This is a genomic window from Polynucleobacter tropicus, from assembly GCF_013307225.1.
Lineage (GTDB): Bacteria > Pseudomonadota > Gammaproteobacteria > Burkholderiales > Burkholderiaceae > Polynucleobacter > Polynucleobacter tropicus.
This window is the reverse complement of the sequence record NZ_CP028942.1, coordinates 1,756,307-1,871,649: the sequence shown is the minus strand read 5'-3', so window position 1 is coordinate 1,871,649 and position 115,343 is coordinate 1,756,307. Positions and strand designations below refer to the sequence as shown.

At 45.3% G+C, this 115,343-nt stretch carries 111 protein-coding genes, 1 tRNA gene, 1 other RNA gene and 1 pseudogene (2 of these 114 running past the window's edge); 58 read left to right on the top strand and 56 right to left on the bottom strand.

The features are described from left to right. A protein-coding gene (gene uvrA / locus DCO17_RS09530; protein WP_173956483.1) for an excinuclease ABC subunit UvrA crosses the window boundary here: on the bottom strand, positions 1–162 show its start. It extends 2,739 nt beyond the left edge of the window; the window shows 162 of its 2,901 coding nt (coding positions 1–162); its start codon is at positions 160–162; the stop codon falls past the left edge of the window. Positions 163–199: 37 nt separating this feature from the next. Here uvrA and DCO17_RS09525 point away from each other — a divergent pair, with 37 nt between their 5' ends. Next, the gene (locus DCO17_RS09525) at positions 200–1,366 is read left to right on the top strand and encodes an MFS transporter (RefSeq protein WP_173956482.1); all 1,167 of its coding nucleotides are present in this window, start codon (positions 200–202) and stop codon (positions 1,364–1,366) included. A gap of 92 nt (positions 1,367–1,458) precedes the next feature. Next, complete coding sequence (gene ssb / locus DCO17_RS09520; RefSeq protein ID WP_173956481.1) at positions 1,459–1,911, top strand: single-stranded DNA-binding protein; 453 nt, start codon at positions 1,459–1,461, stop codon at positions 1,909–1,911. An 87-nt stretch (positions 1,912–1,998) separates the two neighbouring features. On the opposite strand, the gene queF is transcribed toward ssb, so the two are convergent. Genes queF through ilvA form a run of 3 tightly spaced genes read right to left on the bottom strand, consistent with a single transcriptional unit; the run spans position 1,999 to position 5,266 of the window. After that, positions 1,999–2,826, bottom strand: a complete 828-nt coding sequence (gene queF / locus DCO17_RS09515) for an NADPH-dependent 7-cyano-7-deazaguanine reductase QueF (protein ID WP_173956480.1) — start codon at positions 2,824–2,826, stop codon at positions 1,999–2,001. Between the two features lie 2 nt (positions 2,827–2,828). Next, entirely contained in the window at positions 2,829–3,743 is a 915-nt protein-coding gene (locus DCO17_RS09510; protein ID WP_173956479.1) for a 5'-nucleotidase, read from the bottom strand. A gap of 2 nt (positions 3,744–3,745) precedes the next feature. Next, the gene (ilvA, locus tag DCO17_RS09505) at positions 3,746–5,266 is read right to left on the bottom strand and encodes a threonine ammonia-lyase, biosynthetic (RefSeq protein ID WP_173956478.1); all 1,521 of its coding nucleotides are present in this window, start codon (positions 5,264–5,266) and stop codon (positions 3,746–3,748) included. Positions 5,267–5,399: 133 nt separating this feature from the next. Between ilvA and DCO17_RS09500 the strand changes: the two genes are divergently transcribed. From DCO17_RS09500 to rnpB, 13 genes are all read left to right on the top strand, one after another. Further along, positions 5,400–9,239: a DUF3683 domain-containing protein gene (locus DCO17_RS09500; RefSeq protein ID WP_173956477.1), complete on the top strand. Its 3,840-nt coding sequence runs from the start codon at positions 5,400–5,402 to the stop codon at positions 9,237–9,239. Further along, the gene (locus DCO17_RS09495; protein WP_173956476.1) at positions 9,239–9,637 is read left to right on the top strand and encodes a gamma-butyrobetaine hydroxylase family protein; all 399 of its coding nucleotides are present in this window, start codon (positions 9,239–9,241) and stop codon (positions 9,635–9,637) included. The genes DCO17_RS09500 and DCO17_RS09495 overlap by 1 nt, the downstream gene beginning before the upstream one ends. After that, positions 9,637–10,380 carry a bifunctional demethylmenaquinone methyltransferase/2-methoxy-6-polyprenyl-1,4-benzoquinol methylase UbiE gene (gene ubiE / locus DCO17_RS09490; protein WP_173956475.1) on the top strand — a complete coding sequence of 248 codons (744 nt, stop codon included), beginning with the start codon at positions 9,637–9,639 and terminating at the stop codon, positions 10,378–10,380. The genes DCO17_RS09495 and ubiE overlap by 1 nt, the downstream gene beginning before the upstream one ends. 57 nt (positions 10,381–10,437) lie before the next feature. Further along, positions 10,438–11,322: a Tim44 domain-containing protein gene (locus DCO17_RS09485; RefSeq protein ID WP_173956474.1), complete on the top strand. Its 885-nt coding sequence runs from the start codon at positions 10,438–10,440 to the stop codon at positions 11,320–11,322. A gap of 53 nt (positions 11,323–11,375) precedes the next feature. Then, positions 11,376–11,993, top strand: coding sequence for a ubiquinone biosynthesis accessory factor UbiJ (locus tag DCO17_RS09480; RefSeq protein ID WP_173956473.1), 618 nt, complete (start codon positions 11,376–11,378; stop codon positions 11,991–11,993). A 6-nt stretch (positions 11,994–11,999) separates the two neighbouring features. After that, complete coding sequence (gene ubiB / locus DCO17_RS09475; RefSeq protein ID WP_173956472.1) at positions 12,000–13,586, top strand: ubiquinone biosynthesis regulatory protein kinase UbiB; 1,587 nt, start codon at positions 12,000–12,002, stop codon at positions 13,584–13,586. A 53-nt stretch (positions 13,587–13,639) separates the two neighbouring features. Next, positions 13,640–14,293 carry a DUF502 domain-containing protein gene (locus tag DCO17_RS09470; RefSeq protein WP_173956471.1) on the top strand — a complete coding sequence of 218 codons (654 nt, stop codon included), beginning with the start codon at positions 13,640–13,642 and terminating at the stop codon, positions 14,291–14,293. A 16-nt stretch (positions 14,294–14,309) separates the two neighbouring features. After that, the gene (aspS, locus tag DCO17_RS09465) at positions 14,310–16,109 is read left to right on the top strand and encodes an aspartate--tRNA ligase (protein ID WP_173956470.1); all 1,800 of its coding nucleotides are present in this window, start codon (positions 14,310–14,312) and stop codon (positions 16,107–16,109) included. 20 nt (positions 16,110–16,129) lie between these two features. Beyond that, on the top strand, positions 16,130–16,573 hold the full coding sequence (gene nudB, locus DCO17_RS09460; protein ID WP_173956469.1) for a dihydroneopterin triphosphate diphosphatase: 444 nt from the start codon (positions 16,130–16,132) through the stop codon (positions 16,571–16,573). A 24-nt stretch (positions 16,574–16,597) separates the two neighbouring features. Further along, the gene (locus DCO17_RS09455; protein WP_173956468.1) at positions 16,598–18,421 is read left to right on the top strand and encodes an ABCB family ABC transporter ATP-binding protein/permease; all 1,824 of its coding nucleotides are present in this window, start codon (positions 16,598–16,600) and stop codon (positions 18,419–18,421) included. Positions 18,422–18,430: 9 nt separating this feature from the next. Beyond that, a complete protein-coding gene (locus tag DCO17_RS09450) occupies positions 18,431–19,777 on the top strand; it encodes a glycerate kinase type-2 family protein (protein WP_173956467.1) in 1,347 nt (448 codons plus the stop codon). Beyond that, complete coding sequence (gene pyrC, locus DCO17_RS09445) at positions 19,774–20,844, top strand: dihydroorotase (protein ID WP_254598847.1); 1,071 nt, start codon at positions 19,774–19,776, stop codon at positions 20,842–20,844. The genes DCO17_RS09450 and pyrC overlap by 4 nt, the downstream gene beginning before the upstream one ends. Before the next feature lie 57 nt (positions 20,845–20,901). After that, positions 20,902–21,208: RNase P RNA component class A (gene rnpB, locus DCO17_RS09440), an RNA gene on the top strand. Here the strand turns inward: rnpB and DCO17_RS09435 are convergent. Beyond that, complete coding sequence (locus DCO17_RS09435; protein WP_173956465.1) at positions 21,209–21,631, bottom strand: OsmC family protein; 423 nt, start codon at positions 21,629–21,631, stop codon at positions 21,209–21,211. It abuts the RNA gene before it with no gap. Positions 21,632–22,036: 405 nt separating this feature from the next. On the opposite strand from DCO17_RS09435, the gene rplM reads away from it, so the two are divergent. The 4 genes from rplM (at position 22,037) to erpA (ending at position 24,506) form a co-directional block, all read left to right on the top strand. After that, a complete protein-coding gene (gene rplM / locus DCO17_RS09430) occupies positions 22,037–22,465 on the top strand; it encodes a 50S ribosomal protein L13 (RefSeq protein WP_173956464.1) in 429 nt (142 codons plus the stop codon). 9 nt (positions 22,466–22,474) lie between these two features. Then, complete coding sequence (gene rpsI, locus DCO17_RS09425) at positions 22,475–22,876, top strand: 30S ribosomal protein S9 (RefSeq protein ID WP_173956463.1); 402 nt, start codon at positions 22,475–22,477, stop codon at positions 22,874–22,876. A gap of 117 nt (positions 22,877–22,993) precedes the next feature. Beyond that, positions 22,994–24,052 (top strand): N-acetyl-gamma-glutamyl-phosphate reductase, encoded by a 1,059-nt coding sequence (gene argC, locus DCO17_RS09420; RefSeq protein WP_173956462.1) that lies wholly within the window; start codon positions 22,994–22,996, stop codon positions 24,050–24,052. A gap of 79 nt (positions 24,053–24,131) precedes the next feature. After that, entirely contained in the window at positions 24,132–24,506 is a 375-nt protein-coding gene (erpA, locus tag DCO17_RS09415; RefSeq protein WP_173956461.1) for an iron-sulfur cluster insertion protein ErpA, read from the top strand. Between the two features lie 15 nt (positions 24,507–24,521). On the opposite strand, the gene DCO17_RS09410 is transcribed toward erpA, so the two are convergent. Further along, complete coding sequence (locus tag DCO17_RS09410; RefSeq protein ID WP_173956460.1) at positions 24,522–25,649, bottom strand: anhydro-N-acetylmuramic acid kinase; 1,128 nt, start codon at positions 25,647–25,649, stop codon at positions 24,522–24,524. A gap of 88 nt (positions 25,650–25,737) precedes the next feature. Here DCO17_RS09410 and tyrS point away from each other — a divergent pair, with 88 nt between their 5' ends. Next, positions 25,738–26,970, top strand: coding sequence for a tyrosine--tRNA ligase (gene tyrS, locus DCO17_RS09405; RefSeq protein WP_173956459.1), 1,233 nt, complete (start codon positions 25,738–25,740; stop codon positions 26,968–26,970). A gap of 9 nt (positions 26,971–26,979) precedes the next feature. Here the strand turns inward: tyrS and ruvB are convergent, their stop codons facing one another. From ruvB to DCO17_RS09355, 10 genes are all read right to left on the bottom strand, one after another. Then, complete coding sequence (ruvB, locus tag DCO17_RS09400) at positions 26,980–28,050, bottom strand: Holliday junction branch migration DNA helicase RuvB (RefSeq protein WP_173956458.1); 1,071 nt, start codon at positions 28,048–28,050, stop codon at positions 26,980–26,982. 25 nt (positions 28,051–28,075) lie between these two features. Beyond that, complete coding sequence (ruvA, locus tag DCO17_RS09395) at positions 28,076–28,657, bottom strand: Holliday junction branch migration protein RuvA (RefSeq protein WP_173956457.1); 582 nt, start codon at positions 28,655–28,657, stop codon at positions 28,076–28,078. Positions 28,658–28,693: 36 nt separating this feature from the next. Then, positions 28,694–29,212 (bottom strand): crossover junction endodeoxyribonuclease RuvC, encoded by a 519-nt coding sequence (ruvC, locus tag DCO17_RS09390; protein WP_173956456.1) that lies wholly within the window; start codon positions 29,210–29,212, stop codon positions 28,694–28,696. A gap of 31 nt (positions 29,213–29,243) precedes the next feature. After that, the gene (purH, locus tag DCO17_RS09385; RefSeq protein ID WP_173956455.1) at positions 29,244–30,824 is read right to left on the bottom strand and encodes a bifunctional phosphoribosylaminoimidazolecarboxamide formyltransferase/IMP cyclohydrolase; all 1,581 of its coding nucleotides are present in this window, start codon (positions 30,822–30,824) and stop codon (positions 29,244–29,246) included. Positions 30,825–30,879: 55 nt separating this feature from the next. Further along, the gene (locus DCO17_RS09380) at positions 30,880–31,119 is read right to left on the bottom strand and encodes a helix-turn-helix domain-containing protein (protein ID WP_173956454.1); all 240 of its coding nucleotides are present in this window, start codon (positions 31,117–31,119) and stop codon (positions 30,880–30,882) included. A gap of 40 nt (positions 31,120–31,159) precedes the next feature. Beyond that, positions 31,160–32,176 (bottom strand): tRNA dihydrouridine synthase DusB, encoded by a 1,017-nt coding sequence (dusB, locus tag DCO17_RS09375; protein WP_173956453.1) that lies wholly within the window; start codon positions 32,174–32,176, stop codon positions 31,160–31,162. A gap of 153 nt (positions 32,177–32,329) precedes the next feature. Next, positions 32,330–33,487, bottom strand: coding sequence for an FAD-dependent monooxygenase (locus tag DCO17_RS09370; protein ID WP_173956452.1), 1,158 nt, complete (start codon positions 33,485–33,487; stop codon positions 32,330–32,332). Positions 33,488–33,499: 12 nt separating this feature from the next. Further along, positions 33,500–34,861, bottom strand: a complete 1,362-nt coding sequence (locus DCO17_RS09365) for an aminopeptidase P N-terminal domain-containing protein (RefSeq protein ID WP_173956451.1) — start codon at positions 34,859–34,861, stop codon at positions 33,500–33,502. Beyond that, complete coding sequence (murU, locus tag DCO17_RS09360) at positions 34,854–35,570, bottom strand: N-acetylmuramate alpha-1-phosphate uridylyltransferase MurU (protein WP_173956450.1); 717 nt, start codon at positions 35,568–35,570, stop codon at positions 34,854–34,856. The genes DCO17_RS09365 and murU overlap by 8 nt, the downstream gene beginning before the upstream one ends. Positions 35,571–35,581: 11 nt before the next feature. Further along, a complete protein-coding gene (locus tag DCO17_RS09355; RefSeq protein ID WP_173956449.1) occupies positions 35,582–36,583 on the bottom strand; it encodes an aminoglycoside phosphotransferase family protein in 1,002 nt (333 codons plus the stop codon). Between the two features lie 32 nt (positions 36,584–36,615). Between DCO17_RS09355 and DCO17_RS09350 the strand changes: the two genes are divergently transcribed. The 4 genes from DCO17_RS09350 to rsmA are packed head-to-tail and all read left to right on the top strand — an operon-like array spanning position 36,616 to position 42,365. Beyond that, positions 36,616–39,150 (top strand): LPS-assembly protein LptD, encoded by a 2,535-nt coding sequence (locus DCO17_RS09350; protein ID WP_173956448.1) that lies wholly within the window; start codon positions 36,616–36,618, stop codon positions 39,148–39,150. Further along, positions 39,147–40,610 (top strand): peptidylprolyl isomerase, encoded by a 1,464-nt coding sequence (locus tag DCO17_RS09345; RefSeq protein WP_437342804.1) that lies wholly within the window; start codon positions 39,147–39,149, stop codon positions 40,608–40,610. The genes DCO17_RS09350 and DCO17_RS09345 overlap by 4 nt, the downstream gene beginning before the upstream one ends. Then, positions 40,582–41,589: a 4-hydroxythreonine-4-phosphate dehydrogenase PdxA gene (gene pdxA / locus DCO17_RS09340; protein ID WP_254598758.1), complete on the top strand. Its 1,008-nt coding sequence runs from the start codon at positions 40,582–40,584 to the stop codon at positions 41,587–41,589. The genes DCO17_RS09345 and pdxA overlap by 29 nt, the downstream gene beginning before the upstream one ends. Next, positions 41,589–42,365: a 16S rRNA (adenine(1518)-N(6)/adenine(1519)-N(6))-dimethyltransferase RsmA gene (gene rsmA, locus DCO17_RS09335; protein WP_173956447.1), complete on the top strand. Its 777-nt coding sequence runs from the start codon at positions 41,589–41,591 to the stop codon at positions 42,363–42,365. The genes pdxA and rsmA overlap by 1 nt, the downstream gene beginning before the upstream one ends. 7 nt (positions 42,366–42,372) lie before the next feature. Here rsmA and DCO17_RS09330 read toward each other — a convergent pair whose 3' ends face one another. The 9 genes from DCO17_RS09330 to DCO17_RS09290 all read right to left on the bottom strand — a co-directional run bounded on the left by DCO17_RS09330 (position 42,373) and on the right by DCO17_RS09290 (position 52,323). Then, a complete protein-coding gene (locus DCO17_RS09330) occupies positions 42,373–43,107 on the bottom strand; it encodes a lysophospholipid acyltransferase family protein (RefSeq protein WP_173956446.1) in 735 nt (244 codons plus the stop codon). Positions 43,108–43,114: 7 nt separating this feature from the next. Then, positions 43,115–43,687 (bottom strand): D-glycero-beta-D-manno-heptose 1,7-bisphosphate 7-phosphatase, encoded by a 573-nt coding sequence (gene gmhB / locus DCO17_RS09325; protein ID WP_173956445.1) that lies wholly within the window; start codon positions 43,685–43,687, stop codon positions 43,115–43,117. Next, positions 43,684–45,822, bottom strand: a complete 2,139-nt coding sequence (glyS, locus tag DCO17_RS09320; RefSeq protein WP_173956444.1) for a glycine--tRNA ligase subunit beta — start codon at positions 45,820–45,822, stop codon at positions 43,684–43,686. The genes gmhB and glyS overlap by 4 nt, the downstream gene beginning before the upstream one ends. A 31-nt stretch (positions 45,823–45,853) precedes the next feature. Further along, a complete protein-coding gene (gene glyQ, locus DCO17_RS09315) occupies positions 45,854–46,738 on the bottom strand; it encodes a glycine--tRNA ligase subunit alpha (RefSeq protein WP_173956443.1) in 885 nt (294 codons plus the stop codon). Positions 46,739–46,797: 59 nt separating this feature from the next. Beyond that, positions 46,798–48,318, bottom strand: coding sequence for an apolipoprotein N-acyltransferase (gene lnt, locus DCO17_RS09310; protein WP_254598757.1), 1,521 nt, complete (start codon positions 48,316–48,318; stop codon positions 46,798–46,800). Positions 48,319–48,335: 17 nt separating this feature from the next. After that, positions 48,336–49,163, bottom strand: coding sequence for a CorC family transporter (locus DCO17_RS09305; protein ID WP_173956442.1), 828 nt, complete (start codon positions 49,161–49,163; stop codon positions 48,336–48,338). A gap of 36 nt (positions 49,164–49,199) precedes the next feature. Beyond that, positions 49,200–49,658, bottom strand: coding sequence for an rRNA maturation RNase YbeY (gene ybeY, locus DCO17_RS09300; protein WP_173956441.1), 459 nt, complete (start codon positions 49,656–49,658; stop codon positions 49,200–49,202). After that, complete coding sequence (gene miaB / locus DCO17_RS09295) at positions 49,648–50,994, bottom strand: tRNA (N6-isopentenyl adenosine(37)-C2)-methylthiotransferase MiaB (RefSeq protein ID WP_173956440.1); 1,347 nt, start codon at positions 50,992–50,994, stop codon at positions 49,648–49,650. The genes ybeY and miaB overlap by 11 nt, the downstream gene beginning before the upstream one ends. Before the next feature lie 66 nt (positions 50,995–51,060). Next, complete coding sequence (locus DCO17_RS09290; protein ID WP_173956439.1) at positions 51,061–52,323, bottom strand: putative Na+/H+ antiporter; 1,263 nt, start codon at positions 52,321–52,323, stop codon at positions 51,061–51,063. 57 nt (positions 52,324–52,380) lie between these two features. Here DCO17_RS09290 and DCO17_RS09285 point away from each other — a divergent pair, with 57 nt between their 5' ends. Then, positions 52,381–52,791, top strand: a complete 411-nt coding sequence (locus tag DCO17_RS09285; RefSeq protein ID WP_173956438.1) for a rhodanese-like domain-containing protein — start codon at positions 52,381–52,383, stop codon at positions 52,789–52,791. A 38-nt stretch (positions 52,792–52,829) separates the two neighbouring features. After that, positions 52,830–53,219 carry an OsmC family protein gene (locus DCO17_RS09280; RefSeq protein ID WP_173956437.1) on the top strand — a complete coding sequence of 130 codons (390 nt, stop codon included), beginning with the start codon at positions 52,830–52,832 and terminating at the stop codon, positions 53,217–53,219. A gap of 57 nt (positions 53,220–53,276) precedes the next feature. Here DCO17_RS09280 and DCO17_RS09275 read toward each other — a convergent pair whose 3' ends face one another. Both DCO17_RS09275 and DCO17_RS09270 read right to left on the bottom strand, forming a co-directional pair. Then, the gene (locus DCO17_RS09275) at positions 53,277–53,564 is read right to left on the bottom strand and encodes a YMGG-like glycine zipper-containing protein (protein ID WP_173956436.1); all 288 of its coding nucleotides are present in this window, start codon (positions 53,562–53,564) and stop codon (positions 53,277–53,279) included. 46 nt (positions 53,565–53,610) lie between these two features. Then, a complete protein-coding gene (locus tag DCO17_RS09270; protein WP_173956435.1) occupies positions 53,611–53,979 on the bottom strand; it encodes a Rap1a/Tai family immunity protein in 369 nt (122 codons plus the stop codon). A gap of 136 nt (positions 53,980–54,115) precedes the next feature. On the opposite strand from DCO17_RS09270, the gene DCO17_RS09265 reads away from it, so the two are divergent. The 3 genes from DCO17_RS09265 to DCO17_RS09255 are packed head-to-tail and all read left to right on the top strand — an operon-like array spanning position 54,116 to position 56,842. After that, positions 54,116–55,318, top strand: a complete 1,203-nt coding sequence (locus tag DCO17_RS09265; RefSeq protein ID WP_173956434.1) for an ammonium transporter — start codon at positions 54,116–54,118, stop codon at positions 55,316–55,318. A 51-nt stretch (positions 55,319–55,369) separates the two neighbouring features. Further along, a complete protein-coding gene (locus DCO17_RS09260) occupies positions 55,370–55,894 on the top strand; it encodes a gamma carbonic anhydrase family protein (protein WP_173956433.1) in 525 nt (174 codons plus the stop codon). 18 nt (positions 55,895–55,912) lie between these two features. Next, positions 55,913–56,842, top strand: a complete 930-nt coding sequence (locus tag DCO17_RS09255) for an AEC family transporter (protein WP_173956432.1) — start codon at positions 55,913–55,915, stop codon at positions 56,840–56,842. On the opposite strand, the gene maiA is transcribed toward DCO17_RS09255, so the two are convergent. After that, a complete protein-coding gene (gene maiA, locus DCO17_RS09250) occupies positions 56,813–57,511 on the bottom strand; it encodes a maleylacetoacetate isomerase (protein WP_173956431.1) in 699 nt (232 codons plus the stop codon). The genes DCO17_RS09255 and maiA overlap by 30 nt on opposite strands. Positions 57,512–57,599: 88 nt before the next feature. Between maiA and DCO17_RS09245 the strand changes: the two genes are divergently transcribed. Next, on the top strand, positions 57,600–58,229 hold the full coding sequence (locus DCO17_RS09245; protein WP_173956430.1) for a trimeric intracellular cation channel family protein: 630 nt from the start codon (positions 57,600–57,602) through the stop codon (positions 58,227–58,229). Here the strand turns inward: DCO17_RS09245 and ggt are convergent. After that, a complete protein-coding gene (ggt, locus tag DCO17_RS09240; RefSeq protein WP_173956429.1) occupies positions 58,216–59,814 on the bottom strand; it encodes a gamma-glutamyltransferase in 1,599 nt (532 codons plus the stop codon). The genes DCO17_RS09245 and ggt overlap by 14 nt on opposite strands. A 209-nt stretch (positions 59,815–60,023) precedes the next feature. On the opposite strand from ggt, the gene DCO17_RS09235 reads away from it, so the two are divergent. Continuing rightward, positions 60,024–61,694 carry an MFS transporter gene (locus DCO17_RS09235; protein ID WP_173956428.1) on the top strand — a complete coding sequence of 557 codons (1,671 nt, stop codon included), beginning with the start codon at positions 60,024–60,026 and terminating at the stop codon, positions 61,692–61,694. A 70-nt stretch (positions 61,695–61,764) separates the two neighbouring features. Here DCO17_RS09235 and DCO17_RS09230 read toward each other — a convergent pair whose 3' ends face one another. Together DCO17_RS09230 and DCO17_RS09225 are read right to left on the bottom strand one after the other, a co-directional pair. Beyond that, on the bottom strand, positions 61,765–62,376 hold the full coding sequence (locus DCO17_RS09230; protein WP_173956427.1) for an MOSC domain-containing protein: 612 nt from the start codon (positions 62,374–62,376) through the stop codon (positions 61,765–61,767). 24 nt (positions 62,377–62,400) lie between these two features. Beyond that, complete coding sequence (locus tag DCO17_RS09225; protein ID WP_173956426.1) at positions 62,401–62,682, bottom strand: 7(1) septoil knot domain-containing protein; 282 nt, start codon at positions 62,680–62,682, stop codon at positions 62,401–62,403. 68 nt (positions 62,683–62,750) lie between these two features. Between DCO17_RS09225 and DCO17_RS09220 the strand changes: the two genes are divergently transcribed. From DCO17_RS09220 to DCO17_RS09185, 8 genes are all read left to right on the top strand, one after another. After that, positions 62,751–62,827: transfer RNA gene (locus DCO17_RS09220), tRNA-Met, on the top strand. A gap of 61 nt (positions 62,828–62,888) precedes the next feature. After that, complete coding sequence (locus tag DCO17_RS09215) at positions 62,889–63,422, top strand: DUF2878 domain-containing protein (protein WP_173956425.1); 534 nt, start codon at positions 62,889–62,891, stop codon at positions 63,420–63,422. Positions 63,423–63,541: 119 nt separating this feature from the next. Next, complete coding sequence (gene recA / locus DCO17_RS09210) at positions 63,542–64,633, top strand: recombinase RecA (RefSeq protein WP_173956424.1); 1,092 nt, start codon at positions 63,542–63,544, stop codon at positions 64,631–64,633. Between the two features lie 4 nt (positions 64,634–64,637). After that, positions 64,638–65,150, top strand: coding sequence for a recombination regulator RecX (gene recX, locus DCO17_RS09205; RefSeq protein WP_173956423.1), 513 nt, complete (start codon positions 64,638–64,640; stop codon positions 65,148–65,150). 187 nt (positions 65,151–65,337) lie between these two features. Beyond that, on the top strand, positions 65,338–66,507 hold the full coding sequence (gene sucC / locus DCO17_RS09200) for an ADP-forming succinate--CoA ligase subunit beta (protein ID WP_173956422.1): 1,170 nt from the start codon (positions 65,338–65,340) through the stop codon (positions 66,505–66,507). Positions 66,508–66,522: 15 nt separating this feature from the next. After that, positions 66,523–67,416 carry a succinate--CoA ligase subunit alpha gene (gene sucD, locus DCO17_RS09195; protein ID WP_173956421.1) on the top strand — a complete coding sequence of 298 codons (894 nt, stop codon included), beginning with the start codon at positions 66,523–66,525 and terminating at the stop codon, positions 67,414–67,416. A gap of 85 nt (positions 67,417–67,501) precedes the next feature. Next, on the top strand, positions 67,502–68,209 hold the full coding sequence (locus DCO17_RS09190; protein WP_173956420.1) for a TerC family protein: 708 nt from the start codon (positions 67,502–67,504) through the stop codon (positions 68,207–68,209). Between the two features lie 143 nt (positions 68,210–68,352). Continuing rightward, positions 68,353–68,871, top strand: a complete 519-nt coding sequence (locus tag DCO17_RS09185; protein ID WP_173956419.1) for a pilin — start codon at positions 68,353–68,355, stop codon at positions 68,869–68,871. Between the two features lie 54 nt (positions 68,872–68,925). Here the strand turns inward: DCO17_RS09185 and DCO17_RS09180 are convergent. After that, a pseudogene (locus DCO17_RS09180) lies at positions 68,926–69,054 on the bottom strand (cyclic pyranopterin monophosphate synthase MoaC); the annotation flags it as partial. Between the two features lie 204 nt (positions 69,055–69,258). On the opposite strand from DCO17_RS09180, the gene DCO17_RS09175 reads away from it, so the two are divergent. The 3 genes from DCO17_RS09175 (at position 69,259) to DCO17_RS09165 (ending at position 71,928) form a co-directional block, all read left to right on the top strand. Further along, positions 69,259–69,816, top strand: a complete 558-nt coding sequence (locus tag DCO17_RS09175; RefSeq protein WP_173956418.1) for a class I SAM-dependent methyltransferase — start codon at positions 69,259–69,261, stop codon at positions 69,814–69,816. 389 nt (positions 69,817–70,205) lie between these two features. Further along, positions 70,206–70,919, top strand: a complete 714-nt coding sequence (locus DCO17_RS09170) for a hypothetical protein (RefSeq protein ID WP_173956417.1) — start codon at positions 70,206–70,208, stop codon at positions 70,917–70,919. A 118-nt stretch (positions 70,920–71,037) separates the two neighbouring features. Then, positions 71,038–71,928, top strand: coding sequence for a hypothetical protein (locus tag DCO17_RS09165; RefSeq protein WP_173956416.1), 891 nt, complete (start codon positions 71,038–71,040; stop codon positions 71,926–71,928). A 275-nt stretch (positions 71,929–72,203) separates the two neighbouring features. Here the strand turns inward: DCO17_RS09165 and moaC are convergent, their stop codons facing one another. Further along, positions 72,204–72,683, bottom strand: coding sequence for a cyclic pyranopterin monophosphate synthase MoaC (gene moaC, locus DCO17_RS09160; protein ID WP_173956415.1), 480 nt, complete (start codon positions 72,681–72,683; stop codon positions 72,204–72,206). A gap of 23 nt (positions 72,684–72,706) precedes the next feature. On the opposite strand from moaC, the gene DCO17_RS09155 reads away from it, so the two are divergent. After that, the gene (locus tag DCO17_RS09155; protein WP_173956414.1) at positions 72,707–74,416 is read left to right on the top strand and encodes a M48 family metalloprotease; all 1,710 of its coding nucleotides are present in this window, start codon (positions 72,707–72,709) and stop codon (positions 74,414–74,416) included. Positions 74,417–74,426: 10 nt separating this feature from the next. Here DCO17_RS09155 and DCO17_RS09150 read toward each other — a convergent pair whose 3' ends face one another. From DCO17_RS09150 to DCO17_RS09130, 5 genes are read right to left on the bottom strand one after another with little or no spacing between them, the layout of a single operon-like run. Then, complete coding sequence (locus DCO17_RS09150; protein ID WP_173956413.1) at positions 74,427–75,044, bottom strand: DUF2946 family protein; 618 nt, start codon at positions 75,042–75,044, stop codon at positions 74,427–74,429. Between the two features lie 4 nt (positions 75,045–75,048). Further along, a complete protein-coding gene (locus DCO17_RS09145) occupies positions 75,049–75,483 on the bottom strand; it encodes a nuclear transport factor 2 family protein (RefSeq protein WP_173956412.1) in 435 nt (144 codons plus the stop codon). A gap of 18 nt (positions 75,484–75,501) precedes the next feature. Further along, entirely contained in the window at positions 75,502–76,536 is a 1,035-nt protein-coding gene (waaF, locus tag DCO17_RS09140; RefSeq protein WP_173956411.1) for a lipopolysaccharide heptosyltransferase II, read from the bottom strand. A gap of 50 nt (positions 76,537–76,586) precedes the next feature. Continuing rightward, positions 76,587–76,775: a zinc-finger domain-containing protein gene (locus DCO17_RS09135; RefSeq protein ID WP_173956410.1), complete on the bottom strand. Its 189-nt coding sequence runs from the start codon at positions 76,773–76,775 to the stop codon at positions 76,587–76,589. A 32-nt stretch (positions 76,776–76,807) separates the two neighbouring features. Next, positions 76,808–77,731: a branched-chain amino acid transaminase gene (locus DCO17_RS09130; RefSeq protein WP_173956409.1), complete on the bottom strand. Its 924-nt coding sequence runs from the start codon at positions 77,729–77,731 to the stop codon at positions 76,808–76,810. Positions 77,732–77,943: 212 nt separating this feature from the next. Here DCO17_RS09130 and DCO17_RS09125 point away from each other — a divergent pair, with 212 nt between their 5' ends. The 7 genes from DCO17_RS09125 (at position 77,944) to DCO17_RS09095 (ending at position 85,472) form a co-directional block, all read left to right on the top strand. Beyond that, positions 77,944–79,155, top strand: coding sequence for a phosphoglycerate kinase (locus tag DCO17_RS09125; protein ID WP_173956408.1), 1,212 nt, complete (start codon positions 77,944–77,946; stop codon positions 79,153–79,155). A 2-nt stretch (positions 79,156–79,157) separates the two neighbouring features. Beyond that, entirely contained in the window at positions 79,158–80,594 is a 1,437-nt protein-coding gene (gene pyk / locus DCO17_RS09120) for a pyruvate kinase (protein WP_173956407.1), read from the top strand. A 56-nt stretch (positions 80,595–80,650) separates the two neighbouring features. Next, positions 80,651–81,715, top strand: coding sequence for a class II fructose-bisphosphate aldolase (fba, locus tag DCO17_RS09115; protein WP_173956406.1), 1,065 nt, complete (start codon positions 80,651–80,653; stop codon positions 81,713–81,715). Between the two features lie 5 nt (positions 81,716–81,720). Further along, positions 81,721–82,620 (top strand): phosphoribosylaminoimidazolesuccinocarboxamide synthase, encoded by a 900-nt coding sequence (locus tag DCO17_RS09110; protein WP_173956405.1) that lies wholly within the window; start codon positions 81,721–81,723, stop codon positions 82,618–82,620. Positions 82,621–82,683: 63 nt separating this feature from the next. Further along, positions 82,684–83,181 (top strand): 5-(carboxyamino)imidazole ribonucleotide mutase, encoded by a 498-nt coding sequence (purE, locus tag DCO17_RS09105; RefSeq protein WP_173956404.1) that lies wholly within the window; start codon positions 82,684–82,686, stop codon positions 83,179–83,181. Next, positions 83,182–84,366 carry a 5-(carboxyamino)imidazole ribonucleotide synthase gene (locus tag DCO17_RS09100; protein ID WP_173956403.1) on the top strand — a complete coding sequence of 395 codons (1,185 nt, stop codon included), beginning with the start codon at positions 83,182–83,184 and terminating at the stop codon, positions 84,364–84,366. A gap of 2 nt (positions 84,367–84,368) precedes the next feature. Then, positions 84,369–85,472: an L-threonylcarbamoyladenylate synthase gene (locus DCO17_RS09095; RefSeq protein WP_173956402.1), complete on the top strand. Its 1,104-nt coding sequence runs from the start codon at positions 84,369–84,371 to the stop codon at positions 85,470–85,472. On the opposite strand, the gene dacB is transcribed toward DCO17_RS09095, so the two are convergent. The 4 genes from dacB to DCO17_RS09075 are packed head-to-tail and all read right to left on the bottom strand — an operon-like array spanning position 85,418 to position 90,913. Continuing rightward, entirely contained in the window at positions 85,418–86,959 is a 1,542-nt protein-coding gene (gene dacB, locus DCO17_RS09090) for a D-alanyl-D-alanine carboxypeptidase/D-alanyl-D-alanine endopeptidase (RefSeq protein ID WP_173956401.1), read from the bottom strand. The two genes, DCO17_RS09095 and dacB, sit on opposite strands and share 55 nt — an antisense overlap. Before the next feature lie 60 nt (positions 86,960–87,019). Further along, positions 87,020–89,440: an ATP-binding protein gene (locus DCO17_RS09085; RefSeq protein WP_173956400.1), complete on the bottom strand. Its 2,421-nt coding sequence runs from the start codon at positions 89,438–89,440 to the stop codon at positions 87,020–87,022. 7 nt (positions 89,441–89,447) lie between these two features. Next, positions 89,448–90,071: a response regulator transcription factor gene (locus DCO17_RS09080; protein WP_173956399.1), complete on the bottom strand. Its 624-nt coding sequence runs from the start codon at positions 90,069–90,071 to the stop codon at positions 89,448–89,450. Next, entirely contained in the window at positions 90,071–90,913 is an 843-nt protein-coding gene (locus DCO17_RS09075) for a diguanylate phosphodiesterase (protein WP_173956398.1), read from the bottom strand. Before DCO17_RS09075 ends, DCO17_RS09080 begins: the two co-directional genes overlap by 1 nt. A 314-nt stretch (positions 90,914–91,227) precedes the next feature. On the opposite strand from DCO17_RS09075, the gene DCO17_RS09070 reads away from it, so the two are divergent. The 3 genes from DCO17_RS09070 (at position 91,228) to oxlT (ending at position 94,664) form a co-directional block, all read left to right on the top strand. After that, positions 91,228–91,518, top strand: a complete 291-nt coding sequence (locus tag DCO17_RS09070) for a co-chaperone GroES (protein WP_173956397.1) — start codon at positions 91,228–91,230, stop codon at positions 91,516–91,518. 28 nt (positions 91,519–91,546) lie between these two features. Then, positions 91,547–93,199 (top strand): chaperonin GroEL, encoded by a 1,653-nt coding sequence (gene groL / locus DCO17_RS09065; RefSeq protein ID WP_173956396.1) that lies wholly within the window; start codon positions 91,547–91,549, stop codon positions 93,197–93,199. A 220-nt stretch (positions 93,200–93,419) separates the two neighbouring features. Further along, positions 93,420–94,664 (top strand): oxalate/formate MFS antiporter, encoded by a 1,245-nt coding sequence (gene oxlT, locus DCO17_RS09060; protein WP_173956395.1) that lies wholly within the window; start codon positions 93,420–93,422, stop codon positions 94,662–94,664. Positions 94,665–94,737: 73 nt separating this feature from the next. On the opposite strand, the gene DCO17_RS09055 is transcribed toward oxlT, so the two are convergent. From DCO17_RS09055 to DCO17_RS09040, 4 genes are all read right to left on the bottom strand, one after another. Next, entirely contained in the window at positions 94,738–95,712 is a 975-nt protein-coding gene (locus DCO17_RS09055; protein WP_173956394.1) for a Bug family tripartite tricarboxylate transporter substrate binding protein, read from the bottom strand. A 113-nt stretch (positions 95,713–95,825) separates the two neighbouring features. After that, positions 95,826–97,193, bottom strand: a complete 1,368-nt coding sequence (locus tag DCO17_RS09050; RefSeq protein ID WP_173956393.1) for an NAD(P)(+) transhydrogenase (Re/Si-specific) subunit beta — start codon at positions 97,191–97,193, stop codon at positions 95,826–95,828. Between the two features lie 29 nt (positions 97,194–97,222). Beyond that, positions 97,223–97,564 (bottom strand): proton-translocating transhydrogenase family protein, encoded by a 342-nt coding sequence (locus tag DCO17_RS09045; protein ID WP_173956392.1) that lies wholly within the window; start codon positions 97,562–97,564, stop codon positions 97,223–97,225. Between the two features lie 22 nt (positions 97,565–97,586). Then, complete coding sequence (locus DCO17_RS09040) at positions 97,587–98,720, bottom strand: Re/Si-specific NAD(P)(+) transhydrogenase subunit alpha (RefSeq protein WP_173956391.1); 1,134 nt, start codon at positions 98,718–98,720, stop codon at positions 97,587–97,589. A 176-nt stretch (positions 98,721–98,896) separates the two neighbouring features. Between DCO17_RS09040 and mnmA the strand changes: the two genes are divergently transcribed. Further along, positions 98,897–100,009 (top strand): tRNA 2-thiouridine(34) synthase MnmA, encoded by a 1,113-nt coding sequence (gene mnmA, locus DCO17_RS09035; protein WP_173956390.1) that lies wholly within the window; start codon positions 98,897–98,899, stop codon positions 100,007–100,009. Between the two features lie 21 nt (positions 100,010–100,030). Here mnmA and DCO17_RS09030 read toward each other — a convergent pair whose 3' ends face one another. After that, on the bottom strand, positions 100,031–100,645 hold the full coding sequence (locus DCO17_RS09030) for a glutathione S-transferase C-terminal domain-containing protein (protein WP_173956780.1): 615 nt from the start codon (positions 100,643–100,645) through the stop codon (positions 100,031–100,033). Positions 100,646–100,734: 89 nt separating this feature from the next. On the opposite strand from DCO17_RS09030, the gene purB reads away from it, so the two are divergent. Together purB and DCO17_RS09020 are read left to right on the top strand one after the other, a co-directional pair. After that, on the top strand, positions 100,735–102,120 hold the full coding sequence (purB, locus tag DCO17_RS09025; protein WP_173956389.1) for an adenylosuccinate lyase: 1,386 nt from the start codon (positions 100,735–100,737) through the stop codon (positions 102,118–102,120). A gap of 2 nt (positions 102,121–102,122) precedes the next feature. Next, positions 102,123–103,484 carry a 3-deoxy-D-manno-octulosonic acid transferase gene (locus tag DCO17_RS09020; protein WP_437342802.1) on the top strand — a complete coding sequence of 454 codons (1,362 nt, stop codon included), beginning with the start codon at positions 102,123–102,125 and terminating at the stop codon, positions 103,482–103,484. A gap of 26 nt (positions 103,485–103,510) precedes the next feature. Here DCO17_RS09020 and secF read toward each other — a convergent pair whose 3' ends face one another. The 5 genes from secF to queA all read right to left on the bottom strand — a co-directional run bounded on the left by secF (position 103,511) and on the right by queA (position 109,028). Continuing rightward, positions 103,511–104,485, bottom strand: a complete 975-nt coding sequence (gene secF, locus DCO17_RS09015; RefSeq protein WP_173956387.1) for a protein translocase subunit SecF — start codon at positions 104,483–104,485, stop codon at positions 103,511–103,513. Between the two features lie 3 nt (positions 104,486–104,488). After that, positions 104,489–106,348, bottom strand: coding sequence for a protein translocase subunit SecD (gene secD / locus DCO17_RS09010; protein WP_173956386.1), 1,860 nt, complete (start codon positions 106,346–106,348; stop codon positions 104,489–104,491). Positions 106,349–106,371: 23 nt separating this feature from the next. Further along, positions 106,372–106,698 (bottom strand): preprotein translocase subunit YajC, encoded by a 327-nt coding sequence (gene yajC / locus DCO17_RS09005; protein WP_173956385.1) that lies wholly within the window; start codon positions 106,696–106,698, stop codon positions 106,372–106,374. A 132-nt stretch (positions 106,699–106,830) separates the two neighbouring features. After that, complete coding sequence (gene tgt / locus DCO17_RS09000; RefSeq protein ID WP_173956384.1) at positions 106,831–107,988, bottom strand: tRNA guanosine(34) transglycosylase Tgt; 1,158 nt, start codon at positions 107,986–107,988, stop codon at positions 106,831–106,833. Continuing rightward, on the bottom strand, positions 107,985–109,028 hold the full coding sequence (queA, locus tag DCO17_RS08995; protein ID WP_173956383.1) for a tRNA preQ1(34) S-adenosylmethionine ribosyltransferase-isomerase QueA: 1,044 nt from the start codon (positions 109,026–109,028) through the stop codon (positions 107,985–107,987). Before queA ends, tgt begins: the two co-directional genes overlap by 4 nt. Positions 109,029–109,058: 30 nt before the next feature. Here queA and recG point away from each other — a divergent pair, with 30 nt between their 5' ends. Further along, positions 109,059–111,128 (top strand): ATP-dependent DNA helicase RecG, encoded by a 2,070-nt coding sequence (recG, locus tag DCO17_RS08990; RefSeq protein ID WP_173956382.1) that lies wholly within the window; start codon positions 109,059–109,061, stop codon positions 111,126–111,128. A gap of 8 nt (positions 111,129–111,136) precedes the next feature. After that, complete coding sequence (ubiA, locus tag DCO17_RS08985) at positions 111,137–112,000, top strand: 4-hydroxybenzoate octaprenyltransferase (RefSeq protein WP_173956381.1); 864 nt, start codon at positions 111,137–111,139, stop codon at positions 111,998–112,000. On the opposite strand, the gene proC is transcribed toward ubiA, so the two are convergent. The 4 genes in view from proC to glcE are tightly spaced (at most 21 nt apart) and all read right to left on the bottom strand, a layout consistent with a single transcriptional unit that may run on beyond the window. Next, the gene (gene proC, locus DCO17_RS08980; RefSeq protein ID WP_173956380.1) at positions 111,997–112,866 is read right to left on the bottom strand and encodes a pyrroline-5-carboxylate reductase; all 870 of its coding nucleotides are present in this window, start codon (positions 112,864–112,866) and stop codon (positions 111,997–111,999) included. The genes ubiA and proC overlap by 4 nt on opposite strands. Beyond that, positions 112,863–113,588, bottom strand: a complete 726-nt coding sequence (locus DCO17_RS08975) for a YggS family pyridoxal phosphate-dependent enzyme (RefSeq protein WP_173956379.1) — start codon at positions 113,586–113,588, stop codon at positions 112,863–112,865. Before DCO17_RS08975 ends, proC begins: the two co-directional genes overlap by 4 nt. Then, complete coding sequence (gene glcF, locus DCO17_RS08970) at positions 113,585–114,862, bottom strand: glycolate oxidase subunit GlcF (RefSeq protein WP_173956378.1); 1,278 nt, start codon at positions 114,860–114,862, stop codon at positions 113,585–113,587. The genes DCO17_RS08975 and glcF overlap by 4 nt, the downstream gene beginning before the upstream one ends. Positions 114,863–114,883: 21 nt before the next feature. Further along, positions 114,884–115,343, bottom strand: the 3' end of a protein-coding gene (gene glcE / locus DCO17_RS08965) for a glycolate oxidase subunit GlcE (protein ID WP_173956377.1). The gene runs 692 nt beyond the window's last position; 460 of the gene's 1,152 nt are visible here — the last part of the coding sequence; its start codon lies beyond the right edge, outside the window — the gene reads right to left on this strand; its stop codon occupies positions 114,884–114,886.

The window sequence follows — 115,343 nt, the reverse complement described above, 5'->3', positions numbered from 1 at the left end:
ATAACGTCGTTGACCCTCTGCATAGAGCGTGTCAAAAGCAAGTGAACTTTTCCCTGAGCCGGATAGGCCAGTTAAGACGACCAGTTTCTCTCTAGGAATGTCCAGATTGATATTTTTGAGGTTGTGGGTGCGGGCACCGCGGATCTTGATTTCGTTATTCATGATTTTTTAGCGTAACTTGTTAATATAGCTCTTTCCCATGAATCCTTCTGAACTTCGCTCCACTCTCGCTTTAGCAGGCATTTTTGGCCTGCGAATGCTGGGCCTTTTCTTGCTACTGCCCGTCTTTAGCATTCATGCACGGGGTTTGCCGGGCGGTGAGCATGCTCTTTGGGTTGGTTTGACCCTGGGTATTTTCAATATCGTTCAGGCCTGCTTTTATATCCCATTGGGACGTCTTTCTGACCGTATTGGGCGTAAGCCGGTGGTGCTTTGGGGTCTCTCTTTGTTCGTGGCTGGGGCACTAATTTGCGCTGCCCAAGACGATTTGCTTTGGATTGCAATTGGTCGCGGAGTTATGGGTGCAGGCGCAGTATCGGCTGCTATTTCTGCATGGGTTGCTGATCTTACGCGTGAACAGGTGCGTACTCGAGCAATGGCTTTGGTTGGAGGCAGTATCGCCCTCTCTTTTGCTCTGTCTTTGGTAATTGCAGCACCGATATATCGCCTCATTAGTCTGAGTGGAATTTTTATTGTCTTAGCAATCTTAGGTGTTGCCGCGATGCTAGTGACGCACTTTGTGTTGCCCAGTAACAAGCCTGAAGTAAATATCCAGCAAGCCTCATTAAGAGAAGTCTTTTTGCGCCCCGAATTAATGCGTCTCAATTTAGGCGTCTTCGTTCTGCATGCAACACAGGTGGCGATGTTTTTGGTTGTGCCGCGTTTGTTGGTTCAGGCCGGACTACCTCTAGCTTCGCATTGGGAAATTTATTTGCCTGTAGTGTTGTTGTCATTTTTCTTCATGGCGCCCATTTTGATTTTTGGCGAGAAGAAACAAAAATTGCGCACCATCCTTTTGCTAGCAATCGTGTTGTTATTGATTGCCGAATTTTTATTCACCAATACATCCTCAGTAATCTCAATTGCGATTGCACTCTTAATTTATTTTGTAGGCTTCAATTTATTGGAGGCCTTGCAGCCTTCCCTAGTGTCACGTTTTGCAAAAGAATCCAAAGGTACTGCACTGGGTGTTTACAACACTACCCAATCTATTGGCTTGTTTTCTGGGGCGACTGTAGGAGGCTATTTAATGGATAGCCATGGCGATTTATCGGTCTTTGTCATGGGCGCTGTACTCTTAGTATGCTGGCTTATAATTGCTTGGTCGATGGGCGAAATGCCACCGAAATCAAAAGATTCAAAGTAATTCGCAACAAAGACGCAGCCGTAGCTTTATCGATTTTTATTAAGGCAATTTTTTAAGTAGCAATAACAGTAGTATTTTCTTCGGGAGACAACATGGCTTCGGTAAATAAGGTCATCATCGTAGGTAACGTAGGGCGCGATCCAGAAACGCGTTATATGCCAAGCGGCGACGCAGTTACCAATATTTCAGTAGCAACATCAGATCGCTACAAAGATAAGCAAACAGGTGAAATGAAAGAAACCACGGAATGGCATCGCGTTGCATTCTTTGGAAAGCTTGCGGAGATCGCAGGTCAATATCTTAAAAAAGGTTCACAGGTTTACGTAGAGGGTCGTTTACGTACGCGTAAATGGACGGATGCGAGTGGTCAAGAAAAGTACTCCACAGAAATCGTTGCTGAAACTATGCAAATGCTTGGTGGCAAGCCAGTTGGCGGTGGCGATAGTGGCGAGAGCTATAGTCGTTCTAAGTCTGCTGAGCAGCCGGCTCCAGCCGCTTCTAATGCCGCCTCATTGGGTGCAATGGATGACGATATTCCGTTTTAAGTAGTAACTAATAAGCAACCAACAAGCCACTCAAGTGATTGGTGGCTGATAAGAAAAAACCCTTAGAAATTTCTGAGGGTTTTTTATTTATTGCCGAGCATGGCGAATATTATCTGGCCAAGGTGAGTTGTGATCTGTTCTGAATGGATTGATATCTAGACCGCCACGACGTGTGTAGCGTGCGTACACGGATAATTTTTCTGGCTTGCATTGCCGCTTGATATCAGTAAAGATTGTTTCAACGCAGTGCTCATGAAATTCACCCAATTGTCTAAAGCCAATCAGGTAACGCAATAAGCCTTCTTCAAGAATGGGGCGACCTTGATATCGAATTTGGACGCTAGCCCAATCCGGTTGTCCTGTAACAGGGCAGTTCGATTTCAGTAAATGAGAAACCAGGCATTGTTCGATTGGCCCAAAAGATTCATTAACGCCCAATAAGCTTGGGTCTGCTGGTGTGGATGGATCTACCTCAATATCCAGTCTGTCTAACAGAACGCCACCCATTTCTTGCATGCCTTTTTTGGCTACAGCTTCGGTTGCTTGAATGCGTGTGGTGATCTTGCTTCCCGCAATAGCTGAAAGATCTTTAATGAGTAATTCACGAAGCTCGCCTTCATCTTCAAGGCGCGCGTTGTTTAGGCTGTTGAGGTAAAGCTTGAGCGACTTAGATTCAATCATGTTGGGTGAATCAGCTGGAATCTGAAATTCAGCAAGTGCGATTTGAGGCTTCCCTTTTTTATTAAGCCAGCCGAGTTCAAAAGCATTCCAAATATCAACACCAACGAATGGCAGCGCTTGACCTTCTTTTAGACCAAGTTTGGCGCGATTTTCTGCTCTAGGAATAGGGAAAAGCAAACTTGGATCGTATTGATCTGGATATTGGGTTGTTTGCCCAAGTGAGAGTGTTGCCATAATTATTTTTGGTTTTTTGGCTGGTTGGAGACACCAGATACTACGTGCCCTGTCGGAGCAACAGATGCTGCTGATTGGCAATGACCTGTTTGATCATCAAAGAAAAAGTCCGGTTCAAACTCTCGAAGAAATTCGCTCTTGGATAAACCACCCAAAAACATCGCTTCATCCACATCAATTCCCCAGGCCATTAAGGTGCGGATAGCTCGTTCATGCGCAGGCGCTGAGCGAGCGGTTACCAAGGCGGTACGAATGCGCATGCCATTTTCACTAGTTGAACGTTGCAGTCTATGTAATGCTTCTAGCAAAGGCTTGAATGGACCGGGCGGCAAAGGGATATCTACTTTTTTGCTTTCGTGGTCGACAAAGGCTTCAAGACCTTTGTTCTGGAAAACTTGTTCCGCTTCGTCCGAAAACAGTACTGCGTCTCCGTCGAATGCAATCCGAATTTCATTAGGATGCGACTCGGCAATTTTGCTGGATTCTGGGAAAACTCTTGCTGCTGGGAACCCAGCATCGATTGTTGCTCTCACATCATCTTCATTCGCTGATAAGAAGAGGTTTGCATGTAGAGAGCGTAGGTAATGGTATGGCGGACGTCCTCTTGTAAACACGCCGCGCTCTAGATGAAGACCGTGATGTTCGGCAGATCGGAAAACTCGCAAGCCGCTGACGGGATCATTGCGAGAGAGGATGACAACCTCGACTCGTTGTTCGCCTGCTTCATTAAAAGCAAGAAGTTTTTTGACAAGCGGAAAGGCTACCCCGGTCTGCGCTGCCGTAGCCAGACGCTCTAGTTGAAGCTTCATATAGGCGCTGTCATCGGTAGATTCAAAGATGCGATTTTCTTCTTCGAAATCAAACAAGGCGCGCGATGAAATCGCGACGACAAGTTTTCCGGTGAGCGTGTACGACATGGTTATTTCAAGAATAAGCGATAAGCAGGGTTATTGCTTTCATCCCAGTGTGGATAGCCTAGAGTTGCCAAGAATTTCTGGAATTTCTTTTGCTCATTTTTTGGGACTTGAATGCCGACCAAAATGCGCCCATAGTCTGCGCCGTGATTGCGGTAGTGGAACAGGCTGATGTTCCAGTTCGGCGCCATGCTAGTCAAGAATTTCATGAGTGCGCCTGGGCGCTCAGGGAATTCAAAGCGATAAAGCAGCTCATCTTTAGCAAGTGCTGAATGACCACCCACCATATGGCGTAAATGAGATTTTGCTAATTCGTCATGAGTAAGGTCGATGGTTGCGAATTTCGCTTTGCGGAAATGCTTTGCGATTGCATCGCTATCGCCCGCTTTTTGAGTGCTAATGCCAACAAAAATGTGAGCCTCTTTTTGATCGCCAATACGATAGTTAAACTCCGTAACATTTCGCTTGCCAAGTAATTCGCAGAAGCGCTTAAATGATCCACGCTCTTCTGGAATAGTGACTGCAAATACTGCCTCACGGAATTCACCAACATCAGCGCGCTCTGCAACAAAGCGCAGACGACTAAAGTTCATATTGGCACCACAAGCTACCGCTACAAGTGTTTTCCTCTTAATCCGTTTTTTCTCGACATACTTTTTCATGCCGGCAATAGCCAAGGCGCCTGCAGGCTCAAGGATGCTGCGGGTATCGGTAAAGACATCATTAATTGCTGCGCAGATTTCGTCGGTATCAACCGTAACGATTTCATCGACTACTTTTTTGCAGATACGGAAAGTTTCTTTACCAACCAATTTGACAGCGGTGCCATCTGAAAACAATCCAACGTCTTTCATCTCAATGCGTTTATTTGCTTTGAGTGATTGATTCATGGCGTCAGAGTCGGATGCTTGAACTCCGATCACTTTTGTTTTTGGGCTAACAGCTTTAACGTATTCGCCAATGCCAGCAATTAATCCGCCACCACCGATAGCGACAAATACAGCATCAATGGGATCTGAATATTGAGCAAAAATTTCTTGAGCGATGGTGCCTTGACCGGCAATAACATCCGGATCATCAAAGGGATGAACAAAGGTAAGGCCGCGTTTTTTTGCCACCACTTCCGAATGCTTAAAGGCATCACTATAGGATTCGCCATGCAGGATGATTTCTACCCAAGATCCACCTCTGGCTTTGACGGCGTCAATTTTGACGCTTGGTGTGGTTACCGGCATCACAATGACGGCCTTGCACTTCATTTTTGACGCCGCCAAGGCGACGCCTTGAGCATGGTTGCCTGCTGAAGCAGCAATTACCCCGCGTTTTAAGGCTTCTGGCGTCAAATGCGCCATTTTGTTGTAGGCGCCCCGAAGCTTGAATGAGAAAACCGGCTGGTTATCCTCTCTTTTTAGCAAAACTTGGCTGCCCAAACGTTTGCTTAATTCTGGAGCGACCTGAAGCTCAGTTTCTCTTGCTACGTCATAGACGCGAGCCGATAAAATTTTCTTTAAATAATTTGTTGCCATGCGATGAGCGTACCACGGATGGGCTCTAAGCCCTTAGTTTTCCAAGGGTTTATAAGCTTTTGAGCAACTTTCTTGGATTCCTGACAGTATCTGGGTAGCTCAATTAAAATGCATATTTATCAAATATGTCGATATGAACGCACCATTGGCTTTGAACCAGTTGCAGGATTTTGAGGCGGGCCCCACCCGACTTCGCGAAATCCCCTACAACTACACCTCCTTTTCTGATCGTGAGATTGTGATCCGCCTATTAGGCGAGGAGTCATGGCGCGTTTTAAATGATTTGCGTGGAGTTCGTAGAACTGGCCGATCGGCTCGCATGTTGTTTGAAATTCTTGGTGATATTTGGGTGGTGCAACGCAACCCCTTTCTGCAAGATGACTTGTTGGATAGTCCTAATCGTCGCCAGCAATTAATTGACGCTTTGTGGCACCGCTTGGGTGAGGTGAAGAAGCGCAACAATGGTGACTCTGCTGAGCAAGTAGAAGTTTTATTGAATGCCGCTTATCGCGCCATTGAAAATTTTGAGAACGGCTTCAAGGAAGTTGAGCAAATCCGCAAGCGTGCTCGAAAAGAATTAGGCCGTCATACTGCTAGTGACAATATTTGTTTTGATGGCGTTTCTCGCGCCGCGCACGTAACTGATGCGACAGATTGGCGCGTTGAGTTTCCTCTGGTAGTTCTCAAGCCTGACTATGAATCTGAAATTCCTGGCTTGGTAAAAGCCTGTGTGGAGTTGGGTTTGACGATCATTCCGCGCGGAGGCGGCACTGGCTATACAGGTGGTGCAATTCCTTTGTATGCTATGTCCGCAGTGATCAATACCGAGAAGTTGCAACAAATTGATGGTGTCAAAAGTAAACGCTTACCAGGTGTTGAGCAGGAAGTTTCAACTATTTTTACAGGTGCTGGCGTTGTAACGCGTCGGGTATCCGATGCTGCCGAGCATGCGGGGCTTGTGTTTGCAGTCGACCCTACTTCAGCTGATGCAAGTTGTATTGGCGGTAACATCGCCATGAATGCAGGTGGAAAAAAAGCTGTTCTGTGGGGCACTGCTCTTGATAACTTAGCCAGCTGGCGCATGGTAGATCCACAAGGTAACTGGCTTGATGTAGAGCGTCTTGAGCATAACCTTGGCAAGATTCATGATGTTGAAAAGGTTCGCTTTCGGCTGACTTGGTCAGATGGAAATAGTGAGCCTGGCCAGCGCATTTTGAAGACAGAAATATTAGAGGTAGAAGGAAAGCGTTTCCGTAAAGAAGGTCTTGGTAAAGACGTTACCGATAAATTTTTAGCTGGTTTGCCTGGAGTGCAAAAAGAAGGTTGCGATGGTTTGATTACAAGCGCAACCTGGGTATTGCATCGCATGCCTAAATACATGCGTACTGTTTGCCTAGAGTTTTTCGGTCAAGCTCGTGAAGCGATCCCAAGCATTGTTGAGATCAAGGCCTACCTTGAGACATTAAGCAAACAAGGCGGCCCGATCTTGGCTGGTCTTGAGCATTTGGACGATCGTTATTTGCGCGCAGTTGGATATTCAACAAAGTCCAAGCGCAATAGCTTGCCAAAGATGGTCTTGATTGGTGATATCGCTGGTGATGACGAAGAGGCGGTTGCTGCTGCAACGAGTGAAGTGGTGCGCATGGCTAACTTGCGAGTTGGTGAAGGTTTTGTGGCAGTTAGCGCAGAGGCTCGCAAGAAGTTTTGGTTAGATCGCGCACGTACAGCAGCGATTGCTCGTCATACCAATGCATTCAAAATCAATGAAGACGTGGTGATTCCATTGCCACGTATGGGTGAGTACACCGATGGCATTGATCGAATCAATATTGAACTCTCCCTGAAAAACAAGCTTCAAGTTTTAGATGGTCTCGAAGCCTTCCTAAAGAAGAGTGCGCTGCCATTAGGAAAGAATGAAGAAGATTACGAGATTCCTACAGCAGAGATTTTGGGTGACCGTGTTCAACAGGCTTTGGAGTTAATTGCAAAAGTAAGGTTGCGCTGGTCTGAGTGGCTTGCGCAAATGGATACTTATTTTGTACAACTGCAAAACTACAGTCTGCGCGCTTCTTGGAAAGAAGAAGTGCGTTCAGAGTTGCGCATCATCTTTGGTGGCTTAGCATTTGAGCCGATTCTGAATGAATTAGAAGCCATTCATAAAAATATTTTGCGCAAAAGAGTATTCGTCGCTTTGCATATGCATGCCGGCGATGGCAATGTGCATACTAATATTCCGGTGAACTCAGATGACTACGAGATGTTGCAAGATGCGCATCGTGCCGTAGACCGCATTATGAAGTTAGCCCGATCTTTGGATGGTGTGATCTCTGGAGAGCATGGAATTGGTATTACCAAATTGGAGTACCTAACCGAAGCAGAGCTTAAAGATTTCCGTAGCTATAAGAATCGCGTGGATCCAGAAGGGCGCTTCAATAAAGGCAAGCTCATGCCACATGCTGACTTGAGTATGGCTTACACCCCTAGCTTCGGCTTGATGGGGCATGAGTCCATCATCATGCAGCAGAGTGATATTGGCGCAATTGCTGATAGCGTAAAAGATTGCTTGCGTTGTGGAAAGTGCAAACCAGTTTGCTCAACACATGTGCCACGCGCTAACTTGCTCTACAGCCCACGTGACAAGATTTTGGCTACCTCATTATTGATTGAAGCTTTCTTATATGAAGAGCAAACTCGTCGTGGCGTTTCGATTCGACATTGGGAAATGTTTGATGATGTTGCCGCGCACTGTACTGTGTGTCATAAGTGCTTAACTCCTTGTCCTGTCAAGATTGATTTTGGTGATGTCACCATGAATATGCGTAATTTATTGCGCAAGATGGGACAGCAACGTTTTAATCCTGGTACAGCAGCATCGATGTTCTTCTTGAATGCGACAAGCCCAGACACCATTCATCTAGCTCGCAAGACCATGATTGGCTGGGGTTACAAATTGCAGCGCTTTGGAAATGATGTGTTGCGCAAGTTCGCCAAACAGCAAACGGCACATCCACCAGCCACTGTTGGTAAGCCAAGTGTGAAAGAGCAAGTCATCTTTTTTGTAAATAAAAAGATGCCGGGTAATTTACCTAAGAAGACTGCGCGTGCTTTGTTGGATATCGAAGATGCGAACTATGTGCCTATCATTCGTGATCCGAAGATCACTTCTGCTGATAGTGAGGCTGTGTTCTATTTCCCTGGTTGCGGTTCTGAGCGTCTGTTTTCTCAGGTTGGCTTAGCTACTCAAGCAATGCTTTGGAACGTCGGTGTGCAAACCGTATTGCCTCCAGGTTATCTCTGCTGTGGTTATCCACAACGTGGCAATGGCGATTTTGATAAAGCCGAGAAGATGATTACTGACAATCGTGTGCTGTTTCATCGCGTTGCCAATACTCTGAATTATCTAGATATCAAAACAGTCGTAGTTTCTTGTGGAACTTGTTATGACCAGTTAGCTGGTTATCAGTTTGAGCAGATCTTCCCAGGCTGCCGCATTATTGATATCCATGAGTATCTGATGGAAAAGGGTGTGAAGCTGTCGGGTGTGACTGGTGTTAAGTACATGTATCACGATCCTTGTCATTCACCTATGAAGCTACAGGATCCTTTGAAGACGGTTAACGAACTGATTCAGTTAGAAGACGGTAAAGCGATTGCAAAGAACGATCGTTGCTGCGGCGAGTCTGGAACGTTGGCGGTCACTCGCCCGGATATCTCTACTCAAGTTCGTTTCCGCAAGCAAATAGAAATGGAAAAGGGTGCAAACGAATTACGCAAAGGTAATTTCGTGGGTGATGTGAAAGTATTGACCAGCTGCCCATCTTGCTTGCAAGGACTATCTCGATTTAATGCTGATAGCGATACCACTGCAGATTACATTGTGGTGGAAATGGCGCAAAAGTTACTTGGCGATAATTGGATGCAAGATTATGTTGCCAAGGCCAACCAAGGTGGTATTGAAAGGGTATTGGTTTAATGATTCCAAGCAATGTGGTGGTGCATCAACAATCCAAAGTATTGGAGCTTGCTTATGAAGACGGCCAAACCTATCGCTTGCCCTTTGAACTGTTGAGAGTAGTTTCACCATCGGCTGAAGTGCAGGGTCATGGGCCTGGCCAAGAAACTTTGCAGACAGGCAAGCGTGACGTTGTAATCTCTAGTCTTGAACCTGTTGGCCACTATGCCTTAAAGCCAACCTTTTCTGATGGACATGATTCTGGTTTGTACTCTTGGGAGTATCTGCGCTTCTTGTGCGAGAACCAAGATCAAATATGGAAAGAGTATTTAGAAAAATTGGCTGCTGCTGGGCTTGATCGCGACGCCCCAATGGCGACAACAGGTCATTCACATGGCCATTCTTGTGGAAGTCACTAATGAGTAAAACCCACTTTGGTTACCAAAGCGTTGATGAGGCAGAAAAAGCTGGCAAGGTAGCGGAGGTATTTCACTCGGTTGCCAATAAATATGATGTCATGAATGACATGATGTCGTTCGGCTTGCATCGAGTCTGGAAAAAAATTACGATTGCACGCGCCAACGTGCGCCCTGGTCAAAAGATATTAGATATCGCTGGTGGTACGGGTGACCTTGCTGCAGCATTTGCTAAAGCGACGCAATGGGGCAGCAATCCGGATGCTCAAGTTTGGTTAAGTGATATCAATGCTTCAATGCTTGGCGTTGGCCGTGATCGTTTATTGGATCGTGGTATTGCGATACCTTGTGTGCAATTTGATGCGGAGAAAATCCCTTTTCCCAATAATCACTTTGACGTGGTGACTGTGGCATTTGGTTTGCGCAATATGACCCATAAGGAAGTTGCTCTTGGTGAGATGTGCCGAGTGATTAAACCGGGTGGACGTGTTTTGGTATTGGAATTTTCTAAGCCAGATGCGTTTTTACAGCCCGTGTATGACGCTTACTCATTTAAGGTCTTGCCTTGGTTGGGCGAAAAAATTGCGCAAGACTCAGAAAGCTATCGTTATTTGGCCGAATCGATTCGCATGCATCCGGATGCGGAAACCCTTAAGCAAATGATGTTAGATGTCGGTTTTGATGAAGTAGAAACCCACAGAATGACTGGGGGTATCGTTGCCTTACATATTGGTATTAAATACTGATAGTTGTGTATTTTTAGCAAGAAAAATACCAGCGAAAGATTAAGAGGGGTAGTCAAAATGAATCAACATTTTTTTAGGGCAGCATTAGTGAGCATCGCTTTGATTGCTGCAAGCGTTGGACATGTCGAGGCTGCTCGCCTTGGTGGGGGCAAAAGTTTTGGTCGTGCCCCTAGTGCGCCGATTCAAAAACAAGCTACTCCCGCGCAGAAGCCTGTGCAGCAGGCTCAGCCGAGTGCCCCAGCTCCAGCCCCGCAAGCGCCTGCACCAAGTCGTTTTGGTGGCATGGGTGGAATTCTGGGTGGCTTAGCTGCTGGTCTTGGTATCGGCTATCTCTTGTCGCACTTTGGTTTGAGCGAGGCAGCATCTTCATTGGTCACAGGTTTATTAATTGCGATGTTGGCCGGCTTTGTAATCATGTTCTTGATTCGCAGATTGTTGCCGGTAATGTCATCACCTGGAGTGCAACGTGCCAATTTTGGGCAGTCTCCAAGACAGGAGCCTGCATTTATTCCGGCGGCTAACGCATTTGCGGATGTTGGTGCTGATCCTGAAACATTCCAATCAACTTTGCCGCCTGGTTTTGATGAGCACACTTTTTTAGAAAACTCCAAACAATTTTTTGTGTCTTTGCAAAAGGCTTGGGATCAAGGAAATTTGCAAGCTTTACAAGAATTCACAACTCCCGAGATGTTCGCAACAATTTCACAGGATCTTGCAGGGCGTGTGGACCCTACAAATCAGACTGATGTCATCACGATTAATGCGCGTTTGCTAGGGATTGAAACCAATGAGGCACATTATTTCTGTAGCGTTCAGTTCAGTGGGGTCATTAGCGAGCAGCCAGGAGCTCCAGCTAATGACTTCTCAGAAATTTGGAATTTAAGTAAGCCATTAGAGGGTCCTGGAGGCTGGGTACTAGCAGGTATCTCTCAGTTGGTTTAAGCTTTAGGTACTTTCCGACGGAAAACCCGCACTAGTGCGGGTTTTTTACACTAATGAATACACCAACTTCTTCTACACATATGATTGCCGCTACTGCAGCTTGCCGTGGCATCAATCATGTTTTAGAAAGTGAACCTTGGGCCTGTGCAGAATTATCAAAACACGCAAGCAAAACAATTCTCTTGCAATTGCCTTTTGGCCAACTTGGCTTTTGTATCGGTAATACCGGTAGGCTTGAAGCTTTGAAAGAGGTTGAGAATCCAAGCTTAGCTTTAGAAGTGTCGGCCAAAGCTTTTAGCGATTTAGTTTCTAGCTCTGGAAATTTAAAAGAGCAGGCATTCAAAGCCGTCAAAATTACTGGTGATGCAGATTTGGCTCAGTTGATTGGTCGATTGGCTGGGCAATTGCGCTGGGAGTATGAAGAGGATTTGGCTCGTGTCCTAGGTGATGCCCCTGCTCATTTTGCGGTTCAAAAGGGTAAGAAGTTCATTTCGGCTACTAAGTCAGCGGCTGGCGATTTGCTGGACAATCTAGTGGAATATGTCAGTGAAGAGAGAAAAGTGCTTTTGAATATGCGTGACTTTATGGCTCATAAATCCGAGTTAAGTGATTTACGCGAATCTGTTGATCGTTTGGAAAAACGTATTCAGAATCTCGGGCAAAAGGGTTAATAAATCGTGCGCCGAATTGCTCGCCTCTCATTCATTTTCTTTACTGCATGGCGTTATGGTTTATTGCCATTGCTGCGAGATGTTCTAAAGCCAGGTATTGGACGCGGCTGCTTGACAGTGGTTTGCTGGACCTCGCCAGGAACTAGTCTGCCAAGGGGTGAGCGTATTCGCTTAACGCTTGAAGCGCTCGGTCCAATCTTTGTTAAGTTTGGTCAGGTGCTTTCTACCCGCCGTGATTTATTGCCAGAAGATATTGCCAATGAGCTGGCAAAACTGCAAGATCAAGTGCCGCCATTTTCAAATGCAGAATCTAGGCGTTTAATAGAAGCAGCATTAGGGCAATCAATAAATGAAACATTTATTAGTTTTGATGCCAGCCCGGTAGCCAGCGCCTCTGTTGCTCAAGTTCATCTGGGTGTTTTGCGGGGAACAGAAAAGCATCCTGATTGGCACGGTCTGCCTGTTGCGGTGAAAGTGCTACGCCCTGGAATATTGCCAGTGATCGAAGGCGATCTCGCCTTGATGTATAAATTGGCGAAGATTATTGAAAAGAGCTCTGAAGATGGCCGTCGTTTAAAGCCTCGCGAGAACGTAGCTGAGTTTGATACCTATCTGCACGATGAGCTAGATCTCATGCGCGAAGCGGCCAATGCAAGTCAGCTGCGTCGATATTTTGCTGACTCTACGAAGCTGATGATTCCAGAGATGTACTGGGATTTATGTCATACCAATGTCATCGTGATGGAAAAGATGGATGGTATCTCGATTGGCCGAACTGCAGAGTTGCGTGCGGCTGGTGTCGACTTTAAGAAATTAGCGGCAGATGGCGTAGAAATCTTTTTTACACAAGTATTTGAATATGGTTTTTTCCATGCGGATATGCATCCTGGAAATATCATGATCAGTCTAGAGCCAGAAACATTCGGCCGATTTATTTCTTTGGATTTTGGAATTGTTGGCGCGCTTAGCGAGTCAGATAAAAATTACTTGGCATTGAATTTCTTGGCATTCTTTAATCGCGATTACCGTAGAGTTGCCGAGTTACATATTGAGTCAGGTTGGGTCCCCGCTAATACGCGTGCTGAAGAATTAGAGGGTGCAGTCCGTTCAGTATGTGAGCCCTACTTTGATAGACCTCTAAAACAAATTTCCTTGGGTATTGTGTTGATGCGTTTATTCCAGACTTCACGTCGATTCAAAGTAGAAATTCAGCCGCAATTAACTTTGCTACAAAAGACCTTGTTGAATGTCGAGGGCCTTGCCCGCCAATTAGATCCTGATCTAGATCTTTGGAAAACTGCCAAGCCGATCCTCGAAAAATGGGTGAGCAAGCAATTGGGTTGGCGTGGATTAATCGACGGGTTAAAAGAAGAGGCGCCTACTTGGGCCAAAATCTTGCCAACTTTACCCCGCTTAATTGCCGATAGCTTGGCTCAAAGTCGACATCCTGTAAAAGACCAAAATGCTGAATTAGAGGTTTTAAAGGCGCTTTTGCTGCAAGAAAGGCGTACACATCGCCTGCTAGCGGGGTTCTTGCTCTTTGTCGGCGGGTTCTTGGCTGGAATACTGATCATTACCCTAGGCATTTATTAGCATCTCGCTGATTAGTCTCTAACCCGCTAAAATAGCGGGTTAGGCAAAACACCATGAAAAAATACTTTATCGCTGGCATTCTTGTATGGGCTCCCATGGCGGTCACCATTTGGGTGATTACTTGGGGCTTAGGCTTGCTTGACGGCGTTTTTGGCTCTGTCATGCAGGCCATCATTGTTATCTTTCCGCATCAGTTTGCTGCAGATCTACAGCATTTCAGAGAGTTGCCTGGCGTAGGCATTCTGATTGTGGTTGCAGTAATTGTTTTGACTGGTGTTCTTGCGATTAGTTTTGCAGGGCAGTGGTGGATTAAGGTTTGGGATAAGTTTGTGAATCGCATTCCGGTTGTGCGTTCCATTTATTCCAGCGTACAGCAGGTGTCCTCAACATTATTTTCTGGTAGCGGTCAGGCCTTTAGTAAGGCTTTATTAATTCGTTACCCTCACGCTGACTCTTGGGTGATTGCGTTTCAAACCGGAACGCCTGCTAAAGAAGTTGCTAGCAAGTTGGGCGAAGGATACGTCAATGTATTTTTACCAACCACACCAAATCCAACTTCTGGTTTTTTCATGATCGTGCCACGGGCACAAACGATCGAACTGGAGATGAGCGTAGAGGAAGCGTTGAAGCATATTGTTTCAATGGGTTCCGTCCCCCCGAATAATTCCAGTGGATTAACTTCGCAAGAGTTGCCACACCATTTTTGATTTATAGGAAATTGTTATGTCAATGCGTAGCCATAATTGCGGCCAAGTAACAGATGCACTGATCGGTCAAGAGGTCACACTCTCAGGCTGGGTCAATCGTCGTCGTGACCATGGAGGCGTGATCTTTATTGACTTGCGTGACCGTGAAGGTTTTGTGCAAGTGGTTTGCGATCCAGACCGTCCAGAAATGTTTGCGCTTGCAGAGCAGGTGCGTAACGAGTACTGCATTCAAATTAAGGGTCTAGTGCGCGCGCGTCCTGCCGGCACTGAAAATAACGATCTGGCAACAGGCAAGGTTGAGGTGCTCTGCCATAGCTTGGTGATTTTGAATGCTTCGGTAACACCACCATTTCAGATTGATGACGAGAACTTATCCGAGACTACACGTTTGACACATCGCGTGCTGGACTTGCGTCGTCCACAAATGCAAAAGAATTTGCGTTTACGTTACAACGTTGCAATGGAGTGCCGTCGTTATTTAGATGATGCGGGCTTTATTGATATTGAAACTCCGATGCTTACTAAGAGCACGCCAGAAGGTGCGCGCGACTATTTAGTGCCATCACGTGTGCATGATGGTCAGTTTTTTGCATTGCCACAATCACCTCAGTTATTTAAGCAGTTGTTGATGGTGGCTGGTTTTGATCGTTACTATCAAATTACTAAGTGTTTCCGAGATGAAGATTTGCGTGCAGATCGTCAACCTGAATTTACTCAGATTGACTGTGAAACCGCCTTCTTAAGTGAATTAGAGATTCGGGATTTATTTGAAAACATGATTCGTCATATTTTCAAGAAGACCATGAATGTGGAATTGCCAAATCCATTTCCAACGATGCCGTACTCAGAAGGAATGGCGCGTTTTGGTTCCGATAAGCCTGATCTTCGCGTCAGCTTTGAGTTCACCGAGTTAACGGATTTGATGAAAGATGTTGATTTCAAGGTATTCTCCGGCGCTGCAAATCAAGCTGGTGGTCGCGTAGTTGGTTTATGCGTACCTGGCGGCGCTGAAATTAGCCGTAGTGAAATTGATGACTACACACAGTTTGTTAGCATCTATGGAGCCAAAGGTTTGGCATGGATTAAGGTGAATTCAGTTGCGGAAGGCCGCAATGGATTGCAATCACCAATCGTCAAGAATTTGCATGACGCAGCGATTGAAGGCATTTTGAAGCGCACTGGCGCAAAAGATGGCGACATTATTTTCTTTGGTGCTGATAAAGAAAAAATCGTGAACGATGCCATCGGTAATTTGCGTCTACGTATCGGTCATTCCGCTTGGGGTAAAGAGCACGGCCTCTTTACTGAAGGCTGGAAGCCATTGTGGGTTGTTGACTTCCCTATGTTTGACTATGACGAAGGCGAAGCGCGTTGGGTTGCTTGCCATCACCCTTTCACTAGCCCTAAAGATGAACACATGCAGTATCTGGAAACGGATCCTGGTAAGTGCTTGGCTAAAGCGTATGACATGGTTCTGAATGGTAGCGAGATTGGTGGCGGCTCTGTACGTATTCACCAAGAAGCAGTTCAAAGCCAAGTGTTCCGTGCGCTGAAGATTGATGCTGAAGAAGCGCAAGCAAAGTTTGGTTTCTTGTTGGACGCCTTGCAGTATGGCGCACCTCCGCATGGTGGCATCGCATTTGGTTTGGATCGTATCGTTACGATGATGACTGGTGCCGAATCAATCCGTGATGTAATCGCATTCCCTAAAACACAACGCGCACAGTGCTTATTAACTCAGGCGCCAAGCCCAGTAGATGAGCGTCAGTTGCGTGAATTACATATCCGCTTGCGTCAAGCTGCGCCTGCAGCATAAAAGTAGAAGCAGTATCGATCTTGAAAATCCCTATTTCGATTTTAGTTGTTATCTATAAATCGAATAGGGATGTTTTATTGATAGAGCGTGCTGATCGCGAGGGATTCTGGCAGTCTGTCACTGGTAGCCTAGATGCTCCAAACGAAGATTTAACCTTAGCAGCAAGTCGAGAGGTATTTGAAGAGACGGGTATCGCTGTTGATCAATTGCCAACGGGGTCTCTGCGCAATATGCATCATCATATTGAATACGAGATTTATCCTGAGTGGCGCTTTCGCTATGCCCCTGGTGTTACCCGCAATACCGAGCATTGGTTTTCACTTGAAGTGCCCGATGGAATTCAAATTCAATTGGCGCCACGAGAGCATGTTGCTTATGAATGGTTGCCGTTTGAGGAGGCTGCTAAGAAGTGTTTTTCTCGCAGCAATGGCGAGGCCATCATGAGATTGTTCTCGGCAAACTAAAGCAGAAGCGAATAAGATACAACGATGAGACATTCATCGGGTCACCATCGGTCTAGCGGCGAGTCAAATACGCCTCAACGTGGTGATTGGCGTGTTATTCGCGACCTTCTTCCTTATCTTCTGGAATATCGCTTTAGAGTCATTTTGGCTCTAAGTTGTTTAGTTGCTGCGAAGTTTGCCAATTTAGGCATACCTATTTTGATGAAAGAGTTAATCGACTCTTTGGACATCAAGGCGAGCTCCCCCCAAGCAATATTAGCTGTTCCTCTCGGCATCATTGTTGCTTATGGCTTCTTAAGAATCTCTGCCTCTTTATTTGCTGAGCTACGTGAAGCCTTATTTGCCCGCGTCACTCAAAATGCAGTGCGCAAAGTAGCGCTTCAAGTTTTTGAGCATTTACATTCACTGGCTCTCAGCTTTCATTTAGCTCGTCAGACTGGTGGCGTAAGTCGTGATATTGAGCGCGGTACCCGCGGTATTCAGTCACTTATTTCATATTCGCTCTACAGTATTTTGCCGACCTTGATTGAGTTTTGCTTAGTGCTTTGCTACTTTGCATATTCATACGACATCTGGTTTGCAGCGATTACTTTAGTGGCTTTAGTTTTATACATTGTGTTCACAATTGTGGTGACTGAGTGGCGCACACACTATCGTCGTGCTATGAATGAGATGGATTCAAAAGCCAATCAAAAGGCAATTGACTCTTTGCTGAATTTCGAGACCGTTAAATATTTTGGTAATGAAGCATTTGAGACTGCTCGATACGATTACAATCTCTTGCGCTATCAATCAGCAGCCATTAAATCTCAAAAGACTTTAGCTTTCTTGAATTTAGGCCAACAGATCATTATTGCGATTGGTTTGATGCTAATTTTGTGGCGTGCCACCCTTGGAGTCGTGGATGGAACTATGACGTTGGGTGATTTGGTGTTGGTCAACACCTTGATGATTCAGTTGTATATCCCTTTGAATTTTCTGGGGGTCATCTATCGCGAAATCAAGCAATCCCTCACGGATATGGATCGCATGTTTTCTTTGCTCAACACAGAAAAGGAAATTGCTGACTCACCAAATGCACATCCTTTGCAAATTGATAACCCTAGTCGTGGGCCCGATGTGCGTTTTGAGAATGTCTCTTTTCATTATGAGAGCAAGCGAGAAATTCTCCGCAATGTTAGCTTTAATATTCCAGCGGGTACAACTACTGCAGTTGTGGGTCAGAGCGGTGCTGGCAAGAGTACTTTGGCGAGATTGTTATTTCGCTTCTATGACGCACAGTCAGGAAAAATCATCATTGATGGTCAAAATATTCAAGATGTGACGCAGTTAAGTTTGCGTAAAGCCATTGGCATCGTTCCACAAGACACAGTCTTATTTAATGACACCATTGGTTACAACATTGCTTATGGAGACCCTTCTGCGAGCTTTGAAGAAGTTCAGGAGGCCGCAAGAGCGGCTCAAATTGATAGCTTTATTAAGCACTTGCCAGATGCTTATCAAACTCAGGTTGGCGAACGAGGCCTAAAGTTATCGGGTGGAGAAAAGCAGCGTGTTGCAATTGCAAGAACACTATTGAAAAAACCAGCAATGCTGATTTTTGATGAAGCCACGTCTGCTCTGGACTCTAAAACAGAGCGTGCATTTCAGGAAGAGCTATTCAACTTGGCAAAAAATCGAACGACGCTCATCATTGCGCATCGTCTTTCCACCATTATTCATGCGGATCAAATTTTGGTGATGGACCATGGGCAGGTCGTAGAGCGGGGAACGCATCTAGAGCTATTGGCAGCTAAAGGAAAGTATGCAGAGATGTGGCAAATGCAAGAGCGTGCTGGGCTTGATTAGAATAGACCAATGAAGCAGCAACATTCTCAGCCAATAAATACCGAGACCATTCTCAAAAATGCCTTCGCAGCAGCGGTGGCAGTCGCGGATCCACAAGTCATTGTTCCTCAACAATTGGCAAGGATATTTCCAGTGGGGCAAGAGCCCAAGGGTAAATGTCTAGTGGTGGGTGCTGGTAAAGCAAGCGCATCAATGGCGAGCGCTTTAGAAACGTACGCCAAAGTACATTGGCCTCAAGTCAAGATTGAAGGCGTTGTATTAACTCGCTATGGGCATAGCTCGCCAACCTCTAATATTAAGATTATCGAAGCAGGTCATCCTGTGCCAGACCAAGCAGGCATGGATGGCGCTAAAGCTATATTGGAGTTAACCCAAACACTTAAAGAAGATGATGTATTAATTGCTTTAGTTTCTGGTGGTGGATCCAGTTTGTTAACTCTGCCAGTTGAGGGTATCTCAATTGATGATATGCGCAAGACCACTGAAGCCTTACTTCGTAGTGGTGCCCCAATCGAGGAAATGAATGTTGTGCGCAAGCATTTATCAGCCATCTTGGGAGGTAACCTAGCGAGATGTGCGATTGCTCGTGGGGTGCGAGTAGAGGCCTTATTAATTTCAGATGTCACTGGAGATTCACCCGCTGATATTGCAAGTGGCCCTTGCGCGGCTGACTATTCAACTTATTTAGATGCACTGAATATTATTGAGTCCTATCGCTTGCAAGAACTTATTCCCGCATCAGTAATGAATCATTTGAAGCAGGGCGTGGCAGGCCAGAAACCTGAAACTCTAAAAGATGTTGATCTAGTAAGCGCAAGAGTATCAAACCATGTCATTGCAACCGCATATAAGAGTCTAGAAGCTGCCGCAAATTTTGTCAGAGCCCATGGGTATGAGCCTGTTGTGTTGGGCGATACGATTACGGGCGAGGCTCAAGAAGTTGGCGCAGCGCAGGCGCAATTGGCACGCGAGTATTTGGCAAAGACGGATAAAGCAGATAAACCACTAGCGCTAATTTCCGGTGGTGAATGTACCGTGACGATCCCTGCGGGAACTAAGGGTCGTGGTGGTCGTTGTAGCGAATATCTACTCTCACTATTTGCTGCTAGCGCGGATTTGCCAAAGATGGCTGCATTAGCAGCAGATACAGATGGCATTGATGGTAGTGAGAAGAATGCGGGCGCCTGGTTTGATGGCGGTATTCGGGGGTTAGCTAAGGCTAATGACATAGAGCCAGCTAAATACCTAAAAGCTCATGACTGCTATGGATTTTTTGCGCAATTAGATGCTTTGGTGGAAACTGGCCCTACACTTACGAATGTCAATGATTTCCGCATTATTTTGCTTGATAAATAATTATGTCGAATTTAAATACACCTTCAAGAATTGAAATGATTCAGCCAGATGACTGGCATTTACATATTCGTGATGGTGACGTGATGAAAGATGTTCTGGCTGATACCGCTCGTCAATTTGCACGCGCAATCATCATGCCGAACTTAAAGCCACCAGTGACCACTGTGGATTTAGCGAAGGCGTATCAATCCCGTATCGATGCCAACTTAAAAAAATTGGGTATCACTAGTTTTACGCCACTAATGACTTTGTATCTCACTGATAACACTACCGCAGATGAGGTTCGTAAGGCAAAGGCAGAAGGTATTGTTGCTTTTAAGTTATACCCTGCGGGCGCTACAACAAATAGCGATGCTGGTGTTAGTGATATTAAGCGTTGTTATCAAGCGCTAGAAGCCATGCAGGCTGTTGGGTTGCCGCTGTTAGTGCATGGTGAAGTAACTACTGCCGTTATTGATATCTTTGATCGCGAGGCCGTATTTATTGATTCAGTACTTGACCCATTGCGCAAAGATTTTCCAGAATTAAAAATAGTGTTTGAACACATCACTACCAAGCAGGCAGCTCACTATGTTCGTGATGCCTCTACCAATGGGAAAAATACATTAGCTGCAACCATTACACCGCAACATTTACTAATGAATCGCAATGCCATTTTTGCTGGAGGTATTCGCCCGCATAACTATTGCTTGCCGGTATTAAAGCGTGAAGAGCATCGTGTTGCTTTAGTCGAGGCTGCCACAAGTGAAAATTCGCGTTTCTTCTTAGGTACGGATAGCGCCCCTCACTCTAAGGGTGCGAAAGAGGCTGCTTGTGGTTGTGCAGGTTGCTATAGCGCTTTCAATGCATTGGGTTTGTATGCTGAAGCATTTGAGAGTGTTGGCAAATTAGACAAATTAGAAGGTTTCGCGAGTTTCTTTGGCCCTGACTTTTATGCTTTACCGCGTAACACCAAAAAAATTACTTTGTCTAAGCAAGTTCAAGCGATTCCTGCAGAATTGCCACTAGGTGATGCGACGATTGTTCCTCTGCGTGCAGGCGAAACAATTGCCTGGTCATTGGTTTAATTCAATACTTTTATTTTTATCAGCTAATTTACTCTGACTGCGTTAGACTGCAGGCGCAGAGTCAATTAGGCAATCGCCGCCTCTTTATTGAGGGGGAGGAAAGTCCGGACTCCATAGGGTAGGGTGATGGCTAACGGCCATCCACGGTGACGTGAGGAATAGGGCCACAGAGACGAGCGTATTTAGTTACGGTGAAACGCGGTAACCTCCACCTGGAGCAATCCCAAGTATGCAGACGATGAGGCGTCCCGCTGAGTCTGCGGGTAGGGAGCTTGAGCCGTCAGGTAACTGATGGCCTAGAGGAATGATTGCCCCTAAATGAAAATTTAGGCGACAGAATCCGGCTTATCGATTGACTCTGCACTTATTCCGCAATAACTTCAACGATGTAAGTCAGTTGGGCGGTTTTTGCCAGCATGGTCGTGGCAGAGCAGTACTTTTCATGCGATAGCTTGACGGCGCGGTCTACTTTTGCAGAATCCAAATCTTTACCTTTGACTTTGAAGTGCAAATTGATCTTGGTAAAAACTTTTGGGTCTTCCGTGGCTCTTTCAGCCTGTAGGATCACCTCACAGCCACTAACAGCTTGACGGGATCTCTGCAGGATCAATACGACATCAAAGGCTGAGCAGCCACCAGCGCCCGCCAAAATGAGCTCCATTGGTCTTGGGGCTAGGTTTCTGCCTCCCGCCTCAGGCGCGCCATCCATATTCACAAGGTGCCCACTGCCAGTTTCCGCAGAAAAAGCCATGCCGCCATTACCCAACCAAGATACTCGACATTCCATATTAGTGATCCCTAACTTACTAAATTAATCAATATTATCAATAGTTTATCAATTTTTAACAGGTTCATAGTTGTTGCATGGCAACATAAAATTATTGATTTTGGTCAATTTTCTTGCAATGCAGTAAATTCTTTGTGTAGAATGACCATATTGGTAGTCAGTCTTATACAAGACTGCGACTTACCTCCAAGTGTCTCCTCCACCCAAACATAGGTGGATTCCAACCCAGGACTAGCTCCTGGGTTTTTTTTGGGTTATAATTCAAGGCTTTACTGGATTGTCGACTAGTCAGCGGCAATCGTTGTACCAGTTAAATTGCTGAATCTGCGAGCTTGCAAACATAAGCAGGGCCAAAGTGGAGGTTGTTTGATTGGAGTATTTTTGACTATAACAATTTGAGAAATCATGAAAACTTTTTCCGCAAAATCCCATGAGGTAAAGCGTGAATGGTTCGTGATTGACGCAACGGACAAAGTCCTCGGTCGTGTCGCCAGTGAAGTGGCACACCGTCTACGCGGCAAGCACAAGCCTGAATTCACTCCACACGTTGACACTGGCGACTTTATCGTCGTGATCAATTCATCCAAGTTACGTGTTACAGGCACAAAAGGCTTGAACAAAATGTATTACCGTCACAGCGGATACCCAGGTGGTATTTCCGAGACTAACTTTGACAAGATGCAAGACCGTTTCCCAGGTCGCGCCTTGGAGAAGGCTGTGAAAGGTATGTTGCCAAAAGGCCCACTCGGCTATGCCATGATCAAGAAATTGAAGGTCTATGGCGATGCTAATCATCCGCACGCGGCTCAACAGCCAAAAGCGTTAGAGATTTAAGGAAACCAAATGGCTATTAATTACGGAAGTTGGAATTACGGTACAGGTCGCCGCAAGAGTTCTGTTGCGCGCGTTTTTATTAAGTCTGGCAAAGGCGAAATTACTGTTAACGGTAAGCCTATCGATGCTTATTTTGCTCGTGAAACATCGCGCATGATTGCTCGTCAGCCTTTGGCTCTCACATCTCACCTCACTACCTTTGATATCAAAGTAAACGTATCTGGTGGTGGCGAGACTGGTCAAGCTGGTGCGGTACGTCACGGCGTAACACGTGCTTTGATCGATTACGATAATGCGTTGAAGCCTACCCTGTCTAAAGCAGGTTTGGTTACTCGTGATGCTCGTGAAGTTGAGCGTAAAAAAGTTGGTCTGCATGGCGCACGTCGTCGTAAGCAGTTCAGCAAGCGCTAATTTCTTTCGGTCGCTGTTGTTTTATCGAAAGGGTCGCGCAAGCGGCCCTTTTTGTTTTTACAATGAGGTTCATAAGTTTAAATACCACTTCTCGATTTAGGCATCTTGGGGAAAGACATGATTAAAGTTGGCATCGTTGGCGGGACTGGATACACTGGAGTGGAATTGTTACGTTTATTGGCGCAACATCCAGAGGTCAAGATCGTCGCCATTACTTCTCGTACAGAAGCTGGAATGCCAGTAGCTGAGATGTTCCCATCATTGCGCGGCCGCGTTGATCTCAAATTTACTACGCCAGATGAAGCCAAACTCAATGAATGCGATGCGGTCTTCTTTGCTACACCTCACGGCGTGGCAATGGCTCAAGCAAAAGAGTTGCTAGCAAATAACGTCAAGATTTTAGATCTTGCCGCAGACTTCCGTTTAAAGGATGTAAAAGAATTTGCGAAGTGGTACGGCATGGATCATAGCTGCCCAGAAATTTTGGCTGAAGCAGTTTATGGCTTGGCAGAAATTAATCGCGAAGAAATTAAGAGCGCGCGCGTTGTTGGTTTGGCTGGGTGCTATCCAACTTCAGTGCAATTGGGGCTAGCACCGCTGCTTTCACCAAAGTCGACTGGTGGAAAGCAATTGATTGATGGCGAACATATTATTTCGGATTCGAAGTCGGGCACTTCTGGTGCTGGACGTAAAGCTGAGATTGGTACTTTGCTATCTGAAGCAAGTGATAACTTCAAAGCTTATGGAGTTAAAGGCCATCGCCATCTTCCAGAGATTGTTCAGGGTTTGAAAGCAATTGCTGGGCATGATCAAATTGGTTTGACCTTTGTGCCACACCTCACGCCAATGGTGCGGGGTATTCATTCGACCTTGTATGTACGTTTGACTGAGGCTGGTAAAGATGTGGATTATCAGAAGCTCTATGAGAACTTTTATAAGGATGAGCCCTTTGTGGATGTAATGCCTGCAGGCAGCCATCCTGAGACGCGTTCTGTGCGGGGTAGCAATGGGATTCGGATTGCAATCCATCGCCCCGGTGGCGGCGATACATTAGTCATTTTGGTTGTAGAGGACAACCTAGTAAAGGGTGCTTCTGGTCAGGGCGTGCAGTGTATGAATTTAATGTTTGGCTTGCCTGAAACCACGGGCTTGACGCAGATTGCGGTATCTCCTTGATAGGGGTGAAATACCCCTTCAGCAAGCTGGGCATTAAAAGCCTAAAATAAGACATTGCCTTTTGAATTAGGAGTAAATCATGACTGAATTGGCTACGCAAGCTACACAAGATTTAGCTGAACCACCAACCCCTTTGGTGTTTACAGATGCTGCTGCCGCTAAAGTGGCTGACTTGATTGCAGAAGAAGGCAATCCAGAGTTGAAGTTGCGTGTATTTGTTCAGGGTGGTGGTTGCTCTGGATTCCAGTATGGCTTCACATTCGATGATGCTGTAAATGAAGATGACACCCAGTTTGAAAAAAATGGCGTGACATTATTAGTGGACTCAATGAGCTTCCAATATTTAGTTGGTGCTGAGATTGATTACAAAGAAGACATCAATGGATCTCAATTTGTTATCAAGAATCCAAATGCAACAACGACTTGTGGTTGCGGCTCTTCTTTCTCTGCTTAAGAAAGCTAAATTGATTTAAGCGGGATAGCAAGCGCCTAAAATTCTAGGCCCCTTAGATCCTGTAACGGCTGGCAAATTTGCCGGCCGTTTTTGTTGGTGAGCCCAGGCAAGCCATGCAAAGGCTAAGCCCTCAACCAATTGCGGATCAATTCCTTCGTTATCGCTGGTGGTAATTTTTAAAGGATGTGTAAAGAATTCAGCGCCCTTTGATTTCAGTAAGTTCATTAATGCAGCATTACGGGCGCCGCCACCGCACACAATTAGCTTTTGGGTTTGCGGGGCATAGCGAGCGAGCGCTTCTAAAGATGAATGCGCAGTGAGGTGAAGTAAGCTCGCTTGCACATCTTCTAAAGGGTGATTTTTATTGCCGAGTTTTTCTTGTAGCCAAGCAAGATGAAAATCATCTCGACCGGTACTCTTGGGTGGCGCTTTCGAGAAAAAAGAATCTGCTAATAAATTTTCGAGCAGGGCTTCATTGAGCTTTCCTTGGCTTGCCCAGTTTCCATTTTCATCAAAGGCGTTTCCCTGATGCTCATATATCCAAGCATCCATCAATATATTTCCTGGCCCACAATCAAAGCCAGAAACTTCTCCCTTTGCTGGGAGTAGGGTCAAGTTTGCGATACCGCCAAGGTTGAGAATGGCAATATCCTCTGTGGATGAAAATTGTTGCGCATGAAATGCGGGTACTAGTGGTGCGCCATGACCGCCTGCGGCAAGATCTCTACTTCTAAAGTCGGCAATGACTGTGATCCCCGTTTTTTCTGCAAGAAGAGCGGGGTTCAGTGTTTGATGAGTGTAAGCAAGTTCGCCGAGTTGGGGTTGATGGCGGACAGTTTGTCCATGGGCTCCAATCGCCGTAATATCAGAAGCTTGTAGTTTTGATTTTGCGAGCAGCTGTTTGACCGCATCTGCATAAGCAAGGGCTAGGGCATTGCCGGCCTGCTTATCCCGATGAAGTTCGTTGGGGCCAGGACTTTGAAGCTCAAATAAGGCTTTACGCAATTCTGGCTGAAAGGGTATGCTCACCGCCTCCATGGCAACAGCCTCTCCATTTGGGCCAATTTTAGCAAGTACTGCATCAATCCCATCTAGGCTGGTGCCGGACATGATGCCGATATAGAGGGAATGGGGCTGATTCATGGGGTTCTGGGCTTTGTTCTCAGGAATGCGACAATTATGCTTTAGCAATTTAAATACTAATTTAACTGTATCAGTTATCAGAACCAGCATGACGGATAAACCAGAACAAAAATATCCTTTAACCCCTGAGGTTTTTGCTGCCCTCGAAATCACGAAGCGTGGTTGCGATGAGCTGCTGGTAGAGGCTGACTGGGTCCAAAAATTGGCTCGCAGTCAGGCTACTAAGACTCCTTTGCGTATTAAGTTAGGCTTGGATCCAACTGCGCCGGATATTCATTTGGGGCATACCGTTGTTTTAAATAAATTACGCCAATTACAAGATCTTGGTCACACAGTGATTTTCTTGATTGGTGACTTCACAAGCATGATTGGCGATCCATCGGGTCGCAATGCTACTCGCCCTCCATTAACCGCGGAAGAGATTGCTGTGAATGCGGAGACCTACTATCGCCAAGCGAGTATGGTTCTGGATCCAGCTAAAACAGAAGTGCGTTACAACAGCGAGTGGTGCGATCCTCTAGGTGCTCGGGGCATGATTCAGCTAGCCGCTAAACATACCGTCGCACGAATGTTAGAGCGTGATGACTTTACAAAGCGTTATCGCAACGGTGTACCCATTTCGATTCATGAGTTTTTGTATCCACTGATGCAAGGTTATGACTCGGTCGCACTCAAGAGTGATCTAGAGCTGGGTGGAACCGATCAAAAATTTAATTTACTCGTTGGTCGTGAGCTGCAAAGAGAGTATGGCCAGGAGCCGCAATGCATTTTGACTATGCCCTTACTGGTAGGTCTTGATGGCGTTGAGAAAATGAGTAAGTCCAAAGGGAACTACATTGGCATCAGTGAAAGCCCAGGCGATATGTTCGGCAAGTTGTTGAGCATCTCTGACGATCTCATGTGGGATTACTTCACTCTGTTGTCATTTCGACCTATGTCGGAAATTGATTTGATGAAGCAGGAAGTTTCCGCAGGACGTAATCCAAAAGATTGCAAAGTACTTCTTGCGCAAGAGATTGTTGCGCGCTTTCATTCGCAGGCCGCTGCGGAAAAGGCTTTGGAAGACTTTAATCATCGTGCTAAAGGCGGTGTTCCGGATGACATTCCGCAGGTGAGTTTATCTGGTGCGCCCATGGGTATCGCAACGCTTTTGAAGTCTGCTGGCCTGGCGCCATCGACATCCGAGGCGATGCGCAATATTGAACAGAATGGTGTGAAAGTTGACGGTACAACCGTATCTGACAAGCAGGTGAAGATTGAAGCGGGAACTTATGTTGTGCAGGTAGGCAAACGCAAGTTTGCTAAGGTCACACTCAGCTAAATCTTCGACTTAAATATCTAAGCTGCCGGTGCCACTTGGCGGAGTCAGCCCAAAGTGTTCATAGGCTTGTCGTGTAGCCACGCGACCACGCGAGGTTCTTTGTAGATAGCCTTGTTGAATGAGGTAAGGCTCGAGAACATCTTCAATGGTGTCGCGTTCTTCACCAATCGCTGCCGCTAAATTATCAATCCCCACGGGGCCGCCATCAAATTTATGCAAAATGGCTTCTAGCAATTTTCTGTCCATGACATCAAAACCGCTGGGATCAACATCTAACATTTTTAGGGCTGCATCCGCTATGGCTTTGGTGATGGTGCCGGTGCCTTTAACCTCTGCATAATCGCGTACGCGACGTAAGAGGCGGTTAGCGATACGTGGGGTACCACGGGCGCGTTTCGCGATTTCTACTGATCCATCGGGATCAATCTTTGCTTTTAATAGATTGGCGGAACGATCGATAATTTTTGTGAGCTCTTCGGTGTTGTAAAACTCTAATCTAGCAACGATGCCGAAGCGATCACGCAAGGGATTGGTCAACATGCCAGCACGGGTTGTTGCGCCAATCAAGGTAAATGGTTTGAGATCAATCTTCACGCTACGGGCCGCTGGGCCTTCGCCAATCATGATGTCTAGGCTGTAATCTTCTAGCGCTGGATACAGAATTTCTTCTACAACAGGCGAGAGTCGATGAATCTCGTCAATGAAGAGCACATCATTTGCCTCTAAATTGGTTAGCAAAGCTGCAAGATCGCCTGGCCTATCTAATACGGGTCCACTGGTTTGGCGCAAATTTACGCCAAGCTCTCTAGCAATAATGTGTGCCAAAGTGGTTTTACCAAGGCCTGGCGGGCCAAACAACAGAACGTGATCGAGGGCTTCTTGTCGTGCTCGAGTTGCGCTGATAAAGATTTCTAATTGGGCGCGCGCCTTGCTTTGACCGACGTATTCATCTAATTGCTTGGGACGCAAAGCTTTTTCAAAAATGGCTTCCGAGTTTCCTGCGGCACCACTGACAAGGCGATCTTTTTCCTCGGGTAAATCTTCAGGAATAGAGCTTAGGTCGTCAGTATGAATTGCCATGCTATGAGTTTATTCGGATTGGTGATTAGGTTTTAGATAAATACTTTAAGCCCATACGGATGCCATCGGATACCGATGTGTCTGGCGGAATTTGCTTAAGAGCCAAGAGTGCTTCTTTTTCAGAATACCCAAGAGCAAGGAGCGCTTGTAAAACTTCGCTATTGGTATCGGGAGTCAGTGCTTTCCCTGGCGTAATTCCTAAGTCAGGAGCAAGTTTGCCTTTGAGTTCTAGGCAAAGTCGTTCTGCAGTCTTTTTGCCAATGCCAGGAACTTGGGTAAGGCGGTTAGCCTCTTGTAATGCAATAGCCTGAGCAAGCTCGTTCACACTCATACCGGAAAGAACCGCTAATGCAGTTCGTGAACCAACACCACTAATCTTAATCAGTTGTCTAAATGCTTCACGCTCTGTTTCTGTGGCGAAACCAAAAAGCTGCTGCGCATCTTCGCGTACCTGAAAGTGAGTCAGCAAGGTAATTTTTTGCCCTGCTTGAGGCAATTGATATAGGGTGCTCATCGGAACATCTACCTCATACCCAATACCTTGGCAATCGACCAATAAGCGAGGGGGGTGAACTGAAACGAGGATTCCTTGAATGCGACCAATCATATGAAGATCTTAACCTGTAATGTGCTTTGACATTGCTTAGCGTTTACGTTTTCTAGATGCTAGAGCAGATGTAATTGCTTGGGGAATTTGCGCGTGGTGTGCCGCGCATATGGCGACTCCTAATGCGTCCGATGCGTCGCTACCGGGCGCGCGACTTAATCTTAATAAGCGCTTTACCATCTCTTGCACTTGGGGCTTGGCTGCTCGACCAGTGCCGACAATCGCTTGTTTGACTCTTAATGCGCTGAACTCAGATACAGGTAGGCTTGCTGAGACTAGGGCCGCAATCACCGCGCCTCTTGCCTGTCCCAGCATAAGAGTAGAGCGTGGATTGACATTGAGAAAGACTTCTTCAATTGCAGCGGACTCAGGATGGTATGTATCCAGAACCTCCTTAACGCCTTGATAAAGAGTTCCTAGTCGATCTGGCAAACCCTTGGCAGGATCTCCGCTTTCGATTGTTCCCGAGGCTACATAAGTCAGCTTTTGGCCCTCGACATCAATGACACCAAAACCAGTGGTACGTAGACCCGGGTCGATTCCAATCCAACGCATGAATATTAATCAGCCTGTTTTCTCTGAAAGCTTAGTGACGAAAATGTCGTGTGCCAGTAAAGATCATTGCAATTCCATGCTCATCAGCAGCGGCAATAATTTCTTCATCGCGCATACTGCCGCCTGGTTGAATTGCGCAGCTGGCACCACCATTCACCACAACATCTAGACCATCGCGAAACGGGAAGAAGGCATCACTAGCTACTGCTGAACCTTTTAGGCTCAAGCCGGCGTTTTCAGCCTTGATGCTAGCCATACGGGCAGAGTCTACGCGGCTCATTTGACCTGCGCCAATACCTAGAGTCATGCCATTAGCGCAATACACAATTGCATTGGACTTAACAAATTTAGCAACACGCCATGCAAACATCATGTCATTCATTTCGCTTGGGGTTGGCTGTCTTTTGCTAACCACCCGCATTTCATTTTGCAAGACATTTTTTGCGTCTGGTGATTGGACTAATAGACCGCCACCAACACGTTTGAAGTCATAAGTATTAAATGCATTGCCCAATGGAATTTCTAGAAGGCGAACATTTTGCTTGGCTGCGAAGATGGCTTTTGCCTCTTCGCTAAAGCTAGGTGCAATTAAGACCTCAACAAATTGTTTTGAGATCGCTTCAGCGGCTGCGCCATCACATGGCACATTGAAGGCAATAATTCCGCCGAAAGCAGAGCTCGGATCAGTTTTGAAGGCCTTTTGATAAGCCTCAAGCGCATTCGCTCCAACTGCAACACCGCAAGGGTTAGCGTGTTTGATGATGACGCATGCCGCAGCACCGCCGGCATTGCCGGTAAAGCTCTTTACACATTCCCATGCAGAGTCAGCATCGGCAATATTGTTATAAGACAACTCTTTGCCTTGAAGTTGCTTGTAATTGGCAAGCGCGCCAGCAACAGGGTGGATATCTTTATAAAAAGCGGCTGATTGATGTGGGTTCTCGCCATAGCGCATCTCTTGTACTTTTTCAAAAGCAAGATGCAAAGTTTCTGGATAAGCTGAGCGCGCCTTATGATCTAAATCATTACCCAAAGCAGATAAGTAGTTGGCAATCGCGCCATCGTATTGAGCAGTGTGCGCAAATACTTTTTTAGCAAGACTTAAGTTTGTTTTATATGAGACAACATTCTTGTTTGCTTTCATCTCCGCAAGAACGGGTGCGTAATCTTCAGGCGAAATCAGCACGGTAACATCTTGATGGTTCTTAGCAGCAGCGCGCAACATCGCTGGACCGCCAATATCAATGTTTTCTACCGCATCTTCAAAAGAGCAATTTTCTTTAGCAACGGTTTCATTAAAGGGGTAGAGGTTGATCACTAACATGTCGATGGTATTGATGCCGTGCTCTTTAAGTGCTGCCATATGTTCAGGAAAGTCTCTGCGTGCAAGCAAGCCACCATGCACCATTGGGTGAAGGGTCTTAACTCGTCCATCCAGCATTTCTGGAAATTTAGTCAGAGAGGAAACTTCAACCACGGGCAATTGATTTTCTGCCAATAACTTAGCTGTGCCACCAGTTGAAATGAGCTTAATACCTTGCTCATGGAGAGCTTTAGCAAAAGGCACGATGCCATTTTTATCAGAGACGGATAGGAGTGCTGTACGGATCATATCTATAGAGGTGTAAATGAATTAATGGCCAGAGAGCTTAGAAGTAATCAATAAATTATTTGAGTAGTTGATGCTCGACTAATTTTTTATGCAAGGTATTGCGGTTAATGCCTAGATACTGTGCTGCCAAAGATTGGTTTTGCTTCGCATGACGCATGACGAGTTCTAGCATGGGTTTTTCTACCACTGCTAATACCATTTGATAGACATTTGTTGGAGCGGTTCCCTTGAGGTCATTTAGGTACCCCTGAAGGTGGGTTTCAATACATTCGGTTATTGGGTTCTTGTTGCTCATAAAATCAATCAATACTAAAAAATAAATAAAAGTAAATAAATTAAGCGGCTTCCAAAAAGATAAGACGATCAGAGTGAGATTTCATCTCATCAAAATAATCGTTCACCATTTGTAACTGTGTTTTGCAGTCGTCAGCCGTATTCATCCGTTGACGAAATGCATGAGAATTTCTTAGGCCTTTACAGTACCAGCCAATATGTTTGCGAGCTGTCCGTAGGCCAATATGCTCACCATAGAATTCGTAATGGTCCAGAAGGTGGGCATTCATGATGCTTTGGATTTCATTGATTTCAGGAATAGGTAATTTTTCACCAGTATTGAGATAGTGATTAATTTCCCTGAAGATCCAAGGTCTACCTTGCGCGGCACGACCAATCATAATGGCATCGGCACCAGTAGTTTTTAAAACGTACTCAGCCTTTTCCGGGGTATCAATATCACCATTAGCAACTACTGGAATCCTGACGCTATTTTTTACTGCTTGAATAGTGGTGTACTCTGCTTCACCGTGATAAAGATCGGCACGTGTGCGACCATGAACTGTCAGCATAGAAATGCCAGATTGTTCGGCAATACGAGCTATCTCTAGCGCATTTTTATTTTCACGATCCCAGCCCGTGCGAATCTTTAAAGTCACTGGTACGGCATCTGGTCCAACGCCCACGGCGTTTACAACAGCTTCCAAAATCGTTTTGACTAATGGCTCGTCACGCAGGAGTGCAGATCCAGCAGCAACATTACAAACTTTTTTTGCTGGGCACCCCATATTGATATCAATAATCTGCGCACCATGATCTACGTTTACTTTTGCAGCTGCAGCCATCATCGCAGGATCTGCGCCAGCAATTTGAACCGCGATAGGTTTGAATTCACCTTGGTGATTTGCTCGACGTTGTGTCTTTTCGCTTTTCCAAAGCAGGGCATTAGATGCCACCATTTCTGAAACTGCGTAACCGGCCCCCATGGTTTTGCAAAGCTGTCTAAATGGACGGTCAGTAACCCCAGCCATTGGGGCGACAAAAAGTCGATTTGCGAGGGTGTGAGGACCAATCTTCATTTATTTCGAATTGGGGCTGGGGAGATATCAGTTTGTCTTGCGGAAAGCATGACACTTTAGCACATTTAGACCCCAGTTTGCCTATTTTTTAAGCAGATGATCAAGCGCTACCAAGCCAAGGAATAAAGGTTTTTAAAGGGTCTTAAGAGGCTCTTAGCGCCTACCAAACATCATTTGGCGAGCTAAGGCTGTTTTGACTGGTGGAAGCCACTGAAGTGTCGATAAAGCCAGTCCGCGCGCAAGGGCAATTGGCACTAAATTTGAAGTAAAAATCCTGGCCATAAAGTCCGTCAAACCAATAGTTGCAGTTCTGTCTGACTTTCGGCTTTGCGCATATTCTTCGAGCACTTGATGAATTTGCGTGGGGCTTTGTTCAGTAATGGGGCCTGCAAAAACACGACTTAATTTTTCCGCAAGTAAAAATGAATCTCTTAATCCAAGATTAAGTCCTTGGCCCGCGACGGGGTGAAGAGTTTGCGCAGCATTGCCAATCCAAACTTCAGTATCTTTAATAATTTCTTTGCGATAGTTCAAACCAAGTTCATATAAGCGACGATCTTGTACTTTCAAAAACTTGCCAATGCGAGAACCAAATTCATTTTGTAAGGAGGTTAGAAAATCGGCGTCACTCAGTTGTAGGCGATGTTGTGAAGATTCTGGTGAGCCGCACCATACGAGATTCAATATGTTGGGACCGTAGTGACTTGGCAGAATGGCTAGTGGACCCTCAGCGGTAAAGCGTTCCCATGCTTGGTGAGGCGCCGCCTTTTCTACTTCAATTAGACCTACAAGGGCTGATTGTCCATAGTCCCTTCCAGACTCTACCCAATCTTGCTTCTTAAACAAACCACCCTCAGCATGCACGATGCATTTGGCTTGAATGGTGGCTTGCGCAGTGTCATCATTCACATGCAGCCATTGGAATCGAGAACTTTTTTCTTGAATGACTCTTAAAGCTTGGCGTAACGCAAGGTGAATATCGTGATAGCGAACAATATGCCCGAGCGCACTTTGATTAAGCTCTTCCCGAGTCATTAATGCTCTACCAAAACGACCTGCTTGTGAGATATGCACTCGATGAATTTCAGCGTAATCTTTAGGCCAAGCGCTGATCGTATCGAGCAATAACTTGCTTCCATGAGAAAGTGCGATACCGCGACTATCACCCGCTTTTAAGTCAGCATCATTACTGGGATTTCGATCTACTAGAGTAAGTTTTGCATCAGGGAGCTTCTGCAATATCCAGGCAGCGCAAGCAAGCCCAACGGGGCCACCACCTTGAATCAGGATATCGCAAGACTGAGTATTCATTTTTGTAAAAGACTAGTGCTTCATCAGGGCTTCAATCTCATCAGCCTTGACCGGAACTCCACGAGAGATGAGTTCGCAACCCGTCTCATTAATCACTGCATCATCTTCTATGCGAATGCCAATATTCCAGAAGGCTTCATCAATGTCATCGGCAGGTCTAATGTAAAGACCTGGCTCGATGGTAATTACCATGCCGCTTTTCAGAATGCGCCAAGGTTTTTCCGTTTGGAGTTTAGAGATCTCTTCTCTATAAGAGCCGACATCATGTACATCCATGCCGAGCCAATGAGAGGTGCGGTGCATATAAAAGCGTCTGTAGGCGCCTGTTTCGATGGCATTCTCTAAAGAGCCGACATCACTTAATTTAATTAATTTTTCATCCAATAAACCTTGCGTAAGTACTTTTACAGCGGCTTCATGAGGCTGCATGAAAGTGCTGCCAGGCTTGGTCATAGAAATTGCTGCCTCTTGGGCCGTAAGAGTAATGTCATATAGAGCACGTTGCGGACCTGTAAATTTTCCGTTTACCGGAAAAGTGCGAGTGATGTCTGAAGCGTAACCATCCAATTCACATCCAGCATCTATTAAGCAAAGCTCACCACTGCGTAATTCAGTAGAGCCAGCACGATAGTGAAGGATGCAAGAGTTGGCACCCCCGGCAACAATGCTGTTGTATGCCACACTTTGTGCGCCACTATTGCGGAATTCATGAAGCAATTCAGCCTCCAGTTGATACTCGCGCATACCAGGCTTACAAATTTGCATGGCACGAATATGGGCGCGCGCAGAAATGGCGGCAGCGCAACGCATGATATCGAGCTCATGCACATCTTTAAATAAACGCATTTCATGAATGAGCACTTCAATATCATGCAACTCTGATGGCGGATTAATGCCGCTTCGCGCTTGTGCTCGAACTTGTTTCATCCAACGTCTTAGTTGCGCATCAGCTTCTTTGTTTTCGGCCAATCGAATATATATCGCAGTTTGATCCGCCAGCAACTCACCAAGCTTCTGATCAAGATCATGGTTGCTGTGAGCAAACTGTATTCCTAATGCTTGGGGCGCTGCTTCAGGCCCTAAACGAATGCCATCCCAGATTTCACGCTCAAGATCTTTGGGTCTGCAAAACAGATGCGATTCAAGCGCATACGAATTGCCATTAGCAGAAACTTTCATTACCAAAGTTGCGCCAGGCTCTTCAAAGCCAGTTAAGTAAAAAAAGTCACTGTCATGACGATAGGGAAAATCACTATCTCGGTTGCGTGCAAGCTCTGGGGCAGTTGAGATAACGGCAATGCCACCACCAGTTTTGGCAAAAATTTGTTTAGCTAAAGCGTTTCTGCGAAGTTGATAAATATCGGTTTTATTCATATGCGGCATTGAGCTCTTGTAAGCGTTGTGGCGTACCTACATCGTGCCACGAACCAAGATATTTCTCACCAGACACTTTATTTTGTTCCATTGCTGCCCGTAATAGGGGCGCCAATTTGGCTGGACTGTCTATATCCAGATTTTGGAAAAGATCTTTGTGATAGATGCCTATTCCAGAAAAGGTTAGTTTCTCCGAGTTGCTTCCTTCTTGGGTGCTAACCCGATTACCCTGAAGGTAAAAATCGCCGTTCGGATGTTGAACTGGGTTTGGCACCATCAATAGATGTGCCAATACAGGACTTGCCTGATTTCTTATTCGAGAAACTTCTTCCAAAATTTGATCTATCGGTAGATTTGGGCAAAACACATCGCCATTAATGACTAAAAAGTAATCATCTGCTTGCAGTAAAGGCAGTGCCTTTACTATTCCGCCGGCGGTTTCGAGGGCGGTTTCTTCTGGCGAGTATTGAATTTGTAGGCCAAATTGATTTCCAGCGCCAAGAGATTCCTCAATCTTGTGGCCAAGCCATGCATGATTAATCACCACCTTTTTAATCCCTGCGTTTGCTAGCGTTTCTAGGTGCCATGCAAGCAAAGATTTGTTTTGAATAGTGAGTAAAGGTTTTGGCAAATTGTCAGTAAGAGGACGCATGCGTTCTCCTCTGCCAGCAGCAAGCAAAAAGCATGGAAGAGAAGTGCGTTGTTTCATTTTGGTAAATCTTATTTCTGAGTAGTTCGAGTAAATTCCAAAATTCGCGCTAAGGGTTTTAACTCGATATAGCGGTTTGCGGTTGCAATGGCATACTCCAATACCAATGGGATATCTTTTAAATAACCATCTTTGCCATCGCGATGAAATAGTCTGGCAAAAATACCCAGTACTTTGAGATGACGTTGCAATCCCATCCATTCAAAGTCTCGGTAGAGCTGTCCAAAGTCATCTGGCATTGGTAGTCCCGCTTTACGGCCTTGCTCCCAAAACTTAATGACCCAGTCGATAACACGCTCTTCAGGCCAGGAGATATAGGCATCACGCCAAAGCGATGCAGCATCGTAAGTGATGGGTCCATACACTGCATCCTGAAAGTCGAGTACGCCCGGATTGTTTTCAGCTGTAACCATCAAGTTGCGCGAATGGTAATCGCGATGTACGTAGACCTTAGCCTGGGCCAAATTGTTTTCGATGATTAATGCGAAAGCATCTTTGAGTTGTTGCTTTTGGATATCAGTGAGTTCAATTTGTAGATGAGCTTTGAGATACCAATCGGGGAATAAATCTAATTCTCGCTGAAGTAATGCTTCATCATAATTTGGTAATATGTTTGGCTTGCTTGCAAGTTGCATTTGTATTAATGCATGCGTTGCATTTTGATAAAGTGCATTTGCAGTTTGATCATTTAGTGCTGCAAGATAAGTTTGATTGCCAAGATCATTTAGCAATAAAAATCCTTCAGATGCATTTTGTTCTAGGATTTTTGGCACATTTAATCCGGCCTCAGAAAGCAGTAAATCGACCCGAATGAATGCGTCCAGTGGTTCATGTTGGGGTGGGGCATCCATGATGATTAAGGTGCCAAATTTCGGATTTTGGGACTGAATACGGAAATAGCGTCTAAAGCTGGCGTCCGCAGAGGCAGGGGCCAAAGTGTCTAGATCTAATTGCCAGTTAGCCTGGAGGGCTTTTAGCCAGTTTTTTAGGGTGTTTAAGCGAGAGTCAGTCATGGTCGATTCGTATAATAAGGCGGTCTGGATCCATGAGTCATTATCGCCGTCGCGCCGGCTTTTGCGCCCCTCTTTTTTTAGGCTTAACCCTGCGCGTACTGATGGGGGTGGCATTGCTTCCGGTTTCACTTTTGGGGCATGCTCAAGCACCAGCGGCGCTACCCCCCGTTTCTCAAGCTACACAGAATTTCACGCTCTTGCCAGACCGTGGAAATGTCACCGTCCTCAAGTTAGATGATCAACTGCGTGTTGGAAAACCTATATCTGATGGTGAAGCTCTGACCTTTACTTCTAGTGATGCGATTGATGGAGTGGTTGAGCGAGATATGCACTTAAAAGGTCGCGCTCAAATTCGTCGTAATGGAGCCGCACTTAAGGCTGATGAGATTACTTATAACCCCGATACAGATATTGCCGACTTAATTGGTAATGCGGAACTTTCAAAAGGGAACACAACCTTCAAAGGTCCAAAGGGGCAATTTAAGGTGGATGCACGTGAAGGTTTTATGGAGTCACCCTCTTATGAGCTTAGAGATACGCGTGGAAATGGTACGGCCAATAAATTAACGATTGAAAACTCTGACATCTTTGTATTTGATCGTGCCACATACTCGACGTGTACCCCAGAAAATATGGATTGGTATTTCACGGCGAGTAGTCTTGAAATCGATAATGAGCAAAAAGAAATGATTGGCACTAATGGTGTGATGCGTTTCTTCAATGTGCCAATTGCCTATGTGCCTTACTTCACAGCCCCAACAGGAGGAGAGCGCAGAACAGGTTTGCTTGCACCAGTTGCCGGGTATAACTCCAATAATGGCATGGATATTACGGCGCCATACTATGTGAACATTGCTCCGAATCGTGACCTATTGTTATTGCCCCGTGAAATGAATCATCGCGGTTTTATGCTTGGTGCCTCTTATCGCTTTCTTGAAAGAGAGTATTCCGGTGTTGCTACTGGAGAATATTTGCCTTATGACAAGCAGACTGGCACGAATCGCTGGAAGTACGATTGGCAGCAACGTCAAATCTTCTCCGGCGGTGTTGGGCCTGGCGGCATCCCAACGCCTGGTTCTTGGAGTGGCTATGCCAATATGTCTCGTGTCTCAGATAGCTTGTATCCAACTAACTTCTCACAAAGTATTGCTGGTCAAGTAACCAGCCAATTCCGCCAGGAGCTAGGTACTTCGAAGCAGTTAACTGGTGAATTAAGTAATTGGGTGGTTGGTGCAAAGGCAGCTACATTCCAAACCTTGCAGCCTGATCCCAATAATTTAGTACAAGCACCTTACAACATACTCCCAAATATTACTGCTGCTTATAACAGCCAACTAAGTCCGGTGGTCTCAGATCCAACGGGACGATATTTGGCATTGCCATCAGGCCCGAAAACTACTTTCTCGGCTGACTACACTCGCTTTGCTTATGCATTAGGCGGTAATTTTAATGCTCCGCCACCGGGTGCATATACGCAAGCGGATCGCACTGTCGTCAAGGCAGGATTAGCACTGCCACAAATTACCCCTGGTTATTACATAACGCCAACAGTGAGCTTTCAATCGAACGCCTACAGCGCAACTGCTAACCCAGCGGCTTTTACTGGAGCGAGCCCTGTGGCAGCGCAAGGTTTCACAATCCCTACATTTAGTTTGGATTCTGGTTTGGCATTCGAAAGAGATGCCTCTGAGCTCCATGGTTTTTTTGGGCGCAATATGTTGCTCACAATGGAGCCAAGAGCGTTTTATGCGTACACACCATATCAAAGCCAAGCAAATACGCCAGTGTTTGATACTGCCGATGCTGGTTTTGGTGTATCGCAAATTTTTACGGCCAATACTTTTATTGGCAACGATCGCATTGCCGATACCAATGCTGCGACATTGGGCTTGACAAGTCGCATGATTGAATCAAGTACCGGTGCGGAGCGTGCGAATGTGACCTTGGCTCAGAAGCAACAATTTACTGCGCAAAAAGTGGGCCTCAATGGAAATATTGCTAGCCCGACAACATACTCAGATACTTTGGGTTCTGCCTCTGTTCGATTGCTTGGTAACTTTAGTGCAGACATGTTTGGGCAGTACAACACACAGTTAAATCGATTTGTGCAGACAACGGTTGGCGCGAGTTGGCGCCCTACTATCGGTAGAAGTCTGAACTTTGGCTACCGTAATGTATGGTCGCCACCGATTCAAGCCTCAGCGCAAAATAATCAAGTTGCGACACCAGCGGCAACCACAACCGACCAATACAATATTTCCGGGCAATGGCCATTAACGCGTGAAGTTTCGGTGTTAGGTCGCTGGGGCTATGATGCTTTAACAACTAAAACCTTGAACACGTTGGTGGGGTTAGAGTGGACAAGAGACTGCTGGACTTTTCGGGGCGCTTATTCCCAGGCGGTTAATACATCCCTCATTACAACTACCCAAGTCTTGTTTCAGGTCGAATTTAGGGGCTTTGCTAGCGCAGGAAGTAATCCAGTTGATATCATGAAGTTAAATGTACCTGGGTATATGCCGACTTCTAAGCCTATCCCTCCTTCCATATATGAGAATTACCAATGATGCTTTATAGGTTCAGTTTGAAAAAAATTGCTTGTCTCGCCATATTCATAGGCTCATTCGCATTAAATGGGTTAGTGAGTGCCCAAGATACAACCAAAGCACTAACCGCGAGCGATAGCAAAATCCGTAATATTGACGGAGTCGTTGCCGTGGTCAACACTGGCTACATCACGCGTAAAGATATTGATGATCGAATTACTCTGCTCAAAAAACAGGGTGTAAAGCTGCCGGAAGATGGCTCTTTACGTAAGGCAATTTTAGAGCGTTTGATTATCGAAAAAATTCAATTGCAAAATGCAGAGCAAGAGGGTATGGCTCTCATTACGAATAAAGAATTAGACAAAATTATTGCTGATATTGCAGAAAAAAATAAAATTAGCGTTGCTGAATTTAAGAATAAGATTGTTGCATCTGGCAGCACATTTGATCGATATAAACAACTTTTACGTGATGATATTGTTTTAAGTCGTTATAAAGAAAGGGCGATTGAATCAAGAATAAAAGTGTCAGATGCCGAGATTGATAATTTTATAGCCGAAAGAAATCGTGCCATAAGCTCGGGTGCTACATCTCGTTCCGTGCCGGCAGCCAAGGGTGAGCCAGAAGAAATTGATGTAGCTCAGATTTTCATATCCCTTGATCCTGCATCTAGCTCAGCGACAAAGATTGAGGCGAAAAAGAAAGCTGATCAATTGTTGCGTGAGGCAAGAGCAAATGCTGATTTTATGCAACTTGGCGCTACCGCCTCGAAAGATAATCCTAATATCAAATTGCAAGACTTAGGTTATCGCACTCCAGATAGACTTCCTCAGTTGTTTTATGAGGCCGTAAAAAATGTTGGTGGTGGTCAGGTTGTCAATGTCGTTATAAAAAGCCCAGCGGGATTTCATATTCTGAAAGTATTGGATCGTCGAGCTATAAGCGCGAATAATGCCTCCGCAAAGTCTACTGCATCTACAGAGCAGAACTTTGATGCTCCACAAAATATTATGGTTACGCAGACAATGGCGCGTCACATTTTATTGCGCAGTCGCGCTGGACTGACGGATCAGGATGCCGAGAGACGTCTAGCTGGATATCGTGATCAGGTAAAAATTAAGACTGCTGATTTTGGTGAATTAGCAAAAAAATACTCTGAGGATGGTTCGGCTCCTAATGGCGGTAATTTAGGGTGGATGGGGCCTGGAGACCTTGTTCCCGAGTTTGAGCTGGCAATGAATCGTTTGCAAATTGGTGAAGTGAGCAACCCAGTAAAGACGGAATTTGGTTGGCATTTAATTCAAGTGCTGGAGCGTCGTGAGGTGCAACTGACCCTAGAAAAGCAACGACAATTTGCCCGTGCTGCGATTCGTGAGCGAAAAATTGAGCAAGCATATCAAGATTGGATTCGTGAGCTAAGAGATACGGCGACTGTGAAAATTTTGAACGGTGATGATGGCGCATCCAACGTCTCTCGTTAGGCTTGCTATAACCACCGGCGAACCTGCCGGCATAGGTCCTGAAGTATCAATAGCTGCAGCCAAGCAATTTCTGCTTGAGCAAGCAAATGCATGCATCACCTTATTGGGAGACCAAGGTCTTTTAAGGGAGGCAGTTAAAAGCTCTAATGCTGAGCGCCTTCAAGTAGAGGCCATACCTCTCATTGCATCCTCCACTCTTGGTAAATTAAATGCTCAAAATGGTCCGTATGTGATTCAGCTCTTGGATCGGGCTATTGATGGCTGTATGGCAGGGCAGTTTGATGCGATGGTTACAGCCCCTATCCAAAAGAGCGTTATTAATGAAGCTGGACTCGCTTTTACTGGGCACACAGAATATCTCGCGCAACGTTGCGGTGTGAAACACGTGGTGATGATGTTGAGCGCAACTCTTAAAAAAGGATTTTTGGGGTTGTCCTCATCAAGAGATTTGAGGGTGGCCTTAGTTACAACCCATTTGCCATTACAAAAAGTTTCTGCATTTTTAAATCAAGATCTGATACTAGACACTATCCAAATAGTGCAGCAAGATCTTCAGGTGAAGATGGGTATTACTCATCCTGTGATTCGCATATCGGGATTAAATCCCCATGCTGGTGAGTCTGGTTATTTAGGTCGAGAAGAGATCGACATGATTTCCCCGGCAATTGAATTAGCAAAAAAAATGGGAATTGATGTATCTGGGCCATATCCTGGGGATACCATGTTCGAACCCAAGGCTTTAGAAGAGGTAGATGCTTTTATCGCCATGTATCACGATCAAGGTTTGGCGCCATTTAAGTTTGTCACCTTTGGCGGTGGCGTTAACATCACTTTAGGCTTGCCGATTATTCGAACCTCGGTGGATCACGGAACGGCCCTTGATATTGCTGGCAAAGGTATTGCTGATTCTGGATCGATGTTAGAAGCTATTCGCTCGGCATATCAAATGGCGCTTACACAAAAACAATTGGTTGGCTAATGCATCGCGCGCGTAAACGTTTCGGCCAAAATTTCTTGCAAGATCAGGGCATTATTCATGCAATTGTGCGACTGATTAACCCAAGTCCAGATATGCACGTCATTGAAATCGGACCTGGTCTTGGTGCACTAACAAGACCATTGTTAAGTAACCTTGCCCATCTTGATTTATTGGAGATTGATCGAGATTTAGTGGCTTACTGGAATCATGAAAATCTTCCAGGTTTAACGGTTATTGAAGGTGATGCTCTCAAATTTAATTTTGATGAATGGTCGCAGCAACGTAGTGAAAAAACAAGTTTATGCAAGGTAGTTGGTAATCTGCCTTATAACATTTCATCACCTTTACTCTTTCACTTGGTTTCAGCCGCTTCACACATAGACGAGCAAGTATTCATGCTGCAGGCTGAAGTAGTTGAGCGTATGGTGGCGCAAGCCGGCAGCTCTGATTTCAGTAGGCTTTCTGTGATGTTGCAGGCTCGTTACGATATGGAGCTAGTACTTGAGGTGCCTCCTGAGGCTTTCGAACCAGCGCCTAAGGTTAACTCAGCAGTAGTGCGAATGATTCCTAGAAGAGACTTCAATTTAGATGAAACTCAATGGAGCGCTTTGGAACAGGTAGTCGCAGCTGCTTTTTCACAAAGAAGAAAAATGCTCAGAACAAATCTTCAGGCATTTGTTGGGAAGCTAAAGCTCACTGAAGAGGAGCTAAAGGCCAGAGCTCAAGATATTTCAGTGGATCGTTATATTGAATGGGCTAGGGTCTTAGCCGTTTAACCTTTAATTACTTGTATGCGCTCGGATCTATTATGCGCATCTCGGCTTCAATCCAGCCCTCAACTTCATGTTGTAACTCTTCTCCCGATTTTCCTTCGGAAGTAATGGCTGGGCCAATTGAGAAAATGACAGTACCAGGGCGTTTGAGAAAGCTATTTTTTGGCCAGCAAATGCCGGCATTGTGCGCAATCGGAATGACTAAGGCTCCAGTAGCGCTTGCAAGTCTTGCGCCGCCTTTTCGGTAGGGTTTGGTAGAGCCTCTTGGAGTTCGTGTTCCTTCTGGAAATAGCATGATCCACTTGCCTTCGCTTAAGCGCTTGCGACCTTGGCTAGCGACAGATAGGGCTGCCGTTTGTTTGTTGGCTCGATTAATGTGGATCATTTTTAACAAAGCAAGCGCCCAACCAAAAAATGGAATCCAAAGTAATTCACGTTTGAAAACAAAACAGAGCTGTTTAGGCAATAAGGCTATGTAAGCAATAGTTTCATAAGCGGATTGGTGTTTGCTCAGAATGACTACAGGCTGATTTAAAACGGCGCGCATGTTTTCCATGCCCCGAATTTCATAATGAATGCCGCAAAGGTGCCACAAGAGCCAAATGACTACTTTGTTCCAAAGTCCGATGAAGTTATAACGATTTTCTGGGCTTAGGAAAGGAAAGGCAATCATGCATAGCACTGACCAAATTGGCGTGAAGACCAATAAGAAGAGAGCGAATATCGTTGAGCGGATGAGCACCATAAATATCCTAAGCTTTGTTTGCTAGTAAAGAGTTCGCGAATGCCATCAGGTCTGCATGAATTTGTGTGCCCTCGGGAAGCTCGCCCTTTGCCAAGGTTTTCTGCCCTTTTCCAGTCAGTACTAAATGTGGGGACGCTCCTAATACTACGCCTGCTTGTAGGTCTCGCAGCGAATCGCCAACAATTGGAACACCTAATAGAGGGTGTTTTGTATCTGTTCTTTTGTAGCGTAAAGCGATCTCCTTCATGAGTCCCGGAGCTGGTTTTCTGCAATCGCAAGCGTGAGCATCCGTATGGGGGCAGAAAAAGATGCTGTCAATATTGCCGCCCAGGGGCTTGAGAAGCCTCTCCATCTTGCTATGCATGGCATGCAATTCATTGATTGTGAAATACCCTCTTGCTAATCCCGATTGATTGGTGGCAATGGCAATCTGATAGCCAGCTTGATTGAGAAGTGCTATTGCTTCTAAGCTGCCTGGAAGTGGCATCCATTCATCTGCTGATTTGACATAGTCATCGCGATCTTCGTTGATCACGCCATCGCGATCCAAAATAATGAGTTTGGAAGAGCTGGTGCTCATGCTAACTTGCCGAGATCGGCAACGAGATTCATTTTTTGGTGTAGTTCTTGCAAAAGAGCTAAACGGTTATCACGCAGATCGGCATTGGGGTCCATCACCATGACATCCGCAAAGAACTGATCTATAGGCGCGCTAAGCGCAACTAATGCTTGTAAAAGTTCAACATATTGACGCTTTTCATAAGCGGCATTCAGGGTGGGAATAACGGCATTCAGGGCTTGATGTAGGGAGATTTCAGCAGGAATTTGCAAAAGTTTGCTTGAGCAACTTACTGGAATAGCCGTAGTTGTCTTCTTCAGAATATTGCTAATGCGTTTGTTTGCGGCAGCCAACTGAGCAGCCTGAGGTAACGCATTAAATTCGCGAAGAGCAGTTAGACGCTCAATCACATCATTGATTTGCTCTGGAGACTGGCTTAGAGCTGCCTCAATTTCAGCGCTGGTAAATGGTTTGCCTGCTACGGACTGGTCACGTAAATACGCGCGCAAACGATCAATAATGAATTCATAGATATCAGCTGTTTTGGCTTTATCTTGAACATCTTTCTGGGTAAATTGCGTGCGCGCCAGTTCAATTAATTCTGGCAAGCTCAATGAAAGATTTTTTTCTAAAAGCAGGCGGCAAATACCAAGCGCATGACGACGCAACGCATAAGGGTCTTTATCGCCAGTTGGCGCAAGTCCTACGCCCCAGATGCCGACTAGCGTCTCTAGTTTGTCTGCGATTGCCAATATTGTTCCGGTTTGGGTTTGAGGCAAGTTATCGCCAGCAAAGCGTGGCATATAGTGTTCGCTGCATGCTGATGCTACATCGACATTCTCACCATCATGTTTCGCATAGTAAGTGCCCATGATGCCTTGTAATTCAGGGAACTCGCCAACCATATCGGTGAGCAAGTCTGTCTTGGCAATTTCAGCGGCACGACTAGCCAATTTTTCATCTGCATTGAGTTTCTTGGCAATTCCAACAGCAATGCCTTGTACGCGTTTAGTACGATCAAGTTGGTTTCCAAGTTGATTGTGATAGACCACTTTTCCGAGGTCTGCCACACGAGAAGCTAGAGGGCGTTTTTGGTCTTGCTGGAAGAAAAAGCGTGCATCCGATAAGCGGGGACGTACAACTCGCTCGTTACCAGAAATAATGGCATCTGGCGTAATTGTTTCTATGTTTGAAACAATTAAGAATCGATTGCGTAGCTTTCCCTGTTTATCAGTTAAAGCAAAGTACTTTTGATTTGTCTGCATTGTAAGAATCAGACACTCTTGCGGTACTTCTAAAAATTCTGGATCAAAGTGACATTCATAAATAGCTGGCCATTCAACTAATGAAGTCACCTCGTCCAACAGGCTGTCAGGCATTAAGACTAGGTCATCGCCTGCCGCTTTAAGTAAAGCGGTTTTAATTTGTTCACGACGCTTAATAAAGCCAGGAATCACCTTTGCTTTACTTTGAAGTTCATTTTCGTATTGATCTGCATCGCTAATCGTAAATACGCCAGGCGCCAAGAAGCGGTGCCCCTCAGTCTGATTACCCGCATCGATGCCAAGAGCATGAATATTGATGGCTTTGTCCCCGTGCAGCGCAATAATGCGATGTGCTGGGCGAGCAAATTGAACATCACTAAGCTCGCCATTTTTCTGTTGCACTTGGTAGTGCATCATTTTGGCAATCGGTAGTTTGTTGAGTGTTTGCTCTAATGCGGTTTGCGCAGTTTTTTCAAGCGAAGCGCCTTTAGCGATCACATTGAGATAGAGCGCTTCATTTTTACCTTCGCCAGATTTTTCTAGGGTGGACAGGTCAATGTCAGAAAAACCAAGGGCAGCTAATTTTTTTAATAATGGGGCTGTTGCTTTGCCATCTGCATCATACGCAATGCTCGTTGGCAAGAGCTTTTCTCTTACTGGGTAATCTTGACCTTGACCTAATACATTGCTTACTTGAACTGCTAAGCGGCGTGGAGTTGCAAATCCCGTTGCAACAGAAGACTCGGTGGTGAGATTGGCTGCTTTGAGGGCTGCAAAAATACCTTCACTAAACGCATCGCCCAAAAGGCGTAATGACTTAGGTGGCAATTCTTCGGTAAAGACTTCAATCAACAAGCTTGCTGATGGAGTGTTTGAATTAGATGAGCTCATAAGGAAACAATAATTTCAATCAGTCAGGCTCTTAAGCCTTGGTTTGGCGTTGACACATAGGAAAGCCGAGTTTTTCTCGGGAGTCAAAGTAGGCTTGTGCAACTGCGCGCGATAGATTGCGAATACGGCCAATGTAAGCGGCACGCTCGGTCACAGAAATTGCTCCACGAGCATCCAATAAATTAAAGGTGTGCGCTGCTTTCAGAACCATTTCATAAGCGGGTAATGCCAGCGGCACTTCCATTAAGCGCTTTGCTTCACTTTCGTAGTTTCCAAAATTCGCAAATAAGAGATCTGTATTTGAGTGTTCGAAGTTGTAGCAAGATTGCTCAACTTCGTTTTGGTGATAAACATCACCATAAGAAATTCCGTCAGCCCAAACAAGATCGTAAACATTGGAGCAATTCTGGATGTACATTGCTAAGCGCTCGATACCGTAGGTGATTTCTCCTAAAACTGGTTTGCAGTCAAGGCCGCCCACTTGTTGGAAATAAGTAAACTGAGTGACTTCCATGCCGTTCAGCCATACCTCCCAGCCTAGGCCCCAAGCACCAAGGGTTGGATTTTCCCAGTCGTCTTCAACAAAACGAATGTCATTTTGTTTGAGATCTAAACCGAGCGCTGCCAAGGACCCTAAATACAACTCCAGAATATTTTCAGGGGCTGGCTTTAAAACAACCTGATACTGATAGTAGTGTTGCAAGCGATTTGGGTTTTCACCGTAGCGTCCATCTTTAGGTCGACGCGATGGTTGCACATAAGCGGCTTTCCAAGGCTCTGGTCCAATTGCCCTTAAGAAGGTTGCGGTATGGGAAGTCCCTGCGCCAACCTCTAAGTCGATGGGTTGCAATAGGGCACAACCTTGTTGGTCCCAATAATCTTGAAGTTTGAGAATGATTTGCTGAAAAGTAAGCATGATTAACCTGGCTAAGCCATTGATTTTACATGGCTAGCGCACTGTAGAGTTAAAAATGCTTAAAAACGACGACGACGAATAAAGCCCCGGATTAGCAATCCTGCGGCAAGACTTAGGATCGGTAGGTTGCCCCATCTCACGTAGGGCGTTTGACCGCTGTAAGGCTGGATTTTGGTGGTGAGTGTTGCTTGGGTAAATTCTGGAAGGGTTTGGTGCAATTTGCCATCTGGGCCCAGGGCGGCAGTGATGCCAGTATTAGTCGCTCTTAGAGCTGGCAGACCTGTTTCAAGAGATCTTAATTGTGAGAGACGTAATTGTTGAGTAGGGGCTTGTGATTGACCAAACCAGGCTAAGTTAGTCATATTAATTAACAAATGAACTGGCTCTTTATTGCGATGTATGCGTGAAGCTAGCTCATCCCCAAAGACATCTTCGTAGCAAATCGTGATTGCAGCATTAACGCTCGTTTGGTTTTTGCGTTCAATGCTAAAAGGTTTTTGATCAAAGCTACCTCGTGCAAAGTCACTTAGGGGAACATTAAATGCTTTGATGAACCAATGAAAGCCTGGAGGGATGAATTCTCCAAAGGGAACTAGGTGAACCTTATCATATTGATATGGCTGAGCATTGGGTGATAGGCCAATAGCGCGATTGGTGTATTGCATTCCCTGTTCGCTGGGTACTTCACCAACCAAGCCAAGCAAGAGATTGCTGAGGCTTGTGTTGGAATAATTCTGTAAATAATTTAGCAAGCCAGATGGAAGATTATTTTGTGGCCAAGGAAAAGCGGTCTCTGGAATGATGATGAGGTCGGCTGATTGTTTCTGAATTTCTGAAACATAAAAGTCAATCTGCTGACCAATTGCTTGCAGATTAAATTTGAGACTCTGCTCAAAATTACCCTGAATGAGACGCACGCTAATTGGCTCGCCAAAAGGTTTTGTGTAGGAAATTTTTCCTGTAAATTGAATCAATGCGATTGTTGCGAGCAATATAACAACGCGCTTTATGGGGTACGTTCTCATTTGCAGAATTTCCCACGAAGCCCATACCACTAAGAATGTGCAGGCAAGACCGCCAAAGACTGGTGCAATGGGTGAGAAAGGTCCATCGAATTGGTTTTCTGCCAACCCCATCCATGGAAAGCCAGTAAATATATAGCCTCGTAAATATTCGCTAATCACCCAGCTAGCGGCAAGTAGCAAGCCGGAGGTGTGACTTTGCTTGAAATGACGAATGGTAAAAGTGGCTGCAGAAAAATACAGCGCCATGTAGAGCGACAGTAATAAAACTGCGATAGCTGACAGCATGGGATTCATGCCCCCAACATCGTGCATGCTGATGTATAGCCACCACAATCCGATTAGAAAATAACCAAGCCCAAAAATAAGTCCGTAAGCATAGTATTGCTTTGTTGTTTGAGATGTCTCATTGCGAAGTCGCCACCAGACAATACTCAGAATTGGTATTTGAAGCCAACCACCATAGGGTAGTTCAGCGGCGAGAGCAAGCAGAGCACCAAGTCCAAAAAGCACAATTCCTGCTGAGGTGCGTTTTGTAAATATCTTGGAAATGAGCAAGTTACGCCCTGGTCGATTTATTGAGGCAATTGCCGCGCTAGCAGCACGTGTATTTGTCGTGGATCGGCTCGCTGCACTTCAAATTCAATGCCGTCAATAGTGATGCGTTCACCTACTTTTGGAACGCGCCCTAAATGCTGAATCACTAAGCCAGCAACGGTATCGATATCCTCAATCGCAAAGTGTGTGCCGATTGTTTGATTGAATTGATCAAGCTCGGTAATGCCTTTAACTCGGATATCACCATTATCAAGTGCGATGATATTGTCGGCTTCCTCATCAATATCGTGCTCGTCTTCAATATCGCCAACAATTTGTTCAAGAACATCTTCAATAGTAATGATGCCGGCTACACCACCATATTCATCGACAACGATGGCTAAGTGATTACGATTATCTTTGAAGTCGCGCAATAAGACACTAAGACGTTTTGATTCGGGGATGAATACTGCAGGACGTAACCAGTCTCTTATTTGAAAATCTTTTTCAGTTGCATGACGTAACAAGTCTTTGGCAAGCAAAATACCAATCACGTTGTCTCGCGTTCCCTCAAAGACTGGAAAGCGAGAGTGAGCGGCTTCGATTGCAATCTTCATTAACTCCGCCAAAGGAAGATTGATATCAATCCAGTCAATTTGTGCTCGCGGCACCAAAATATCTCGTGCGCAGAGTTGTCCCACCTGAAAGACGCCCTCAATCATAGAAAGTGCGTCAGCATCAATTAATCCCTCTGTTTGGGCTTCACGTAGCGTTTCAATCAGTTCTTGACGTCGCTCACTGGGGCTGATTGGCTGTGGCGATAAGAAATCGGCCAGGCGATCTAAAAGGGATTTGGGGTCAGGCATATAGCAAGAATAGCGTAGAACGATGACAAATGAAAATTATGAGTTTAGGTAGGGATTGGTAAATCCGAGTGCTTTAAGGATTTTAATTTCTAGAGCTTCCATCTTTTTCGCATCTCGATCGTTTTCATGATCGTAGCCCTGAGCATGTAGACATCCATGAATAATTAAATGCGCCAAATGGGCTTTTAATGTCTTTCCTTGATCTTTTGCTTCTTTTTGAATGATAGACAGGCAAAAAATGATGTCTGCCATGAGGCTATTTTTTGAGTGCTCGTAAGGAAAGGTAAGTACATTTGTGGCGTAATCTTTTTTACGAAAAGAGGCGTTTAGCTTTTTGCCTTCAGCGGCATTTACAAACCGAAGAGTAATTAATCCCGATGCTGCGCCCGTACTTTTGACCCATTTTTTGATGAGCGCTGCCGAGGCAGTCTTTTCAATAACGCTTTCAAGAGCTGGGCTAGCAAACTGGAGATCAATGATTAATTTAGCTGGCATGTGCTTCTACCATCTCTCCCCTGAGAGTGTAATTGAGTACTTCGGTAATTTGGATATCGACCATTTGTCCTGTGAGAGATTCGATTTGATCGCTGGGCGCAGTAAAGTGAACTACGCGATTATTCTCAGCCCTGCCTTGTAGGTTAACTCCATCCTTTGCCAAGCCTTCAACTAAAACAGTTTCAATATTGCCCAGCATTTTTTGGCTAATTTGATTGGCTTGTTCCTCAACAAGGGCAAGTAGTGTTTGTAAGCGCTTTAACTTCACTTCGTATGGCGTGGTATCAATTAGATTTGCCGCGGGTGTACCGGGACGCGGGCTAAAGATAAAGCAAAAACTGTTATCAAAATTCAGGTCACGCACCATCTTCAGAAGTTTTTCAAAGTCAGCATCTGTCTCACCAGGGAAGCCAACAATAAAGTCGCTGGATAGTGTGAGGTCAGGGCGCACTGCACGCATTTTTCGAATAATGCTTTTGAACTCAAGCGCTGTATAGCCCCGTTTCATCGCCGATAGCATGACATCTGAGCCATGTTGTACTGGCAAATGCAGATGACTTACCAATTTTGGAACCTTGGCGTATACATCAATTAAGCGTTGCGTAAATTCTTTAGGGTGACTGGTAGTAAAGCGGATGCGTTCAATCCCCGGTATCTCGGCGATATATTCAATGAGTAAAGCAAAGTCAGCAAGCTCTGCAGTGTCACCCATTTCCCCGCGATAAGCATTTACATTTTGCCCAAGTAAAACAATTTCTTTGACACCGTTGGCGGCAAGTCCAGCAACTTCAGTCAGAACATCATCAAAAGGGCGCGATACCTCTTCACCTCGTGTGTAGGGAACAACGCAATAACTGCAATATTTGGAACAACCCTCCATGATGGAGACATATGCAGAGCCACGTGTTTGACGTGATGCTGGTAGTTGATCAAATTTTTCAATCTCTGGAAAGGAGATATCAACCTGCGGAACTCCTGTTTTACGGCGTTCGGCAATAAGGTCGGTTAAACGATGGAGGGTTTGGGGTCCAAAAACAACATCGACATAGGGCGCACGACTAACAATTTGTTGACCTTCTTGACTGGCAACGCAACCACCAACTCCGATTAGTAAATTGGGCCTTGTTTTTTTTAGCTCTCTTAGTCGTCCAAGATCTGAGAAAACTTTATCCTCCGCTTTTTCTCGTATGGAGCATGTATTTAGGAGGACAACATCCGCATCTTCAGGAGAGTTAGTCATTTCCATGCCTTCATCTGCATGGAGGAGGTCGGCCATTTTGCCCGAGTCATACTCGTTCATTTGGCAACCAAAGGTTTTGATATAGAGCTTTTTCATATGCCGTTCTCAGATTTATAGCTGGGGGCGAAGCTCAGATTTTACAGCGTACACCGCTTGCTAAATCTAAAGTAGTCGATAGGCAGCGATTGCAACTAGTGTGGGTGGTATTGCAGCTAAAAGGAGATAAAGTGCAGAGACGGCGCCACCAGGAAAATAACTGCGCAATATTGCAATGCCTGCCGGGTTTGGCGCATTTGCGATTACCGTAAGGCCGCCACCCGCAACTGCACCGCCTACTAGAGCAAGCTTGAAGTCCAAAGAAGTGCCAGTTACTAAGGATCCCAAATACGTTAGGGCGGCATTATCGGTAATAGCGGTTAAAGCCAAGCTGCCATAGAACACAGCGGTTGGGTTCATCATTTCTAGAATCGGTTGTAGCCACCAACCTTGCAATCCTCCGAGTACCACTAATCCAGCCAAGAAGAAGCCAACTAACAACGCTTCTTTCAGAATGAGCGGGCTTTGATATTTTGGGTATGCAGTGGTGTAGCCAATAAAGAATAAGAGTAGCCATACAAAAATAATTGGGTCATGCGCAAATACCACCACGCCCAACAAGAAAAGCAGATGTACTGCAATTACGGTCAATGGAATTTTTTCATGCTGGCTTGATGCGGAGGGTTCAATAAGTTGGCGATGAAATAAAAGAGTTGCTACAAGAGCATTCATGAATATGGCAATGCACGACTCGATTCCAAAATGATTAAACATAAATGCTGAGCTCCACTCCCAAGTGGATGCAACCATGAGTACTGGAGGCGCGGCAAAATTTGTCAGAGTACCGCCAATAGATATGTTTACAAACAGGACGCCCAAAGTGCCAAACAGCAATGATTTAGAGCATTGATGTCGATACACTAGATCACGCAATAAAAATGCGGCCAAGGTCATTGCTGCTGGTTCGGTAATTAAGGAGCCGAGAAGCGGTGTTAAGCCGAGTGTTAGAAAGTACAGCACTGGAGCGCCTCTTATGCCCAGTAAGCGTTTCAATATGTTTGCTACAGCATGCAGTAATTGCGTTGAAAAATGCAATATGGGTTTACTGCCAGCGACGATCATGATGGCAAAAACAAATAGGGGCTCTGTAAAGTTGCGCGAGTTTAGATAAGACTTAGCCGCGTTTAAGTTGCTTGCTAGGCAGATATAGATGATGAGCGCAGCTGCCCAAAAGCCAAATACAATCTCCACTTCTCCTAGGAGATGCCAAAGGCCTGCATGTCTTGGCGAATGTTTTGATAGAGATTCAAAATAGCCAGTGCAAAAGGTGTGCAAAACGGCAATTGCAAAAATAATGCTTGCACCAAGTTCTATAGGGGTAAAGTTCATAGGAGAATGTTAGCAGGTGACCCAACAAAAAAAGAATTGTCACTTTAGGAGATTTTGGTGAAATTAAAGATTGGTTATAGGGCGTTAATTGATAGCGCCATGGAGAAAATTGAAACTGTTCCCCTGAATCAGGCGCAAGAATTGCTCCAGGATTCTAATGTAGTGTTTGTAGATATTCGTGACATTCGAGAGCTTGAGCGTGATGGGATGATTCCTGGCGCTTTGCATGCTCCGCGGGGAATGTTGGAGTTTTGGATAGACCCAGAAAGCCCATACTACAAACCCATTTTTGGTGAGGGTAAGCGTTTCATTTTGTATTGCGCTTCTGCTTGGCGATCTGCTCTTGCCACGAAAACATTGCAAGACATGGGTCTTCCTCATGTCTGTCATTTAGAGGGTGGATTTAGCGCCTGGAAACAAGCGAATTTGCTAGTCGCAGAGAAGCCATCAAAATCACCAAAGAGTTAAGCTTTGCTAATGAATAATTAATCCATTTCGGAGACAGTATGAGAAAAGTAGTTTCGCAGTTTGGGGATGGACCACTACAGCAAAAGTTGCAGACAGGTAATTTGCATTTTTTATCTGATGCTTACGCTAGCAACGGTGGACAAGATACTGGCCCTACGCCCCATGAATATTTAGGCGCGGCATTAGCGGCGTGTACGAGCATGACATTAAAAATGTATGCGGGTCGTAAGTCGATGAACTTAGAGAATGCAATTGTGACAGTGGATATTGAGCGAGCGAATGATATTGAGATGTTCACGCGCGACATTCAACTGCAAGGGAGCCTTACTGAAGAAGAGAAAAATCGTTTAATTGAAATTGCAAATAAATGCCCAATACATAAGGCATTAGCAGGGGATATCCAAATAAAAACCCAGCTTGTAAGTTAATACAAGCTGGGTAGTTTTTGCAGCAATGCTATTAGTAAGCGTTAAGTAAGTATGTAATTAGTTTGGTGCGTTCGCTGGTTTGTTATTTTTTCCAGCGTTGTAGCCAGCGTTGTATTCAGATGCCTGCTCTTTTTTGTAGGAATCATAAATGTAGCCTGATGCCGCGCCAACGGCTGCACCACCAACCGCACCCCAGATTGGGTTGCCATGGAAAATAGCGGTGCCGATCGCGCCTGCTGCAGCGCCAATACCAGCGCCAGAGAGTGTGCGTTGTTCAGTATTGCTCATGTTAGAGCATCCAGCAATTGCAAGAGTTGCCGCAGTAATTGCGATAATTTTTTTCATATCAACAGATCCTTTAAATTAAATTGAGTTCAGTAGATTGATTAGATTATTTTCTGGCGCAAGGGAACTTTGCCGCCAAGAAACCTAAGAAAACTCCGGCTGCTGGTTTGTCAGCAGTTTGTGGGTTCTCTTGTCCGAACTTCACAAAATCAGCGATGACTTCATCGCGGGATGGGGCGGGTTGTTTTACGCAAATAAATGGTTTTGCGCGCTGTGGGTGACGCGTAGCCAAATAAGTGTCATAAATTGCAGTTGAGTAGCCAATACAGAAGCTTCGGGATTCCGGGCTTGCTGGTAATTTGCAAACATTTACTAGCTCTTGTGTGCTGAGAACCTTAACACCGGCATTTGGTTGGGCTTGTACTAGGCCAGCAAATGCTGTAATTGCAGCTAGAAAAAACAGGACTTTCTTCATGGGTTCTCCCTTAAGTGAATGTAAATTGATCATAAACCATCATTTTAGAGGGTATATGCACTAAATAAGTGCATGTTGCACCTGAATTGGTTTATTTACTCCCCATAATGATGCAAAAAATAAAAGGGGAAAACAAGTGGAAATTTTGAAATCTGGCAGTGATGCTCTATTTATTTTGTTGGGTGCCATCATGGTGCTCGCTATGCATGCTGGCTTTGCATTTCTAGAGCTAGGTACTGTGCGCAAGAAAAACCAGGTGAATGCCTTGGTAAAAATCTTGGTGGATTTTGCGGTTTCAACCATTGCTTATTTCTTCATCGGTTACAGCATTGCGTATGGAGTGAATTTTTTTTCAGGCGCGGAACTGCTGGCTGAAAAAAATGGTTACGAGTTAGTGAAGTTTTTCTTTCTCCTTACTTTTGCCGCTGCAATTCCTGCAATTATTTCTGGTGGTATTGCTGAGAGAGCTAAATTCAATCCCCAACTGATCGCTACTTTTGTTTTGGTTGGTTTTGTTTATCCTTTCTTCGAAGGTATTGCATGGAATCAGCATTACGGCATTCAGGCATGGATCAAGGGTTTAACTGGCGAAGAGTTCCATGATTTTGCCGGTTCAGTTGTAGTGCATGCTGTTGGTGGTTGGATTGCGTTGCCTGCAGTTATCTTGCTTGGCGCACGTCGTGGTCGTTACACCAAAGAAGGACAAATCTCTGCGCACCCGCCATCAAGCATTCCATTCTTGGCATTAGGTGCTTGGATCTTGGCGGTAGGTTGGTTTGGTTTTAATGTGATGAGCGCACAGACAATCGACAAGATCAGTGGTCTAGTGGCATTAAATTCTTTGATGGCGATGGTTGGTGGAACACTTGCTGCATGGGTGATTGGGCGTAATGACCCAGGCTTTGCATATAACGGTCCACTTGCTGGATTGGTTGCTGTATGCGCGGGCTCTGATTTGATGCATCCAGTTGGCGCTTTATTTGTCGGCTTGGTTGCTGGCGCTTTATTTGTGTATATGTTTACCTTGGTGCAAAACCGTTGGAAGTTAGACGATGTGTTGGGTGTTTGGCCTCTTCATGGATTGTGTGGACTTTGGGGTGGCTTAGCTGCCGGTATTTTTGGCACGAAAGCGCTTGGTGGAATCGGCGGCATTACTTTCACGGGCCAGCTGATTGGTAGTTTGATGGGGGTGGGTATCGCCCTGGTTGGTGGTTTTGTTGTTTATGGCGCACTTAAGGCAATCATTGGTATTCGGATGTCACATGAAGAAGAGTTTGAAGGCGCTGACTTAAGTGTTCACCGCATTTCTTCAACTCCAGATCGCGAGCCTAACTGGTAAGCCATTTCAGGAGCCATGCTGATATAGCCTGATTCATACCTATAATGGGTCATGGCTATATTTGAACTAGATGGAAATGCACCTCAACTTTCTGAGGGTGCTTGGGTTGCCGAAAGCGCAGAAGTCATCGGCAAAGTAGAACTTCACAAAAATTCCAATGTTTGGCCCAAGGTTGTTATCCGCGGTGATAACGATTTGATTCAGATTGGTGAGGACAGTAATGTGCAGGACGCATCTGTTCTACATACCGATCCAGGATACCCGCTTACCATTGGCAAAAATGTCACTGTAGGACATCAAGTAATGTTGCATGGATGTCAAATTGGCGATGGTAGTTTGATCGGAATTGGCGCCGTGATTCTGAACGGCGCAAAAATTGGCAAGCACTGCTTAGTGGGTGCTGGCGCTCTTGTTACAGAGGGCAAAGAATTTCCTGATGGATCTATGATTATTGGGTCACCTGCAAAAGCGGTTAAAACTTTAACTCCTGAGCAAATTTCAGGAATTGGAGAGATAGCAGGACGCTATGTCAAAAACGCGCAACGCTATGCCAAGACTCTGAAAAAGATTTCTTAATTCTGCTGAAGTGCTCCTTTGATCTACGTATTTAATGTAGTCCTTCCAGTCTTTGCGCTAATACTGATTGGGTATGTTTGTGGGCGCACTGGGAAATTGGGAGAAAGCGCCTCTGTTGAGCTCAATCGTTTTGTAGTTTGGTTGGCACTTCCTGCACAGCTATTTAATTTTGCCGCCAATAGCGGTTGGCAAACTCTTTGGCAACCAGGTTTTATTGCTGCTTTTTTCTCTAGTTGTTTCGTTGTCTTTTTGCTAGTGCTTGGCATTAGTTATTTCAAGAAAAGAGATTTGGCTACAGCAAGCTTTAATGGTTTAAGTGCATCCTATTCAAATACGGGTTACATGGGTATACCACTGTGCGCTCTTGCGCTGGGTCAGGATGGAATAGCCCCAGCAATTATTTCTACTTTTATAGTGTTTGTCATGTTTGCATTAGCGACGGTGTTAATCGAGATCGATATTCTGTCGCATAAAAAACATCATGAAATTTTGTTAAGCGTATTAAAGTCGCTCTGTGCTAACCCTTTGTTAGTTACTCCAGTAGCTGGTTTGGTATGGGCATCTACTGGCCAATCTCTGTATGACCCAATCGCTCAAGTCATTACGTTCTTGGCAGCAGCAGCAACACCATGCGCTTTGGTTTCTATTGGATTGTTTCTGCTGCAAAAAAGTAAGGCTTCAGCTAGTCAAGCATGGAGCGTAAGTATCGCAAAACTGTTTATTCAGCCTCTTATCGCCTGGTTTATTGCGGGTCCCATTCTAAATTTGCCGACACTTTGGTTAAATGCCATTGTGATTTTGAGCGCGCTCCCAACAGGCACAGGACCCTTTATGTTGGCTCAATATTACAAAGCCGATGGCAGTTTGATTTCGCGGGTCGTATTGATTACTACGGTTGGCTCTTTGTTAACTCTGTCATTATTTTTGTGGTGGAATGCTGGGGTTTGAGCCTTCAGCATCTATTTGCTTCTCCCAAGAGGCATCAATAAAGGCGGGCAACTTTAGGCACTCGTGCAGAATCTTGACTAGGGTTGGATAAGGACTCAAATCCATTCCGCTATTCAGAGCATTGAATAATTGCGGCACTAAACAGATTTCTACAAGCCCTGGTTGATCTCCATAGGCAAATAGCCCCACCCGAGAATCAATGCTCAATTGTTTCTCAAGACTATTAAGGCCCAATTGAACCCAGTGCTGATACCAAATATCTTTTGACTCAATGCTGCAGCCCAAGTTTTTCAATAGATACCGTAGAACGCGGACATTATTGATGGGGTGGATATCACTAGCGATGTCCATTGCTAAGGAACGCACCCAAGCACGATCACCTGGTGATGAGGGTAAGAGGGGTGGGCTAGGATGAGTCTCTTCTAGATACTCAATGATCGCTAATGATTGATGAATATTTGCTAAATCATCTTCAAATAGGGGCACTAAGTGAGTCGGATTTTTTTCTGAGTATTCTGGATCAAATTGGGCGCCACCATTTTTTGTGAGATGCACGGGAATGATGTCGTAGGAAATGCCTTTGAGATTGAGGGCAATACGAGCACGGAAGGCGGCTGAACTGCGCCAAAAACTATAGAGCCTAGGCTTGGAATTCGATTTCGTGATCATCTTATATTTTGCTTAATAGATTACTCTCAGTATATTCAGGGCGGTGAATTTGGACGAAGTTTATTTAAAGTGATTTAGACTGATTGCCATGGAACATATTCAGTTTTGGGTTGGCGTGATCGCAACCATGGCATTTGCGGTCACTGGCGTACTGGCGATAGCGGATCGCGGGGTCGATCTTTTTGGCGTATTGGTATTGGGCTTAATTACTGCGATTGGTGGTGGAACCATTCGCGACATTATTTTGGAAGCCCCTGTTTTTTGGTCTGAGAATCAAATATATGTATGGCTTGCTTTGGGAGCAAGCGTTCTAACTTTTGTTGCTGAATCATTTTTCACGCAACCGCAGATTTATCGTTGGATGCTTTATATCGATGGTTTTGGCGCCGCGCTTTTTGCGATACAGGGTGCAGACAAAGCTTGGAGCATGAATTATGGTTTGCCAGTAGCCCCAGTGATTTTGGGCGTGATTACTGCAATCGGCGGTGGTTTAATTCGAGATGTTTTGGCTGGAAGAAAAACGCTCATCATGTCGCATGAACTCTACGCCATTCCGGTGACATTTGGATGTTGTGCTTACGTTTTAATTTTGAACTTTCTTCCTCAATATGCAATCGAGGGTTCAGTTCTTTGTATGTTGGGAATATTTGGATTACGCGCAGCCGCAATTTATTGGGATCTGCGCGTACCCAAACTATTTATTACTAAAACGCGCTAACCGCGCCATCGCTACGAGGATCCCAGCCTCCGCGTAGGGTGCCTGAAGGTTCGCGAATGATGCAGCCTGCATGACCCACTGTCTCATCGAATGCATCGAGCATTTCGATTTCGTGACCCAAAGCATGCAACTCTTTTGCAACCCATGGGCTAAAACGAGATTCTAGTTTTAGGCTGTCACTCGTCTGCCCCCAAGTGCGACCCAACAACCAGCGAGGACGACTGATGGCATCTTGTGGATCAAGTCCATAAGTAGCAGTGCGTGTGAATACCGCACATTGCGTTTGTGGTTGACCATCACCTCCCATAGTTCCGTAGACCATTGAGCGACCATCTTTAAATAAGGCCATTGCCGGATTAAGGGTATGAAATGGTTTGCGATAGGGCTCGAGGTGGTTGAGTGTTTTTGGATCCAGAGAAAAACTGCAACCGCGGTTTTGCCAATTGATGCCAGACTTAGGTAGAACGATTCCTGCGCCAAACTCGTGATAGATGCTTTGGATAAAGGAAACGCAATTACCGTCGCCATCAATCACGCCCATCCAAATCGTATCGGCAGGCCCTTTGCCTTGACCCCAAGGCAATGCTCTATTGGGATCAATATTCTTGGCGAGTTTTTTCAGAAACGCTGGGGATAAGAATGATTGCGCATTCTTGGTCATATAAGCGGGATCTGTAACAAATTGGTCTCGAATCTTGAATGCCTGCTTGGTTGCCTCAACGCAGTGATGCACATATTCAGCGCTATCAACCTTGAAACGCTTCAAATTTAATTGGTCCAAAATGCCAACAATCATGAGAGAGACTACGCCCTGTGTTGGCGGAATCATGTTGTAAACATTGCCAATGCTGTGCTTGAGCTCTAGAGGGTCAATCAGCTTTGCATGATGGCGATGAAGATCGGCTAAGCGAAGAGGGCTTCCAATATCAGTCAGTTCTTTGCCGATTAACTCTGCAAGTTCGCCGCGATAGTAATCATCCGTTCCTTTTTCGGCAATCTGTCGCAATGTCTTTGCGAGACGCGCTTGTTTAAATATGCTACCAACCGCCGGCGCTTTGCCATTTACTAAAAATGTTTTAGCAAATCCTGGAATGGATTTCAGTTCTTCACTCTTTTTAGCTGTCAGGCTAGATTGGCTGTGTGTAACAGGCACGCCAGTTTCAGCATAGTGAATGGCATCGGAAAGCAAACGCGATAAGGGTATCTTGCCTCCCAAGCCTTGCTTAGAAAGTTTGTGGGCTGCGCCCCAACCAGAAATAGTTCCCGCAACAGTATTGGCAGCAACTGGACCTCTAAATGGGATCACTTTGGTAATGCCATGCTCTCTGTACCAATCTTTGGTAGCCAAGCCTGCAGCAGCGCCGCATGCATCAATGCCCCCCATGGCTTTGCCTGGTGAGTGAATGACCCAAAAGGAATCGCCGCCGATAGAGTTCATGTGTGGGTAGACGACCGCAATAGTTGCCGCTGCAGCGACCATTGCCTCAAGTGCATTACCACCTTCACGAAGTACGGCTAAAGCAGATTCAGATGCGAGAGAGTGAGGCGCTACTGCCATCCCTCTAATTCCCCATTTTGGTTGCATGGTTATTTGTCCCTAGTTGTATATGTTTATTGATATTAGACATCAGGCGAATGTTTGTTGCTTTAACGCAATTGCTTTTGTACTTTCTCGGGAAAACCCCCACGTCAATTGATGAGGAATTACCCTAACTAGTGAATTTCTTGGTTTTTTTTCACAGCATAATCAATCCGTTGTTTTTTATTTCAATAAAAATAAGTTAGGAGCTACGGATGTCAACAGCGCATAAAGCAGCCCCAATGACCGCTGAAGAACGCAAAGTTATTTTTGCATCTTCTTTAGGAACGGTTTTTGAGTGGTACGACTTTTATTTATACGGTTCACTTGCGGCAATTATTGCTAAGCAATTCTTCTCGGGCTTAGATGCTGGCTCTGCCTTCATTTTCGCCCTCTTGGCATTTGCTGCCGGTTTCATCGTGCGCCCATTTGGTGCATTGGTATTCGGTCGCTTAGGTGATTTGATTGGTCGTAAATATACCTTCTTGGTAACCATCTTATTGATGGGTGGTGCGACTTTCATCGTGGGTATCCTGCCTAACTATGCAACCATTGGTGTTGCTGCTCCAGTCATCTTGATCGCATTACGTATGCTTCAAGGTTTGGCTTTGGGTGGTGAGTACGGTGGTGCTGCAACTTATGTTGCAGAGCATGCTCCTCACGGCCGTCGTGGCGCTTACACAGCTTGGATTCAAACTACAGCTACATTAGGTTTGTTCTTGTCCTTGCTCGTGATTTTGTTCACACGTGAATTCACAGGCCCAGACTTTGATGTTTGGGGTTGGCGCGTTCCTTTCATCGTTTCTATCGCATTGTTGGCGATCTCTGTTTGGATTCGTTTGTCCATGAATGAGTCACCAGCTTTCAAGAAGATGAAAGAAGAAGGCAAATTATCTAAAGCTCCTTTGTCTGAGTCATTCGGTCAATGGAAGAACTTGAAGATCGTTATCTTGGCATTGTTTGGTTTGGTTGCGGGTCAGGCAGTAGTTTGGTACACCGGCCAGTTCTACGCTTTGTTCTACCTCACTCAAGTATTGAAGGTGGATGCAAAAACTGCGAACTTGTTGATTGCTGCTTCATTGGTAATCGGCACACCATTCTTCGTTGTGTTTGGTAGCTTATCAGACAAGATTGGTCGTAAGATCATCATCATGGGCGGTTTGTTGTTGGCTGTTATTACCTACATTCCAAACACCCCAGTTTCTGTCTTTAATGCTTTGACTCACTACGCTAACCCAGCGTTGGAAAAAGCGATGGCAACTGCACCAGCAACAATTACTGCTGATGTGAATGAATGTACATTCCAGTTCAACCCAACAGGTACGGCGAAATTCACCAGTTCTTGCGATATCGCAAAACAGGTGATGGCTTCAAACTCTGCTAGCTACAGCACTGTTCCAGGCCCAGCTGGTTCCACAGCGGTTGTGAAGATTGGCGACATTGAAATTCAGGGCTACACAGCTAAAGGCATTGATCCTGCTGAAGCAAAGGCAAAAGATGCTGAATTCAAGAAAGCTATTCGCGAAGCTTTGAACAAAGAAGGTTATCCAACTAAAGCTGATCCAGCACAAATTAATTATGTTGCCGTATTGCTCCTGTTGGTTTACTTGGTGATTTTGGTGACCATGGTTTATGGCCCAATCGCTGCGATGTTGGTTGAGATGTTCCCAACCCGCATTCGTTACACCTCTATGTCATTGCCATACCACATTGGTAACGGTTGGTTCGGCGGCTTATTGCCAACAATTTCCTTTGCCTTGGTTGCACAGAACGGTAATATTTACTACGGTCTCTGGTATCCAATCATCATTGCCGCTATTACTTTGGTAATCGGTACATTGTTTATCCGTGAAACCAAAGATGTTGATATTTATGCACGTGACTAATGAGAATTATTAAGATTCTTTAGTCTGCAGTAAATTAGAAACCCGATCAGAAATGATCGGGTTTTTTATTTCAATCCCAGAGATCTTTTTGATTGCGCTTAGCTAAAAGATTTCGGTTTTGCTGGGCGATAGACGTATCTCTTGGGCCAGGAATTAGCTGAATCTTCTCTCCCGCCGAGACCATCCCAGTCTTGAGCACCCGTAAGTACCAGCCGCTATAGCCCGATTGCACCATGGCTTTAGCAGCGCCTTTGTAGCCAAGTGCCGCATTGAATTTAAAACATGGCTCGCGTAATTTAGTGACTGCAAATTGCAGTTCACCGATCACCAGTTTGTCGCCAACAAAGACTTCGGTTTCTAGTAGCCCCTCAATAGTGAAATTTTCACCAAGACTGCCATATTGAAGTGCAATTGGTTTTTTGGTTTCGCGAGTGAGTAGTTCATTCCAAAACGCGTAATGTTCTGCCGGGTAAACATAAATAGCTTTTTCAAGACCGCCATGCACGCTGAGATCGGCTTGTTCGTCACCCTGAATGCCTAAGTTACCAATTTGAATTTTTGTAGCATTCTCTAAATTGCTGATACTGGTTTTGCGAATTCCAGATGGAACGGATTTGTAATCTGGATGGTGATTGCCAAATAAAGGCATCACCTTGCCAGAGGAAATTGAAAGTAATTTCATTGCTTGAATTCTAAAACGCTAGTATCAATAGCGGCACCGAGCATCACTCTTGTACTTTGTGTAATAGATGATGAGGTCAGCATCCGATTTATATTTTGTATAAAACCACACACCAGGTTCGTTGTCGCTGGAGTATTGGGTCTCATAAACAATGCAATTGGCCTCTGACGGGTACTTGGTTACGAAAACCTTTGCGTTTGCTTCGGATGGGTAGTTGGTGATAAAGATTTGAGCGGCAAATGCCCCTAGGGGTGCAAAGGCGACCAAGGCAAGCAATGCCAGTATTTTTTGGAAGATCGTTTTCATGTACCTATATTACGGTTTATGGGCTACGCCGTTACAGAATGGGGCGGATTTGCTACAATCACACCTTCGGCGAATTAGCTCAGCTGGTTAGAGCGACGGAATCATAATCCGCAGGTCCGGGGTTCAAATCCCTGATTCGCCACCAAATCTAAAAGCCATTGCCCAGCGGCAGTGGCTTTTTTCTTAAGTTGGCTGGATATTGAGATATGGCTAAATTTTGGAACTTTGTCTTTTTTCAGCTCGGCTGGTTCGCTTGTATCTTGGGCGCAGCAAACCAACAGGTTTTGTTGGCAGTCCTTCTCACCTTAGCTTATATCGCTTTTCATATCTGGTATCTAGATGAGCCCTGGCAATCTCTACATCTTTTAAGTAGGGCATTGGTTTACGGGTTTGTTGCCGATAGCCTCTTGGTGCAGCTCGGTTATTTGAATTTCCAGGATTCTTGGCCCACGGGCCATCTTTCTCCTGTTTGGATGTGGGTTTTATGGGTGTTGGTGGCTACCACTATTAATGGATCGCTTTCTTGGTTGCGAGGCAGACCCATCTTAGGGGCTATTTTGGGTGGTATTTGCGGCCCAATGTCCTACGAGGCTGGCATCCGTATGGGGGCTGGGTCTTGGGGTTCTGGTGGTCAAACAGTCGGCCTAATACTGGTTGGAGTGGTTTGGGCATTGGCTATTCCGCTCTTTTTCTATTGGGATCGAACCCCAATTGAGCATGGATTAGCGGGAAATCCGTAAATTCTTTAAAAAAGTCGCTTGCAAAGGATACTGTTTTTATATACAGTAACTCCTAAGTTGTTGGAAAGTAGATAAAAATTCGGGAAATAGCCCAATACAAAGCGAAAAAGGAATAAAAAATGGCCTTGGATGATAAAAGAAAGTCAGCCTCTTCGGAGTTTGAAGGCATGAGTGGAGACAAGCAAAAGGCGCTAACAGCAGCTTTAGCGCAAATTGAGAAGCAGTTTGGTAAAGGCTCAATCATGAGATTGGGCGATGCTGAAATTAGTCAAGATATTCAGGTGGTATCCAGCGGTTCTCTAGGTTTGGATATCGCACTCGGAGTTGGCGGACTTGCGCGTGGTCGCGTGATTGAAATTTACGGACCTGAGTCATCCGGCAAAACCACTTTAACTTTGCATGCAATCGCAGAAATGCAAAAGCTTGGTGGCACCTGTGCGTTTATTGATGCTGAACATGCGTTAGATGTTCAGTACGCTGGTAAGTTGGGTGTTGATGTAAATAATTTATTAATCTCTCAACCTGATACTGGTGAGCAAGCTTTGGAAATTGCAGACGCATTAGTGCGTTCTGGTTCGATTGATTTAATCGTGGTTGACTCGGTTGCTGCATTGGTTCCGAAAGCCGAGATTGAAGGCGACATGGGCGATTCTTTGCCAGGTTTGCAAGCTCGTTTGATGAGTCAAGCATTGCGCAAATTAACCGGCGCAATTAAGCGTACGAATACAACCGTCATCTTCATTAACCAGATTCGTATGAAGATTGGTGTGATGTTTGGTTCTCCAGAAACGACTACTGGCGGTAACGCCTTGAAGTTCTATGCTTCTATGCGTTTGGATATTCGTCGTATTGGTAGCATCAAGAAAGGCGATGAAGTTGTTGGTAATGAAACTCGCGTGAAAGTCGTGAAGAATAAGGTTTCCCCGCCTTTCCGTGAAGCTATTTTCGACATCATGTATGGCGCCGGTATCTCGAGAGAGGGTGAGATTATTGATATGGGCGTCGAAGCCGATATTGTTGAAAAATCGGGTTCTTGGTATAGCTATAACGGCGATCGTATTGGTCAAGGTAAAGATAATGTGCGCGAGTTCTTGAAAGAGAATCCAGAAATCGCCAAAGACATCGAAGCAAAAATTCGCGAGAAATTAGGCGTTAAAGCTGGATCTGCTGTAGTGACAGATGTTCTAGGCGAGGAAGAGGAAGTCGAATAACTCGATGACAGAAGTCAGCAGTAAAAAACATAAACAAAGCCCGAGTCTCAAAGCTCGGGCTTTGCGCCTTTTGTCCTTGCGAGAATACAGTCGTAAAACTTTAGGAGCAAAGCTTGCTGAATCTGAGGCACGTTGGGCGAAGTTGACTGAAACTGAGTCAACTCCACAAGCAAGCGCTTTGAGTATTGAGGCAGTTCTTGATGATTTTGAAGCTCGCGGCTGGTTATCGGATGAGCGTTTTGCGGAAGCGCTGGCTCGACGCCGCGGTGAGCGTTATGGCACCCGGAAAATTCAGGAAGATCTGCAAAGAGCAGGTGTAGATGCCCAGCACTCAGCCAAACTTCTGGCGAATTTGAGGGAGACGGAGTTTGAGCGTGCTTATGGGCTTTGGTCAAAAAAATATGGGGTAAAAGCGCAAGACCAGAAGGAGCGCGCAAGGCAATATCGCTTCTTGGCTAGCAAGGGATTTGGCCTGGATGTCGTGGCAAAGATTATTGGTGGCCAGACCCCCGATTAGGGCAATTACGGATCTAGAAACCCTATTTGCGGCATTGCAACATGATAGACTTAGAGAGTCGGTCAAGCCGTACGCATTTATTCAAAAATTGGCTAATTTAGTCATTTCTTGGGTAAGTATGGGATTTTGGCGACATTGTTTTTAAATCCTCATCGCTTGCTAAAAAAGATACCGTTTCGGAGTAATTATGAAAATTCATGAGTACCAAGGCAAAGAACTTCTGCGCCAATTTAATGTGCCTGTTCCAAACGGCATTCCTGCATTTAGTGTTGATGAGGCGGTAAAAGCCGCAGAAAAACTAGGCGGTCCAGTGTGGGTTGTAAAAGCCCAGATTCATGCTGGTGGACGCGGTAAAGGTGGTGGCGTGAAGTTGGCTAAGAGTATGGATGAAGTGAAGAAATACGCTTCTGAAATCTTGGGTATGCAACTTAAGACACACCAAACCGGCCCTGAAGGTCAAAAAGTAAATCGCCTCTTAATCGAAGATGGCGCAGATATTAAGAAAGAGTATTACTTCAGTATCGTTACGGACCGTGCGACACAAAAGAATGTGATCATGGCTTCTAGCGAAGGCGGCATGGATATTGAGGAAGTGGCTGAGTCACATCCAGAGAAAATTATTAAAGTGTTTGTTGATCCATTAGTCGGATTGACTAATGCGGATTGCGACATTGTGGCAAAAGGAATTGGTGTTCCTGAGGCCTCTATTCCAATGGCGCGCGATGTGTTCAAGAATTTATACAAGACCTACTGGGATACTGATGCATCTCTGGTAGAGATCAACCCATTGATTCTCGAAGGTAATGGCAAGATCAAAGCTTTGGATGCTAAGTTCAACTTTGATCCAAACGCATTATTCCGTCATCCAGAGATCGTGGCGTATCGCGATATTGATGAAGAAGATGCTGCGGAAATTGAGGCCTCTAAATTCGATCTTGCTTACATCTCATTGGATGGCAATATTGGTTGCTTGGTGAATGGCGCAGGTTTAGCGATGGCAACAATGGACACCATTAAGTTATTTGGTGGTGAGCCAGCAAACTTCTTGGACGTTGGTGGCGGTGCTACTGCAGAGAAAGTAACTGAAGCATTCAAGATCATGTTGAAAAACAAGAGTGTTGAAGCCATTTTGGTCAACATCTTTGGCGGAATTATGCGTTGTGACGTGATCGCTGATGGTGTTGTTACAGCATGTAAAGCGGTAAACCTTACAGTACCTTTAGTAGTGCGCATGAAGGGTACAAACGAAGAGCTCGGTAAGAAGATTCTTGCTGATTCAGGTTTGCCAATTATTAGCGCCGACTCAATGGCCGAAGCTGCTACTAAGGTAGTTGCTGCTGTTGCTAAAAACAAATAATCCAGGAATTTCAATATGTCTATTTTGATTAATAAAAACACCAAAGTCATTACACAAGGTATTACTGGTAAGACCGGTCAGTTTCATACTGAAAAATGTCAGGAATACGCAAACGGCAAAAACTGTTTTGTTGCTGGCGTGAATCCGAAAAAAGCTGGCGAATCTATTTTTGATATTCCAATTTATGCGACAGTAAAAGAGGCTGCACAGCAAACAGGTGCAACAACCTCAGTTATTTATGTTCCGCCTCCTGGCGCAGCTGCCGCAATTTGGGAGGCTGTTGATGCTGACCTTGATTTTGTTATCTGTATTACAGAAGGCATTCCAGTGCGCGACATGCTTGAAGTACGTAACAAAATGAAAGCTAAAGAAGCAAAGGGCGGCAAAAAAACTTTATTGCTTGGCCCTAACTGCCCAGGAATCATTACTCCTGATGAAATCAAAATCGGCATCATGCCTGGCCATATTCACAAGAAAGGCCGCATTGGCGTTGTAAGTCGTTCTGGTACTTTGACATACGAAGCTGTTGGTCAATTAACTGCAATTGGCTTAGGTCAATCTACAGCAGTTGGTATTGGTGGTGATCCAATCAATGGTCTCAAGCATATTGATGTAATGCGCATGTTCAACGAAGATCCAGAAACTGATGCTGTCATCATGATCGGTGAAATCGGTGGTCCAGATGAGGCTGAAGCAGCGCGCTGGTGCAAAGAAAACATGAAGAAGCCAGTAGTTGGCTTTATCGCTGGCGTAACTGCTCCTCCTGGAAAGCGTATGGGTCATGCTGGCGCATTGATTTCTGGTGGTGCTGATACTGCGGATGCCAAGCTCGCTGTAATGGAAGAGTGCGGCTTCAAGGTAACTAAGAACCCATCTGAGATGGCTGCGCTATTAAAGGCAATGTTGTAATTAAAAAAGGGCGCTGCTAACCGGCGCCCTTTTTGTAGTATTTGAAGTGTTGTAGATAAAAAAATAAATACAGTAGGGAGACACAATGGATTTTTCAGCATTTTCAGGCCCAGCGTTTTGGGCTGCACTTTTATCGATTATTGTTGCCAACATCTTGTTATCGGGAGATAACGCGGTGGTGATTGCTTTGGCATCACGTAACTTGCCCGCACATCAGCAAAAGAAGGCGATTTTTTGGGGTAGTGCTGCAGCAATTATCTTGCGCGTCGTGTTGACCGTGACCGCAGTGCAGCTATTGACCTTGCCCTATCTGAAGATCATTGGCGCGATTCTATTGGTGTATATCGGGGTGCAGTTATTGGCTGATAGTGATGATGAAGGGGAGATGGAAGGTAGCTCCAATATTTGGGGCGCTATTCGCACCATTCTGGTTGCTGACTTGGTGATGAGTTTAGATAACGTGCTGGCTGTTGCTGCTGCCGCTCAAAAAGGGCCGGAAGAAACTCGCTTGGCTTTACTCATCATTGGTCTTGGCTTGTCTATTCCATTGATTATTTTTGGCAGCACGATGTTGTTAAAAGTAATGGATCGCTTTCCAATCATTATTACTTTAGGTGCTGGCTTATTGGGTCTTTTGGCTGGCGGTATGTTGGTGGAAGACCCTGCAATTAAAGAGTCAATGCAGGCTGCATTTGAAGATGCTCACATGATCTTTGAGGGTATTGGGGTGGCGATCGTGATTTTGCTGGGTACATATTTGAAGAAAAAAAATGCCAGCAAAGAGGCTAAATAAGAGACTAAATAAAGCGAAATTTATTTCTGAATTCAAAATCAGAATCGGCCGGCTTCTATAGTCGGCTTTTTTTATTTTCTTTTACCTTGTTCAAAGGAGGTATAGACTGGAATATGAGGTATTTGACCTCAGGAGCAGAAGATATGAAAACAAGTTCTCAAGAAATTCAAAAGGCACAAGATCAAGGTGAGGCTGGATTTACGTTGATTGAAGTGATGGTTGTGGTGGCCATTATTGGCATCTTAGTAGCGGTAGCAGTGCCGCAGTATCAAGACTATATTGCTCGAACTCGTGTTGTAGAGGGAATGAATCTATCGTCAAGCGCCAAGCTTGCTGTAACGGAAGCATTTGCTAGTCGCGGAACTGTTCCTATGGATGAGGCTACCCACGGCTCTTTTAGTTTTACCCCAACACGAAGTGTGAAGTTGATTGAGATTACACCATCAGGTGCTATCGCAATTGACTACCAGATCAGCGTAGCGCCAGAAGGGAAAAATACTTTGCACCTGGTGCCCACTAATGAACCTGATGCAAATTCACCGAAACCAATTGATTTATCTATGCCAGAAGGTGCAACCTGGGCAGGCGGCTGGTCTTGTAGATCCACTCAAACCAATTTGATACCGCAGTTATTACCTTCAGAGTGCAGAATCAGTAAGTAACTTATTAGGGCTAAATAAACCACCTAAGTTTGGTGGTTTATTTCAATTGATTTATTACGCCTTCCACTCGCCGGACTTACCGCCGCTCTTTTCTAAAAGCTTTACTTCACCCATCACCATTCCTCTATCAAATGTCTTGCACATATCGTAGATTGTGAGTAGGGCTATTTGAACGGCGGTGAGAGGGAAATTGGAAAAATTAAAGTACCTGTTAAAAAGTGGGTCTAAATATTAGATTTCATAAGGGCCTTTGGGTCATATGGTTTTGACATATTGTTAATTTATTGCACAAAAAAGTAACTGAGACTTACGCCCATGAGCTATTATCTCGCTTCATGTATTCTAGAGTGTACCCAAAGAGTGAAACAAGAATTTTAAGGAATGCAAATGAAGTTTAATATGGGCTGCGGATTAAATAAGTTGCATGATTATGTAAATGTAGATCGATATTCTGAATGCGTTCCAGACCTGCAAATCGACCTAGAGCAATTTCCTTGGCCCATTAATAGCAGTGAGGCTGATGAGGTTGTTTTTAACCACTGCCTTGAACATCTTGGGCAGACACCCGATATCTTTTTGGGGGTAATGAAAGAGCTATATCGAATATCAAAGCCTAATGCAAGGATATTTGTGAATGTTCCACATCCACGGCATGAGCACTTTATAGGCGATCCAACACATGTAAGGGTAATAAATCCTCTAGTACTTAACCTTTTTAGTAAAAAGAACAATCTAATTTGGAAGCAGAATAATATCGCCAATACACCGTTAGCTCTGTACTTAGATGTTGATTTTGAGTTGCTTGAGACAATTCAGGTTCTCGACCCTTACTATCAAGATATGTTTGATAAAAAAGAGCTAAGTATTGCAGATTTGAACCGTATTGCGCTTGATAGAAATAACGTAATACAAGAATATAGGATGATTTTAAAGGTAATTAAATAATTTTTAGCTTGCAGAACATTCGTCTCTTAAATTATTTTAGAGCAACTTCTTTTGCAAAGGATCATTTTATTTTGCCATTTAGGGCTTCACGTCAATAAAAATATGCAAGAGAAATTTTAAAGCTAGCAGCTGGAGCAATATATCTGGGATATCAAAAAGAGAAAAAACAGATGGTATTGCTTAAGCTATTCATAAATTCTTAGCAGGTTGGCTGAATAAAATTAACGCTGGAATGTAAGAATCGGAGTAAGTATTTTTCATGCTACTTGCTAGTGATTGGCCTTTAATTGACCAAAAAATGAAGGGGTTAAATTTATGCAATTGGTATGTTTGCTATAAATATCTTTTTATTGGCATTTGCATTTTTTAAGGCAGGGGATTAGGGTATTGTGAAAATCGGCATCATACAGACTCGTGGCATGGGAGACATTATCATTGCATTGCCTATCGCTAAATTTTTTAGCGATAGCGGCAATGAAGTTTTTTGGCCAATTGATGAGGATTTTATATCCTCTTTTAGAGAGGCAGTTCCTTGGGTAAATTGGATTGCTGTCCCCAAAAATGCTAAAGATTTTTTTTATCAAACACCCTTAGATTTATTGACGGATGTGGGCGTTGAAGACGCTGTAATTCTTTATAGTTATCTGTCCTCTCATTTAGATCTGCCTAACAAACTACTACAGGGAGTCCTAAAATTTGACCAATATAAATATGCAATTAGTAATGTCCCATTTTCCAAAAAGTGGGATTTAGATAATTGCTTGCATAGAAATTTTTCTAGAGAAAATGAATTATTTTCTCATTTAGTTAAGCAAGAAAAATATATGGTTGTTCATCAGGTTGGTTCTGATAAGACTAAAAAATTTACCTTGGATGGAGCCAGGGAAAATGGTTATCAAATTATTGAGATTTCAGAAATTACGGATTCTATTTTTGATTGGTTAAAAATACTTGAGAATGCTAAAGCTCTAGTTCTGGTTGATTCGGTTTTTTCAAATTTGGTTGAGCAATTGGGTATTGGTCGAGAAATACCTAAGTATTTTGGGATTAGATCGAACGTAGCTTTAACGCCTGTTTTGCTTGGTAATTGGCATTATGTTTAGCCATAGTTTTCACCGCCAATTATACAAATCCCTAATCTAGCCAGAGCTGGCGACTTACTGCTATTGCTTGCTGTGAGGTTATCTTAATCATGACTGCCATTAACGTTAAAATGTTATTTTGCATAAGTTATTAAATATTCAATTTATGACTCCCAAAATTATATTTGCTGGGCCAGTTCAAAATAGCGCAAAACATTTACCCGCAGTTTTTCAAAATATTGAAAATATGTCTCACCTGGCTTCTGAGACCGCTTATGTTTTTGTCGAGAATGATTCTACAGATTCGACAAAGATAGATATTCAAAATTTTGGTTTAAATAAACCTAATTTTACTTTTATAAGTTTAGATGGATTAAATCAGATACCAGTTCGCACTCTGAGGCTTGAAATGGTAAGGAATGCGTATTTGGAATTTATAAAGTCTGACCCCAAGCTAAGGGGATTTGATTTTTTAGTGGTGCTGGATATGGATGAGGGGAATACGCATCAAGTGCCTATACTCGCATTTTCTGATGCGTTGGCCTTTTTGAGTGAATTAGACTCAAGAGCTGCGGTCTTTGCAAATCAACAGGGCAGTTATTTTGATATGTGGGCATTAAGAAGCAAAGATTTATGCCCTTGCGATGCTTGGCAGGAGGTTTTTGATTACGCTCATGAAAATAGGGTTTCAGATGAGCAGGCGTTTGCCCAAACGTTTGCCAAGAGGGTCTTATCGATTGAGACCAACAAACCCCCTATTAAAGTTGATTCAGCTTTTGGTGGACTTGGGATTTATAAGTTGAAATTTGTACTGGAAAACTTAAATCCATATCTTGGGTCAAAAATTAAGATTTTGAAAAATGATCAGGGCGGTATGAATGTTCTAAGAACACAAATATGTGAGCATGTTCATTTTCATGAGGGGCTAATAAGCCAAAAAGGGGATCTGTTTATTTTCCCCAGTCTTGTAAATGGAGTCTTGGCTGAGATCCCATTTAACCCATCTTTTTATAGAAGCTTAATTTTTTAGGTGCAGGGTTTGCTTTCAAGTCCTGCTCGGTAAGGCTATCCAGTCTTACTTAGCAGCCTTAATCAAGGCTGCCATAACTTTCTTCACATCTTCGAAGGTCATTATGGTTTTAAAGGCGTAGCTTATTTCATTGGCAGAAACAGCGAGTTAGAGATAAAGAACAAAGGAATAAGAAAAAGCCAAATCTGTTTAGATAAAAATAAAATCATCAAAAACTTATATCAATTAGGCTAAGAGTATTTTTATACTCTCGTTGTTGTTTATTAGGTTAGAGTTTACTTCTCCGCTGCCCAAGGGCCAGACTTACCCCCACTCTTTTCTAAAAGCATTACTTCACCCATCACCATTCCTCTATCAACTGCTTTGCACATGTCATAAATTGTGAGTAAGGCCACTTGGATTGCAGTGAGGGCTTCCATTTCTACGCCAGTTGGCCCAGTTGTTTCTGCTCTAACTTGACAGCCAATGCTATTGGTTTTTGGGTCTAGACGAAACTCTAGGCTGACGTGGGTTAATGCCAGCGGGTGGCATAGCGGAATTAATTCCGAGGTTTTTTTAGATGCCTGGATACCTGCAATTCTGGCAATTCCAAGAACATCACCCTTTTTATGAGTGCCGCCCTCGACCATTTTGAAGGTCTCTGGAAGCATCGTAATTTTGCCTGTCGCAATGGCTATACGATGCGTATGGGGCTTTTCTCCCACATTTACCATATGGGCTTGGCCACTAGCATCAAAATGAGTTAGTTTGTTCATGGGATAAGTTTTACCATATAGGGATGAAGGAATTGAAGTTAGGACAAAATACCGCAATTTGGCGCCGCTTGGTAGCAGGTCAGCTTGTGCTGGCTTTATGGTGCTCTTGCGTGCCTTCTGCTTATTCTGCTGGACCTGCTCCAGTAGGCGATGTTTCCGTAGAAGGTAATTCAGCGGCGATCCAGAACATCAATCGCGCTATGCAGTCTCCCGATGCGCGACCTACGAATGCCCCAACCCGAAATAACCTACAAAGCCAGCCAACGATTGTGTTGCCAGATATGGGTGATCCAGGTGGTGATGCCTTAAGTCGCGTAGACGAGCGGAAGTATGGCGAAATGATCATGCGTCAGATTAGACCTGATGCAGATTATTCAAATGATTTGCCTATTTACGATTACCTCAATCAAATGGAGCGACGTCTATTGCAAGCTGCTAAGAAGCTACAACTTGGCGGAGCGAATGAGCAAGGTAGCAGCGCTTACAACTTCGAATTATTTGCCGTGAAGGACACCAGCATTAATGCGTTTGCATTGCCTGGTGGATTTATTGGTTTTCATACGGGCTTGATTGTGAGTGCAGAGTCAGACTCTGAAGTTGCTTCTGTAATGGGTCATGAAACTGGCCACGTATTGCAGCGCCATTTGGCTAGGCAGATGGATAAACAAACCACCAATACGATGATTGCAATCGCGGGTATGGTGTTGGGTGCCTTGGCAATGTCGCGTAATCCTCAAGCGGCAGCGGGTTTAATGCAAGGTGGACAAGCTGCTGCCATTAATAATCAACTTTCTTACTCAAGGGATGCCGAGCGTGAAGCCGATCGCATTGGCTTTCAGATTTTGGATGCCAGTGGCTATGACGTTAATGGTGCTCCTGGATTTTTTCAACGCTTGCAAAAAGCCACTGGAATCATGGACAAGGGCGTTCCTACTTATGTCCGAACTCATCCTCTTACAACAGATCGCATTGCGGATATGCAAGACCGGGCGCGTACTGTTCCAACGCGCAATGTTCCTACTGTTGTGGAGTTTTATTTTATTAAAGCTCGAGCACGAATGGAGCAAGCGGGTACCTCCAGTGGTCTCTACGACTTAAAAAATACATTTGATAGCCTGAGCAAACAGCCTCAAGTGGGCAAGCAAATGGAAGGTTTTTATGGCTTGGCTTTGATCGCGCAACGACAAGGGAAATGGGATCAAGCTGAGTCTGATTTGCAACAAGCGCGTAATTTAGCTCAAAAGGCAAGTGCACTAGGTTCCCCAATTCAGCGTCAAAGTTTATCGCTTGAAATTACCGCCTCTGAATTGGCATTGGCAAAAGGAAGAAATGAAGAGGCGCTGCAGATCGCGCAGAATGCATTACGCGCCTACCCCCAGTCATATGCTGCTGGTGCCGCAATGGTCAATGCGGAGCTCAAAATGGGACGCACAAACGATGCTATTGCTTGGTTAAAGGCGCGCACACGTGCGCAGCCTAATGAAATCCTTTGGTGGAGCATGCTTTCTAATGCATATGATCAAGCGAAAAATGTTCCCATGCGTCACTTTGCTTTGGGTGAAAAGTATGCTCTAGAGGGGGCTTGGCCTTCCGCTATTGAGCAGCTCAAGATTGCACGAAGTGCGGGGGGTGCCGATTTTTATCAAAGCTCCAGCATTGATGCACGTCTTAGAGAGATGCAGAGGCAATATCGAGACGAGTTAAAGGAGCAGGGAAAACAATTCCCTGGCTAGCCTTGACTAATTAAAGTGGCTTGGGATCCTTGATGAATCCGAAGTACTTACTTAGCTCTTCTGAGAGTATGGGATCAAGTCCTAGTTGTTTGCCTTGCCAATTCCATGAACCCCCAAAACTGCAAGCTTGCTCGCGTAATTTAGCTAGCTCAGAAAATTGATTCAAGTCGTGATCGTGTAGTAGCGCAATCCCGGGGCATTCTGCTGTCTCAAACTGCTGAGCTGTTAGATCTTTGTAAATGCTTTGCTTCATTGAGCCAGCAATATAAATATTGCCGTTCTCATCGCTTAGGGCCGAGCTTGGATTAATCTCAGTCTGACATTGTGTAATTATCTTTAGGGCATCTTCGCCGGGAATGATGCGTGCAATCCATGGGGTGCTGGTTATGGTAATAAATACCCGTTGCGGACCGTTCTGGAAAAAATATCTCCCTGCGTTATCGCAAGCGTAATTGCGGGTAATAAATTCTTTAAGGGCACTGTGTTCAATTACTTGGCCTGGCAATCCATTTTGCTGGGCGAATTCGTCACGCATACGCCATTGGCCTCTCCGATCTAAAGCAAGCCAGCCATAGCAATCTGGCACATTGGGCCATTTGATGAGTGAGCGTAATACTTTCTCATCCATTTATTTAGTGGAAGCCGTGAGGTGTTGATGGTGCGTCGAAGGTATCGTCAGTTGATCGGCTAGCATGTAAGTGAGCAATGCGCCAACCTTGACTATCTTGCAAGAGCACCAAAGTGATGTTTAGAAAAAACTCTGCTTCAATTTGATCTGCTCTGAAATGAACGGCTTCAGTAGTGTCATAAATCGCCGCACCCAAAATAGAGTGGCTAATACAAGCGATAGGCTCCAAGAATAAAGCTTGCTTTGAAAGCAATCTTTCTAGGCCTTCCCGGATTTCAGCATGACCACTGAGTCGATGACCTTCTGGTAGTACACAGGTGATGGAGTCATCATCCATCCAAATTGCTAGAGCGCCTTGGACATCGCGGTGACGCAGAGCATCGCGCCAAGCATCAACCACATCATCGGCATTATCAAAAAGTCTAGCGAGCTTGGTCATGGCTAATGTTCCTGTTGGCTATAGCAATGTATTCAGTGTAGCGAATACTTGTTGCGGGAGGATATCTTTTAGGCACTTTAGATGGCCAAGAGGGCATTCTTTTTTATGACAAGGGCTACACGGTAGGTTTAGCCAAATTACCTTTGCGTTCTCTGACAGAGGAGGGGTGTGCGCTGGGTCACTTGAACCAAAGATAGCCACCTGGGGTATTTTGAGGGCTGCGGCAATATGCATCAATCCGGAATCGTTGCTGACAACCGCTTTAGCTGCGCCAATTAATGCGATGGCCTCATCTAGAGATGTGTTGCCGCACCAGTTATGAATATTTGTTCGATTCTGGGATTGCTGAAGAATTTCTTCGGCTAGTTGATGATCGCTCTTGCCGCCCAGAAGAATGATGTTTGCATTCGAATGAGTTTGGATAAGATTGTTTGCTAATGCTGCGAAGTGAGCAGCGGGCCAGCGTTTTGTTGGGCCATATTCAGCGCCTGGACAAAAGACAAATACTGAATTGGGATCAAGATTTGCATCCGACAATTTTTTGTTGATAGATTGGTTAGCGGTTGAGGCTACATTGAGCTTGGGCGTCAGCGATCCTGCTGCGATTGACTCTCCATCCGAAAGTAGTTGACTCAGTGCTAGGTAATGTTCCACCATTGGCGGGCGATTTACTTTGCTTGGATTATCGAGCGCTACGTTAATTAATCCAAAGCGTAATTCACCGCGGTAGCCAATGCGAAAAGGAATATTTGCTAGCCAGGGGATGAGTGCTGACTTTAGGCTATTGGGAAGCACAAAACAAGCTTGATAGTTTTTCGATTGCAGATCTTTTGCTAATTGCTTACGTAAGCTCCACTGCAATTGTTTATGCTGAAAATCAGCTTCGATTACATCGCTGACTTCAGTGCATGCGCGATAAATAGGTGCTACCCAATTGCTAGCAAGCACATCAATTTTGGAGTCTGGATATTGATTCTTTAGAGCAGCTAATAATGGTTGCGTCATGACGGCATCCCCAATCCAGTTTGGGGCGATGATCAGAATACCTTGCATGAGATGTATCCCGACTCAGCACCCCTTAATGAATGGGGTGCTGATGTGACTTAATGCCCGTGAGGCTCGGTGCCAGGGATCAGCTTGTACTCTGTGCCACAGTATGGGCACTTCGCTCCCCCAGTCTTTGTGATATCTAAAAAGACGCGTGGATGAGAGTTCCATGCAGGCGTTTTATTTGTGGGGCAGTGCAAAGGAAGATCTTTGCCATCGACCATCACAGCTTGAGATTGAGTCATCACTTACTTTCTAGGGGCTAAATATTATTAATTTATTTAACGAAGGTGAGCCAAGATTTGTACTTATCATTTCTGCCGTAAACAGCATCGAAGTAAGCCTTCTGAATTTTTTCAGTAATCGGGCCGCGTTTGCCATCACCAATCGTGCGATCATCAAGTTCGCGAATTGGCGTTACTTCGGCAGCAGTACCAGTAAAGAATGCTTCGTCAGCTGAATACACTTCATCACGAGTTAAGCGTTTCTCACGTACTTCATAGCCAAGATCTTTGGCAATCTGAATGACGGAGTCACGTGTGATGCCATCCAGGCAAGAAGCTAGGTCTGGTGTGTAAACAATTCCGTTGCGAACCATAAAGAGGTTTTCGCCTGAACCTTCAGAAACATAGCCTTCTGTGTCGAGCAATAAGGCTTCGTCATATCCATTGGCAGTTACTTCTTGGTTAGCCAAAATGGAGTTGATGTAGTAACCCGAAGCTTTGGCACGAACCAAAGATGAGTTTACAAAGTGACGTGTAAAAGAAGATGTTTTAACGCGAATGCCTTTGTTAATGCCGTCTTCACCTAGGTAAGCACCCCATTCCCAAGCGGCGATTGCCGTATGAATGCTGTTCCCTTTAGGGGAGATGCCTAACTTTTGTGAGCCGATGAAGATAATTGGGCGAATGTAGCAGGCTTCGAGCTTATTGCTATTAATGACGTCAATAATGCCCTTGCTGATCTCTTCAGGGCTATACGGCATGCTCATTTGGAAGATTTTGGTGCCATTGAATAAGCGTTTTACGTGCTCTGGCAGGCGAAAAATGGCAGTGCCTTGGGCTGTTTTATAGGCGCGAATACCCTCAAATACGCCCATTCCGTAATGAAGGCTGTGGGTTAATACGTGAACATTAGCTTCACGCCAAGGAATCAGCTTCCCATCGGACCAAATAAAACCATCGCGGTCGGACATCGACATTTTTTCTACCTTTTGTGTCTATAGGCTATTTGTAAATAGCGGATTAATCGGGGCGCCAGGCCAGGCGGTCTATGACCATTTGGCTCGGGGTGCGTCCAAGCCTCTATTGTAGAGCAGGCAACCCCATTTGTAGGTAAGGACCTAGGGGGTTATGGGGCGGGACGATTTAGAATGGAGTATTCCCCAAAAAACCACCATATTTAGCCTATCTCATGCCTGAATCCTTATTTAAAGTGAAGCGTTTAAGCGAATTAGCCCAATCGGGACAATTAAAGGGTAAGCGTGTGCTGATTCGCGCCGACCTCAACGTTCCTCAAGATGATGCTGGAAATATTACTGAGGACACCCGTATTCGTGCATCAATGCCTGCTGTGCAGATGTGTTTAGATGCGGGCGCTGCCGTGATGGTGACATCCCATTTGGGTCGCCCTACTGAAGGTCAATTTAAGCCCGAAGATAGTTTGGCACCAGTTGCGGATCGAATTGCATCATTGCTTAATCGCAAGGTGCCTTTGATTAGCGATTGGGTAGAAGGTGGGTTTGAAGTGAGCCCAGGTGAAGTGGTGCTTCTAGAAAACTGTCGCTTAAATGTCGGTGAGAAAAAGAATAGCGATGAGTTGGCAAAGAAAATTGCCGCACTCTGCGATGTTTATGTAAATGATGCTTTTGGCACTGCGCATCGTGCTGAGGCTACTACAAACGGTGTTGCTAAATTTGCACCAGTCGCTTGCGCTGGTCCGTTGATGGCTGCTGAATTGGATGCATTGAGTCGTGCGCTCGCAAGCCCTAAGCGTCCTTTGGTGGCAATTGTTGCTGGCTCAAAAGTGTCTTCTAAGTTAACTATCTTGAAAGCACTCTCTGAGAAAGTTGATGAGCTGATTGTTGGTGGTGGCATTGCCAATACATTCATGCTGGCTAAAGGTCTGCCTATTGGAAAGTCATTGGCAGAGCCTGATTTGGTGAATGAAGCCAAAGAGATTATGGATCTTATGGAAAAGCGTGGAGCTCATGTACCCATTCCAGAAGATGTGGTGGTTGCGAATGAACTCTCACCATTAGCGCGCGCAAACCGGGTTCCAGCCGATCAAGTTGCTGATGATGACATGATTTTGGACATTGGGCCAAAAACCGCTGCACGACTTTCTATCATGCTGGCTCATGCGGGAACGATTGTTTGGAATGGCCCCCTCGGCGTATTTGAGATTGACCAGTTTGGCGGCGGCACAAAAATGTTGGCAGCTGCAATTGCGCATTCTCCGGCGTTTTCAATTGCTGGCGGTGGTGATACTTTGGCGGCGATCGCTAAATATGGCATTGAAAATCAGGTGGATTACATCTCCACTGGTGGTGGCGCATTCTTAGAGTTTTTAGAGGGCAAAACATTACCCGCCTTTGCGGTACTGGCTGAGAGAGCGAAAGATTAAATATGCTTAGAGCAACCAAAATCATTGCGACTTTAGGACCAGCTTCTGAAAAGCCGGAAGTGTTACGTGACATGATTCGTGTGGGCGTGGATGTAGTGCGCATGAACTTTTCTCATGGCACTGTTGCTGATCACAAAGCGCGTCATGATTTAGTGCGCAGCATTTCTGCTGAAGTGGGAAAAGAAGTCGGCATCATGGCCGATCTGCAGGGACCGAAGATTCGCGTAGGCAAATTTGCCGACACCAAAATATTGCTCAAAGAAGGCGATAAATTTACCTTGGACGTGGATTGCGAATTAGGTAATCAAGATTGTGTTGGCTTGGATTACAAAGAGCTTCCGAATGATGTGAAGCAGGGCGATCGCTTGCTATTAAACGATGGCTTGGTGGTATTGCGTGTTGAAAGCGTTCAGGGCGGAAAAATATTGACGCTAGTTGAGCAGGGTGGACCGCTTTCTAACAACAAGGGCATTAACCGTGCAGGTGGTGGCTTGACCGCGCCTGCACTCACCGAAAAAGATATTGCTGATTTAGATGCAGCGATTGCAATGGGCGTCGACTTTTTGGCAATTAGCTTCCCCAAAGACGGTGCTGACATGGCTTATGCCCGTAAGCTTGCGGATGCAGCCAGTAAAAAGTATGGTGTTGGTAAGGTCAGAACAATTGCCAAGGTAGAGCGTGCTGAGGCGATCGAATCAGAGGCTTTGAAAAGCATTATTGCTGAGAGTGACGGCATCATGGTGGCGCGCGGTGATCTTGCAATTGAAGTGGGTAACGCCGCAGTACCAGCATTGCAAAAGCGCATGATTGCTTGGGCGCGAGATGCTGATAAGTTCACTATCACAGCAACCCAAATGATGGAATCCATGATTAATGCTCCAGTACCAACTCGTGCTGAAGTAAGTGACGTGGCTAATGCGGTGCTTGATGGTACTGATGCAGTCATGCTCTCAGCAGAGTCTGCAGCGGGTATGTACCCTGTGCAAACCATTAAAGCAATGGCGGAAATTTGTGTAGAGGCTGAAAAGTCTGATCGCGTTCAATTGGATACAGACTTTTTGGATCAAACATTTACACGCATTGATCAGACAATTGCCTTGGGCGCTTTATTTACTGCCCACCATCTCAATGCTGATGCGATCGCTGCTTTAACAGACTCAGGATCAACTGCGATTTGGATGAGTCGCCATAATATTCATGTGCCAATCTTTGCATTGACTTCGAAGATTGCAACACAACGCGCGTTGAGTACCTACCGTAATGTCACCCCCATTGGATTGGATTACACCAAGGATAGAGATACCGCCTTGCAAGAGGTTGAAGCGTGCTTAAAGGGCTTAGGCGCTGTTAAGAAAGGCGATACCGTAGTACTTACCTCAGGCGAGCCAATGGGCGAACCAGGCGGCACCAATACGCTGAAAATCATTCATGTGAAGTAAACCAACATCATCAATATTTAATCAACCTTAAACCTATTTCAAATTAAGAGATCATCATGGCTTTAGTATCTTTACGACAACTTTTGGATCATGCTGCTGAAAACGGCTATGGCTTGCCAGCATTTAACGTTAACAACTTAGAGCAAGTGACTGCAATTATGGAAGCTGCTAACGAAGCAGATTCTCCAGTCATCATGCAGGCATCTGCAGGTGCCCGTAAATATGCTGGTGAGGCATTCTTGCGTCATTTGATTTCAGCGGCGGTTGAGGCCTATCCACATATCCCTGTCGTAATGCATCAAGATCATGGCCAAAGTCCAGCAGTTTGTATGGCAGCGATTAAGAGTGGCTTTACTAGTGTGATGATGGATGGGTCGCTAGAGGCTGATGGAAAGTCAGTGGCTAGCTATGAATACAACGTGGATGTTTCTAAAGAAGTTGTTAAGTTTTCTCACTCCATTGGCGTGACGGTTGAAGCAGAGCTCGGAGTCTTGGGCTCATTGGAGACTATGAAGGGGGATAAAGAAGATGGTCATGGTGCTGATGGGGTTATGACGCGAGAGCAGTTGCTTACGGATGTTGAGCAGGCTGCTGACTTTGTTAAGGCTACTCAGTGCGATGCTTTAGCAATCGCTATCGGCACTAGCCATGGCGCATACAAGTTCACCAAAAAACCTACTGGCGATATTTTGGCAATTGACCGTATTAAAGAAATTCATGCTCGTATACCGAATACACATTTGGTGATGCATGGTTCTTCTAGCGTTCCTCAAGAGCTGCTCGCAGAGATTCGTGAGTTTGGCGGTGATATGAAGGAAACCTATGGCGTGCCAGTTGAAGAGATTCAAGAGGGCATTAAAAATGGCGTTCGCAAAATTAATATTGATACCGATATTCGTTTGGCAATGACTGGCGCGATTCGTCGTTACCTATTTGAGAACCCAAGCAAGTTTGACCCACGTGATTATTTGAAGCCAGCCCGCGAAGCTGCTAAGAAAGTATGCATCGCTCGCTTCCAAGCTTTTGGTTCTGCCGGCCAAGCATCTAAGATTAAGCCTATTCCATTGGAAAAGATGGCCGAGTTATACAAGAGTGGTAAGTTAGCTCAGATTGTGAAGTGATTTCTATGCCTGCTCTCTACGCTACTTCTATCAAGTCCTTGCCTCTCCTCTCCAAGGGAAAGGTGCGTGATGTATATGCGCTCGGCGACGATAAATTATTAATGATTACTACTGATCGCTTATCGGCATTTGATGTGGTCATGGGCGAGCCCATTCCTGAGAAGGGTATTGTCCTGAATCAGATGGCCAATTTCTGGTTTGATAAGTTGGGCAAGGTAATTCCCAATCATTTAACCGGAATCGATCCTGAAACTGTTGTTACGCCTGACGAAGCAGATCAAGTTAAGGGTCGTGCTGTTGTTGCTAAGCGCTTAAAGCCAATTTTAGTTGAAGCGGTTGTGCGTGGATATCTTGCCGGTAGTGGCTGGAAGGATTACAAAGAGACTGGCAAGGTGTGCGGAATTGCATTACCTGCTGGTTTGGAAAATGCTCAAAAATTGCCAGAACCAATCTTCACTCCTGCCGCAAAAGCAGAGGTGGGTGAGCATGATGAAAATATTTCATTTGAAAAAGTGGTTGAGCTGATTGGCGAAAAATTAGCAAACCAAATTCGCGATATCAGTATTCGTTTGTATAAAGAAGCTTCTGAATATGCAGCAACACGTGGCATCATCATTGCAGATACCAAGTTTGAGTTTGGTCTAGATGATGCAGGGCAATTGGTCCTGATGGATGAGATTCTGACTGCAGACTCTTCTCGTTTTTGGCCTGCTGAAACCTATTATGTAGGTTCAAACCCACCGTCTTATGACAAGCAATTTGTACGCGATTGGTTAGAAACTGCCCAAGTAAACGGTAAGTTATGGCCAAAGACAGCGCCCGCTCCTCAGCTACCTGCTGATGTGATTGAAAAGACCGCTGAAAAGTATCGTGAAGCGCTTACTCGCTTAACCCAAGGATCTTAGGGATAATAGAGCCCCCAAGGTCTTAAACGGCCCTAAAGGCATGTAAGTTATTTGGAGAGCTAGATGAGTAAGAAGCCAGTTGTCGGAATCGTGATGGGGTCCAATTCAGATTGGGATACTATGCAGCACGCCGCTCAAATGCTTGAGCAGTTTGGTGTAGTTCACGAAGCTAAGGTGTTGTCAGCCCATCGCATGCCAGATGATATGTTTCAGTATGCAGAGAACGCCCAGAAGAATGGTTTGCAAGCCATTATTGCTGGTGCAGGTGGCGCTGCTCACTTACCAGGTATGTTGGCATCCAAGACGATTGTTCCTGTGTATGGCGTTCCTGTTGCTAGTAAGTATTTGCGCGGCGAAGATTCTTTATATTCAATTGTGCAAATGCCTAAAGGGATTCCTGTTGCCACCTTTGCCATTGGCGAGGCTGGCGCTGCAAATGCAGCTTTGCATGTGATTGCAGGTTTGGCTTTGCATGATGCCAACTTGGCAAAACGCCTGGAAGAGTTTCGCGTTAAACAATCCGATGCAGCACGCTCAATGAATTTGCCAGGGTATAACTAGATGGCAAATTGTATGGAACCCATTTTGCCGGGTTCGTATTTAGGGATACTCGGTGGTGGTCAGTTAGGGCGTATGTTTACGCAAGCTGCCCAAGCTATGGGTTACAAAGTTTGTGTACTCGATCCTGGGTCTGATAGCCCCGCTGGTTCAATCGCAGAGAAATTCATTCAAGCTGATTACACAGACTCTAGCGCCTTAAAAGAGATGGCGGCTTTGTGCGCGGCTGTCAGTACTGAATTTGAAAATGTTCCTGCTCAAGCACTTGATGAGCTAGAGTCTTTAGGGGTCTTTGTAGCACCACGCAGCAGTTGTGTTTCATTGGCGCAAAATCGCATTGCCGAAAAGAATTTCTTGGCTACCTGGAAATCTGAGACCAATATTGGCCCGGCACCTCATTTTGTAATTGAGCATGATGCTGATATTGCTCATGTACCCAAAGATTTATTCCCTGGAATTCTGAAAACGGCACGCATGGGTTATGACGGCAAAGGTCAAATCACCGTTCATACCTCAGAACAATTAACGGATGCTTGGGCAGAGTTAGGTAAAGTTCCTTGCGTGTTAGAAAAGCGCATGGAATTGGATTTCGAGGTCTCCGCTTTGGTGGTGCGAGGCTATGATGATTCAGTAGTCGCTTATCCAGTTTCACAAAACGTCCATCGTGATGGAATTTTGCATACATCAACAGTGCCTGCGCCTTCTTTAAAGCCGGCGCAAGAGAAAAAAATTATTGATGCCGCCAAAGCGCTGATACGCAAGATTGATTACGTTGGCGTGTTGTGCGTCGAATTCTTTGTTTTAAAGAATGGTGATATTGTTGCCAACGAAATTGCTCCTAGACCACATAACTCGGGGCACTACACCATGGATGCTTGTGTGAGCAGTCAGTTTGAGCAGCAGGTTAGAGCAATGGCAAGGCTGCCATTGGGTGATACTCGACAGTTAGCCCCAGTCTCAATGCTAAATCTCTTAGGCGATCTTTGGTTTAACGGCAATGAAGATCAAGCAAAAGAGCCGGCATGGAATAAAGTGCTTGCACATCCTGATGCGAAGTTGCATCTCTATGGAAAATCTGCTCCCCGCATGGGCAGAAAAATGGGACACATCAATTGTTTGGGCGAAGCATTAAACGAGGCTCGTCAAAATTGTGGTGCTGTAGCTACTGAGCTAGGAATAGAACCCTAGAAATGTTTGGGGTTACATCTGGTGATTCATCGCCACAATCGTTAGTGATCAATGAAGCTGCTCAGGCCTTGCGTGATGGGCGCTTGGTTGCCTTTCCAACTGAAACAGTATATGGCTTAGGTGCTGATGCCAGCAATCCCAGTTCGGTTCAAAAAGTATTTACGACAAAAGGTCGGCCATCCAATCACCCTTTGATAGTTCATGTTGCCGCCCCTGAACGGTTGGGACATGAGCAACTTGATTGGGTGTCAGTTTTAGCGCCGTGGGCAAGAGATATCCCCGAGGATGCTCTCAAGCTGATGAATGCCTTTTGGCCTGGCCCATTAACCTTGGTCTTTAAAAAAGATAAGCATGTGCTCAATGAAATTACTGGCGGCCAAGATACGGTTGCCATTCGATCTCCCGCGCATCCAATCGCTCAAGAGCTATTACGCCAATTCCAAGGGGGGGTTGTTGCTCCTTCGGCTAATCGATTTGGCAAAGTTTCCCCAACAAGCGCTGCAGACGTTCGGAATGAATTTGAAGGCGATACAGATTTATTGGTAATTGATGGCGGTGATTGCGAAGTTGGTATTGAGTCAACGATTGTGGATGTATCAAGTGGTGATCGCGTAGCGCTTCTGCGTCCGGGCGTGATTACCCCGAAAGAAATGCTGGCTAAAACAGGCGTGCGAGTTTATAGGCTTGGAGAGGCAATCGATCCAAATGCCCACTTCGAATCTTTGCCAAGAGTTTCTGGTGGCTTAAAAGCCCATTACGCACCTACAACCCCATTGCGCTTGTATGCTCCTGGCCGCGTACTCGATGCCTTAACTGAATTCCCGGACACGAAGTCTCGCGTTGCTGTTGCGGTTTGGGATTCCGAATCTTCCTTAGGAGATGATGGACATCCATCAGCGCAGTTTGAGGAGGTTGAGGTTCCCAGTGATAGCGCTGCTTTTGCAAGTCGTCTATATCGTACGCTTAGAGATTTGGATGAGCAGGGGTGGGACCTTATATTATTTCCAGAACCCCCTGCAGGTGAAGAATGGGATGGGGTGAGAGATCGCCTTCAGCGTGCGTGCTTTGGTTCAGGGCCATCATCAAGTAGCCACGATAGCAACTGATCGTGGGCTTCTAGCCCTTTCCAAGCGTTTGGGTGATTGATAAACGAGCTAACGGCATACATTTTTCCGGATTTGCTCACCACATACCCTGAGATAGCTCGAACATCTGCTAGTGAACCTGTCTTCATTCTGACTTCAGGTTTTTTCTTTAGATGTAAAAATTTTCGTAGTTGAATCATTAAACGATTGCGCATTGTTCCATCGGTGCCAGCAATGGGAAGGCTGTTGTAGAACACTTCGCCAACAGGTAGGTTTCGCGCTTTCAGTAAGAGCTGATTCATTTGCTCAGTAGAAATTGCTTCATTTCGAGAAAGACCTGATCCATTCTCGATCACGAGTCCATTGAATAGAAGACCATTTTGTTTAAGCCAGCTTTGAATAACTAACTCTCCATTAGTAGTAGTGGCAGGTTTACCCATTTTTTCTAATGCCAAAGTTAATAGCAATTGGCGCGCCATGACATTATTAGAGTACTTGTTAATATCTTGAACATCATCAGCAAGAGGGATTCCTTCAAACTGCAATAAGAGTCTAGCTGCCAGAGGAACGGCGCCATCTTTGCCAACAGGGGGTTTTACCCAAGCACCACCAGCAAGCTCCCAGGCCGCAGCAAAACCTTGCGTCAAGAAGGTGTTGGGGTCTAGCGCTACAACATTGAAATTAACGCCCTTACATGCATTTGGAAAAGATCCTGAAAATTGTGCGGTGATGGCTTGATCGGTACTGGATTTAGTTTCTGGGTCTAGGTTAAAGCGAATATTGCTTCTCCAGTTATCGCAGGACCGATCAACCAGTTGCATTTGATTGGTAACTTTAAGTTGAGAAAGGGTCGGCGTGTAGCTAATGTCAATAAAGTCAGCCGTGCGCGATTTGCTAATCTGAAAAGACAGAGTTCTAAATGCATATAGCAATGGATCTGGGGGAACGTTGTAGGCCCTTAAGGATTCGCCATCGATCGTATCGTGTTCCATCACACTTGGTGCATAAGCGCTACGATCAAAAAATAAATTACCATCAATTTTCTGAATACCAAGGGCTTGTAAATCCTTCATCAGCCTGGAAAACTCTTCTGGGATTAGTTTCGGATCTCCACTGCCTTGTAAATAGAGATTGCCTTGAAGGGTACCCTGTCGAATCACGCCATCCGTAAATATTTTTGTACGCCAGCGATACTGTGGACCGAGAATATCTAAACCCGCTAAAGTGGTTAACACCTTCATGGTTGAGGCAGGGTTCATAGGTTCGGATTCGCGCCAACCAAAAATAGCTTTACCCTGATGCTTTCCAGGTTTTCCTGGTTCAATTTTTGTAACGGAGATGCTTATTGCACTCAGAGGAATTTGATTACGCTCTAGACTATTAACAATAGCGCGAGGAATTCTGCTGTCGGTATTATCTTGAGCGTTTGCAGGTGAGCCATAAATACATCCACCAAAAACTAGGATGGCTAATACATATTGCGCTATTGAACGAGATGCGGTTTTCATTGAGCATAGGATAAACCGATACGGCTGGAAGTTAAATCATTCTCGCTCGCTTATCTATGACTAAATGTGTATTTGATTTTGTTGATAGCGCTGAATAAGCCGATTTTGCTTCAGTAGAAGATCTTTAAAAGTACTCAGTCGCTTCACAAAATTGGCTTCTTTTTCGAGGACTTCGCAGTTTTTAACAAAATGAGTCGCTTGTAGTAAAAGGGCTCCGCCCTTTACCTTATGAATAAGGCTAGCAAGTTCGTCTTCATCGATTGATGGATTGCTTAATTTCAAAAGCGCTTCATCGTGTACTTTTTTAATTTCATCTAGGATGATTGATATCTGTTTTGGATCATTGGCAATCAGGCTAGCGAATGCATCAAATGATAAGCTTTCTTCTTCATTGTTTTGGGGTGGTGGCGTTGTAGTGGTTATAGAAAAATAGCGCGCTAATTCATTTTCAAGGCCTAGTAGGCTGAGCGGTTTGATCAGAACCCCATTCATTCCGGCCGATAAAAAGTGATGACGAGAATCCAGCGCGTAAATATCCGCAGTGACACCAATAATCACTAGATCGTTGTATCCCATCTCTCGTATACGTTTAGCCAATTCAGACCCTTGCATGCCAGGAATAGACTGATCTGTAATCAGCAAATCAAAAGTATTTTGATAAATCTCATCTAAAGCTATATCCGCGTTGTCACAAACAGATACTTGAATTCCTAAAGCTTTAAGTTGAAGGGAAATGATCTGTCTGCTGGCAGGATGATCTTCCACGACCAAGGCTTTAAGGGGTTGCTCGGGGTGATTTCTGGAGATGAATTTCTTAGCATTTTCTACCAGAGCTTCTTTATATGAAGTATGTGAGGCTGCAATGCTGGTGCGTGGGAAGGCAATTGAAAAGTGAATATTGCTACCTAAGCCTGGCGCGCTCTCAAAATACAGCTGGCTGTTCATTGAACTCACTAAGTGATTGGTAATAGTGAGGCCCAGGCCGGTTCCGCTCTCGTTACTGCTTTTGCCTGGTATTTGTTCAAAGGGTTGTAAGGCTAACGCAATTTCTTCCTTTCCCATGCCAATGCCAGTATCAATAATGCGGAACTCAATTAATTGGCCTGCATGGTCATCCGCTAGCACGCTAATGGAGAAATAGATTTCACCTTGATTGGTAAATTTAATGGCGTTGCTCAGAAGGTTTTGTAAGGCTTGACGAAGACGAAGGGCATCCATCATGAGTGCCTCAGCGATTCTGGGGTCCTTGGAAGTGTGAAGAATTAAATTGTGCTTAGTGGCAACCGCTGAAAAGGCATGATCAAGGTTGTCGATGATGCTATTTAAGCAACAAGGTTCTAAGTTCAGAGTGAGTTTGCCAGCCTCAATCTTTGCGAGGTCAAGAACCTGGTTAAGAATTCCGAGCAAAGACTCTGCAGAGGCATGTGCACTCTTTAATAATGATTTCTCATGCGTAGGAAATTGCTTGCTACTGAGCAACAGTTCTTGTACACCTAAGATTGCATTCATTGGCGTCCGAATCTCATGGCTCATCGTTGCCAAAAAAGAAGTTTTGGCGGCATTTGCTTTTTCTGCGATCTCTTTCGAGGTGTTGAGACTTGCCAAAGCTTGCTCTTGGGATAATCGCTTTTTATATAGACCCCATATTAGAGTGCCGCCAATCATGAGAATCACTAGGCTGGTAAACCAGCCTAGTGTGCTAGCTGGATCCGCAATATTTTCGCTGGGGTATATTTCAAGTGCGAAAAGATGTCGAGATTCAATAGGATCAAGACGAGTTAGAAAACGATCTAGGAGTTGATGAAAGGGTTTGTCTTCATGAGAAATAAGCCAGCGATAGGCAAATGGCTCTCGCTGGTAAATTCCATCTAATTGAAGCTCTTGATTGGTTCGGTATTTGAGTAAATGTTGAGCTAAACGGATTGGAAGCACTAAGGCTTCTATGTCATTAGCTAGTAAGCTCAACAATAATTTCTCTGGATTATTTGATGGGCTGGTTTGTGGGTCCGTAATGACGGGAGGATTCTCATAGCCACGATCAAGATAGCCAAGTTTTGCTTGTGAGCTGATTCCATCTCCATTATTTCTTTTGGTGAGAATGGCGTCTTGACCCCAGAAGATAGCTTCTGACAAAGAGCCAAAGCGAAGGTATTCATCATTCAGGGGCGGTGGATCAATCATGAAATCCACCTCTCCATTGGCTAATTGTTTTAAGCCTTCTTGTTCTGTTTTTCGCCACTTTGGACGAAATTCTTGTTGGGTGTGTTCGCTGAGTTTTTGGAGGATTTTATGAAAGACGCCATGAGAGCCAATATCTTCGCCCCCTAAAAGGTAGGGCGCATATTTCTCATGAATACTGAAATGAACAATTGGGTGTGCATCGATCCAACGCTGCTCGGCCGAACTGATTGAAGTGGCGTGTGCAACTCCGCTAAGAAGAAGTCCGCAAGAGAAAACTGCCTTAACAAAGAATCGATGCATAACGCGATTAGCTTTCGATGATGTTATTCATTCTGCAGAACAGAATTAAATCGGCAATATTGTTAATGCCGAGTTTGTCAAAGACGCGCGTTTTGTATGTGGCTACAGTCTTATTGCTGATATGTAGTAAATCCGAGATCTGCTGATTGGTATTTCCTTTGCCAAGATATTTCATGACTTGTAGTTCTCGATCTGAGATCATCGCCAGTTTTTCACTGTCGGTTAACGAGCTATTCCCATTTTTTCCATATGTGAAAAATGTATAGCCTTGGGAAATCGCGACGCAGGCTGCCAGAATCACATCTGCCCCGGCGGTTTTGTTAACGAAGCCATGCCCGCCTAGCGATCGAACGCGCCCGCCATAGACCGCTTCATCCATGCTGGACAAAATCAACATACGAATATCGGGATACATGATTCCTATGCGGCGAATAACATCAAAGCCATCCGTCTTTGGCATGTCCAGATCTAAAATCACCATGTCGGGATTGATATCTTTAATAGATCGAAGGCATTCCTCGCCATTCTGCGATTGCCCAACGACTTCAAATACTAACTGGTCTTGCAACATACTTTTTAGAGCCATCAGCATTGCAGGATGGTCATCTACCAACATCACGCGTTTTCTCATTACTTGTCTCCATTTCGGTTTAGGTGTTGATGAGGGTGCAGCGAAAAAATGGCTTTAGCGATTCGACTATCGTTAATCTGTAACATCTGATGCCTGCTGATGGGAGGCATCATGAGGCCGCCATAGCAATGGTCTATTTGCCAGGCAGTCGCATTTTCTAAATCCTTCACAAGCGTCATATTGCTGGCATAGATCTGGGTTGATGAATATGGTCCTCGTCTGATGCTGGACAGGACATCTGGCGCAAGAGCTTGCTCGCGAAGTGCATTCATATTGAGATGAATTCCTTCCATTTTTAATTCATCTACCCACTGAAGCTCTTGGAGAGTGCCGGTGAAATGAATGAAGTGAAGTAATACGCCAAGGCGACGCATGCGCAGTAAGCCCTCTGTGCAAGCATCGGCAAAATTAGGTTCGGGAAGTGATTGAATGCCTAGTGCAACCAATCCAACTGGTAGTCGAGAATTCAGTATTAAGTCGCTTAATGCATCAACATATTCGCTGTTGGCAATTGCATGTATTGGAATGGGCAAAATTCCAGGAATGAAACGACCGCTACGGTGCCAGTAGGAGATCGTATCCAGGCCCTCCATGAATAAACGGAGCAATTGCATGTCGGGGGCCTGTAGTAGCGGTCTAAATAATGATCCTGTCAGTTTTGTGCCTTTGTTATTAAAAATAGGTTCATGACTAATCGCTTGTCGCTTGGACCAGGATTGATGTTCTTCAAGAGCCTGGCTATTTAGGCCAAGCCAGGGTGCGCCACAGGCGTCTCGTACTTCCTGGAAGGGCTTGTTCTTCCATGCTTTTACAAGCGTGTACAGCCGGGATTTCGGGCTCATCAGCATTCTCCAATCAGTGACTGTTCAGTCTAGGCAGGTCAGATTGGAGCGGTAAGGGCTTTGGGTTGATTTATCTGTAGGAATCTTCCTACTACCCTGTCCAAAGTATAGATAGGGGCTAAATCCTTAAATAATTTGTGGGGATCAACCCTTGAAATCCTGGGAAGCAGACCTATATAATCAGCACTCCCTCCGTGCGAGTGCTAAAGCCGAGAATTTTCGGTTTTTAGACCCTAGTTATCGTATGGGAGATTATAAATCATTGATTTATATAGATATTTAATTAGTTAACACTTACTAACATAGGAGAAGAGATGAATTTGCGTCCTTTACATGATCGCGTAATCATCAAGCGTTTGGATCAAGAATCAAAAACAGCCTCTGGAATCATCATCCCGGATGCGGCTGCAGAAAAGCCTGATCAAGGTGAAGTATTGGCAGTTGGTCCAGGCAAGCGCGATGACAGTGGCAAATTAAATGCACCAGACGTCAAAGTTGGCGATCGCGTGTTGTTTGGTAAGTATGCTGGCCAAACTGTAAAAGTTGATAACGAAGAGCTCATCGTGATGCGTGAAGACGACATCATGGCTGTTGTTCAGAAGTAATTTCGGTATTTAAGAGAGGAAACTAATCATGGCAGCAAAAGACGTTGTATTTGGAGATAGCGCTCGTACCAAGATGGTCGAGGGTGTCAATATTCTTGCGAACGCAGTAAAAACAACTCTCGGACCAAAAGGTCGTAACGTTGTTATCGAGCGTTCATTTGGTGGCCCAACCGTTACTAAAGACGGTGTGTCTGTAGCAAAAGAAATCGAACTTAAAGATAAGTTGCAAAACATGGGCGCACAGATGGTTAAGGAAGTTGCTTCCAAGACTGCTGATATCGCCGGTGACGGTACAACAACCGCTACAGTTTTGGCGCAATCTATTGTTCGCGAAGGCATGAAGTATGTTGTATCAGGCCATAACCCAATGGACCTCAAGCGTGGTATCGATAAGGCTGTAACTGCTGCTATCGGCGAACTTGCCAAGATCAGCAAGCCTTGCACAACTACTAAAGAAATTGCTCAAGTAGGCTCTATCTCTGCAAATAGCGACCATAGCATTGGTCAGCGCATTGCAGAGGCGATGGAAAAAGTAGGTAAAGAAGGTGTAATCACCGTTGAAGACGGCAAGTCTTTGGATGATGAGTTAGAAGTAGTAGAAGGTATGCAGTTTGATCGTGGCTACCTCTCTCCATATTTCATTAACCAGCCTGAGAAACAAGTTGCTGTATTGGATAACCCATATGTGCTCTTGTTTGACAAAAAGATCGCTAACATCCGTGATTTGCTCCCAGTTCTTGAGCAAGTTGCAAAATCTGGTCGTCCATTGCTAATCATTGCTGAGGATGTTGAAGGTGAAGCCTTGGCAACTTTGGTTGTAAACAATATCCGCGGCATTATCAAAACTTGTGCTGTTAAGGCCCCAGGTTTTGGTGACCGTCGTAAGGCGATGCTCGAAGATATCGCAATCTTGACTGGCGGTACTGTTATCGCTGAAGAAATTGGCCTCACACTCGAGAAAACTACTCTTGAGCACCTCGGTCAAGCGAAGCGTATCGAAGTAGGTAAAGAGAACACCATCATCATTGATGGCGCTGGCGATGCTAAAGCAATCGAAGCACGCGTTAAGAACATTCGTGTACAGATTGAAGAAGCTACTAGCGACTACGACAAAGAAAAATTGCAAGAGCGTGTTGCCAAGTTGGCAGGCGGTGTTGCGGTGATTCGTGTTGGCGCTGCTACTGAAGTTGAGATGAAAGAGAAGAAAGCTCGTGTTGATGACGCATTGCATGCAACTCGCGCGGCTGTGGAAGAAGGCATTGTTCCTGGTGGTGGCGTAGCATTGATTCGTGCAATGCAAGGTATCAAAGGTTTGAAGGGCGATAACGCTGATCAAGACGCCGGTATCAGTATCGTATTGCGTGCTATGCAAGAGCCACTACGTACTATCGTGAGCAACGCTGGTGAAGATGCTGGTGTGGTTGTTAATGCTGTGCAAGAAAGCAAAGGCAATAACGGTTACAACGCAGCTTCTGGTGAGTACGGTGATCTCGTAGCACAGGGTGTTATTGACCCAACTAAGGTTACAAAAACTGCATTAGTGAATGCTGCGTCCGTTGCTGGCCTGTTGTTGACAACCGATTGCGCAATCTCCGAAGCACCAAAAGAAGAATCTGCTGGTGGCGGTATGCCTGATATGGGTGGTATGGGCGGCATGGGTGGTATGGGCGGCATGATGTAATTGCTTTACCATTCTGCAACTTATCCGCAGAAGTAGAAACGCCTGGTGATGAACCAGGCGTTTTTTTTATTTCTTTTTGATTGCGCACTAACTAGATACCCGTATGATTCGAAAAGAAGCATGTTGCACCGTAGTGGATCATTTAGTTTTAAATATCCGTGGTTGATCTTTTAATAATAAGTAAGTCAATGAGTTGATTTATATAAATAGGAGATAGGCAATGAGCGAAGGCACAAGCATCTTAAAGTCAAAGTGGGTTCAACTTGCTTTAGGCGTGATTTGTATGATGTCGATTTCAAGTCCACAGTATGTCTGGGCTTTATTTACAAAACCCATCATGGGTCAGTTGGGCGTAACGCTTACTGAGCTTCAAGTTACATTTTCCATTTTGATTGTTTTACAAACTTTCTTCTCTCCGTTTCAGGGGTATTTAGTTGATAAGTTTGGACCTCGTTTGTTATTGTCTATCGGTACGATATTGACGGGATTGAGTTGGGTGCTATCAGCTAACTTAACTACTGTTTCCAATCTTTACATTACCTATGGCGTGCTTGGTGGTCTCGGTACGGGCATTGTCTACATTGGTGTAGTTGGTTTGATGGTACGTTGGTTCCCCAATAATCGCGGCTTTGCAGTTGGTATGGTTGCAGCTGGATATGGAATTGGGGCATTGTTGACTACATTCCCAATCTCCAACAGTCTTGCTGAATCAGGCTTACAGGGTACCTTAACCTTCTTTGGTTATTTGATTGGCGTAGTGGGCTTATTGGCTGCTCAAGGAATTCGGGTGCCACATGCCGATCGTGTTCAGACTGCTGGCCAAATTGAAGCGGCAGCTTCTGGCGTGGCTCCCAAAACAATGTTGAAGACACCGGTTTTCTGGCTCATGTTTTTGATGATGTCTATGATGTCAACTTCAGGTTTGATGGTGATTTCACAAATGGGGGCATTCGCAAAAGATTTCGGCATTACTTCTGCAACCGTATTTGGTATGGCCGCACTACCATTAGCCCTTACTATTGACCGTGTCACTAACGGACTAACAAGACCATTTTTTGGCTGGGTTTCTGATAAGTTGGGCCGTGAATACACCATGACGATTGCATTTGGTCTAGAGGCTATTGCAATGTTCTTATGGGTAATGACTCGTTCGGATCCTTTGATGTTTGTATTGTTGTCTGGCATTGTGTTCTTTGGATGGGGCGAGATTTTCTCTTTATTCCCATCCACTTTGACTGATACTTTTGGTCAAAAGCATGCCACTACAAACTATGGATTTTTGTACATGGCGCAAGGTGTCGGCTCTATTATTGGCGGCCCAATTGCTGCTTATATACATGGTGTAGCGGATAGTTGGATCCCAGTATTTGCCATCATGATTGCCCTGGATGCAACGGCAGCAATATTGGCGTTCTTTGTATTGCGCCCTATGCGTGCCAAGTACATGCAGGCACGTGCTGCTTAATGATTAACCTATAAAGGTTGAAAGAAAAAGGCTAGCAAATGCTAGCCTTTTTTGTTGCTTCATCTAAAAAGTATTAATCAGGTTGAATGCCACCATCTTTGATAACTTTTTTCATCTTCACCAAACCTTGCGCAATCATTTCTTTTAAGTGATCTGGACCAAGCGGAACAAATTCAAAGCCTTGCTGAATTAATTGTTCACGTAGCTTGGGATCTTTCAAGGTGTTTGCTAATGCGTCATTGAGCTTCTCAATAATGACTGGCGATGTTCCCTTTGGTGCGAGTAAAGCACCCCAGGTTGAAAACTCATATCCCTTGATGCTTTCGTTAATTGTTGGAACGTTTGGCAGCAAAGGGGATCTAGTCTTGCTGGCTACGCCAAGTACTTTGAGTTTGCCTGCACGAATATGTGGAAGTACTACAGATAAAGCACTAATCATTACGGGTACTTGGCCAGCCATGACATCGGTCACTGCCGCTGCCGCTCCGCGATAGGGGATGTGCACAATAGGAGCGCTAGTGTATTGACGGAATATTTCCATGCCAATGTGTTGTGGCGATCCATTACCACCAGATGCGTAATCAATCTTTCCAGGTTTTTCTTTGGCAATGCGTACAAGATCTGCTGCGGTATTGCCAGGGAAAGAAGGGTTAGCAACCATGACAAATGTAATTGCTGCAACTTCAGAAATAGGCGCGAAGCTCTGAATAGGATCGTAATCAATTTTTTTATAGAGATTAGGCAGCATTGTCAGGATGCTGTCATTAAAAGCACCCAAAACATAGCCGTCAGCAGGACTCTGCGCTACCTTTACCGTTCCAATGAGTCCTGCACCACCAGGTATATTTTCGATCGTGATGGCTTGTCCAAGGCTTTCACCCATTTTCTGGGCAATTGGGCGCATCAGAATATCGACGCCACTACCTGCTTGGAGTGGCATGATTGTTTGGATTGTGCGGTTAGGGTAGTTGGCTTGTGCCTTTGCTAGTCCGCAAAAAAGTAATTCAATAAAAGCGGCGCTTAGTAATATAAAAGTCTTGATTTTCATTTTGTCTCAATCTATTTGTTATTTTCCATTCTGCGATGCAGAAAGTTTTTAGTATCTTAGCGCAATAAAAAACCGCCCGTAGGCGGTTTCTATAAAAGCCTGGTCAGGGGCTATTACTCAACCGCCTTGACCATATCCTCCACGACCTTCTTCGCATCACCAAAGACCATCATGGTTTTATCCATGTAGAAGAGCTCGTTATCTAGGCCGGCATAACCTGCTGCCATTGAGCGCTTATTAACGATGATGGTTTTAGCTTTAAATGCTTCCAAAATTGGCATGCCAAAGATTGGGCTTCCAGGAGTGCGAGCTGCCGGGTTCACCACGTCGTTAGCACCAAGTACTAAAACCACATCTGCTTGACCGAAATCACTGTTGATATCTTCCATTTCAAACACTTGATCGTATGGTACTTCTGCTTCAGCCAATAGTACGTTCATGTGTCCAGGCATACGACCAGCAACTGGGTGAATTGCGTATTTAACAGTTACACCGTGGTGAGTCAGTTTTTCCGTTAACTCTTTTAAGGCATGCTGAGCGCGAGCAACGGCAAGACCATAACCAGGAACAATAATGACTGTGTCAGCATTTTCCATCAGGAATGCTGCATCTTCAGGTGAGCCTGTTTTGTAGTTCTTTGGACCACCATCATCAGCGCCACCAGCTGCTGCTTCAGCACCAAAGCCGCCAAGCAATACAGCAAGGATCGAGCGGTTCATTGCCTTACACATGATGTAAGAAAGAATCGCGCCTGAAGAGCCTACACATGCGCCAGCAATAATTAGTACTGGATTATTAAGGGTGAAACCAATACCAGCTGCTGCCCAACCAGAATAGCTGTTCAGCATGGATACCACCACAGGCATATCCGCGCCGCCAATGGGAATGATCAAGGTGATGCCGAGTACTAATGCAATAGCACACATGGCCATAAAGGCTGCATGACTATCTACCATGTAGTAAGCAATACCAGCTCCAACCATAGAGATTGCAAGAATTAAGTTGAGCAGATGTTGGCCAGTAAAGCTGACTGGCTTACCACTTACTTTTCCAGAAAGCTTGCCAAATGCAATTACGGAGGCTGTGAAAGTAATCGCGCCAATAAATGCGCCAATAAAGAGCTCAATCTTTTGTGCGCCAGTGTGTTCGTGCGCAGTATTGAATACCGCAGCAATCGCAATTAACACTGCGGACAAGCCTACAAATGAGTGCATCAATGCCACTAGCTCTGGCATTTTGGTCATTTGCACGCGTTTCGCTGCAAGCGTGCCAATGATGGCGCCGCCTACAACAGCTGCAGCAATGAGTGAGACGGCAGGCTTGAAGTCAGGGATAAAGAAGGTGGTAATTACAGCCAACAACATACCAATCATTCCAAAGGTATTGCCTTGGCGTGAGGTAGTTGGTGAGGACAAACCGCGCAACGCGAGAATGAACAATACCGATGAAATGAGATAAGAAATTGCAGTTATGTTTGACATTATTTTGGTCTCTGTAGATCTTGTTCTATTTATTTAGCTGCATCAGCTGCATTTGCTTTAGGCGCTTTTTTCTTGAACATTTCAAGCATGCGACGAGTCACCATGAAGCCGCCAAAAATGTTGATCGACGCTAGAAATACCGCAACTGCGCCAATAACGCTGGTGAGGGTGATTTCATCGCCACCAATCACTTCGGTTTGCAAGAGTGCACCAACAATGATGATTCCAGAAATAGCATTGGTAACCGCCATCAACGGGGTATGTAGCGCAGGAGTAACGTTCCAAACAACGTGGTAGCCCACAAAAATAGCCAAAACAAACACGGTGATGTTTTGGACTGTGAGGATGCTTTGAAAAGCAGCGAGATCCATGATAGTTCCTTCGTATGAATTTTTATGAGTTTTTGCGGATGGCTTGACCATCACGACACATCAAGCAGGCGGTCACGATATCGTCGTCGCTTGGGATAACTAGCTTAGCTTCTTTGTCGACAATCAATTTCATGAAGTCGAGCAAGTTACGGGCATAAAGTGCAGAAGCATCCGCAGCAACCATACTGGCTAAATTTGTATAACCCACAATCTTCACGCCATTAGCATTCACTACTTTATCGGCTTGAGTTAATGGGCAGTTACCAGAGCCATTGTCACCTTTGCCTGCAGCCAAGTCGATCACTACAGAACCAGGCTTCATATTAGCAACAGTGTCGCTATGCAAAAGAACTGGCGGCTTGCGACCTGGAATCAATGCGGTAGTAATGACGATGTCTGCTTGTTGGGCGCGCTCAGCAACCAAGGCGGCTTGACGCTTCATCCATGCTTCTGGCATAGGGCGGGCATAGCCACCAACACCTTGAGCAATTTCGCGTTCTTCATCGGTCTCATAAGGCACGTCAACAAACTTCGCACCTAAAGATTCAATTTGTTCTTTAGCGGCAGGACGTACATCGGACGCTTCAATCACTGCGCCAAGACGTTTTGCGGTTGCAATTGCTTGTAAGCCAGCAACACCGGCACCAAGAATTAATACGCGCGCTGCTTTAACGGTACCAGCGGCAGTCATCAACATCGGCATAAAGCGTTGGTATTCGTTGGCAGCAACCATTACCGCTTTGTATCCAGCAATGTTGGCTTGAGAAGAAAGAACGTCCATGCTTTGTGCGCGTGTAGTGCGTGGTGCGGCTTCTAGTGAGAAGCTGGTAATTCCTTGCGCAGCCATCGCGGCGATATTGTCGTTATCAAATGGATCAAGCATGCCAATAAGTACGCTACCAGCTTTGATCTGTTTGAGTTCCGCAGCTTCAGGGGCGCGTACTTTTAGAACAATCTCAGCGCCAAAGGCATCTGCTGCAGATCCAATAGATGCGCCTACAGCTTCATAGGCAGAATCTGGCTGGCTGGCTTGAACGCCTGCATCCTTTTGGATGACAACGGTATGGCCTTGGCCAATGAGTTTTTTAACGGTTTCTGGTGTTGCGGCAACCCGCGTTTCGCCAGTTCTTGTTTCCAGCGGCACTCCTATGCGCATGGCATGTCTCCAAAAGCAAAATTTTCAAAAAAACTATTTTAGTTAAGTGGCTTAAAAATCACCCACTCATTTTCCCCTACAAGCACATATGGCCTTTTTGCCCAAATTTCTGTCAATCTAGGCTAAGACTTCTACAATAAGGCTTGTCAGCTTATATTGAATTCTCGCATTTTTTGATGATCCAGCTCAATTCCTCGGCAATCCCGCCCACAAACCCCAAGAAAGTCGTTATTGGCATGTCTGGAGGGGTAGATTCGTCTGTTGCGGCTTGGATGCTCAAAGAGCAGGGCTATGAGGTTGTAGGCCTTTTCATGAAAAATTGGGAGGATGACGACAACGATGAATATTGCTCCGCCCGCCAAGATTGGCTGGATGTCGTCTCGGTTGCAGATTTGATCGGAATTGATGTCGAGGCGGTTAATTTTGCTGCTGAATATCGTGAGCGAGTATTTGCGGATTTTTTACGTGAATACGCTGCCGGACGCACCCCAAATCCAGATGTCTTATGTAATGCCGAAATTAAGTTCAAGGCGTTTTTAGACCATGCCATGAGTTTGGGTGCTGATGCGATTGCTACCGGCCATTACGCTAGAGTGCGACATGAAGGTGGCAGGGTGCAGCTTTTGAAAGCTTTAGATGCCACTAAAGATCAAAGTTATTTTTTGCACCGCTTGACACAACAGCAATTAGCAAACGTTTTATTTCCATTGGGCGAAATTCCTAAAACGGAAGTACGTACTATCGCTGAAAAAATTGGCTTGCATAACGCCAAGAAAAAAGATTCCACTGGCATTTGTTTTATTGGTGAGAGACCGTTTAGAGAATTTTTAAATCGTTATTTGCCACGCATACCTGGACCAATTAAAACCCCTGAAGGCAAGGTTGTTGGTGAGCACATGGGCTTAGCTTTTTTCACCTTGGGGCAGCGCAAGGGAATTGGCTTGGGTGGAAGTCAGGATGGCAATGGTGATGCGTGGTACGTTGCTCGTAAGGACGTGGCAAACAACACTTTATATGTGGTGCAGGGCCACGAACACCCATGGCTATTGGCGGAGCGGCTTGAAGCGATGGATGCTAGTTGGATTTCTGGAAGCGCACCCGCATCTGGTTCTTACTCGGCTAAAACACGATATCGACAAGCTGACTCTGCTTGTGTTCTAAATGCAGGCAATTCATCACAAGACTTCAGTTTAGATTTTCCTGAGCCTCAATGGGCAGTAACCCCTGGGCAATCCGCCGTTTTGTATGACGGTGATATTTGTTTGGGTGGCGGAATTATTTCCGCCTAACTCCAAACATCAATTCCAAAATTAAGTTGTTGGCGGCTCAGTTTCTTTAAACGAAGGACGCTGTAATAATTTTTGGTACAAACGATCTAAGTTTGGATACTGGCTTTGCCATTGAATTTCTGGAAAGCGAAACGCTAAATAACCAAGGGCACAACCCACTGCAATATCAGCTAGGGTTATTTGATTTCCAAAGCACCAGGCATTCTCACCAAGTTGTTCTGACATTTGGCGAAGTGCGGCATTCACTTTTCCAATTTGACGATCAACCCAAGCTTGGCTTTGCTCATTTGCTGGGCGCCAAGTTTTTTCCAGGCGCGCCAAAATGCTGGCATCCACTAATCCATCGGCCAATGCTTCCCAAGTTTTCACGGTAGCGCGCTCACGATGATCGGCTGGAATGAGTTTGCTCACAGGGCTCAAAGCATCCGCATATTCAGCAATTACGCGAGAGTCCTGAATGGCTTCCCCGTCATCCAAAACGAGGCATGGAACCTTACCTAGGGGGTTGTAGGTGGCGATATTGGTGTCTGCGGCCCAAACACTGTTAGTTTCAAGGTCAATATCGACCTTTTTCTCCAGGAATACGATCCTGACTTTACGAACATAGGGGCTGGTAGGGGAGTAAATGAGTTTCATAGGGCTCAGTATAGCCATCTCAACCTTGGATTGCTCGAGGGCGGAACGCATTAAAATTAGGTTTTATTGACATATTCCCAGCAAAGGCAATGCCCGTGAGTCAGCCGCTTTCAACCTTAAATGCCCTTTCCCCCTTAGATGGTCGTTATGCCGGAAAACTGGACGCATTGCGCCCATGGTTATCCGAGGCAGCTTTTATGCGCCAGCGCGTTTTTGTGGAAATTCATTGGTTACTCGCTTTGGCTGCTGCTGGTCTGCCTGATGTGCCAAAAATCAATGCTGCCGATGAAGCTTTTTTGCTGTCGCTGCCCGAGAATTTTTCTGATGCAGATGCGCAACGTATTAAAGATATTGAAGCGGTCACCAATCATGATGTGAAGGCTGTGGAATATTTCTTAAAAGAAAAAGTTGCTAATCGACCTGATTTATTAAAAGCCAGCGAGTTCATCCATTTCGCTTGTACATCTGAAGACATCAACAATACTTCCCACGGATTGATGTTACGTGGCGCACGCGATGAAGTATTGTTGCCGCAACTTCGCAAAGTACTCTCTGTTTTAACGGACTTGGCTATTGAGCATGCAAAAGTGCCTTTGCTTTCACGCACCCATGGTCAACCTGCTTCACCTAGCACTCTCGGTAAAGAGATTGCGAACATTGCAAAGCGTCTAGAGCGCGCTATTGAATCAATCGCCACCGTGCCATTGCTTGGAAAGATGAATGGTGCGGTTGGTAACTACAACGCCCACTTATCTGCATATCCTGATTTTGATTGGGAGAGCTTTTCGAAGAATGTGGTGGAAAAGCGCTTAGGTCTAACTTTTAATCCATATACCATTCAAATTGAACCTCACGATGGCATGGCGCAATTGTTTGATGCTATTGCTAGAGCCAATACGATTTTATTGGATATGGATCGTGATTTCTGGGCATACATCTCTGTGGGCTACTTTAAGCAGCGCACCAAAGCGGGCGAGATTGGTTCATCTACGATGCCTCATAAAGTAAACCCGATTGACTTTGAAAACTCCGAAGGAAATTTAGGTGTCGCTAATGCCTTGTTGCGCCATCTCGCTGAAAAGTTGCCTGTCTCTCGTTGGCAGCGTGACTTAACCGACTCTACTGTTTTGCGTAATTTGGGGCCAGCCTTTGGTCACAGCGTATTGGCGTATGACAGCGCTTTACGCGGTCTTGGCAAACTAGAAGTAAATCATGCTGCTATTGCTGCTGACCTCGATGAGTGCTGGGAAGTTTTGGCGGAGCCAGTGCAAACAGTGATGCGTCGATATGGTATTGAAAATCCCTATGAGCAATTGAAAGAACTTACCCGCGGTAAAGGCATCAATCAAGCTGATTTGCAAAACTTTGTTCGTGGATTGAAGATTCCGGAAGATGCTAAAGCACGCTTGCTAGAAATGACTCCATCTACGTATTTAGGTAAGGCGGTCGAGTTGACCGAACGTCTCAAAAAGTGAGTGTGAACTCGAGCTCAGAATACGGGGCGCGTCCTCGGTTCTGGTTTGCTGTATATCAACTGCTGTGGCATTTACTTTTGCCGCTAGCATTTGTGCGTTTAGCCTGGCGCGCGAGGCACTCCTTTGCGTACTTACACCACATTCCTGAACGTCTTGGTTTTGGGTATGAGAAACCTATTTCAAAAGGCTATATTTGGATACACGCAGTATCTGTTGGCGAAACGCGCGCAGCCCAGCCTCTCATCGAAGCCTATTTGGCGCGTGGCGAGTCTATATTGCTAACGCATATGACTCTTAATGGTCGCAGAACAGGTAAGCAGCTTTTTGCCAATGCGATTGCTAGTGGGCAGATTCGTCAGGTGTATTTGCCTTATGACTTGTGTTGGTCTGTCGGACATTTTTTGAAGACCTTCAAGCCAAAGTTTGGTCTTTTCATGGAAACTGAAGCTTGGCCTACGATTGTGTTTCGTTGTAAAGAAATTGGATTGCCTTTGTTTTTAATTAATGCCCGACTATCTGAAAGAAGTGCGCGTCGGGTTAATCGTTTCGGCAATGCTGGTCGAGCATTATTTCAGGCCTTTGCAGGTATTTTGGCGCAAACCGAATTTGATGCGCAGCGTTATCGTAGTCTTGGCGTGAATAAGGTTCAGATTACGGGTAATCTCAAGTTTGATGTCCCTTTAGATTTCAAGTTGGTAGCCCAAGGTAAGCAATGGCAGCAAGATTTACAGGTAGGTGGACGATTGATGGTTTGCGCTGCGAGTACGCGCGATGGTGAAGAAGAAATTATTCTCAAGGCCTGGAAAGATTTGCTACTCGATCATGCCTTTCAAAAGACATTACAAAACTCGCCACTACTGTGCATAGTCCCAAGACATCCTGAGCGTTTTACAGAAGTGGCGAATCACATTCGCAATGCCGGCTTGAAGTTTCAGGCTCGCTCTAAGTTTGCGAATGCTTTGGGCGATTTTGCTGGGATCGATGTAGTTTTGGGTGATTCAATGGGCGAGATGCCTATGTATTACAGCGCATCAGATCTCGTGGTGATGGGCGGTAGCCTATTGCCTTTTGGGGGGCAGAATTTAATTGAGGCCTGTGCCGCAGGTTGCCCCGTCTTGCTTGGTGAACATACTTACAATTTTCAGCAAGCAGCTCTTGATGCGATTGCGATTGGGGCGGCGAAACGAGTTAGCGGCGAATTACTGTTTGGGCAGACTATGGCTTTAACGGAGTCGTTAAAAGAATTGCTTTTGCATTCTGCTGAGCTCGCTAAGATGGCAGTAGCAGCTAAAGCATATGCTGTTGAACATCAAGGGGCAACTAAAAATATCTTAGCTGCCCTTGATCGGCAAATTACCAGTTAGTTAAATCTGTCTGTTTAACCTTTTGGTTAAACACGAGCCCCGTAGTTTGGATCTTCATTGCGAGCATTATCGTCAGGCTTCTTGTCGCCCTTAACCAGATCTTCGCGAGTTACACCTAGCCACATCGCTAATGCGGCCGCCACGAAAACAGAAGAGTAAATACCAAACAAAATACCGATGGTGAGTGCCAAGGCAAAATAAAACAGGGTTGGACCACCAAAGATCAGCATTGCTAGAACCATCATTTCAGTACTGCCGTGGGTGATTACGGTACGGCTAATGGTGCTGGTAATCGCGTTATCAATAATCTCGCGAGTATTCATCTTGCGGTACTTGCGGAAGTTTTCGCGAATACGGTCAAAGATCACCACGGATTCGTTTACAGAGTAGCCAAGGACTGCTAATACCGCTGCCAATACTGAAAGCGAGAATTCCCAGTGGAAAAAAGCAAAGAAGCCAAGAATGATGACAACGTCATGCAAGTTCGCAATGATGCCGGCGAGAGCAAATTTCCACTCAAAGCGGAAGGAGAGGTAAAGCACAATGCCGATAATCACAAATACCAAGGCTTTTAAACCATCAATCGCTAGCTCTTGACCAACTTGCGGACCAACGAACTCAACGCGCTGTAGCTTGACGCCTGAGCTAGCAGGATCAAGCGCTTGCATTACTGCATTGCTTTGATCCGCAGAAGAAATGAGCTTACCTTCAGCGTCTTTTTGCAAAGGCAGGCGAATCATTACATCGCGTGAGCTACCAAAGTTCTGAATTTGTGTATCCGCATAGCCAAGCTTTTCTACTTTGGCGCGAATGGAGTCAAGTGGGGCAGTCTGGGGGTACGTAACCTCCATGACGGTACCGCCAGTAAATTCAATCGAGAGGTGTAGGCCGTTATGCCACAGGAAAAAAACTGCCGCTAAAAAAGTAATTAAAGAAATCGCATTGAGCACCAATGCATGGCGCATGAATGGAATATCTTTTTTTATGCGAAAAAATTCCATGGCTTATTTCTCCTGTGGGCGCCAAACTTGGCCAATAGCGAGCTTCTGAATTTTCTTATGTCTGCCGTACCAGAGATTAACCAGACCACGTGAGAAGAAGACTGCAGAGAACATCGAAGTCAAAATACCAAGACAGTGCACAACGGCAAAGCCTTTAATCGGACCAGATCCAAAAGCTAACAGAGCAAGGCCGGCGATTAAGGTGGTGACGTTAGAGTCCAAGATGGTTGCCCAAGCTTTATCGAAACCAATTGCAATCGCAGTTTGAGGTGAGGAGCCATTGCGTAGCTCTTCGCGAATACGTTCATTAATCAAAACATTGGAGTCAATCGCCATACCAAGTGCTAAAGCCATAGCGGCAATGCCTGGAAGGGTGAGTGTTGCCTGCAACATGGACAACACTGAAATTAATAAGAGCAGGTTAACCGCTAGAGCTACAACGGAGAAAGTTCCAAATAGCATGTAGTAAGCCATCATGAAAATCGCAATTGCAGAAAAGCCAATTAATAGAGATTTAAACCCTTTTTCAATATTTTCTGCGCCCAAGCTAGGTCCAATCGTGCGCTCTTCAATAATTTCCATTGGTGCCGCAAGGGATCCGGCACGCAATAAGAGGGCTAAGTCATTGGCGCTCTCGGTAGTTGGTTGACCGGTAATCTGAAACTTAGAGCCGAATTCGCCTTGAATCGTGGCAATCGTGAGAACTTCGCCCTTACCTTTTTCAAACAAAATCATGCCCATTGGCTTACCAATATTTTCGCGGGTTACTTCTTGCATGACACGACCACCAGCGGCATCCAAAGAAATGTTTACTGCAGGTCGTTGGTTTTGATCAAAGCCAGCACTTGCATCGGTAATGCGATCACCGCTAAAAATGACTGATTTTTTAAATACGCCTAAACGGTTTTCACCAAAGCGGAAAGTATCCATACTGGGAGGTGGTGTTTCGCCAACCCCAATGGTGGATACCAATGGATCCGCTAGGCGTGATTCCAAGGTTGCAGTGCGACCAATGATGTCTTTGGCACGCGCAGTGTCTTGCACGCCTGGAAGTTGAACCACAATGCGCTCAGCGCCTTGCTGTTGGATTACTGGTTCTTTAACTGCTAATTCATTTACACGCTTATTCAGGGTGATGATGTTTTGTTTTACCGCATTGTCCTGAATGTCTTTCAATGCTTTTGGTTTGAATTCACCCAATAGTTTTGAAGTGCTACTATTTGCTTTAACCAACCAAGTGAGATCAGGTTGGGAAGTATTGAGAAGTGAGCGCGCAGTTTCAGCTTCATCGCTACTACCAAAATTGATTGCGATTGAATCTGTTCCACGATCAATACCTTGATGGCGAATATTTTTATCACGCAATTGGCTGCGAATATCTGTAGCCAATGAGGTTACTTTCTTCTGTACTGCACCCTTCATGTCTACTTGCAAAAGGAAGTAGACGCCACCGCGTAAATCTAGGCCTAATGGCATTGGCAGGGCATTAATTGCATTGAGCCAGCCAGGCGTATTGGATAGTAGATTAAGGGCTACAGTGTAGTTAGGATCATTTTGATCGGTGTTCAGTTTTTGCTGCAAGAGATCGCGAGCGCGTAACTGAATGTCGGTATTGTTAAAGCGAATTTTGATAGAGCCAACATTGCCGGCTGCCTCAAAAAATACTCCAGTGTTGTCAATGCTGGCATCAGCCAGAATTTTCTCAACACGAGATTGCGTTGCTAAATTAACTTTAATGGTTGGTTTAGCAGATGAGACTTGAACCGCTGGAGCCTCTCCATAGAAATTGGGTAAGGAATACAGTCCGCCAATTAGTAAAGCAATGGCAATGACTAAATATTTCCAGAGAGGATAGCGATTCATGTCGAGATACTTTTAATAAAAAATTAAGCGGACTTCAATGTGCCTTTTGGCAATACAGTGGTGATAGCGCCTTTTTGCAATTGCACTTCTGTCCCAGCAGAAATTTCAACAGTAACCACTTGATCTTTCAATGCGGTTACTTTGCCCATAATGCCGCCAACAGTAACCACTTCATCGCCTACTGCAAGCGCTTCGAGCATCGCTTTAGTTTCTTTTTGACGCTTCATTTGTGGACGAATCATGATGAAGTACAAAACTGCGAACATCAAGATTAAGGGGAGGAAGCTCATCAAGCCACCTGCATCTGCGCCCGCGGCTGGAGCCTGGGCAAAAGCGTTACTAATCCACATATCAAACCTCCGTTAATGGCCAATTGGAAACTGCTTTATTTTTCAGCTTTTAAGAAAAAGCCGTAACCCGCAATTCTAAACTGTATGGGGCTTTGGAGGTGATTTGAAGGGGTTTATTGCCCCCGGAGGGGATTAATTCTGCCCTGGCTCTACGCCCCGCTGGCGATTGGCATGGAATTCCTCGCGATAGGCGCTAAAACGATCCTTGCTTAAGGCCTCCCTAACCTCGGTCATTAGCTGCAAGTAGTAAGAGAGGTTATGGATGGTATTCAGTTGAGAGCCAAGAATTTCGTTGGCTTTTTGGAGGTGGTTTAAGTATGACCTTGTGAAATTTTGACAGGTATAGCAAGCGCAAGTTGGGTCCAATGGACGGTCATCATCTTTGTAGCCAGAATTACGCAGTTTCAAATCACCAAAGCGAGTAAAGAGCCAACCATTGCGCGCATTTCGAGTTGGCATGACGCAGTCGAACATGTCGATTCCTAGACTTACTCCCAGAATGAGATCCTCCGGAGTACCTACACCCATGAGGTAATGTGGCATGTGCTCAGGTAATTTTGGCGCCGTGAAATTCAAAATACGCTCAAACTCCGGCTTTGGCTCCCCAACGGATAAGCCGCCAATGGCAATGCCATCAAAGCCTTGTTGACTCACTGCATCCAAGGAAAACTCGCGAAGGTTTTCAAACATGCCGCCCTGAACAATGCCGAAGAGTCCATTGCCAGTATTGAGTTCGCGAAAGCGTTTTAATGAGCGATCCCCCCAACGTAAAGACATTTCGAGCGAGGCGCGCGCAGTTTTTTCACTGGTAGCTTGACCCTTGGTTTCATAAGGGGTGCACTCGTCGAATTGCATCGCAATGTCGCTATTGAGTACCGCCTGGATTTCCATTGAAACCTCGGGCGACATAAAGAGTTTGTCGCCATTAATGGGTGAGGCAAAAGTAACGCCTTCTTCAGAAATTTTTCGTAGCGCCCCCAAACTAAAAACCTGAAAGCCACCTGAATCCGTGAGGATAGGTTTATCCCAGCCCATAAAGCGATGTAAGCCACCATGTTTTTTGATGACATCTAAACCTGGTCTAAGCCAAAGGTGAAAAGTGTTACCCAAGATGATTTGTGCTTTTGCTTCATTGAGGTCGCGCGGTGTCATTGCCTTCACCGTGCCGTAGGTTCCCACTGGCATAAAGATAGGTGTTTGCACGCTACCATGCGGAAGATCGAGTTGACCAAGGCGCGCTGGACTTTCAGAGTCTTTCGCCAAAATAGAAAAATTTACGGGTTTGGTCATGATGGGTTTCCGAGTCGGCTTAAAAACATCGCGTCTCCATAACTAAAGAAGCGATATTTTTGATCAATAGCATGTTGATAAGCAGCATGAATATTATCCATGCCTGCAAAAGCGCTCACCAACATCAATAAGGTAGATTTTGGCAGATGAAAGTTGGTTAACAAACAATCTACCGTTTTAAATTGAAATCCAGGCGTAATAAAAAGATTGGTCTCGCCGCTACTTTTCTGGCTAATGGCTTGACTCTCCAAGGCGCGCAAGCTGGTAGTGCCAACAGCAATGACCCGCTTTCCTGCTTGGTGCGTTTTATGAATTGCCTCCAGCGTTGAGTCTGGAATAGAGAACCACTCATAATGCATTTGATGCTTAGATAAGTCTTCTTCGCGTACGGGTGTAAAGGTGCCTGCACCAACATGCAGAGTAACGGGAGCCTGATTAACGCCTAACTCACCGAGTTGTTTCAATATAGCTTCATCAAAGTGAAGACCGGCAGTAGGCGCCGCTACTGCGCCCGGATTTTTAGCAACTACTGTTTGATAGCGCTGCGCATCGTTACCATCGGGTTGGTGCTCAATGTAGGGCGGTAAAGGCAATTCACCAAAGCGCTCAAGCAAAGAGAAAATATTTTCTGGGAAGCGAACTTCGTAGAATCGCCCATCGTGACCAATCATTTCTGCTGGAAAAGATTCGCCGGCAGCGTTGTGAATATGAATAATTCCACCGGTCTTGGGCACTCTTGATGCCCTGATTTGGACCCAAGCTTGTTGATCACCGCTAATGCGTTCGATCAGCAGTTCAATATTCCCACCAGTGTCCTTTTTGCCATGCAGTCTGGCCGGAATAACTTTAGTGTCATTAAAGACTAATAAGTCCCCTGGGCTGACAAGGCTAAGGATGTCCTTAAACTGTCGATCTATGAATTGAGCACGCTCACCCCCATTTGCCTTAAGCTCCAGGAGACGGCTATCGGTTCTATTCGCCAATGGATGCTGGGCGATTAGTTCGGGTGGGAGTTCGTAATTAAAGTCGGAGAGTTGCATAGCATTACCATCAGGTATTAGATTTTAACGATGACTACCAAACAAGCGCCAAACACACTCCAAAAAATGGGTTTAGATAGCCCAATGGCCCTTGCTTTGCATCTTCCTTCTCGTTACGAAGATGAGACGGAATTACTTTCGATTGGTGAGGCTCTGGTTCAGGGGCGATTTAAATCAGTTCAGACTCAGGGCGTAGTAATTCGGAACCAGGTTTTGTTTAGGCCGAGAAGGCAGATGGTTGTCACCATTGAAGATCAAATAGAAACCCTGAATTTGCGTTTTCTGAATTTCTATCCAAGTCAGCAAAAGCAAATGACTGTTGGTGCTCACATTCGAGTACGCGGAGAAGTGCGTGAAGGGTTTCAGGGCTCGGAAATGGTTCACCCAACCGTGCGCGCTGTTACGCCTGATGCACCCTTGCCAACTAGCTTGACCCCAGTCTATCCAGCAAGTGCAGGCGTTTCTCAGGCGGCAATTCGTAAGGCAGTGACTCAGGCATTACGAGACCCAAGCCTGAAAGATAGCTTGGCAGAGTTTTTACCAAGCTCATTGATGAATCAGTTATTGCCAAGCAATGAATGGCCTAGTTTGCAATCTGCCATTACCTATCTTCATCAACCACCAGCTGACGCAGACACGCAAGCATTGTTAGACCGCACGCATCCTGCATGGCGTCGTGTTCAGTTTGAGGAATTGCTAGCGCAACAGATTTCATTAAAACGCGCGCATGCGATTCGTCGAGAGCGACATGCGCCAAGCTTCAACAAAAATGATGAACTCACTGCAAGCCTTGAAGAAGGCTTAGTAAAAGCCCTGCCATTCCAATTAACTGATGCACAGTCTCGCGTTTGGGATGAAATTGGAGAAGACTTATCGCATTCATTCCCAATGAATCGCTTATTGCAGGGAGATGTAGGTAGTGGTAAGACCGTGATTGCGGCTTTAGCGGCAGCGCGGGTAATAGATCATGGTTATCAGGCGGCAATCATGGCGCCTACTGAGATATTGGCTGAGCAACATTACCTCAAAATGAAGGAATGGTTTGAGCCTCTAGGGGTGCAAATTGCATGGCTATCTGGAAGCTTGAAAGCTAAAGAAAAGAAATTAGCGCAAGAGTTAATTGAAAGTGGTGTTGCTCAACTTGTCGTTGGCACTCACGCCTTGATTCAAGAGAATGTGCACTTTGCTAAATTGGGTTTGGCCGTAATTGATGAGCAACATCGATTCGGTGTTCGTCAACGTTTGGAGATTCAGCAGAGAGTTGGCTCAGAATTGTTTTACTGCCATCAACTCATGATGTCGGCAACGCCAATTCCACGAACTTTGGCGATGACGTATTACGCTGATTTAGATGTTTCAGTAATTGATGAATTACCCCCAGGGCGTAAGCCAATTGCCACTAAGGTGGTGAAAGCAAGCCGAAGGGAAGAGGTAGTTCATGGTTTGCAAAGCTGGCTTTCAAAAGGCTTGCAAGCTTATTGGGTATGTCCTCTGATTGAGGAATCTGAAGCGCTACAGTTGCAGACTGCTGTTGAGAGCTTCGAAGAGCTTACTAAGGCCTTACCGGAATTTAAGGTGGGCCTAGTTCATGGGCGCCTAAAAGCTGATGAGAAGGCTGCGGTGATGGCAGCATTTAAGGCTAATGAAATTCAGTTATTAGTTGCAACCACAGTGATCGAAGTGGGTGTTGATGTGCCTAATGCGGCATTAATGGTGATTGAACATGCTGAACGATTTGGATACGCTCAAATTCATCAGCTAAGAGGTCGCGTTGGTCGTGGGTCAGCCGATTCGGTATGCATTTTGATGTACGCAGAACCATTATCAATGGCTGCCAAAGAGCGTTTGCAGACTTTGCGCGAAACATCTGATGGGTTCGTGATTGCGGAGCGCGATTTATCTTTGCGCGGCCCCGGAGAGCTCCTAGGTGCCAAGCAATCAGGAGATGCCATGTTGCGCTTTGTTGACCTGCAGCGGGATGCTTGGTTAATTGAGTTGGCGCAAAAGGCAGCAGAACGTTTGTTAGCAGACCATGCCGATATTGTTGAGCGTCACTTGGAGCGTTGGCTTGGTTCTCGAGCTGAATTTCTGAAGGCATAATTCTGGATATGTCTTTTCTTGAACGACTACAAGCCTATGCCTATCTAATCCGCTTGGATAAGCCAATTGGCACCCTTTTGTTATTGTGGCCAACCCTTTGGGCTCTATGGCTAGCTAGCTCAGGAATACCTGACCTCAATATCCTGTTTATTTTTGTAGTCGGTACTTTTTTGATGCGTAGCGCTGGTTGCGCTATGAATGATTATGCAGATCGTGACTTTGATCGCCACGTGCAAAGAACCAAAGATCGCCCAGTAACGAGTGGAAAGATTTCAGGAAAAGAAGCTGTGGCCGTTGCCCTTGCCTTGGCATTGATTGCATTTTTATTAATTCAACCCCTCAATGCTTTTACTAAGCAACTCTCTGTACTTGCGTTGCTGGTTGCTTTTATTTACCCATTTACGAAACGCTTTTTTGCAATGCCCCAAGCGGTTCTTGGTATTGCTTTTGGATTTGGCATCCCTATGGCGTATGCCGCCGTCTTGGACTTTATTCCTTTAGAAGCATGGGTTTTGTTTGTGGGGAATATTTTTTGGGCGATTGCCTATGACACCGCCTATGCCATGGTGGACCGAGAAGATGATCTCCGTCTAGGATTGCGCACTTCAGCGATTACATTTGGAAAGCACGATGTTGCCGCAATCGGTATTTGTTATGGCATCTTGTTAATTACCCAGTTGTGGGTTGCGCAATTAGCAGATTTGAGTAATTACTTTTTAGTGGGTTGGTTTATGGCTCTAGCTTGCGCCATTTATCACATGCAACTGGTTTCAACCCGAAAGCGCGAGGAGTGTTTCCTCGCTTTTCGTCATAACAATTGGTTGGGCGGATTTTTATTTCTGGGCATTGTGCTCGGCTTGAGCATCAATTAGTGCTGCCCTAGTTCATCACCCATCGTTTTGCCGCGTTGACTAGCCGCATCAATCGCTTTTTCTAAGATTTCATGCCAGCCATGTTGTTTCATAACATCTAGAGCTGCAGCGGTAGTGCCGCCTTTGGAAGTAACGCGCTCGCGTAAAACCCCTGCATGTTCATCAGAGTTATGAGCTAGCTGAGTAGCTCCTTCTAGCGTGGCATAGGCTAATTGACGAGCCGTCTTAGCATCCAAGCCTAACTTTTCACCAGCAGATTGCATTGCTTCTAAGAAAGCGAAAACATAAGCAGGGCCGCTGCCAGAGACTGCAGTTACGGCATCCATCAGTTTTTCATCGGATACCCAAACCGTTTGACCTACTGCTGTACAAATGGTTTGCGCAAGAGTGCGATCTGATGCATTGACGGCTACATCAGCGAATAATCCAGTAATGCCTTTGCCGATCAAGGCAGGTGTATTTGGCATGGCTCGCACGCAACGTGTGTGATCTAGCCAGCGACTCATATCCTTGAGTCGAATGCCAGCAGCGATACTTAAGATCAATGGACCTGGCGCACTAGCGTGTTTGAGTTTGGATGCAAGTTCTTTAGCAACAACATTAAAGTCTTGCGGTTTGATTGCCATTACCACTACGTTATTCTTGGTGAAGTCAAACGCAATTTGCTCGAGTGCGCCAATGCCTTGAACACCAAAATCTTCATAAAGCTTGAGGGCGGTAGTTGCATTCGCTTCCACTACAGAAATTTGATTGGGTTCAAATCCATTCGCCAATAAGCCGCTAATTAAGGCACGACCCATATTCCCGCCACCAATAAAGGTGATGTGTGCGTTGTTGTTGTTTTGATTGGTATTTTGTTGACTCATTTTGTAATCTTATCGCGCTTCCCAAAAATAGCGGTTCCTATTCGAACCATCGTACTTCCTTCCGCAATGGCGGCCTCAAGGTCGTCTGACATGCCCATGGATAGGGTGTCGAAGAATTGGTAATCTGGATCGACTAATCGACTTGATTGAATTTGCTTAAAGCAGTCACGCACTGCCGCAAACGCTTGGCGCTGCTTTAGTGGGTCTGAAGTTGGCTCCGGAATCGCCATAAGACCACGAAGAACGATATTCGGAAGTTTGCTCACGGCATCACAGAGCTCTAAAGCATTTGAGAGCGATACGCCACTTTTGCTTTCTTCTTCGCTAACGTTGACTTGTATGCAGACTTGTAGTTCTGGCAAGCTTGGAAACTCACCTCGCTGAGTCGAGAGGCGCTCAGCAATCTTCAGTCGGTCAACGCTATGAATCCAGTCGAAATGCTCGGCAACATCACGGGTTTTATTGCTTTGAAGTGGGCCGATGAAGTGCCACACCAACCAAGGGCGTAGTTTTTCAAGCTGAGTAATCTTTTCAACTGCTTCTTGTACGTAGTTTTCACCGAAAGCCGATTGGCCTGCGTGCATAGCTTCCTCAATCGCGCTAGCAGGAAATGTCTTGCTGACCGCTAGCAGCTCAATCTCTTCGGGTTCGCGTTTTGCTGCTAAAGCTGCAAGCTCAATGCGCTCCTTAACCTGAGTCAGATTGACAACGATTGAGTTCATTTGCTCCGTGCTTGCTGGCTAATGAGTTGATCAACGATCTCGATCCAATGCAAAACAGGCTTTTCGTCCTGCTGTAGATGGGTGATGCAGCCAATGTTTCCGGAAACAATGACATCTGCACCGGACTCTTCGCAGGCGACCGTCAAATTCTTTAATTTATTTTTGCGCAATTGTTCAGAAAGTTCAGGCTGAGTCACTGAGTAAGTGCCAGCAGAGCCACAGCAGAGATGACTGTCATTGCATAGGCGAACGCCAATGCCTAAGCTACCAAGCAGGCCTTCAACCTTGCCTCGAATTTGTTGGCCATGCTGCAAGGTGCAAGGTGGGTGATACACCACTCCTGGCTTTTGATCGGTGCCGATTAATGCGACAAGTTCATTTTGTAAGCTCGCCATGACTTCGGAAATATCTTTTGTGATCTCTGAAATTTTCTTGGCCTTAGCGGCATAAGCAGGGTCATTGGCCAATAAATGTCCGTAGTCTTTTACCATGACGCCACAACCAGAGGCTGTCATGATGATGGCCTCAACGCCACTTTCCACCATCGGCCACCAAGCATCAATATTTTGTTTAACGTTATCTAGACCACCCGCTTGATCATTAAGGTGATAACGAAGTGCGCCACAGCAGGTAGCACTCGGGGCGCTGACAAGTTGGATTTTGAGTGCGTCTAGCACTCTCGCGGCAGCAGAATTGATATTGGGAAGCATGCCAGGCTGAACGCAACCCTCAAGAATGAGCATCTTACGAGTATGGTGTGCATTAGGTCTGGCGAAAGGGTTGATCTGCGGATCCAGCGCCTTATTTTTAACCAGCGGAATCTTACGTTTAATGCCGCTTGGCATAAATGGTCGAACCAAGCGACCTAAAGTCATCGCTGAATTAAATAAAGTTGGTTTTGTAAGACCCTCTTTGAGAGCCCAGCGAGTAAGGCGTTCGCCAATTGGGCGTGCAGGCGTGTTTTCTTCTGCCCACTTGCGTCCGATATCAACTAGATTGCCGTATTGAACTCCGCTTGGGCAAGTGCTTTCGCAATTGCGGCAAGTTAAGCAGCGGTCTAAGTGCAAGCGTGTCTTTTCAGTTGGCGCCTGTCCTTCTGCAATCTGTTTAATTAAGTAGATGCGGCCACGTGGGCCATCTAATTCATCGCCGAGCAACTGATAAGTTGGGCAGGTGGCGGTACAAAAGCCGCAATGAACACATTTGCCTAAGATGCGCGCGGCTTCAATACCTTCGGGTGTATTGGCAAATTGGGGGGCTAGTTGAGTTTGCATATGAAAACGAAAGAGGTGCGCTTATGGAAGGCGTTTAGTCGCGAATACGCCGGCAGGATCGAATGCAGATCTTAGGCGCGCTTGAACTGCTTCAAGGGCTTTGGAGTGGGCTTGCTCGCTTAATAGGGTAAAGCGCTCAAATGCAGGATTGATATTGGAGCCTTGCTTAAAGCGGGTCGCATGCCCACCATGACTATTTGCTAATTTTTTGATGGAGTCAAAAGTCGCTTGATCGCCAGGGGCTTTGATCCAGCGTTGTTGCCCATGCCATTCCAGAACAACATCATTTTCTGCTCCAGGAATGTTTAACGGACCACAGGCGGATGGTAGAGCTAAGCGATATAGAGTTTGATCAGCGCCGAGGCTAGTGAAAGGTGAGAGGCTCTGTTCGCGTAACTGATCCCAAAAGTCTTCAGCCTCATCTGGTGAAACGATTTGCGCATTAACCTGAGCACTCATGAGGGGGGTAGCCGACTTAACT

Coding starts and splice junctions, on each gene's coding strand:
- DCO17_RS09525 (WP_173956482.1), top strand. CDS start 200: ATGAATCCTTCTGAACTTCGCTCCACTCTCGCTTTAGCAGGCATTTTT.
- ssb (WP_173956481.1), top strand. CDS start 1,459: ATGGCTTCGGTAAATAAGGTCATCATCGTAGGTAACGTAGGGCGCGAT.
- queF (WP_173956480.1), bottom strand. CDS start 2,826: ATGGCAACACTCTCACTTGGGCAAACAACCCAATATCCAGATCAATAC.
- DCO17_RS09510 (WP_173956479.1), bottom strand. CDS start 3,743: ATGTCGTACACGCTCACCGGAAAACTTGTCGTCGCGATTTCATCGCGC.
- ilvA (WP_173956478.1), bottom strand. CDS start 5,266: ATGGCAACAAATTATTTAAAGAAAATTTTATCGGCTCGCGTCTATGAC.
- DCO17_RS09500 (WP_173956477.1), top strand. CDS start 5,400: ATGAACGCACCATTGGCTTTGAACCAGTTGCAGGATTTTGAGGCGGGC.
- DCO17_RS09495 (WP_173956476.1), top strand. CDS start 9,239: ATGATTCCAAGCAATGTGGTGGTGCATCAACAATCCAAAGTATTGGAG.
- ubiE (WP_173956475.1), top strand. CDS start 9,637: ATGAGTAAAACCCACTTTGGTTACCAAAGCGTTGATGAGGCAGAAAAA.
- DCO17_RS09485 (WP_173956474.1), top strand. CDS start 10,438: ATGAATCAACATTTTTTTAGGGCAGCATTAGTGAGCATCGCTTTGATT.
- DCO17_RS09480 (WP_173956473.1), top strand. CDS start 11,376: ATGAATACACCAACTTCTTCTACACATATGATTGCCGCTACTGCAGCT.
- DCO17_RS09470 (WP_173956471.1), top strand. CDS start 13,640: ATGAAAAAATACTTTATCGCTGGCATTCTTGTATGGGCTCCCATGGCG.
- aspS (WP_173956470.1), top strand. CDS start 14,310: ATGTCAATGCGTAGCCATAATTGCGGCCAAGTAACAGATGCACTGATC.
- DCO17_RS09455 (WP_173956468.1), top strand. CDS start 16,598: ATGAGACATTCATCGGGTCACCATCGGTCTAGCGGCGAGTCAAATACG.
- DCO17_RS09450 (WP_173956467.1), top strand. CDS start 18,431: ATGAAGCAGCAACATTCTCAGCCAATAAATACCGAGACCATTCTCAAA.
- DCO17_RS09435 (WP_173956465.1), bottom strand. CDS start 21,631: ATGGAATGTCGAGTATCTTGGTTGGGTAATGGCGGCATGGCTTTTTCT.
- rplM (WP_173956464.1), top strand. CDS start 22,037: ATGAAAACTTTTTCCGCAAAATCCCATGAGGTAAAGCGTGAATGGTTC.
- rpsI (WP_173956463.1), top strand. CDS start 22,475: ATGGCTATTAATTACGGAAGTTGGAATTACGGTACAGGTCGCCGCAAG.
- argC (WP_173956462.1), top strand. CDS start 22,994: ATGATTAAAGTTGGCATCGTTGGCGGGACTGGATACACTGGAGTGGAA.
- erpA (WP_173956461.1), top strand. CDS start 24,132: ATGACTGAATTGGCTACGCAAGCTACACAAGATTTAGCTGAACCACCA.
- DCO17_RS09410 (WP_173956460.1), bottom strand. CDS start 25,649: ATGAATCAGCCCCATTCCCTCTATATCGGCATCATGTCCGGCACCAGC.
- tyrS (WP_173956459.1), top strand. CDS start 25,738: ATGACGGATAAACCAGAACAAAAATATCCTTTAACCCCTGAGGTTTTT.
- ruvB (WP_173956458.1), bottom strand. CDS start 28,050: ATGGCAATTCATACTGACGACCTAAGCTCTATTCCTGAAGATTTACCC.
- ruvA (WP_173956457.1), bottom strand. CDS start 28,657: ATGATTGGTCGCATTCAAGGAATCCTCGTTTCAGTTCACCCCCCTCGC.
- ruvC (WP_173956456.1), bottom strand. CDS start 29,212: ATGCGTTGGATTGGAATCGACCCGGGTCTACGTACCACTGGTTTTGGT.
- purH (WP_173956455.1), bottom strand. CDS start 30,824: ATGATCCGTACAGCACTCCTATCCGTCTCTGATAAAAATGGCATCGTG.
- DCO17_RS09380 (WP_173956454.1), bottom strand. CDS start 31,119: ATGAGCAACAAGAACCCAATAACCGAATGTATTGAAACCCACCTTCAG.
- dusB (WP_173956453.1), bottom strand. CDS start 32,176: ATGAAGATTGGTCCTCACACCCTCGCAAATCGACTTTTTGTCGCCCCA.
- DCO17_RS09370 (WP_173956452.1), bottom strand. CDS start 33,487: ATGAATACTCAGTCTTGCGATATCCTGATTCAAGGTGGTGGCCCCGTT.
- DCO17_RS09365 (WP_173956451.1), bottom strand. CDS start 34,861: ATGAATAAAACCGATATTTATCAACTTCGCAGAAACGCTTTAGCTAAA.
- murU (WP_173956450.1), bottom strand. CDS start 35,570: ATGAAACAACGCACTTCTCTTCCATGCTTTTTGCTTGCTGCTGGCAGA.
- DCO17_RS09355 (WP_173956449.1), bottom strand. CDS start 36,583: ATGACTGACTCTCGCTTAAACACCCTAAAAAACTGGCTAAAAGCCCTC.
- DCO17_RS09350 (WP_173956448.1), top strand. CDS start 36,616: ATGAGTCATTATCGCCGTCGCGCCGGCTTTTGCGCCCCTCTTTTTTTA.
- DCO17_RS09345 (WP_437342804.1), top strand. CDS start 39,147: ATGATGCTTTATAGGTTCAGTTTGAAAAAAATTGCTTGTCTCGCCATA.
- pdxA (WP_254598758.1), top strand. CDS start 40,582: ATGATGGCGCATCCAACGTCTCTCGTTAGGCTTGCTATAACCACCGGC.
- rsmA (WP_173956447.1), top strand. CDS start 41,589: ATGCATCGCGCGCGTAAACGTTTCGGCCAAAATTTCTTGCAAGATCAG.
- DCO17_RS09330 (WP_173956446.1), bottom strand. CDS start 43,107: ATGGTGCTCATCCGCTCAACGATATTCGCTCTCTTCTTATTGGTCTTC.
- gmhB (WP_173956445.1), bottom strand. CDS start 43,687: ATGAGCACCAGCTCTTCCAAACTCATTATTTTGGATCGCGATGGCGTG.
- glyS (WP_173956444.1), bottom strand. CDS start 45,822: ATGAGCTCATCTAATTCAAACACTCCATCAGCAAGCTTGTTGATTGAA.
- glyQ (WP_173956443.1), bottom strand. CDS start 46,738: ATGCTTACTTTTCAGCAAATCATTCTCAAACTTCAAGATTATTGGGAC.
- DCO17_RS09305 (WP_173956442.1), bottom strand. CDS start 49,163: ATGCCTGACCCCAAATCCCTTTTAGATCGCCTGGCCGATTTCTTATCG.
- ybeY (WP_173956441.1), bottom strand. CDS start 49,658: ATGCCAGCTAAATTAATCATTGATCTCCAGTTTGCTAGCCCAGCTCTT.
- miaB (WP_173956440.1), bottom strand. CDS start 50,994: ATGAAAAAGCTCTATATCAAAACCTTTGGTTGCCAAATGAACGAGTAT.
- DCO17_RS09290 (WP_173956439.1), bottom strand. CDS start 52,323: ATGAACTTTACCCCTATAGAACTTGGTGCAAGCATTATTTTTGCAATT.
- DCO17_RS09280 (WP_173956437.1), top strand. CDS start 52,830: ATGAGAAAAGTAGTTTCGCAGTTTGGGGATGGACCACTACAGCAAAAG.
- DCO17_RS09275 (WP_173956436.1), bottom strand. CDS start 53,564: ATGAAAAAAATTATCGCAATTACTGCGGCAACTCTTGCAATTGCTGGA.
- DCO17_RS09270 (WP_173956435.1), bottom strand. CDS start 53,979: ATGAAGAAAGTCCTGTTTTTTCTAGCTGCAATTACAGCATTTGCTGGC.
- DCO17_RS09260 (WP_173956433.1), top strand. CDS start 55,370: ATGGCTATATTTGAACTAGATGGAAATGCACCTCAACTTTCTGAGGGT.
- maiA (WP_173956431.1), bottom strand. CDS start 57,511: ATGATCACGAAATCGAATTCCAAGCCTAGGCTCTATAGTTTTTGGCGC.
- DCO17_RS09245 (WP_173956430.1), top strand. CDS start 57,600: ATGGAACATATTCAGTTTTGGGTTGGCGTGATCGCAACCATGGCATTT.
- ggt (WP_173956429.1), bottom strand. CDS start 59,814: ATGCAACCAAAATGGGGAATTAGAGGGATGGCAGTAGCGCCTCACTCT.
- DCO17_RS09235 (WP_173956428.1), top strand. CDS start 60,024: ATGTCAACAGCGCATAAAGCAGCCCCAATGACCGCTGAAGAACGCAAA.
- DCO17_RS09230 (WP_173956427.1), bottom strand. CDS start 62,376: ATGAAATTACTTTCAATTTCCTCTGGCAAGGTGATGCCTTTATTTGGC.
- DCO17_RS09225 (WP_173956426.1), bottom strand. CDS start 62,682: ATGAAAACGATCTTCCAAAAAATACTGGCATTGCTTGCCTTGGTCGCC.
- DCO17_RS09215 (WP_173956425.1), top strand. CDS start 62,889: ATGGCTAAATTTTGGAACTTTGTCTTTTTTCAGCTCGGCTGGTTCGCT.
- recA (WP_173956424.1), top strand. CDS start 63,542: ATGGCCTTGGATGATAAAAGAAAGTCAGCCTCTTCGGAGTTTGAAGGC.
- recX (WP_173956423.1), top strand. CDS start 64,638: ATGACAGAAGTCAGCAGTAAAAAACATAAACAAAGCCCGAGTCTCAAA.
- sucC (WP_173956422.1), top strand. CDS start 65,338: ATGAAAATTCATGAGTACCAAGGCAAAGAACTTCTGCGCCAATTTAAT.
- sucD (WP_173956421.1), top strand. CDS start 66,523: ATGTCTATTTTGATTAATAAAAACACCAAAGTCATTACACAAGGTATT.
- DCO17_RS09190 (WP_173956420.1), top strand. CDS start 67,502: ATGGATTTTTCAGCATTTTCAGGCCCAGCGTTTTGGGCTGCACTTTTA.
- DCO17_RS09185 (WP_173956419.1), top strand. CDS start 68,353: ATGAAAACAAGTTCTCAAGAAATTCAAAAGGCACAAGATCAAGGTGAG.
- DCO17_RS09175 (WP_173956418.1), top strand. CDS start 69,259: ATGAAGTTTAATATGGGCTGCGGATTAAATAAGTTGCATGATTATGTA.
- moaC (WP_173956415.1), bottom strand. CDS start 72,683: ATGAACAAACTAACTCATTTTGATGCTAGTGGCCAAGCCCATATGGTA.
- DCO17_RS09155 (WP_173956414.1), top strand. CDS start 72,707: ATGAAGGAATTGAAGTTAGGACAAAATACCGCAATTTGGCGCCGCTTG.
- DCO17_RS09150 (WP_173956413.1), bottom strand. CDS start 75,044: ATGGATGAGAAAGTATTACGCTCACTCATCAAATGGCCCAATGTGCCA.
- DCO17_RS09145 (WP_173956412.1), bottom strand. CDS start 75,483: ATGACCAAGCTCGCTAGACTTTTTGATAATGCCGATGATGTGGTTGAT.
- waaF (WP_173956411.1), bottom strand. CDS start 76,536: ATGCAAGGTATTCTGATCATCGCCCCAAACTGGATTGGGGATGCCGTC.
- DCO17_RS09135 (WP_173956410.1), bottom strand. CDS start 76,775: ATGACTCAATCTCAAGCTGTGATGGTCGATGGCAAAGATCTTCCTTTG.
- DCO17_RS09130 (WP_173956409.1), bottom strand. CDS start 77,731: ATGTCGATGTCCGACCGCGATGGTTTTATTTGGTCCGATGGGAAGCTG.
- DCO17_RS09125 (WP_173956408.1), top strand. CDS start 77,944: ATGCCTGAATCCTTATTTAAAGTGAAGCGTTTAAGCGAATTAGCCCAA.
- pyk (WP_173956407.1), top strand. CDS start 79,158: ATGCTTAGAGCAACCAAAATCATTGCGACTTTAGGACCAGCTTCTGAA.
- fba (WP_173956406.1), top strand. CDS start 80,651: ATGGCTTTAGTATCTTTACGACAACTTTTGGATCATGCTGCTGAAAAC.
- DCO17_RS09110 (WP_173956405.1), top strand. CDS start 81,721: ATGCCTGCTCTCTACGCTACTTCTATCAAGTCCTTGCCTCTCCTCTCC.
- purE (WP_173956404.1), top strand. CDS start 82,684: ATGAGTAAGAAGCCAGTTGTCGGAATCGTGATGGGGTCCAATTCAGAT.
- DCO17_RS09100 (WP_173956403.1), top strand. CDS start 83,182: ATGGCAAATTGTATGGAACCCATTTTGCCGGGTTCGTATTTAGGGATA.
- DCO17_RS09095 (WP_173956402.1), top strand. CDS start 84,369: ATGTTTGGGGTTACATCTGGTGATTCATCGCCACAATCGTTAGTGATC.
- dacB (WP_173956401.1), bottom strand. CDS start 86,959: ATGAAAACCGCATCTCGTTCAATAGCGCAATATGTATTAGCCATCCTA.
- DCO17_RS09085 (WP_173956400.1), bottom strand. CDS start 89,440: ATGCATCGATTCTTTGTTAAGGCAGTTTTCTCTTGCGGACTTCTTCTT.
- DCO17_RS09080 (WP_173956399.1), bottom strand. CDS start 90,071: ATGAGAAAACGCGTGATGTTGGTAGATGACCATCCTGCAATGCTGATG.
- DCO17_RS09075 (WP_173956398.1), bottom strand. CDS start 90,913: ATGAGCCCGAAATCCCGGCTGTACACGCTTGTAAAAGCATGGAAGAAC.
- DCO17_RS09070 (WP_173956397.1), top strand. CDS start 91,228: ATGAATTTGCGTCCTTTACATGATCGCGTAATCATCAAGCGTTTGGAT.
- groL (WP_173956396.1), top strand. CDS start 91,547: ATGGCAGCAAAAGACGTTGTATTTGGAGATAGCGCTCGTACCAAGATG.
- oxlT (WP_173956395.1), top strand. CDS start 93,420: ATGAGCGAAGGCACAAGCATCTTAAAGTCAAAGTGGGTTCAACTTGCT.
- DCO17_RS09055 (WP_173956394.1), bottom strand. CDS start 95,712: ATGAAAATCAAGACTTTTATATTACTAAGCGCCGCTTTTATTGAATTA.
- DCO17_RS09050 (WP_173956393.1), bottom strand. CDS start 97,193: ATGTCAAACATAACTGCAATTTCTTATCTCATTTCATCGGTATTGTTC.
- DCO17_RS09045 (WP_173956392.1), bottom strand. CDS start 97,564: ATGGATCTCGCTGCTTTTCAAAGCATCCTCACAGTCCAAAACATCACC.
- DCO17_RS09040 (WP_173956391.1), bottom strand. CDS start 98,720: ATGCGCATAGGAGTGCCGCTGGAAACAAGAACTGGCGAAACGCGGGTT.
- mnmA (WP_173956390.1), top strand. CDS start 98,897: ATGATCCAGCTCAATTCCTCGGCAATCCCGCCCACAAACCCCAAGAAA.
- DCO17_RS09030 (WP_173956780.1), bottom strand. CDS start 100,645: ATGAAACTCATTTACTCCCCTACCAGCCCCTATGTTCGTAAAGTCAGG.
- purB (WP_173956389.1), top strand. CDS start 100,735: ATGCCCGTGAGTCAGCCGCTTTCAACCTTAAATGCCCTTTCCCCCTTA.
- secF (WP_173956387.1), bottom strand. CDS start 104,485: ATGGAATTTTTTCGCATAAAAAAAGATATTCCATTCATGCGCCATGCA.
- secD (WP_173956386.1), bottom strand. CDS start 106,348: ATGAATCGCTATCCTCTCTGGAAATATTTAGTCATTGCCATTGCTTTA.
- yajC (WP_173956385.1), bottom strand. CDS start 106,698: ATGTGGATTAGTAACGCTTTTGCCCAGGCTCCAGCCGCGGGCGCAGAT.
- tgt (WP_173956384.1), bottom strand. CDS start 107,988: ATGACCAAACCCGTAAATTTTTCTATTTTGGCGAAAGACTCTGAAAGT.
- queA (WP_173956383.1), bottom strand. CDS start 109,028: ATGCAACTCTCCGACTTTAATTACGAACTCCCACCCGAACTAATCGCC.
- recG (WP_173956382.1), top strand. CDS start 109,059: ATGACTACCAAACAAGCGCCAAACACACTCCAAAAAATGGGTTTAGAT.
- ubiA (WP_173956381.1), top strand. CDS start 111,137: ATGTCTTTTCTTGAACGACTACAAGCCTATGCCTATCTAATCCGCTTG.
- proC (WP_173956380.1), bottom strand. CDS start 112,866: ATGAGTCAACAAAATACCAATCAAAACAACAACAACGCACACATCACC.
- DCO17_RS08975 (WP_173956379.1), bottom strand. CDS start 113,588: ATGAACTCAATCGTTGTCAATCTGACTCAGGTTAAGGAGCGCATTGAG.
- glcF (WP_173956378.1), bottom strand. CDS start 114,862: ATGCAAACTCAACTAGCCCCCCAATTTGCCAATACACCCGAAGGTATT.